94 protein-coding genes (2 of these 94 cut by a window edge) are annotated in these 115,343 nt (G+C 65.2%); 44 read left to right on the forward strand and 50 right to left on the reverse strand.

Going from position 1 to position 115,343, the window contains the following annotated elements; translation table 11 throughout:
- Window positions 1–838, forward strand: the 3' portion of a protein-coding gene (locus BI327_RS20540; protein WP_076862596.1) for a class I SAM-dependent methyltransferase. 221 nt of this gene lie to the left of the window's left edge; the window shows 838 of its 1,059 coding nt (coding positions 222–1,059); its start codon lies off the left edge, out of view; it ends in the stop codon at window positions 836–838.
- Between the two features lie 91 nt (window positions 839–929).
- On the opposite strand, the gene BI327_RS20545 is transcribed toward BI327_RS20540, so the two are convergent.
- The 5 genes from BI327_RS20545 to BI327_RS20565 all read right to left on the reverse strand — a co-directional run bounded on the left by BI327_RS20545 (window position 930) and on the right by BI327_RS20565 (window position 8,763).
- A complete protein-coding gene (locus tag BI327_RS20545; protein ID WP_076862597.1) occupies window positions 930–2,555 on the reverse strand; it encodes a L,D-transpeptidase in 1,626 nt (541 codons plus the stop codon).
- A gap of 234 nt (window positions 2,556–2,789) precedes the next feature.
- Window positions 2,790–4,037 (reverse strand): MFS transporter, encoded by a 1,248-nt coding sequence (locus tag BI327_RS20550; protein ID WP_076862598.1) that lies wholly within the window; start codon window positions 4,035–4,037, stop codon window positions 2,790–2,792.
- Between the two features lie 79 nt (window positions 4,038–4,116).
- On the reverse strand, window positions 4,117–4,650 hold the full coding sequence (locus BI327_RS20555; RefSeq protein ID WP_076862599.1) for a PRC-barrel domain-containing protein: 534 nt from the start codon (window positions 4,648–4,650) through the stop codon (window positions 4,117–4,119).
- A gap of 70 nt (window positions 4,651–4,720) precedes the next feature.
- Entirely contained in the window at window positions 4,721–6,922 is a 2,202-nt protein-coding gene (locus BI327_RS20560) for an amylo-alpha-1,6-glucosidase (RefSeq protein WP_076862600.1), read from the reverse strand.
- Between the two features lie 77 nt (window positions 6,923–6,999).
- On the reverse strand, window positions 7,000–8,763 hold the full coding sequence (locus tag BI327_RS20565; protein ID WP_076862601.1) for an ABC transporter ATP-binding protein: 1,764 nt from the start codon (window positions 8,761–8,763) through the stop codon (window positions 7,000–7,002).
- 313 nt (window positions 8,764–9,076) lie between these two features.
- On the opposite strand from BI327_RS20565, the gene BI327_RS20570 reads away from it, so the two are divergent.
- The 6 genes from BI327_RS20570 (at window position 9,077) to BI327_RS20595 (ending at window position 15,027) form a co-directional block, all read left to right on the forward strand.
- A complete protein-coding gene (locus BI327_RS20570; protein ID WP_076862602.1) occupies window positions 9,077–10,144 on the forward strand; it encodes a glycosyltransferase family 4 protein in 1,068 nt (355 codons plus the stop codon).
- Between the two features lie 301 nt (window positions 10,145–10,445).
- Window positions 10,446–11,699 carry an ABC transporter substrate-binding protein gene (locus BI327_RS20575; RefSeq protein WP_076862603.1) on the forward strand — a complete coding sequence of 418 codons (1,254 nt, stop codon included), beginning with the start codon at window positions 10,446–10,448 and terminating at the stop codon, window positions 11,697–11,699.
- Window positions 11,700–11,715: 16 nt separating this feature from the next.
- Entirely contained in the window at window positions 11,716–12,585 is an 870-nt protein-coding gene (locus BI327_RS20580) for a branched-chain amino acid ABC transporter permease (RefSeq protein WP_076862604.1), read from the forward strand.
- Window positions 12,585–13,571, forward strand: coding sequence for a branched-chain amino acid ABC transporter permease (locus BI327_RS20585; RefSeq protein ID WP_076862605.1), 987 nt, complete (start codon window positions 12,585–12,587; stop codon window positions 13,569–13,571). The genes BI327_RS20580 and BI327_RS20585 overlap by 1 nt, the downstream gene beginning before the upstream one ends.
- Before the next feature lie 9 nt (window positions 13,572–13,580).
- Window positions 13,581–14,330: an ABC transporter ATP-binding protein gene (locus BI327_RS20590; RefSeq protein WP_076862606.1), complete on the forward strand. Its 750-nt coding sequence runs from the start codon at window positions 13,581–13,583 to the stop codon at window positions 14,328–14,330.
- Window positions 14,323–15,027 carry an ABC transporter ATP-binding protein gene (locus tag BI327_RS20595; RefSeq protein WP_210191221.1) on the forward strand — a complete coding sequence of 235 codons (705 nt, stop codon included), beginning with the start codon at window positions 14,323–14,325 and terminating at the stop codon, window positions 15,025–15,027. Before BI327_RS20590 ends, BI327_RS20595 begins: the two co-directional genes overlap by 8 nt.
- A gap of 170 nt (window positions 15,028–15,197) precedes the next feature.
- On the opposite strand, the gene BI327_RS20600 is transcribed toward BI327_RS20595, so the two are convergent.
- From BI327_RS20600 to BI327_RS20610, 3 genes are read right to left on the reverse strand one after another with little or no spacing between them, the layout of a single operon-like run.
- Window positions 15,198–17,141, reverse strand: coding sequence for an alkyl/aryl-sulfatase (locus BI327_RS20600; protein ID WP_076862608.1), 1,944 nt, complete (start codon window positions 17,139–17,141; stop codon window positions 15,198–15,200).
- A 51-nt stretch (window positions 17,142–17,192) separates the two neighbouring features.
- Window positions 17,193–19,013, reverse strand: coding sequence for a flavin-containing monooxygenase (locus BI327_RS20605; protein WP_083742165.1), 1,821 nt, complete (start codon window positions 19,011–19,013; stop codon window positions 17,193–17,195).
- 47 nt (window positions 19,014–19,060) lie between these two features.
- Window positions 19,061–20,305, reverse strand: a complete 1,245-nt coding sequence (locus tag BI327_RS20610; RefSeq protein ID WP_076862609.1) for an acyl-CoA dehydrogenase family protein — start codon at window positions 20,303–20,305, stop codon at window positions 19,061–19,063.
- A 103-nt stretch (window positions 20,306–20,408) separates the two neighbouring features.
- Between BI327_RS20610 and BI327_RS20615 the strand changes: the two genes are divergently transcribed.
- Complete coding sequence (locus BI327_RS20615; RefSeq protein ID WP_076862610.1) at window positions 20,409–21,197, forward strand: IclR family transcriptional regulator; 789 nt, start codon at window positions 20,409–20,411, stop codon at window positions 21,195–21,197.
- A 45-nt stretch (window positions 21,198–21,242) separates the two neighbouring features.
- Complete coding sequence (locus BI327_RS20620; RefSeq protein ID WP_083742167.1) at window positions 21,243–22,223, forward strand: Bug family tripartite tricarboxylate transporter substrate binding protein; 981 nt, start codon at window positions 21,243–21,245, stop codon at window positions 22,221–22,223.
- 7 nt (window positions 22,224–22,230) lie between these two features.
- Here BI327_RS20620 and BI327_RS20625 read toward each other — a convergent pair whose 3' ends face one another.
- The 4 genes from BI327_RS20625 to BI327_RS20640 all read right to left on the reverse strand — a co-directional run bounded on the left by BI327_RS20625 (window position 22,231) and on the right by BI327_RS20640 (window position 26,839).
- A complete protein-coding gene (locus BI327_RS20625) occupies window positions 22,231–23,334 on the reverse strand; it encodes an ABC transporter ATP-binding protein (RefSeq protein WP_076862611.1) in 1,104 nt (367 codons plus the stop codon).
- Window positions 23,335–23,348: 14 nt separating this feature from the next.
- Window positions 23,349–24,374, reverse strand: coding sequence for an ABC transporter substrate-binding protein (locus tag BI327_RS20630; RefSeq protein ID WP_245334879.1), 1,026 nt, complete (start codon window positions 24,372–24,374; stop codon window positions 23,349–23,351).
- A gap of 23 nt (window positions 24,375–24,397) precedes the next feature.
- Window positions 24,398–26,140 carry an ABC transporter permease gene (locus BI327_RS20635; protein WP_076863117.1) on the reverse strand — a complete coding sequence of 581 codons (1,743 nt, stop codon included), beginning with the start codon at window positions 26,138–26,140 and terminating at the stop codon, window positions 24,398–24,400.
- A 336-nt stretch (window positions 26,141–26,476) separates the two neighbouring features.
- Window positions 26,477–26,839: a darcynin family protein gene (locus BI327_RS20640; protein WP_076862613.1), complete on the reverse strand. Its 363-nt coding sequence runs from the start codon at window positions 26,837–26,839 to the stop codon at window positions 26,477–26,479.
- A gap of 77 nt (window positions 26,840–26,916) precedes the next feature.
- Here BI327_RS20640 and BI327_RS20645 point away from each other — a divergent pair, with 77 nt between their 5' ends.
- The 9 genes from BI327_RS20645 (at window position 26,917) to soxA (ending at window position 35,194) form a co-directional block, all read left to right on the forward strand.
- A complete protein-coding gene (locus tag BI327_RS20645) occupies window positions 26,917–27,540 on the forward strand; it encodes a TetR/AcrR family transcriptional regulator (protein WP_076862614.1) in 624 nt (207 codons plus the stop codon).
- Window positions 27,541–27,644: 104 nt separating this feature from the next.
- Window positions 27,645–29,045, forward strand: coding sequence for an MFS transporter (locus BI327_RS20650; RefSeq protein ID WP_076863119.1), 1,401 nt, complete (start codon window positions 27,645–27,647; stop codon window positions 29,043–29,045).
- Window positions 29,046–29,199: 154 nt separating this feature from the next.
- On the forward strand, window positions 29,200–29,649 hold the full coding sequence (locus BI327_RS20655) for a (2Fe-2S)-binding protein (RefSeq protein WP_076862615.1): 450 nt from the start codon (window positions 29,200–29,202) through the stop codon (window positions 29,647–29,649).
- Between the two features lie 22 nt (window positions 29,650–29,671).
- Window positions 29,672–31,858 carry a xanthine dehydrogenase family protein molybdopterin-binding subunit gene (locus BI327_RS20660; RefSeq protein WP_076863121.1) on the forward strand — a complete coding sequence of 729 codons (2,187 nt, stop codon included), beginning with the start codon at window positions 29,672–29,674 and terminating at the stop codon, window positions 31,856–31,858.
- 57 nt (window positions 31,859–31,915) lie between these two features.
- On the forward strand, window positions 31,916–33,190 hold the full coding sequence (locus BI327_RS20665) for an NAD(P)/FAD-dependent oxidoreductase (protein WP_076862616.1): 1,275 nt from the start codon (window positions 31,916–31,918) through the stop codon (window positions 33,188–33,190).
- Window positions 33,183–33,626, forward strand: coding sequence for a sulfur oxidation c-type cytochrome SoxX (gene soxX / locus BI327_RS20670; RefSeq protein WP_394329870.1), 444 nt, complete (start codon window positions 33,183–33,185; stop codon window positions 33,624–33,626). The genes BI327_RS20665 and soxX overlap by 8 nt, the downstream gene beginning before the upstream one ends.
- Before the next feature lie 13 nt (window positions 33,627–33,639).
- Complete coding sequence (locus tag BI327_RS20675; RefSeq protein WP_076862618.1) at window positions 33,640–34,104, forward strand: SoxY-related AACIE arm protein; 465 nt, start codon at window positions 33,640–33,642, stop codon at window positions 34,102–34,104.
- Window positions 34,104–34,424 carry a thiosulfate oxidation carrier complex protein SoxZ gene (gene soxZ, locus BI327_RS20680; protein ID WP_076862619.1) on the forward strand — a complete coding sequence of 107 codons (321 nt, stop codon included), beginning with the start codon at window positions 34,104–34,106 and terminating at the stop codon, window positions 34,422–34,424. Before BI327_RS20675 ends, soxZ begins: the two co-directional genes overlap by 1 nt.
- Window positions 34,421–35,194, forward strand: coding sequence for a sulfur oxidation c-type cytochrome SoxA (gene soxA, locus BI327_RS20685; protein ID WP_076862620.1), 774 nt, complete (start codon window positions 34,421–34,423; stop codon window positions 35,192–35,194). Before soxZ ends, soxA begins: the two co-directional genes overlap by 4 nt.
- Before the next feature lie 150 nt (window positions 35,195–35,344).
- Here soxA and BI327_RS20690 read toward each other — a convergent pair whose 3' ends face one another.
- Entirely contained in the window at window positions 35,345–36,118 is a 774-nt protein-coding gene (locus BI327_RS20690) for a ferredoxin--NADP reductase (protein ID WP_076862621.1), read from the reverse strand.
- A 171-nt stretch (window positions 36,119–36,289) separates the two neighbouring features.
- On the opposite strand from BI327_RS20690, the gene BI327_RS20695 reads away from it, so the two are divergent.
- Entirely contained in the window at window positions 36,290–37,486 is a 1,197-nt protein-coding gene (locus BI327_RS20695; protein WP_076862622.1) for an amidohydrolase family protein, read from the forward strand.
- Between the two features lie 138 nt (window positions 37,487–37,624).
- On the opposite strand, the gene BI327_RS20700 is transcribed toward BI327_RS20695, so the two are convergent.
- From BI327_RS20700 to BI327_RS20735, 8 genes are all read right to left on the reverse strand, one after another.
- Window positions 37,625–38,080, reverse strand: coding sequence for a MarR family winged helix-turn-helix transcriptional regulator (locus tag BI327_RS20700; RefSeq protein ID WP_016842448.1), 456 nt, complete (start codon window positions 38,078–38,080; stop codon window positions 37,625–37,627).
- A 14-nt stretch (window positions 38,081–38,094) separates the two neighbouring features.
- Complete coding sequence (locus tag BI327_RS20705) at window positions 38,095–38,799, reverse strand: ABC transporter ATP-binding protein (protein ID WP_076862623.1); 705 nt, start codon at window positions 38,797–38,799, stop codon at window positions 38,095–38,097.
- Window positions 38,796–39,587 (reverse strand): ABC transporter ATP-binding protein, encoded by a 792-nt coding sequence (locus BI327_RS20710; RefSeq protein ID WP_076862624.1) that lies wholly within the window; start codon window positions 39,585–39,587, stop codon window positions 38,796–38,798. Before BI327_RS20710 ends, BI327_RS20705 begins: the two co-directional genes overlap by 4 nt.
- Window positions 39,584–41,476 carry an ABC transporter permease gene (locus tag BI327_RS20715; RefSeq protein WP_076862625.1) on the reverse strand — a complete coding sequence of 631 codons (1,893 nt, stop codon included), beginning with the start codon at window positions 41,474–41,476 and terminating at the stop codon, window positions 39,584–39,586. The genes BI327_RS20710 and BI327_RS20715 overlap by 4 nt, the downstream gene beginning before the upstream one ends.
- Window positions 41,477–41,658: 182 nt before the next feature.
- Window positions 41,659–42,873, reverse strand: a complete 1,215-nt coding sequence (locus BI327_RS20720; RefSeq protein ID WP_076862626.1) for an ABC transporter substrate-binding protein — start codon at window positions 42,871–42,873, stop codon at window positions 41,659–41,661.
- Between the two features lie 28 nt (window positions 42,874–42,901).
- On the reverse strand, window positions 42,902–43,486 hold the full coding sequence (locus BI327_RS20725; protein WP_029078203.1) for an amino acid synthesis family protein: 585 nt from the start codon (window positions 43,484–43,486) through the stop codon (window positions 42,902–42,904).
- 16 nt (window positions 43,487–43,502) lie between these two features.
- Window positions 43,503–44,411, reverse strand: coding sequence for a UPF0280 family protein (locus tag BI327_RS20730; RefSeq protein ID WP_076862627.1), 909 nt, complete (start codon window positions 44,409–44,411; stop codon window positions 43,503–43,505).
- Window positions 44,408–45,856, reverse strand: a complete 1,449-nt coding sequence (locus tag BI327_RS20735; protein WP_076862628.1) for a 6-hydroxynicotinate reductase — start codon at window positions 45,854–45,856, stop codon at window positions 44,408–44,410. Before BI327_RS20735 ends, BI327_RS20730 begins: the two co-directional genes overlap by 4 nt.
- A gap of 277 nt (window positions 45,857–46,133) precedes the next feature.
- On the opposite strand from BI327_RS20735, the gene BI327_RS20740 reads away from it, so the two are divergent.
- The 5 genes from BI327_RS20740 (at window position 46,134) to BI327_RS20760 (ending at window position 53,633) form a co-directional block, all read left to right on the forward strand.
- Complete coding sequence (locus tag BI327_RS20740; RefSeq protein ID WP_076862629.1) at window positions 46,134–46,601, forward strand: (2Fe-2S)-binding protein; 468 nt, start codon at window positions 46,134–46,136, stop codon at window positions 46,599–46,601.
- Window positions 46,601–50,143: a molybdopterin cofactor-binding domain-containing protein gene (locus tag BI327_RS20745; protein WP_076862630.1), complete on the forward strand. Its 3,543-nt coding sequence runs from the start codon at window positions 46,601–46,603 to the stop codon at window positions 50,141–50,143. The genes BI327_RS20740 and BI327_RS20745 overlap by 1 nt, the downstream gene beginning before the upstream one ends.
- A gap of 61 nt (window positions 50,144–50,204) precedes the next feature.
- Entirely contained in the window at window positions 50,205–51,509 is a 1,305-nt protein-coding gene (pncB, locus tag BI327_RS20750) for a nicotinate phosphoribosyltransferase (protein ID WP_076862631.1), read from the forward strand.
- A gap of 45 nt (window positions 51,510–51,554) precedes the next feature.
- On the forward strand, window positions 51,555–52,850 hold the full coding sequence (locus BI327_RS20755) for an O-acetylhomoserine aminocarboxypropyltransferase (RefSeq protein ID WP_076862632.1): 1,296 nt from the start codon (window positions 51,555–51,557) through the stop codon (window positions 52,848–52,850).
- Between the two features lie 3 nt (window positions 52,851–52,853).
- Window positions 52,854–53,633: an alpha/beta fold hydrolase gene (locus BI327_RS20760; RefSeq protein WP_076862633.1), complete on the forward strand. Its 780-nt coding sequence runs from the start codon at window positions 52,854–52,856 to the stop codon at window positions 53,631–53,633.
- Between the two features lie 436 nt (window positions 53,634–54,069).
- Here the strand turns inward: BI327_RS20760 and BI327_RS20765 are convergent, their stop codons facing one another.
- The gene (locus BI327_RS20765) at window positions 54,070–55,011 is read right to left on the reverse strand and encodes a LysR family transcriptional regulator (RefSeq protein ID WP_076862634.1); all 942 of its coding nucleotides are present in this window, start codon (window positions 55,009–55,011) and stop codon (window positions 54,070–54,072) included.
- A gap of 136 nt (window positions 55,012–55,147) precedes the next feature.
- On the opposite strand from BI327_RS20765, the gene BI327_RS20770 reads away from it, so the two are divergent.
- The 4 genes from BI327_RS20770 to BI327_RS20785 all read left to right on the forward strand — a co-directional run bounded on the left by BI327_RS20770 (window position 55,148) and on the right by BI327_RS20785 (window position 58,761).
- Window positions 55,148–55,711, forward strand: a complete 564-nt coding sequence (locus BI327_RS20770) for a cupin domain-containing protein (RefSeq protein WP_076862635.1) — start codon at window positions 55,148–55,150, stop codon at window positions 55,709–55,711.
- A gap of 13 nt (window positions 55,712–55,724) precedes the next feature.
- A complete protein-coding gene (locus BI327_RS20775) occupies window positions 55,725–56,516 on the forward strand; it encodes an alpha/beta hydrolase (RefSeq protein WP_143271666.1) in 792 nt (263 codons plus the stop codon).
- Window positions 56,513–57,166, forward strand: coding sequence for a flavin reductase family protein (locus BI327_RS20780; RefSeq protein WP_076862637.1), 654 nt, complete (start codon window positions 56,513–56,515; stop codon window positions 57,164–57,166). Before BI327_RS20775 ends, BI327_RS20780 begins: the two co-directional genes overlap by 4 nt.
- Before the next feature lie 74 nt (window positions 57,167–57,240).
- A complete protein-coding gene (locus BI327_RS20785; protein ID WP_083742168.1) occupies window positions 57,241–58,761 on the forward strand; it encodes an MFS transporter in 1,521 nt (506 codons plus the stop codon).
- A 272-nt stretch (window positions 58,762–59,033) separates the two neighbouring features.
- On the opposite strand, the gene BI327_RS20790 is transcribed toward BI327_RS20785, so the two are convergent.
- Window positions 59,034–59,792, reverse strand: a complete 759-nt coding sequence (locus tag BI327_RS20790) for an alpha/beta fold hydrolase (protein ID WP_076862639.1) — start codon at window positions 59,790–59,792, stop codon at window positions 59,034–59,036.
- A 100-nt stretch (window positions 59,793–59,892) separates the two neighbouring features.
- Here BI327_RS20790 and BI327_RS20795 point away from each other — a divergent pair, with 100 nt between their 5' ends.
- Entirely contained in the window at window positions 59,893–60,855 is a 963-nt protein-coding gene (locus BI327_RS20795; protein WP_076862640.1) for a GlxA family transcriptional regulator, read from the forward strand.
- 90 nt (window positions 60,856–60,945) lie between these two features.
- Here the strand turns inward: BI327_RS20795 and BI327_RS20800 are convergent, their stop codons facing one another.
- Window positions 60,946–61,509 (reverse strand): TetR/AcrR family transcriptional regulator, encoded by a 564-nt coding sequence (locus tag BI327_RS20800; RefSeq protein WP_076862641.1) that lies wholly within the window; start codon window positions 61,507–61,509, stop codon window positions 60,946–60,948.
- A gap of 122 nt (window positions 61,510–61,631) precedes the next feature.
- Between BI327_RS20800 and BI327_RS20805 the strand changes: the two genes are divergently transcribed.
- The 3 genes from BI327_RS20805 to BI327_RS20815 all read left to right on the forward strand — a co-directional run bounded on the left by BI327_RS20805 (window position 61,632) and on the right by BI327_RS20815 (window position 64,594).
- The gene (locus BI327_RS20805) at window positions 61,632–62,732 is read left to right on the forward strand and encodes an alkene reductase (RefSeq protein ID WP_076862642.1); all 1,101 of its coding nucleotides are present in this window, start codon (window positions 61,632–61,634) and stop codon (window positions 62,730–62,732) included.
- A gap of 238 nt (window positions 62,733–62,970) precedes the next feature.
- Window positions 62,971–63,822: an alpha/beta fold hydrolase gene (locus BI327_RS20810; protein ID WP_076862643.1), complete on the forward strand. Its 852-nt coding sequence runs from the start codon at window positions 62,971–62,973 to the stop codon at window positions 63,820–63,822.
- A gap of 235 nt (window positions 63,823–64,057) precedes the next feature.
- Window positions 64,058–64,594 (forward strand): PaaI family thioesterase, encoded by a 537-nt coding sequence (locus BI327_RS20815; protein WP_210191222.1) that lies wholly within the window; start codon window positions 64,058–64,060, stop codon window positions 64,592–64,594.
- Between the two features lie 183 nt (window positions 64,595–64,777).
- On the opposite strand, the gene BI327_RS20820 is transcribed toward BI327_RS20815, so the two are convergent.
- Entirely contained in the window at window positions 64,778–65,665 is an 888-nt protein-coding gene (locus BI327_RS20820) for a VOC family protein (protein WP_076862644.1), read from the reverse strand.
- Window positions 65,666–66,612: 947 nt separating this feature from the next.
- Between BI327_RS20820 and BI327_RS20830 the strand changes: the two genes are divergently transcribed.
- Entirely contained in the window at window positions 66,613–68,859 is a 2,247-nt protein-coding gene (locus BI327_RS20830) for a TOMM precursor leader peptide-binding protein (protein WP_076862646.1), read from the forward strand.
- Between the two features lie 93 nt (window positions 68,860–68,952).
- Window positions 68,953–70,329, forward strand: coding sequence for a SagB/ThcOx family dehydrogenase (locus BI327_RS20835; protein ID WP_076862647.1), 1,377 nt, complete (start codon window positions 68,953–68,955; stop codon window positions 70,327–70,329).
- 59 nt (window positions 70,330–70,388) lie between these two features.
- On the opposite strand, the gene BI327_RS20840 is transcribed toward BI327_RS20835, so the two are convergent.
- The 5 genes from BI327_RS20840 to BI327_RS20860 all read right to left on the reverse strand — a co-directional run bounded on the left by BI327_RS20840 (window position 70,389) and on the right by BI327_RS20860 (window position 76,713).
- Entirely contained in the window at window positions 70,389–71,852 is a 1,464-nt protein-coding gene (locus tag BI327_RS20840) for an adenylate/guanylate cyclase domain-containing protein (protein ID WP_076862648.1), read from the reverse strand.
- A 328-nt stretch (window positions 71,853–72,180) separates the two neighbouring features.
- Window positions 72,181–73,215, reverse strand: coding sequence for a S1C family serine protease (locus BI327_RS20845; protein ID WP_076862649.1), 1,035 nt, complete (start codon window positions 73,213–73,215; stop codon window positions 72,181–72,183).
- 85 nt (window positions 73,216–73,300) lie between these two features.
- Window positions 73,301–73,750 (reverse strand): hypothetical protein, encoded by a 450-nt coding sequence (locus tag BI327_RS20850; protein WP_076862650.1) that lies wholly within the window; start codon window positions 73,748–73,750, stop codon window positions 73,301–73,303.
- A gap of 10 nt (window positions 73,751–73,760) precedes the next feature.
- Complete coding sequence (locus BI327_RS20855) at window positions 73,761–75,362, reverse strand: GMC family oxidoreductase (RefSeq protein WP_076863125.1); 1,602 nt, start codon at window positions 75,360–75,362, stop codon at window positions 73,761–73,763.
- 127 nt (window positions 75,363–75,489) lie between these two features.
- A complete protein-coding gene (locus BI327_RS20860) occupies window positions 75,490–76,713 on the reverse strand; it encodes a cytochrome P450 (protein WP_076862651.1) in 1,224 nt (407 codons plus the stop codon).
- Between the two features lie 232 nt (window positions 76,714–76,945).
- Between BI327_RS20860 and BI327_RS20865 the strand changes: the two genes are divergently transcribed.
- The gene (locus BI327_RS20865; RefSeq protein ID WP_076862652.1) at window positions 76,946–78,580 is read left to right on the forward strand and encodes a flavin-containing monooxygenase; all 1,635 of its coding nucleotides are present in this window, start codon (window positions 76,946–76,948) and stop codon (window positions 78,578–78,580) included.
- A gap of 94 nt (window positions 78,581–78,674) precedes the next feature.
- On the opposite strand, the gene BI327_RS20870 is transcribed toward BI327_RS20865, so the two are convergent.
- The 8 genes from BI327_RS20870 to BI327_RS20900 all read right to left on the reverse strand — a co-directional run bounded on the left by BI327_RS20870 (window position 78,675) and on the right by BI327_RS20900 (window position 90,189).
- Window positions 78,675–81,977 carry an acetyl-CoA carboxylase family protein gene (locus tag BI327_RS20870; protein ID WP_076862653.1) on the reverse strand — a complete coding sequence of 1,101 codons (3,303 nt, stop codon included), beginning with the start codon at window positions 81,975–81,977 and terminating at the stop codon, window positions 78,675–78,677.
- Between the two features lie 211 nt (window positions 81,978–82,188).
- Window positions 82,189–83,073, reverse strand: coding sequence for an ABC transporter permease (locus BI327_RS20875; RefSeq protein WP_076862654.1), 885 nt, complete (start codon window positions 83,071–83,073; stop codon window positions 82,189–82,191).
- Window positions 83,070–84,026, reverse strand: a complete 957-nt coding sequence (locus BI327_RS20880; protein ID WP_076862655.1) for an ABC transporter permease — start codon at window positions 84,024–84,026, stop codon at window positions 83,070–83,072. Before BI327_RS20880 ends, BI327_RS20875 begins: the two co-directional genes overlap by 4 nt.
- A 102-nt stretch (window positions 84,027–84,128) precedes the next feature.
- Complete coding sequence (locus tag BI327_RS20885; protein ID WP_245334880.1) at window positions 84,129–85,481, reverse strand: ABC transporter substrate-binding protein; 1,353 nt, start codon at window positions 85,479–85,481, stop codon at window positions 84,129–84,131.
- Window positions 85,466–85,669 (reverse strand): hypothetical protein, encoded by a 204-nt coding sequence (locus BI327_RS43260; RefSeq protein ID WP_245334881.1) that lies wholly within the window; start codon window positions 85,667–85,669, stop codon window positions 85,466–85,468. Before BI327_RS43260 ends, BI327_RS20885 begins: the two co-directional genes overlap by 16 nt.
- 4 nt (window positions 85,670–85,673) lie before the next feature.
- A complete protein-coding gene (locus BI327_RS20890; RefSeq protein WP_076862656.1) occupies window positions 85,674–86,693 on the reverse strand; it encodes an ABC transporter ATP-binding protein in 1,020 nt (339 codons plus the stop codon).
- Entirely contained in the window at window positions 86,690–87,766 is a 1,077-nt protein-coding gene (locus tag BI327_RS20895; RefSeq protein WP_076862657.1) for an ABC transporter ATP-binding protein, read from the reverse strand. Before BI327_RS20895 ends, BI327_RS20890 begins: the two co-directional genes overlap by 4 nt.
- Complete coding sequence (locus BI327_RS20900) at window positions 87,766–90,189, reverse strand: CaiB/BaiF CoA transferase family protein (RefSeq protein ID WP_076862658.1); 2,424 nt, start codon at window positions 90,187–90,189, stop codon at window positions 87,766–87,768. Before BI327_RS20900 ends, BI327_RS20895 begins: the two co-directional genes overlap by 1 nt.
- A gap of 241 nt (window positions 90,190–90,430) precedes the next feature.
- Between BI327_RS20900 and BI327_RS20905 the strand changes: the two genes are divergently transcribed.
- Window positions 90,431–91,645: a mandelate racemase/muconate lactonizing enzyme family protein gene (locus BI327_RS20905; RefSeq protein WP_076863127.1), complete on the forward strand. Its 1,215-nt coding sequence runs from the start codon at window positions 90,431–90,433 to the stop codon at window positions 91,643–91,645.
- A gap of 275 nt (window positions 91,646–91,920) precedes the next feature.
- Here BI327_RS20905 and BI327_RS20910 read toward each other — a convergent pair whose 3' ends face one another.
- The 3 genes from BI327_RS20910 to BI327_RS20920 all read right to left on the reverse strand — a co-directional run bounded on the left by BI327_RS20910 (window position 91,921) and on the right by BI327_RS20920 (window position 96,961).
- Entirely contained in the window at window positions 91,921–93,159 is a 1,239-nt protein-coding gene (locus tag BI327_RS20910) for an ABC transporter substrate-binding protein (protein WP_167386899.1), read from the reverse strand.
- Window positions 93,160–93,261: 102 nt separating this feature from the next.
- Window positions 93,262–95,301 carry a hydantoinase/oxoprolinase family protein gene (locus BI327_RS20915; protein WP_076863131.1) on the reverse strand — a complete coding sequence of 680 codons (2,040 nt, stop codon included), beginning with the start codon at window positions 95,299–95,301 and terminating at the stop codon, window positions 93,262–93,264.
- 7 nt (window positions 95,302–95,308) lie between these two features.
- On the reverse strand, window positions 95,309–96,961 hold the full coding sequence (locus BI327_RS20920) for a hydantoinase B/oxoprolinase family protein (protein WP_076862659.1): 1,653 nt from the start codon (window positions 96,959–96,961) through the stop codon (window positions 95,309–95,311).
- A 325-nt stretch (window positions 96,962–97,286) separates the two neighbouring features.
- Between BI327_RS20920 and BI327_RS20925 the strand changes: the two genes are divergently transcribed.
- Genes BI327_RS20925 through BI327_RS20940 form a run of 4 tightly spaced genes read left to right on the forward strand, consistent with a single transcriptional unit; the run spans window position 97,287 to window position 100,527 of the window.
- A complete protein-coding gene (locus BI327_RS20925; protein ID WP_076862660.1) occupies window positions 97,287–97,763 on the forward strand; it encodes a DUF305 domain-containing protein in 477 nt (158 codons plus the stop codon).
- Window positions 97,764–97,775: 12 nt separating this feature from the next.
- The gene (locus BI327_RS20930) at window positions 97,776–99,233 is read left to right on the forward strand and encodes a YncE family protein (protein ID WP_076862661.1); all 1,458 of its coding nucleotides are present in this window, start codon (window positions 97,776–97,778) and stop codon (window positions 99,231–99,233) included.
- Window positions 99,230–99,760, forward strand: coding sequence for an RNA polymerase sigma factor (locus BI327_RS20935; RefSeq protein ID WP_076862662.1), 531 nt, complete (start codon window positions 99,230–99,232; stop codon window positions 99,758–99,760). Before BI327_RS20930 ends, BI327_RS20935 begins: the two co-directional genes overlap by 4 nt.
- Entirely contained in the window at window positions 99,757–100,527 is a 771-nt protein-coding gene (locus BI327_RS20940; protein WP_076862663.1) for an anti-sigma factor family protein, read from the forward strand. The genes BI327_RS20935 and BI327_RS20940 overlap by 4 nt, the downstream gene beginning before the upstream one ends.
- A gap of 7 nt (window positions 100,528–100,534) precedes the next feature.
- Here the strand turns inward: BI327_RS20940 and BI327_RS20945 are convergent, their stop codons facing one another.
- The 8 genes from BI327_RS20945 to BI327_RS20980 form a co-directional block, all read right to left on the reverse strand.
- On the reverse strand, window positions 100,535–101,779 hold the full coding sequence (locus BI327_RS20945; RefSeq protein WP_076862664.1) for an MFS transporter: 1,245 nt from the start codon (window positions 101,777–101,779) through the stop codon (window positions 100,535–100,537).
- 131 nt (window positions 101,780–101,910) lie between these two features.
- Window positions 101,911–102,756 (reverse strand): CmcJ/NvfI family oxidoreductase, encoded by an 846-nt coding sequence (locus tag BI327_RS20950; RefSeq protein WP_076862665.1) that lies wholly within the window; start codon window positions 102,754–102,756, stop codon window positions 101,911–101,913.
- Between the two features lie 474 nt (window positions 102,757–103,230).
- Window positions 103,231–104,172: an ABC transporter substrate-binding protein gene (locus BI327_RS20955; RefSeq protein WP_076862666.1), complete on the reverse strand. Its 942-nt coding sequence runs from the start codon at window positions 104,170–104,172 to the stop codon at window positions 103,231–103,233.
- Window positions 104,169–105,263, reverse strand: a complete 1,095-nt coding sequence (locus BI327_RS20960) for an LLM class flavin-dependent oxidoreductase (RefSeq protein WP_076862667.1) — start codon at window positions 105,261–105,263, stop codon at window positions 104,169–104,171. The genes BI327_RS20955 and BI327_RS20960 overlap by 4 nt, the downstream gene beginning before the upstream one ends.
- 34 nt (window positions 105,264–105,297) lie before the next feature.
- Window positions 105,298–106,470: an acyl-CoA dehydrogenase family protein gene (locus BI327_RS20965; RefSeq protein ID WP_076862668.1), complete on the reverse strand. Its 1,173-nt coding sequence runs from the start codon at window positions 106,468–106,470 to the stop codon at window positions 105,298–105,300.
- Window positions 106,464–107,261 carry an ABC transporter ATP-binding protein gene (locus tag BI327_RS20970; RefSeq protein ID WP_076862669.1) on the reverse strand — a complete coding sequence of 266 codons (798 nt, stop codon included), beginning with the start codon at window positions 107,259–107,261 and terminating at the stop codon, window positions 106,464–106,466. The genes BI327_RS20965 and BI327_RS20970 overlap by 7 nt, the downstream gene beginning before the upstream one ends.
- Complete coding sequence (locus BI327_RS20975; protein ID WP_076862670.1) at window positions 107,255–108,268, reverse strand: ABC transporter permease; 1,014 nt, start codon at window positions 108,266–108,268, stop codon at window positions 107,255–107,257. The genes BI327_RS20970 and BI327_RS20975 overlap by 7 nt, the downstream gene beginning before the upstream one ends.
- Window positions 108,246–109,340 (reverse strand): ABC transporter substrate-binding protein, encoded by a 1,095-nt coding sequence (locus tag BI327_RS20980; protein WP_076862671.1) that lies wholly within the window; start codon window positions 109,338–109,340, stop codon window positions 108,246–108,248. The genes BI327_RS20975 and BI327_RS20980 overlap by 23 nt, the downstream gene beginning before the upstream one ends.
- Window positions 109,341–109,813: 473 nt before the next feature.
- Between BI327_RS20980 and BI327_RS20985 the strand changes: the two genes are divergently transcribed.
- Window positions 109,814–110,800 carry an ABC transporter substrate-binding protein gene (locus BI327_RS20985; RefSeq protein ID WP_076862672.1) on the forward strand — a complete coding sequence of 329 codons (987 nt, stop codon included), beginning with the start codon at window positions 109,814–109,816 and terminating at the stop codon, window positions 110,798–110,800.
- A 320-nt stretch (window positions 110,801–111,120) separates the two neighbouring features.
- Entirely contained in the window at window positions 111,121–111,900 is a 780-nt protein-coding gene (locus BI327_RS20990; protein WP_076862673.1) for an SDR family oxidoreductase, read from the forward strand.
- 185 nt (window positions 111,901–112,085) lie between these two features.
- Here the strand turns inward: BI327_RS20990 and BI327_RS20995 are convergent, their stop codons facing one another.
- Window positions 112,086–112,385, reverse strand: coding sequence for an HU family DNA-binding protein (locus BI327_RS20995; protein ID WP_021077434.1), 300 nt, complete (start codon window positions 112,383–112,385; stop codon window positions 112,086–112,088).
- A 433-nt stretch (window positions 112,386–112,818) separates the two neighbouring features.
- Here BI327_RS20995 and BI327_RS21000 point away from each other — a divergent pair, with 433 nt between their 5' ends.
- Complete coding sequence (locus BI327_RS21000; protein ID WP_076862674.1) at window positions 112,819–114,432, forward strand: ABC transporter substrate-binding protein; 1,614 nt, start codon at window positions 112,819–112,821, stop codon at window positions 114,430–114,432.
- Between the two features lie 142 nt (window positions 114,433–114,574).
- Window positions 114,575–115,343, forward strand: the 5' portion of a protein-coding gene (locus BI327_RS21005) for an ABC transporter permease (RefSeq protein ID WP_076862675.1). The gene runs 209 nt beyond the window's last position; the window shows 769 of its 978 coding nt (coding positions 1–769); the start codon lies at window positions 114,575–114,577; its stop codon lies off the right edge, out of view.

Here is a 115,343-nt window from a genome sequence, read left to right on the forward strand (position 1 = left end):
CATCGAATATGACAGCAAGTCCGGAAAGTTCTCGATGCTGCCCGAGCAGGCGCTTGCGCTTGCCGACGAGGACAGCCCGGTGTTTCTCGGCGCCGTGGGAAGCCTGGTCGGCGCGACCTTTCTCGACGAGCCGAAGATCACCGACGCATTCAAGACCGGCAAGGGCGTCGGCTGGAACAAGCGCAGCGAGTGCCTGTTCTGCGGCACCGCCCGCTTCTTCCGCACCAGCTACAAGCACTATCTGGTCCAGGAATGGCTGCCCGCGCTCGAGGGCGTCGTCGACAAGCTGAAGAAGGGCGCCGTCGTCGCCGATGTCGGTTGCGGCCACGGCGTCTCGACGCGGTTGATGGCGGAGGCATTTCCGAAATCAACCTTCTACGGCTTCGACTATCACGACGGCTCGATCCAGGCAGCGCGGCTGTCCGCGAGGGAGGCAGGGCTGTCGGACCGCGTCCATTTCCAGACGCACTCGGCCAAGGACTTCCCCGCCAACAAATATGACCTGGTGTGCTTCTTCGATTGCCTGCACGACATGGGAGACCCGGTCGGCGCCCTCAAGCACACCCGCTCCACCCTCGCCGACGACGGCACCTGCCTGTTGATCGAGCCGTTCGCCAACGACCGGCTGGAGGACAACCTCAATCCGATCGGGCGGGTCTATTACGCCGCCTCGACGATGATCTGCACGCCGGCCTCGCTGGACCAGGAGGTCGGGCTCGCGCTCGGCGCGCAGGCCGGCGAGACCAGGTTGCGCGAAGTCGCGCGCCAGGGCGGCTTCTCACGGTTCCGCCGCGCGGCGGAAACGCCGTTCAACCTGATCCTGGAAGCGCGCCCGTAATAGCACCACGCAATTGGGCAGCGGCATCACGCCGCCGCCCAATACTGTGTTGCTGGTCGGTGATTTCGTCGGCAGCTACGCGGCCAGCGCGCTACCAGTCCTGCGATTGCCAATAGTACTGGCCGCCGCCGCGCCGGCGCGGATTGGCGGCTTGCGGATTGCCGTAATACGGGGTGCCGTACTGGGTCGGCGCTTGCGGATTGCCGTATTGGGGATAGCCGTATTGGGTGCCCGACTGCGGATTCCAGCTGCGCTGCGAGAAGAAGCCGAAGCCGTCGTCCCCGCTCGCAACCGGGTAATCCTCATCCATCGGCCGCGGTGTCGGCTTGCGCGTGATGAAACCGCCCTGGGGCTGGTTGCTCAGCACCGCAACGAACTCGGTCCGATAGTTGGTCTCGGCGCTCAGCGGCTCGTCCGAGATGATGATCGATGAGCGCGGCACGGCGGTCGGCGCAATGCGATCCAGCACGTCCTGCGGGATGGTCACGCGGTCGAGCGCGTCCTTGGCGTTATCGCCGTCGTCGATCGTCACCTCGGTCCAGCGCAGCCCGGCGTCGCTCTTCGCCATCGCCGAATAGATGTGCGTGCCGATCGGCTTGTCCGGATCGCGGATGGTGACGGGAACCTCGATGCTCGAGTCGAACACCTCGCCCCCGTCAGCCCATGGCTTATGCGTGTTGCGGCGCACGTAGAGCTTCTGCGTGGCGCGGCTGATGTAGACCGAGACCGGCTCGAGCGCGAGTTTCGCCTCGGTCGCCGCCTTCTGGGTATCGGCCTTCTTGGTCTCGGCCGCCTTGGCAGCATCCTTTGCGGCCGCTGCCGCATCGAGCTTCGGCTTGGCGTCGCCCTGGGCTGCCTCGTATTGCGTGGTCGCTTCCGCCGCCTTGGCAACCGCCTTCTGCTTCAGGTCCTCGGCGCGCGCCTTGGCCTGGTCGGTCTTGGCATTGGCGAGCGTCTTGTCGGCCAACGCAACCGCAGCGTCGGCACGGGTCTTGATCTGTTGCAGTTTGCGCAGCGACGCCGGCGTGAACAGTGCGGCCTCCTTGGTCGCGGCCGCGGAGGCCTTCTTGGCCTCGTCGGCCACCTTGGCGGCATCCGCCGCCTCGCGCGAGAGCTTTTCAGCGCGCGCCGGAGCAGCCGCGATGGCCTCAGCATTCGGCACGAACAGGGCCGGATGGGTGAAATCGACCGGGGCCGCGTCGTTCGGCGCGATGATCACCCGCATCCCGATACGCGTCTTGTCGAACAGCTTCTCGGCGAAGTCATAGGGCATCCGCACGCAGCCGTGGGAGGCGGCATATCCCGGCAACGGCCCGCCATGCAGCGCGATACCGTTCCAGGTGATGCGCTGCATGTTCGGCATCCAGGCATCGTCGTACATGGTCGAGTGATGGTCCTTGTCCTTCTCGACCAGCGCAAAGATGCCGGCCGGGGTCTCGCGTCCCTTGACGCCGCTCGACACCGGCGCGCGGTAAATCCAGCCGTCGGCGTCGTAGAAGGTCACCTTCTGGGCGCTGATCGACACGATCGCCATGATCGGCTCACCCGCGGTGCGCGGCGCCGTCGCCTCGACGGTGGCCGCGGGACGCTGCTGCTTCGCCGCGGCGCTGCCGGTCGGTGACGCGAGTGTGACCATCGTCGCGAAAGTCACAAAGGCGGGAAGTCCCCAACGCCGCATCGCTCCGGTGGTCTGCGCCGTCGTCGTTCGATTTCTCATGCCATTCCTCGGTCGAAATGCCTGCCCGCGCTGCGTCGATCCGTACCAGAGCACGATTTTGGTTTAATTAACCGCTGCCGGCATCGGCGCGTTCCAACAGCAAATCACTCATATGTTCACTCATATATGACGCCGCATGCATGAGGAAGGGTGCCGCACGGCCAAAACCGGCCGATCGCCGCCGATTCCGCAGCTTTGGGGGTAGCGGCCTGCGGCCGCGGTCGCGCTTCGCTGTCATGCGGTCCGCCGCGTCTCCGGCATCACCAGCCAGATCACGAACAACCCGAGCGCGGCGACGCCGGCGAGGCCCATGAAGGCGGTGCTGCTGCCGAGCTTGTCGCTGACATAGCCGGCCAGCACCGTGCTGAGCGACGCGCCGATACCGACCGCGGTGCCGACAATGCCTTGCGCCAGGTTGAAATGGCCGCTGCCGAACGCAACGTCGGCCACGATCAGCGGCACCATCACGCTGAAGATCGCCGCCGTGATGCCGTCGAAGATCTGCACCATGACCAGCAGATAGGGATCGCGCACCGTCGCGAACAACAGCCCGCGGATCACCAGCGAGGCGAAGGCCAGCAGGAGCAATGGCCGCCGGCCGATAATTTGGGCCTTGCGGCCGACCGACGGCGAGCACAGCGCGACGATCGCCTGCGGCACAATGATGCAGGCCGCGATCAGCACCGGCGCCCATTGGCTCGAGCGCGTGGTGACCACGCCCGCCATCAACGGCAGCATCGCGGCATTGGCGAGCTGGAACAGCATCATCGCGCCGGCGAAGATCAGCAGCGGCCGCTGCCGCACCAAGGTGACGACGCTGGTGGCGCGCTTGTCGGGAACCTCGCGTTTCACCTCGCCATGGGCCTGCGCGATGTCGATCTCGCGTTCGCGGATCCGCGCCAGCGACAGCAGCGTCGGGATCGCCAGGATGAAGGTGACGAGGAACACCGAGCGGCTCGACAAAAAATAGCCGCAGGCGCCCATCAGCGCCGCGGCCGAGCCGCTGCCGAGCGAGGCGAAACGCGCATTGCGGCCGAGCCGCTCGCCGATCGCAAGCGGCCCGACCAGGCCGAGGCTGATCGCGGCGATCGCAGGTCCCAGCACGCAGCTTGCGAGCGCATGCAGGGTGGCGGCGAGCGTCACCACGGGCAGGATCGGCCACAGCGCGTAGGCCAGCGCGCTGGCGCCGATGGCGGCCACCGCACAACCCGCGACGACCCGCTCCGAGCGCGCCGCATCGACGATCGCGCCGCCCGGCATCTGGCCGAGCAGGCCGATGATGCCGCCGATCGAGAGCACGAAGCCGATCTCGACCTGGGTCCATTTCTGGGTCGTCAGATAGACCGCGATGAACGGGCCGAATCCGGTCTGTACATCGGCCAGGAAGAAAATGAACCAGTCGAGCCCGCGCTGGCTTTCGCGCGACGGCGCGCGCGGCTGCTCCGGCCTCTGTTGATCGGGGACACGTGGCACAATCTTCATGCCGCCGGCTGATCGCTCGCCACGATCGTCGCCAACCGTCTCGAAGGAAGAGTTCGGACGCGCGACCAGCTTCAGCCCCCTAATGTTCGTAATCCCATGGGTGGAGATTGCCGGCCGCGCCCAGCACGATCAGCGGCGTATCTTCCTTGTATTCAGGCGCAGCGCTCACCTGCTGCTTGTTGAGGTCCAGCGTGATGCTGTCGCTCTTGCTGGAAACGCCGGCAAAACGCAGCGCGTTCCAATCGACCACGATCTTGCGGCTGCCGACGCCGAGAAAGCCGCCGAAATCGATCACCGCGGCGCGCACCTTGCCGTCGCGGTCGACGATGACGTCGACGATGCGCCCCATGTCCTCATTGGCGGAACTGCGCACGTCGCGCCCGAGAATGCCGTGCGCGTCGCGCGCGCCGATCACGGTCACCGACGGCGGCGGCGACGGCTCCTTGGCCTGCTCCTTCGGCGCCGCGGCCGGTGGCGCCGGAGCGGCTGGCGACGCCTGTGCTGCTGGCGGCGGTGATGGTGCCGGCGCCGGCGATGCGTCATCGGCGGCCCGGACACCAGCGCATGTCAGCAGCACCGCTGCGACCAGTATGACGATGACCCTCGAACGCATGTTACTCTCCCCACGATTTCCTTAGGCTGCGCGGCGGCCTGCGACGACGCTCCACGCCGCGCGACGACACTTAATGCGTCAGCACGATCGACACCTGGATCTGGCCGCGCGTGCGCAACACTTCGAGCGACACCTCGTCGCCGTGACGGCGCAGCCGCAGATCGACGCTGGACGCGCCGAGCCTGAGATCGCGCAGCACCACGTCGTTGAGGAATTCCGGCAGCCGCGGATCGCGCAGCCGGATCTCGCCGCGCGCGGTGTCGAATTCCAGGCCGAGCGCAGCCTCCAGCAGCGTGAACGGCGTCGCGCTTGCCCAGGCCTGCGGGGCGCAGGCCACGGGATAGAGCACCGGACCGCGCCGGCGTTCGCGACGAAAGCCGCAGAACAGCTCCGGCAGCCGCCGCAGCTCCATATAGCTTGCGGCGTCGAACAGCCCCTTGAACAGATGCGCGACCGAATGCTTGAGGCCGTAGCGCGCAAATCCAAGTGCGATCAGCGCATTGTCGTGCGGCCAGATCGAGCCGTCGTGATAGGACATCGGGTTGTAGCGCGCTTCGCCCACGGCGACGGTGCGGATGCCCCAGCCCGAGAAGAATTTCTGGCTCATCAGATCGGCGGCAACCCGCCGCGCGCGATCCTCCCGCACCATGCCGGAGAACAATGTCTGTCCGGCATTCGACGTGCGCACCTTGCACGGCCGCTTGGCGCCGTCGAGCGCGACCGCGTAGGTGCCGAGCTCCTCGCACCAGAACGCCTGCTCGAACCGCGCGCGCAGCCGCTCGGCCTCGGCGTCGAGCTTTGCAGCCTTATCCGCAAAGCCGAGCTGGCGCGCCGTGCGCGCGGCAAGCTGCTTGCCGGCGAACACGTAGCCCTGCACTTCCGCCAGCGCGATATTGCCCTCGGCGAGCGTTCCGTCGGCGTGGAAGATGGCGTCGAAGGAGTCCTTCCAGCCCTGATTGCGAAGCCCCTCGTCGGTGGCGCGCTGGTATTCGACGAAACCGTCGCGGTCGGGATCGCCCGGACCGTCGATCCATTGCAATCCCGCCTCGACCGCGGGCCACAGCTCGCGCAACGTCTCGACGTCGCCGGTGCGCTCGAGATAGAGCCCGGCGAGCAGCACGAACAGCGGGGTCGAATCGACGCTGCCGTAATAATGCGCGAACGGCACCTCGCGCAGCGCGGCCATCTCGCCGCCGCGCATCTCGTGCAGGATCTTGCCCGGCGCGGCATCGTTCAGCGGATCGACCGTCTTGGCCTGGAACAGCGCCAGCCGCTTCAGCACGCCCTGGGCGATCCGCGGGTCGACCCACAGCATCTGCAGCGCGGTGATCAGCCCGTCGCGACCGAACGTCGTCGAGTACCAGGGAATGCCGGCATAGGGATAGCGGCCCTGCGGCGTCTCGGTCATCAGCATGTTGAGGTCGGCCATCGCCTGGCACAGCACCTCGTTGAAGATGTTGTTGGAGGTCTCGATCGAGGCCGCGCCGGCCGACGAATTCCGCATCTCGCGGCGATGCGCCAAGAGCCCGCGAAAGAACGGCACCGGCTTCTGCATGATCGGCTTGTTGCAGGAGACCGCGACGAACAGCGACGTGACCTGCGCCGGCTCGAGCTCGAAATGATAGGTCGCCGCGTTGACCGACAACCGGGTCGGCCGCGGATCGAAATGCAGTGCGGTGATCCGCGTCTGCTCGTCGAGGCCGCAATATTCCAGCACGACGTCGGTCGGGCCGAGCAGCTTGCTCGAGCCGATGCCGCGCCGCGGCCGCCGCTCGCCGCGCACCTCGAACAAATCGGCAAAGTCATTGTCGAACAGCAGCGTGAGATCGAAGCTTGCAGCATGATCGCCGTGATTCTGCAGGCCGATGCGCTGATAGAAGGTGCCGCGCCACAGGAAGATCGAGCGCACGATGTGCAGCGTGTCTTTCTGCAGGGTCAGACGGTCGTCGCGATAGACGTCGGAATTGGTGAGATCGACCGTCAGCGCCGAATTGTCGTCGCGCATGTTGGAGCCGAGCAGCAGCGGCTGCACGTCCTCCAGCACCATCTCAAGCCGCGCCAGGTAGCGCGTGTCGGCGTTGAACAGGCCGTCCGGCCCACCGGCCGAGGCGCCGATATCGCCATGGCTGTCGAGCACGATGAAGGTGTCGTCATGCTTGAGCGAGCGCCGCGGCCGCGCCGCGGGCCCGGTCATCGGAATGTAGAACGGCGATTCGGCGACGTGCTCAGTGATGCGAGCAGTGATGATCTGCGTAACGACGTCAGCTGCCATCTGAACCTCTGGCGACTTTGCTTACTCGGCCCGAACGAACGCACCGGAAACGCAAGGATACGCTTGATGACGCGGGGTCAGGCCGCGCTGGTGGAGAGGCGGCCCATTTCGCGCGCGACCAGGTCGCGGTAGGGACCCCTTCCCTTCACCAGGATATCCGGCGGACCGTCCTCGACGATCCGGCCGCCCTGCAGCACGACCACGCGATCGAAGCTGCGCAGCGTCGCGAGGCGATGCGCGATCGCGACCACCGTACGCCCGCGCATCAGGCGCGACAACGCCTCGCGGATCGCCTCCTCGGATTCCGCATCGAGTGCCGCGGTGGCCTCGTCGAGCAGCAGGATCGGCGCATCCTTGAGGAAGGCGCGCGCGATCGCAATGCGCTGGCGCTGGCCGCCCGAAACCTTGACACCACGATCGCCGACGATGGTGTTCATGCCTTCGGGCAGGCTTTCGATGAAGTCGCAGCGCGCCGCGATCGCCGCCCGCAGCACTTCGTCGTCGGTGGCGTCCGGCCGGCCGTAGCGGATGTTCTCGAGGATCGAACGGTGGAACAGCGAGATGTCCTGCGGCACCACCGAGATCGCCGCGCGCAGGCTCTGCTGGGTGACGCGCGAGATGTCCTGGCCGTCGACCGAGATGTTGCCCTGCTCGACGTCGTAGAAGCGCTGCAGAAGGGTAAACAGTGTTGACTTGCCGCCGCCGGATTGCCCGACCAGGCCGACCCGCTGGCCGGGCTGGATGCGCAAGCTGAAGCGCTCGAACACCTGGAGGCCGCCGGGATAGCGGAACGAGACGTTGTTGAAGGCGATCGCCGCGCCGCTCTTCACCAGCGCCTCGGCCTCCGGATGGTCCTTCAGCTCATGCGGCTGCAACAGCGTCGCCAGGGCCTCGGTGAGGCGAGCGACATGTTGGGTGACGTCGACCAGCGCAACCGCGAGATCGCGGGTGGCGCTCAGGATCGAGATGCCGAGCGTGCAGACCAGCACGACGTCGCCGGTGGTGGCCTGGCCCTGCTGCCAGAGCGAGAGCGCCCAGGCCAGCATCGCGATCGTCAGGATCACGGTCACGCCGGCGTGAACGAGGCGGAGCTTTTCGAGATAGCGCAGGGAACGGCCGCGCGCGACGAGTTCCCGATTGACGGTCGCGTCGAAACGGTCGTGCTCGTAGCCGAGGCCGCAGAACGCGCGCACCAGGGGCAGGTTGTTGATGACGTCGACCATTTCGCCGTCGACGGCAGCTGCCCGGTTGGCGAAATCGTCGTGCAGCGGCCGGCCGGCAGCGGCCATGCGGAACATCGCCACCACCATGGTTCCCGCAATCAGGATCAGCACTGCTGACATTGTCACGCTGACGGTTCCAACCAGCGTGATCGCCGCGAAGGTGGCGATGCAGGGCGGCAACACGTTCCATACGAACATGTTCTCGACGGTGAACACCGCGTTCGACGTCGCCGTGATCCGGCTGGTCAGCATGCCCGGCAGCCGGTCCGTGAAATAGCTCGGCGCGTGGCCGGTGAGATGGCGGAACATGTCGCGGCGAAGGTCGCCGGTGACGCTCACAAAGGTGTAGCTCGCGGTCCAGCTCGCGATCCGCCACATGAAGTTGTCGGCTGCGATCAGCGACATGAGCAGAGCGAATGCCAGCCATACGCCATTCGCGGCCGACGGCCCCGCCGACAGGGCGTCGACCAGATTCTTCACGCCGTACTGCGTGCCCACCGAGCAGGCAACCGCCGCGCCGACGGCCGACAAGATTACAACATGCGACGGAAGCCGCCGGCGCAGATAGCGCAGCACAAAGGGAAAGGGACGGTGCGCGTATCCTGACAGATGGTCCATGACGTCCTGCAAAGCTGTTGAAGGTGAACGAGAAAATTTTAGTCGAAGCTCTCGTGCACGATGACGTGAAGGGCGGCGGCGGGATTCCTTGATGCAGCCATCACTGCGCAACAATTTTGCAACGCTGGCGTCGGCAAAAACGTGTTGGAGCGAGATGGCATCAGCAAGACCACAGTGTGATGGAAGAAAGAAGCGGCAGATCTCCCGCCCTTAAGGAACCACGCACGTGCGAGAACGTTCCCGTCTTTGGCATGTCGGTGCCATCAGAGGGCTGAGGGTAGTTCATTCCACATCACAAACAGGAGACGGAGAAATGCGCATCGCGCAGGTTGCCCCGCTGACGGAGGCTGTTCCCCCCAAGCTCTACGGCGGCACCGAACGGGTCGTGCACTGGCTGACCGAAGAACTTGTAACACTTGGACATGACGTGACGTTGTTCGCCAGTGGCGATTCACAAACCTCCGCGAAGCTCGATGCGACCTGGCCGAAGGCACTGCGCCTCGACGGCTCTGTCCGCGATCCCAACGCGCTGCACATGGTGATGCTGGAACGCGTCCGGCAGAAGGCCGACGACGAGGAGTTCGACTTCCTGCATTGCCATCTCGACTATTATCCGTGGTCGCTGTTCGCGCGGCAGCCGACACCGTTCGTAACCACGCTGCACGGACGGCTCGACCTGCCGGAGCACCAGCCGGTCTTCAACACCTTCTCCAAGATCCCTGTGATCTCTATTTCGAACGCGCAGCGGCGGCCGGTGCCGCAGGCGAACTGGGTGCGCACCATCCATCATGGCCTGCCGGAGAATTTGCTGACGCCGCAGCCGGCCAAGCAATCCTATCTCGCCGTACTCGGGCGCATCGCGCCGGAGAAAGGCGTCGATCGCGCGATCAAGATCGCAGCCCGCTGCGGCATTCCGCTGAAGATCGCGGCCAAGGTCGATCGCGCCGACCAGGAATATTACGACGAGTTGATCAAGCCGCTGATCACGAACAACCCGCTGGTCGAGTTCATCGGCGAGATCAGCGACCGCGAGAAGCCGGATTTCCTCAGCGGCGCGATCGGACTGCTGGTTCCGATCGATTGGCCGGAGCCGTTCGGCCTCGTCATGATCGAAGCGATGGCCTGCGGCACGCCCGTGATTGCGTATAACCGCGGCTCGGTGCCCGAGATCATCGAGGATGGCCTGACCGGCTTCATCGTCGAGGACGAGATCAGCGCGATCTCCTCCGTCGGGCGCCTGTCGACGCTCAACCGCGACGCGATCCGCCAGCGGTTCGAGACCCGCTTCACCGCGCGGCGGATGGCACTCGACTATCTCGCCGCCTATCGCAGCCTGATGGAAGCCAAGCCACGCTTCAAGCTGGTGGCGAGCGCGGAGTAGCCGTTGCAGCGGCCGATCGAATGATCCGGCGGGCCGGCACTGGCCGTGCCGGTCCGTTGGGTCATTCGATTGTCAATAATGCCGGCATCTTCGTCGGCGTCCCTTACTCCACGAGGCCGTTCACTTGCACGCGTCGCGCGAATGCTGCGACGCACCCCGTCGCCACACCGTTTCCCCAAGCGCTCGGCCGATATCGCCTTTGCGATTGCCGAATTACGTGCTCTTATGCGCCCCGCTTGACGCAAAAAATAATAAGCGAGCGGACGGAGCAACCGTGCCGTGGTCGCGCAGGGGGAACGCCATGACAGGGGACCGCAAGCCGTCGGCCATTAATAATGCCGTGCCGACCAACGCCTCACGGAAGAAGCTGAACCGCCGCAAATTCCTGGTCAGAACCGGCGGCGTGCTCGCAGCCGGCGCATTCGGCGTGGTGCCGCTGCGGGGCTGGGCGGCCGACCCGATCAATATCGGCGCGCTCTATCCGACCACGGGCAGCATGGCGCAGATCGGCACCGGCTGCGTTGCCGCAGCCAAGCTCGCGGTCGACATGGTCAACGAGGCCGGCGGCATCAAGTCGCTCGGCGGCGCCAAGCTCAATCTGATTGTCTCCGACGTGCAGAGCGACACCACGGTGACGCGCACCGAGACCGACCGTCTGATCACCGGCAACAAGCTGTCGGCGATCCATGGCTGCTATGCCAGCGCGCTGACCTTGATTGCGAGCGAGGTTTGCGAGCGCGCCCGGGTTCCGATCATCACCGGATCGAGCTCCGACCAGCTCAACAAGGGACGCAGCTACACCTTCACGCCGTTCGCGCGCGCCTCGCAGTTCGCCAAGGCACAGTTGCAGATGGCGAAGCTCGTCAGCGACCAGGCCAAGATCGCCGTCATCTTCGAGAACACCGCGTTCGGCACCTCGACCTCGAACGGGCTGAAGGAGCTGGCGCCGGGCGAAGGCGTCGAGATCGTGATGTTCGAGCCCTACTCGGCCGGCTTCACCGATGCGAGCCCGCTGATCAACAAGGTCAAGGCGTCCGGCGCCAACACGCTGTTCTCGCTGTCCTACCTCAACGACCTCATCCTGATCGTGCGCACCGTGAAGCAGGTCGGGCTCGACATCGCGATCAATGGCGGCTCGGGCGGCTTCGTGATGCCGGACTTCTACAAGAATGTCGGCAAGGCGGCCGAGGGCCTGCAAGGCGTCGCGCACTGGAACCACGACGTCAACGATGATGCGCAGAAGGTCAATGCCGAGTTCAAGAAGCGCACCGGCGAGTTCGCCTTCGAATATGCCGGCGGCCTGGTCGCGCAGACCTTCATGCTGGCCGACGCGCTGGAGCGCGCCGCCTCCGCCGATCCGAAGAAGGTGCGTGAAGCGCTCTCGACGCTCGATGTCTCCTCGGGCTATGCGGCGATGGCGCCGGGCGGCAAGGTGAAGTTCGGCCCCGACGGCAAGAACGTCTATGGCCGTCCGGTCGGCGTGCAGTGGCAGAACGCCGACCTCGCCAGCATCTTCCCCAAGGAAGACGCCCGCGCCCCGCTGCTGAAGACCTGAACCGCGGTCGCATCGCATGTGGGAGACACTGGCCCAGGCCGTGATCAACGGCCTGCTCATCGGCGGCATCTACGCGCTTGTCAGCATCGGCGTTACGCTGATCTTCGGCGTGGTCAAGATCGTTAATTTCGCCCAAGGCGAGTTCGTGATGATCGGGATGTACATCTCGTTCTTCCTCGCCACCCAATTCGGCATCGATCCGCTGGTCTCGCTGGTGGTCTCGATGCCGGTGCTGTTCGTCGCCGGCGTCCTGATCCAGCACTTCCTGATCCGCAGGGTGCTCGGGCCGAACGACATGCCGCAGATCTTCCTGACCTTTGCGCTGTCGCTGTTGCTGCTCAATCTCTCGCTGATGCTGTTCAGCGCCAACTACCGCACCGTCCATACGTCCTACTCAGATGAGGCGTGGCACATCGGCGGGCTGTACATTCCGGTGGCCAAACTGATCGCCTTCGCGGTCGCGATGGCGCTGAGCGGGCTGCTGTGGGTGTTCCTGCACACCACCGATCTCGGCCGCGCCATGCGCGCGGCGTCGCAGAACCGCGATGTCGCGATGCTGATGGGGATCAATCCGAACCGCGTGTTCGCGGTCGCGTTCGGCACCGCGCTGGCGCTGGCGGGCGCCGCTGGCTCGCTGCTGATGCCGTTCTATTCGGCCTATCCGTTCGTCGGCCAGGTATTCGTGCTGATGGCATTCGTCGCCGTCGTGATGGGGACGCTCGGCAATGTGATGGGCGCGCTGATCGCGAGCCTGATGATGGGGATCGCGGAATCGCTCGGCATCCAGTTCGTCGGCGCCGATTCCGGCTTGATCGTGGTGTTCGCGCTGCTGCTGTTGACGCTCGCCTTCAGGCCGAGCGGCCTCGGCGCCCGGAGGGGCCGCTGATGCAGACCTCAGGCAATATGAAATGGCTATGGCTCGTGATCGGGGCCGCCGTCATGCTCGCTCTGCCGCAGTTCGTCACCTCGTCGTTTGCGATCGACATCTTCATCCGCATCCTCTTGTTCTCTTTCATCGGCGTCGCCTGGAACCTGATGGGCGGCTATGCCAAACAGCTGTCGCTCGGTCACGCCGCTTATTTCGGGCTCGGCGCCTACACCTCGACCATCATGCAGGTGAACTACGGCATCTCGCCCTGGATCGGGATGGTCGCGGGCGGCGTGGTCGCAATGCTCGCGAGCCTGCCGATCGGCTGGCTCTGCTTCCGCCTGCGCGGCCCCTATTTCACCATCGCGACGATCGCGACCGCGCAGGTGCTGATGCTGATCTTCCTCAAATTCCGCGATTTCGCCTGGGGCGCCGAGGGCACCACGATCCCGAACCTCGGGAGCGCGCCACTGATGATGCAGTTCGAGGAGAAATCGTCGTACTATTATGTCGTGCTCGGGCTGCTCGTCGTCGGACTGTGGATCACCCATCTCATCGAGAAATCCTGGATCGGCTACTATCTCGTCGCGATCGGCGAAGATGAGGACGCGGCAGAGGCAATCGGCGTCAACGCGCCAAAGGTCAAGCGCGACATCTACATGATCAGCGCGTTCCTCACCGCACTCGCCGGCACCTTCTATACGCAATACATCTACTTCATCGATCCCGCGACCGCATTCAGCTTCAACGTCTCGATCGAGGCGGCGCTGGTGTCGATCGTCGGCGGCATCGGCACGCTATGGGGCCCCGTGATCGGCACCGTGCTGCTGGAAACCACCTCGGCGCTGTTGCAGAGCTGGCTCGGCAGCTCGGTGGGCGGCATCCAGCTCACGGTCTACAGCCTGATCCTGATGGCCGTCATCCTGTGGCGGCCGACCGGGCTGATCGGATTTGCGACCGACGTCTATCACCGTTACGCCCGGCGCAAGCCGGCGCGCGCCTGAGGTCGCCCGATGGCAGAAGCACTGGTCATCAAGGGTCTCAGCAAGCGCTTCGGCGGCCTGCGCGCCGTGCAGGACGTCAGCTTCACCGTGCAGGAGAACGAGACGGTCGCGCTGATCGGGCCGAACGGCGCCGGTAAGACCACGAGCTTTCATCTGATCACGGGATTTCATCGGCCGGACTCCGGGTCGGTGCTCGCCTTCGGCAATGAGGTCGTCGGCCTCAAGCCGCATGACGTCTGCGCCCTCGGCATGGCCCGCACCTTCCAGGTCGCAAAGCCGTTCGGCGCGATGACGGTGCTCGCCAATGTGATGACCGGCGCCTTCCTGCGCGACCGGCATGTCGCTGCCGCCCGCGCCAAAGCGCTCGAGGCGATCGACTTCGTCGGCCTGGGCGCCAAGGAGCAGACCCGGGCCAAGGACCTCACCACCATCGACCAGCGCCGGCTGGAGATGGCCCGCGCGCTGGCGACGCAGCCGAGGATTCTGCTGCTCGACGAGGTGATGGCCGGGCTCAACCCGGCCGAGATCGACCAGGCGGTGGCGCTGGTGAAGAAACTCGCCGCCAGCGGGCTGACCATCGTGATCGTCGAGCATGTGATGCGCGCGATCATGGCGGTGGCGCGCCATATCGTGGTGCTCGACCACGGCCAGAAGATCGCCGAGGGCGCGCCGAAGGAGATCGTGGAGAATCCGGAAGTGATCCGCGCCTATCTCGGCTCCTATGTGCATCCGCCGGCGCAGGGAGACGCCCATGCTTGAGCTCTTCGGCGTCAGCGCCAGCTACGGCTCGGTCCCCGCCATCACCGACGTCAGCATCTCCATTGGCGAGGGCGAAGCCGTCGGCCTGCTCGGGGCCAACGGTGCCGGCAAGAGCACGACGCTGCGCGCGGTCTCCGGCCTCGTCAAACTGTTCGCCGGCAAGGTCACGTTCGACGGCGTCGACCTCGCGAAGCTGCCGCCCTACCGCATCCCCGAGCTCGGCATCGCGCATGTCCCGGAAGGCCGCCAGGTATTCCCGGACATGACGGTGCAGGAGAATCTCGAGATCGGCGCCTTTGTGCCCAAGGCCAAGGCCGATCGCGCGCGCACCATGGAGCTGGTCTACAGCATCTTCCCGCGGCTCGCCGACCGCAGGAAGCAGCTTGCCGGCACCATGAGCGGCGGCGAGCAGCAGATGGTCGCGGTCGGCCGCGGGCTGATGCTGAAGCCCCGCCTGTTGATGCTGGACGAACCCTCGTTAGGACTCGCGCCCGTGATGACCGACGTGACCTTCGAGAAGATCGGCGAGATCCACAAGATGGGCACCGCGATCCTCCTGGTCGAGCAGAATGTCAGCCGTGCGCTGTCCCTGGTGCAGCGCGCCTACGTGCTGGAAAGCGGCAACGTGATCATGCAGGGCTCGAGCGCCGAGCTCGCCAACAACAAGCAGGTGCAGGCGGCGTATCTCGGGATTTGAGACAGCCCCGGCCAACCCGTCATCCCCGCGCAAAGGCTTCGCCTTTGTCGCTGGAGGTGCGAGCGGAGCGAGCCTCGAAGGATGCACGGCCACCAGCCGGGCCGTCGACCCTTCGAGACGCGCGTTCCGCGCTCCTCAGGGTGACGGTTATAGCGCCGCATGCGGCGGCTCTAACTCACCACCGTCCGCTTCGGCTCGACGATCTCCCACATCCGCGGGAACTCGTCCATCAGCGCCATCAGCTCGCCGAGCCGCAGCGCGTCACCCGCCACCTTGATCTTGTCGGCGCCGACGGCGTCCGGGAACGTGGTCAGCTTGGCGATGACCTCGTCGAGCACGCTGCGCGCCAGCGTGAAGCTGGCGTGCGCATCGGCCGCCTGCGCGCCCGCAACGTAAGTCAGGGCTGAGTTCTCGAGATTTAGCACGAAGGTCTCACCGGTGTCGGTGAAGCTCCAGTTCAGCACAATGCGCTTGCCTTCGGCCTTGGGGCCGTTGAGTCGGATGCCGAGCACGTCCCAGAGCTGCTCGGTGCGCAGCGCAGCCAGCGTCTCGCGCGGCATCGGCGAGCGTGGTGGCGTCTTCGGCATGCCCTGCCGCAGCTCCTGGGCACCGAACAGATAGGCGTTGCGCCAGGTCGAACTTTCGGCGGCATAGCCGAGCTGCTCGAACGTGTCGGCCAGCAATGCGCGGGCCGCCTGATTGTCAGGCTCGGCGAACACGAGATGGCTGACGGCCCGCGCGACGAAGCGGAATTCGCCCTTGGCAAAGTCGGCCGCGGCCCGTTTCAGGATCGCATCGGCACCGCCCATATACTCGACATACTTCTTGCCGGCCTCGACCGGCGGCAAGGAATCGAGATTGACCGGATTGGCGTCGTACCAGCCGAGATACTTCTGGTAGATCGCCTTCACATTGTGCCGGATGTGGCCGTAATAGCCGCGGCCGTGCCAGGCGCCCTCCAAGCTCTGCGGCAGCCGGATCGTCTCGGCGATCTCGGCGGCGTTGAGGCCGTGGTTCATCAGCCGGATGGTCTGGTCATGCGCGTATTTGTAGAGATCGCGCTGCTCGCGGATCATGGTGTCGATCCGCTCGCGACCCCACACCGGCCAGTGATGCTGGCCGCACATCGCCTCGGCCTTGCCGCCCCACATCTGCAAGGCTTCGCCGAGATATTTCGACCAGGCCAGCGCATCGCGCACGTCGGCGCCACGGAACGGCAGCAGATTGTGGAAATTGTGCGTGCAGTTCTCCGCGAGGTTCAGGAGCTTGTAGCGCGGGATGAAGAAATGCATCTCCGCCGGCGCCTCGCTGTTCGGCGCCATCTGGAATTCGAACTCGACGCCGTCGATCACGCGCTTGTCGCCGGTGGCGATGATCAGATCGGTCGGCCGCAGCAGCGCCACGCCGCCCGCCGCCATGGTCTTGCCGAGGCCGCAGTCGACATGGCCGCGCACGCCCTTGGCGAGGAACGGCCCGAACTGATACTGCGCGCGGCGCAGCATCGCCGGACCCGCGATGATGTTCTCGGAGACGGCGTGCTCCATGAAGTAGTTCGGTGCGATGATCGGCACGCCCGCCGCCAGCATGGCGTCGTCGAGCACGCCGCGCGCGCCGCCCCAATGGTCGGTGTGGGTGTGGGTGAAGATCACGGCGGCGACCGGTCGCTTGCCGCGATGCTGGAAGTACAGCTCCATCGCGGCGCGGGCGCCCTCGATCGAGGTCAGGGTGTCGACCACGATGACGCCCTTGTCGCCCTCGATCAGCGTCATGTTGGCGATGTCGAGCCCGCGCACCTGGTAGACACCCGGCACCACCTCGAACAGGCCGTGATGCATGTTGAGCCGCGACTGCCGCCAGAGGCTGGGGTCAACGGTTGCAGGAGCCTTCTCCTCGGACAGGAAGCCGTAAGGCTCGAGGCTCCAGACCACCCTGCCCTGCGCCGAGGTGATGCGCGCATTCTCGATCGTGCCGAGGAAGCCGCGCGCGGCGTCATCAAAATCCCTGGTGTCGGCGAACGGCAGCGCCTTCAGCGTCGCCTCGTGCTGCGCGACGACCGGGGCGGATGCCGCCTTCGGACCTTCGTGTGACGTGTCGCTTGCGGTTGTCTGGGGCATACTCAGGCACTCCCTCGTTTGGGCAGAAAATCGGTCCGGATCGCGCACCGCTCAGCGGAATTGTACGCCTTCGAACTGGCCGCTGCGGCGCCACTCGTCGATATATTTGAAGTAGGCGAGCGCGCCCGCCGGATAGCCGACATTGAGCTTGGCCGCGGGCCCCGGCTCGCGTCCCTCATTGTTGTAATAGCCGGGTGTGCAATCGGGCCCGCCGATCATCCGGCCGACCGCAGTCAGCAGCAGCTCGACCCAGCGGTCCTCGGCCTGCCTGCTGACCTCGATTTGCTTGAAGCCATTGTCCCGCGCGTGACCGACCATCAGGGCGATGGTGCGCGCCGCTTCGGTCAGATTATGCGGCACGTTGGAGATGAGATTGGCGCCCTGCGTCGGCTGCACGAAGAACAGGTTCGGGAAGCCGTGCACATGGATGCCGTGCTTGGTGCGCATGCCCTCGGCCCAATACTGCGACAGCTTGATGCCGTCCTGGCCCGTCACGTCGAAACCCGCGCGCCGCTTGTACTCGGTGCCGACCTCGAAGCCCGACGCATAGATGATGCAATCGAGGGCGTATTCCTTGCCTGCGACGACGATCCCGTTCTCGGTGATCTCTTCGACGCCCTTGCCGTCGGTATCGACCAGATGGGTGCCGGGCGTGTTGAACGCCTGAAGATAGGCATCATGGAAGCACGGCCGCTTGCAGAGCTGGCCGTACCAGGCCTTGAGGTTTTTCGCCGTCTCCGCATCGCCGACGATGGTGTCGACCCGGTTGCGGATCTCCTCCATCTTCTCGAAGTCGGAATCCTCGAATGCCGCCCGCATGTTTTCCACGCTGCGCTGCTCGCGCGGCAGCAGCATGATCTTGGCGCGGATCCGCTTCGACAGGTCGGTCCAGCCGTCCTGCACCAGATCTTCCTCGGCCGATCCGCCGGCCTGGTTGGCGGTGAAATTCTCCAGCCAGCGCTGCTGCCAGCCCGGCGTCGCGATATCGGCAAACCAGTCCGGATCAATCGGGCCGTTGCCGCGCACGTCGACCGACGACGGCGTGCGCTGGAACGCGTAGAGCTCCTTGCAGGCGCGCGCGAGGTGCGGGATGCACTGCACCGACGTGGCGCCGGTGCCGATGATGCCGACGCGCTTGTCGGCAAGCTTGTCCATCAGCGCACCCTTCGGACCGCCGCCGGTGTAGTCGTAATCCCAGCGGCTGGTGTGGAACGAGTGGCCCTTGAAGCGCTCGATGCCGGGAATGCCGGGCAACTTCGGCACGTGCAGCGGGCCGGTGCCGATCCCGACATATTGCGCGGTGAAGGCATCTCCCCGCGTGGTGCGGATGATCCAGCGCGATTGCGCCGCATCCCAGTCGAGGCTCGTCACCTCGGTGTGGAACAGCGCATTGTCGTAGAGATTGAACTGCCGGCCGATCCGCTGGCAGTGCGCCAGGATTTCCGGCGCATGCGCGTATTTCTCCGACGGCATGTGGCCGGTCTCTTCCAACAGCGGCATATAGACCATCGACGCCGTGTCGCACTGCGCGCCGGGATATCTGTTCCAGTACCAGGTGCCGCCGAAATCGCCGCCCTTCTCGACGATGCGGACATCCTTGACGCCGGCTTCGGTCAGCCGCGCCGCGGTGGCGAGCCCGGCAAAGCCGCCGCCGATGAAGGCGAAGGTGACGTGGTCGGTCTTCGGCGCACGATCCACGACCGGTGTGTAGGGATCCTCGAGATAATGTGCGAGCTGGCCCTTGATCTGGAGATACTGGTCGTTGCCGTCGGGACGCAGCCGCTTGTTGCGCTCCTCCCGATATTTCCGGCGCAGCCGCTCCTTGTCGATCGCGGCGGGCTTTGCGTCTTGGGCTTGCTCGGTCATCGTCATCGGAAGGCGCCTCGTTCAGGGAAATTCGGTGGACAATGTAGCGCCGCTCAGGCGGGATGGGCAGCGAGATAGGGCGAATTGGCGATCGACCAGTCCGGCATCGGCTCCATCCGGAAGATCTGCCGCAGATGCACCTCGTCGGGCCCGTCGCCGATCCGCAGCAGCCGCCCCCACGCCAGCGCCTGATGGATCGGCGTATCGTCGGAGCCGCCCATCGCGCCGAACACCTGCATCGCGCGGTCGGCGATCTTCTGCAGCATTGCCGGCACCGCGACCTTGATCAGCGAGACGTCGCGCCAGGCGCCGTGATGGCCGGCCTGGTCGAGCCGCCAGGCGCAGCGATACGCAAGCAACCGCGCCTGCTCGAGCTCGACGCGGGCCTCGGCGATCCAGCGCTGCACGGTGTCGTACTGGATCACGGTGCGGCCGAATGCGCTGCGCTCCGCGGCGCGCGCCATCATCAATTCGATCAGCAGCTCGCAGAGCCCGATCGAGCGCATGCAGTGATGGATGCGCGCTGGACCGAGCCGGACCTGCGCGACCTTGAACCCCTCACCCTCGGCGCCGAGCAGGTTTTCCACCGGCACCCGCACATTGTCGAACACGAGCTCGCCGATCGGCGCCGTATGATCCTCGCAACCCATCCAGCGCAGCCGCCGCACCAGGCGCACGCCGGGCGCATCCATCGGCACGATGATGCAGGAATGCCGGCTGGTACGCTCGGCGGAGGCATCGGTCACCCCCATGACGATCAGGAAGCTGCAGCGCGGATGCGCGGCGCCGGTGATGAACCATTTGCGGCCGTTGATGACGTAGTGATCGCCGTCGCGCACCATCCGGGTTGCGATGTTGGTGGCATCGGACGAGGCGACGTCGGGCTCGGTCATGCCGAAGGCGGAGCGCGTCTCGGCGTTGAGCAGCGGCGCCAGCCAGCGCTGCTTCTGCGCCGGCGTCGCGCAGTTCTGCAACGCGATCATGTTCGGCACATCGGGCGCCTGGCAGTTGAACACCTCCGGCGCCCAGAACAGCCGTCCCATGATCTCCGCGAGCGGCGCGTAGTCGAGATTGGAAAGCCGCGTGCCGGGCTCGTCATCGGCAAGCTCGGGCAGGCCGAGATTCCACAGGCCTGCCGCGCGGGCCTTCTGCTGCAGTTCGGCCATGAAGGGCGGCGTGTCGCCGTGGGCGCTGACATGGTCGAGCCAAGCGCGATGGCGCGGCAGCACCTCCTTCTCGAAGAAGGCCAGCAGGTCGCGCCGCCAACGCTCCGATCGTTCGGACAGATCGAAATCCATGCCGCCTCCCAGCTTTTGGGCGGGAGATAAGCCCATATCGAAACGATTTGCAAATTCATTTCGATATATTGACATATTGGTCAATCCGAGATCATTATTTCGTATGACGGTATTGTCCTCTCTCGAATCCCAGGCGGATCCGTCCTTTGCGACCACGCTGGCGCACGGGCTCGACGTGCTGGCCGCCTTCCGCAACCACACAGGTCCGCTCTCGAATGCGGAGCTCGCCGAGCACACCGGCCTGTCGCGGCCGACCGTCTCGCGCCTGACCTACACGCTGGAGCAGCTCGGCTATCTCAGGCGCGACGCCAAGGGCCGCTTCGTGCTCGGGCTCGGCGTGCTCGCCGCCGCCTATCCGGTGCTGTCGTCGCTGAAGGTCCGCCAGCTCGCGCGTCCCCTGATGCGCGACTTCGCCTCCTACACCGGCGGCACGGTGTCGATCGCGATGCCGTTCGGGCTCGACTTCATCTATGTCGAGACGCTGCGCACCACGGACGCGGTGCCGCATGTGCCTGACGTCGGCTTCGTCTCCTCGCTGGCGCCGACCGCGGTCGGGCGCGCGCTGCTGTCGCTGTTCACGACGGACGAACGCGACGCCTATGTCGCGCGCGTCAAGGCCGAACGTCCGGAGGAGCTCGACTATGTCGAGCGGCGGACGCTGCCGGACGTCGAGCTCTGCAATGAGCGCGGCTTTGCCGTCTCGCTCGGCGAATGGCGCCGCGAGATTTTCGGCGTCGCCGCGCCGCTCTATCGCACCGCCGCCGGCGAATGCCTGTCGGTCAATTGCGGCATCCCCTCGTTCCGTTTCAGCGCCGAGCAGATCGAGCGCGAATGCGGTCCGCGCATCCTCGGCCTCGCCCGCAGCATCCGCTCGCTGGTGACGAACAACTAGAACACGCATCGCAACCGACGATGCGGCACATCTCGGGAGGGAGACATGCGTGGCATCACGACCGCGATCGCCTTGCTCGTGGGCATCGTCACGGCGCAGTGCGGCAGCGCCGACGCACAGGCGCAGGACAATTATCCGAGCCGGCCGATCCACATCATCGTGCCCTACCCGGCCGGCGGCATCGTCGACATCGTCGCGCGCGCCGTGACCGAGCAGGTCGGGCGCGACTGGAAGCAGACCGTCGTGGTCGAGGCGCGCCCCGGCGGCAACAGCAATATCGGCACCGCCGCCGTCGCGCGCAGCGAACCGGATGGCTACACCTGGGCCGTCACCGGCCCGGCTCTGCTGGTCAATCCCGATCTCTACAAGGATGCCGGCTGGAACGCGGCCAGGGATTTCCGCTGCGTCGGCCTTGCCGTCTGGAATCAGAGCGTGGCGCTGGTGCATCCGTCGATGCCGGTCAAGACGATCGGCGAGTTCGTCGCGCTCGCCCGCAAGCAGCCCGGACAGTTCAACTTCGGCAATCCCGGCACCGGATCGTCGATCGACCTCAGCGCGCAGAAACTGTTTCAGGTCGCCGGCATCAAGCTGACCAATGTCGGCTACAAGGGCCAGCCGCAGGCCCTGATCGACCTGATGACGAATTTGATGCATTTCGAGATCGTGTCGCTCGAACTCGCGCTGCCGCACATCAAGGCCGGCAGCGTCAAGCCGCTCGCGGTGTTCACCGACAAGCGCGTGCCCGACCTGCCCGACGTCCCGACGATTGCGGAAGCCGGCTTTGCCGAGGCGGCCTACGTTCCCTGGTACGGCATCTACGTGCCGGCCGCGACGCCGGCGCCGCTGCTCGCGAAGATCAATGCGGCGATCAACAAGGCGTTGCAGAATCCCGATGTGCAGCGCCAGCTGTCGCTCGCCAACATTCCGGGCAAGCCGATGTCGCTCGATGAGCTCGCCGCGCTGATGAAGGCCGACCAGCAGAAGCTGACGACCGTGATCAAGACTGCCGGCATGGCGCTGCAATAGCTTCCGGTCAGTCAGTGGCCGCCGGTCCAACGTCACGATAAGCCCACAGGCATTCGCGCGGCAATGCGACCTGCGCCTCGACGCCGACCTGATGGCGTGCGGCGGTACCGAGTTCGACCGCTTCCAGCCGCTTGCCGAACAGCTCGATGCCGTAGGCGGTCTGGGTGCCCTGGTAGCGGCGGTCGAGCACCTTTACCGAGAACGTGTTGGCGCCATCGGGCCGGCCGATCGCGATGTTCTCGGGCCGCAGCGCGATCCGTACCTTCTCGTCGGGCGCCAGCGTCTGGCACAGCGCCACCTCGCCTTGCCTTCCGTCGCCGAAATCGACCACGCCATACTTGCCGTTGCAGGCGACGAGCGTTCCCGCGAGTTCGTTGGTCGCGCCGGTGAAATTGGCGACGAACAGATCGGCCGGGCGGTTGTAGATCACGTCAGGCGTGTCCATCTGCAACAACTTGCCGTCGCGCATCACGCCGATCCGGTCGCCGAGCACGACCGCCTCGGCCTGATCATGGGTGACATAGAGCGCGGTCATCCCGGTCTGCTTGAGGATGACGCGGAGGTCGTCGCGCAGCCGCAGGCGCAGTTTGGCGTCGAGATTCGACAACGGCTCGTCGAGCAGCAGCAATTGCGGCCGGTACACCATGCTGCGCGCCAGCGCGACGCGCTGCATCTGTCCGCCCGACAGCGCCACCACCGGCCGGTCGGCATAATCGGATAGCCCGACCAGCGCCAGCGCGTCCTCGACCATGCGGGCGGCATCACTGCGCCCGATCGTCCGGTGCTTCAACGGATAGATCACGTTCTGCCGCGCCGTCATATGCGGCCACACCGCATAGGACTGGAACACCATGCCGAGGTTGCGCGCGCGCGGCGGCACGAGGATGCCGCGCGCCGGCGACGACACCACCCGCCCGGAGATGCTGATCTCGCCGCCGGTCGGATGCTCGAGCCCGGCGACGCAGCGCAGTGTCGTGGTCTTGCCGCAGCCGGACGGCCCGAGCAGCACCACGATCTCGCCTGCCGGCACGCCGAAGCTGACGCCATCGATCGCCGGGCGGCCGATCGCAAACTGCTTCCTGAGATCGGTAACTTCGAGCGTCGCCGTCATCGCCTGCCTCGCCGCTATTGCCGGTAACCGAACGTCTTGTCCCAGTCCGCGACCCACGCGGCGTGCAACTTCACATACTGGTCGAAGTTCGGATACCAGAGCTTGACCACCTTGGGATCGAACCCTTCAGGGAATGCCGGCGGCTCCTTCAACGAGGTGAGATTGCCGAGCTCCTTGACCATGAAGGTCTGCCCCTCCTTGGACAGGCACCAGTTCAGGAACAGCTTTGCCGCATTGGGGTGAGACGCCGTCTTCGGAATGCCTGTCGCGTAGGGATTGACCGGAACGCCCTCCGGCGGAAAGAAGATCTCGACCGGCGCGCCATCCTTCTTCTTCTGGTAGATGACGTTGTAGAGCAGCGGCCCCATCGCGATCTCGCCGCGCACCAGTGAATCGGCCATCGGCGCGCCGGAAGGATACAGCACCGGATGGGTGGCAGCCTGCTTGGCCCAGTAGTCCTCGCCGAGCACCTGGCGCTCGAACATGATCCGCGTCCAGGTGGTGCCGCCGGACTGCGCGAACACCTGGCCGGTCAGCTTGTCATATTGCGCTTTGGTCAGGTCAATCCAGGATTTCGGCGGATCCTTCACGAGCTCGGTGTTGTAGGCGATCGACCAGGCGATCGTGGCGCGCGGCCAGAGTTTTGCCGAGACCAGCGCATCCTTGCTGTAATCGGCCGCATTCGGCGGCGCGTAATCCTGGAATAGATCCTCCAACGGCTGCATCAGCGCGCGATCGGAGTGGTCGACGATATCGGCGATCAGCTTGCCGGCAGCAGCTTCCGTCTTCACGCGGGTGATGAGCTGGCCGCCCGGCGCACGGACCATCTCGACCCTGATCTCGGGGAAGCGCTTGTTGAAGAGCTTGATCACCTGCTGTTCGATCTCGGCGTAGTTCGCGGTGTAGAACACCAGCTTGCCCTCGGCCTTGGCGGCCGCGATCAGCTCGGGCGAGCCGAACTCGTCCGCGCGCGCCCGCAGTGGCAGTGCGAGTGTCGCCGCGCTCGCCAAGGCCAGTGTGGTGAAGGTTCGTCTATCCATCGCAATCCTCCCCTCGTTTATTGTTATCCGGTCCGTGCCGCGCTGCGCTGCGCGGACCCGCGCGACAGCCAATTGGCGCCGCCGATCAGGACGCCGAGCAGCACCGTCTGCACCAGGCTGAAGGCCGCGGTCTTGCCGACATTGCCACCCTCGTAATAGTCGAGCAGCAAGACCGACATCACCATGGTGTTGCTCGTGTAGAGGAATAGCGACGAGCCGAGCTCGCGGATCGCCAGCACGAACAGCAGCGTCATTGACGCCAGCACGCCCGGCCGCGCCAGCGGCAGCACGATTGTCGCGATGGTGCCGAGCATGCCCCGGCCGCAGACCCAGGCGGCCTCCTCGAGCTCGCGATGGATCTGCAGGAACGAGGTCGACAGCGCCTTCACCGTGTCGGGCATGAAGCGCGCGATGAAGGCGAGCGCCAGAATCCAGATCGTGCCGTAGAGCCCGCCGGGCACGCCGATCCAGGCCCAGAGATAGGCCACGCCAACCACGAGCCCGGGGATCGCGACCGGCAAGGTCGAGATCAGGTCGATGGCGCCGCGCCCGGCAACGCGGGTGCGATGGATCGTGTAGCCGATCGCAAAGGCGAGCGCGCCGCCGACGACCGCCGTGATGACACCGACCTCGACCGCGTTGTAGATCGACCTCATGGTCAGCGGGTTGTCGAAGATGCTCTCGAAATGCATCAGCGAGTATTGCCGCATGTCGAACAGGCTGGCTGCATCGCGGATGAACATGAACTTGCGGAAGGCCGCGACGATCAGCGCCAGCGACGGCAGCACGACCACAACGAGGAGGTAGACGACCCCGAGCGCGAAGGTGAGCCAGCGCCACGGCCCGAGATCGAGGCTGCGCGGCCGGAACGCCTTGCCGGCGACGGTGGTGTAGCTGCGCCCGCTGAGCAATTTCTGCTGCAGATAGACCAGGAGCCCCGTCACCACCATCAGGATGATCGCGACCGCGGCCGCGGTGTTGTAGAGCGGCGGCGACCAGTTGGTGAGCTTGAAGATATAGGTCGTCAGCACGTTCAGATTGGTCGGCGCGCCGAGCACGGCGGGGATGCCGTAGATGCCGAGCATCACGATGAACGACAGCAGCATGCCCGAGACGATCGCCGGCATGATCAGCGGAAACGTCACCGTGAACAAAGTGGCGAACGCGCTGGCGCCGGAGATTTCCGCGGCCTCCTCCAGGCTCGGGTCCATGTTGCGCAGCGCCGATGAGGTGAACATGTAGACATAGGGCGCGTAGTAGATGCCGAACACGAACACCAGGCCCCACATCGAATAGAGATCGATGCGCAGGTCGGAGCCCATCCACTTGAACATCGTGTTGATCAACCCGGTCTTCGGCGAGCCGAGGATCGCCCAGGCCACGCCCGCCACCAGCGGCGGCGCGAACAGCGGCAGGATGCTGGCCGCGGCGATGAAGCCCTTGAACGGCGTGTTGGTGCGAACCACGATCCAGGAGAACAACAGCCCGATCGCGACCGCGATCAGCGTGCCGCCACCGCAGGCGATCAGCGTGTTGAGCAGCGCCTCGCCGACATTGGGATTGGCAAGCACCGCGAGGAAGTTGGCGACCGACAGATGGCTCAGGCTGAGGCGAATGCCGTCGACCACCGGATTGGTGTCGGTGAGCGCGCCGAGCAGCAGCATGAAGACGGGATAGATGACCAGGAAGCTGAGGATCGCCAGCAATGCCGCGACCCAGAGGCCGGTGAATGCGCGGCGCCGAGTTCCCTCGCTGGCGCTTCGCATGGCTTCGCTGCGCCGGTCGGCCTGTCCGTGCAATGCGCTCGTCCCTCTTGCGGTCCGATCTGACGTCGGCCCTGCTTGTATACCAAGGGTAATCGATCGCGCCTGTGACGCAAGCTATCCGAAAGTCGCTTGCATGCGGTCGTGTGACACAGCACGGGAAGATGAATTCTTCAGCGGTCTGACAGGCTGCGACGTCCCGGGGCCACCAGCATGCGCAAGCATGAGGCCTGAAAGAAGGGAGCCCACAGCTCTTTCCCCCGTTGTCCCTACCGAGTGTGTTGCCCCGCAGCCAGCCGGCACGCCGGCCCGGAACGATCCGGGCCGGCGTTCAGCGATCTAGGCAAGATAATTGCCTTCGAGCGCCGGCATGATGTCCAGCACTTCGAAATAGTGATCCCAGAACCTCGTCTCGCGCAGGTGATCGCAGAACCATGCCCAGGCCGAGAGGTCGCCGGTTTCGCAGATCATGACGTCGGTCGCCCTGGTCGAGAAGGCTTCCGGCTCGAACCAGCGCAGCTTCAGCTCGGGACGGCGCCGGAGCAGCGGAATGACCTCCTCGTGCAGGAACACGAGGCGCTGCTCGGTCTTCAGATCGAGCCAGTGCCGCGTGGTCTTGACCATGACGAAGATATGAAACGTGTGTGGATCGTCCCCGTGTTCGGGAAGCACGGGGGACGAAGTCGTCTGTAGTGTCACCATTGATCGGTCCTCCTTTCGTCGCCATAATGTGAGTAATTGCTCATATTCCACAACTCGCGTTTCAGGAGCGATCCATCATGCCGGTGAAACGGCGCATAAAGGCCCGGAAACAGCCGCTTCAGCAGCGTTCGCGGGAGACCGTGGCGGTGATTCTGGAAGCCGCGGCTCGCGTTTTGGAGGCGCGCGGGCTCGAGGGTTTCAACACCAATGCAGTGGCCGAGCGCGGCGGCATCAGCGTCGGCTCGGTGTACCAGTACTTCCCCAACAAGGACGCGCTGACGCTGGCTCTGATCGCCAGGTTCGAGGACGCGCTGCTGGCGAAGGTGCGGGATGCCGTCGCGGCGTCCGAAGGCAAGAGCCTGACCGCGTCGCTCAACCTCATCATTCGCGCCCAGCTCGAGGCGCACGCCGAGCGGGCCGGCCTCAACCGCATCCTGGAGACCGAGGAGGATCGCCTGCGCCCGGCGTCGTCGGGCACGTCAGCGGCCGGGGAATTGAAGGACCTGGTCGCCGCCCTGCTGGCCCGGCATCGTCGTGAGATCGCAAGGCCCATCGACGACGACGCGATCGAGGATCTGATCGTGATCAGCCGCGCCATGGTCGACCATGCGCTTCAACAGGACCTCTCGCAGGCTGCGGCGAGCCGCCGGGTGCTGCGCGCCATGGAGGGATATCTGTTCGGGCCGCGCCGGGATCTCTAGGCGCCTGCCCCGGCAAGGCCGCTTCGCATACGCATCATGCAATGGCGCGGCTGGGGAACGGGATGGCGGCGGTGTACATGGCCATCACGGAGACATTTTCAGGCATGCTCGAGAAGACCCCGACCACCGGTGCAACAACGGCGCCGATCACCGATGGATTGCCGTGGGAGACCCGCCGCTGGGCGGTGGCCGCGATCTTCACGGCGCTGGCGATGGCCTCGCTCGATACTGCGATCGCCAACATCGCGCTGCCGGCCATCGCCAACGATCTGCATGTCAGCCCTGCGGAAGTGGTCTGGGTCGTCAACGTCTATCAGATCGCCCTGGTCGCGACGCTGCTGCCGCTCGGCGCGCTCGGCGAAATCGTCGGCCACCAGCGGATCTATCTCGGCGGTCTCCTGCTGTTCACATTGGCGTCACTCGGCTGTGCGCTGGCGTGGTCGCTGCCCAGCCTCTTGGTCGCGCGGACCTTGCAGGGGCTCGGCGCCAGCGGCCTGATGAGCGTCAACACCGCGTTAGTCCGCTTCGTCTATCCGAGCCGGATGCACGGCCGCGGCTTCGGCCACAATGCGCTGGTCGTCGCGACCGCCTTTACCTTGGGGCCGACGATTGCCTCCGGAATCCTCGCGCTTGGGACCTGGCCCTGGCTGTTCGCCGTCAACATTCCCTTTGGCATCATCGCCGTGCTGATCGGCATGAAGACGCTACCGAAGACGCCGCGCGCCAAACACAGCTTCGACTTCACAGGCGCGGCGCTGGCCTGTGCCTGCCTCGGCCTCTTCATCATCGGCATCGGCAGCGCCGCGCACAAGGCAGCGCCGGCGCTGGTCATCGCCGAACTCGTCGGCGCGGTCGTGTTCGGCTGGATCCTGACCCGGCGGCATGCCGATCATCCGGCGCCGATGCTGCCGATCGACCTGTTCCGCCGGCCGATCTTCGCGCTGTCGGCTGCGACCGCGGTCTGCTCATTCGCTGTGCAGGGCCTCGCCTTCGTGTCGCTGCCGTTCTACTTCGAGGACATATTGCATCGCTCGCAGGTCGAGACCGGTTTCTTCATGACGCCGTGGCCGCTGGTGGTCGCCTTCATGGCGCCGATCGGCGGCCGGCTGTCGGACCGCTATCCGGCCGGCATTCTCGGCGGCATCGGCATGCTGCTGCTCGGGCTTGGCATGGTGCTGCTCGCAACCCTGCCGGCGGAGCCGAGCGTCGCCAACATCGTCTGGCGCACCATGATCTGCGGCATCGGATTCGGCTTCTTCCAGACCCCCAACATGAAAGCGATCATGTCGAGCGCGCCGTCGCATCGCAGCGGCAGCGCCAGCGGCATCGTCGCGACCGCGCGGCTGATCGGGCAGACCACCGGCGCCGCACTCGCCGCGCTCTGCTTCGCATTGGCCGATCGCGAGGGCGCAACGGTGGCGCTGGCACTGGGCGCCGGATTTGCTGCGCTCGGCAGCGTCATGAGCTTCCTGCGCCTGGCCGTCGCTTCACCGCAAAAGTCATGACAGGCATGTGATGCGCGCAGAGGCGCGGCCAAACACCACAGCATCAACTTTCTTCCGCACTACAAGCGCATTTTCTTGATTTGAACCGTTCCAGTTTCAAGGCCAACATCGCGCTGCAGTCCGATCGGAGGATCGGACCATTCAGGGGAAAGCGATGGCAAACCTCAAAATCAACGGCAAGACAATCACTGTAGACGTCGAGGACGACACGCCACTGCTGTGGGCGATTCGCGAGAATGTCGGACTGACGGGGACCAAATATGGCTGCGGCATTGCACAATGCGGCGCCTGCACCGTGCATGTCGATGGGGTCGCAATGCGCTCCTGCGGTGTGACGGTGAGCGAAGCGGCCGGCAAGGACATCACCACGATCGAGGGTCTCGAGGTCAACGGCGTGATGCACAAGGTGCAGCTCGCCTGGATCGCCAACGACGTGCCGCAATGCGGCTATTGCCAGAGCGGCATGATCATGGCCGTCGCGGCGCTGCTGAAGGAAAACCCGAAGCCATCAGACGACGACATCAACGACGCCATCACCAATATCTGCCGCTGCGGCACCTTCCAGCAGGTGCGCGAGGCGATCCATGCTGCCGCGAACGCGTGAGGAGGCAGCCATGAATCTGCAAATCAACCGGCATGTCATGCCGAAACTCAACCGCCGCGCCTTCGTGATCGGCACCGCGACCGCCGGCGCCGGTCTCGCGCTCGGCCTCGATCTGCCGTTCGGCGGCCCCGGCGTGGTGCGCGCGGCCGACGGCGCGCCTGAAGTCAATGCCTGGGTGGTGATCCGGCCCGACGACACCGTGGTGATCCGCATCGCCCGCTCCGAGATGGGCCAGGGCACGTTGACCGGCCTCGCCCAACTCGTCGCCGAAGAACTGGAATGCGACTGGTCGAAGGTCACCACCGAATATCCGACGCCCGGCCAGAGCGTCGCCCGCAAGCGGGCCTGGGGCGATTTCTCGACCGGCGGCAGCCGCGGCATCCGCACCTCGCAGGACTACGTCCGCAAGGGCGGCGCGACCGCGCGCGTGATGCTGATCCAGGCCGCGGCCAATGAGTGGAAGGTGCCCGCCGCCGAGTGCAAGGTCTCCAACGGGGTCATCACGCATACGCCGTCGGGCAAGACCACGACCTACGGCAAGGTCGCCGAAGCCGCAGCGAGGCTCGAGCCGCCGGCCGACGTCAAGCTGAAGGATCCGAAGGACTGGACCATCGCCGGCAAGGGCCTGAAGCGGCTCGACACCGTGGACAAGACCACCGGCAAGATGGTCTACGGCATCGACGTCAAGCTGCCGGGCATGCTGAACGCCGCGATCAAGGATTGCCCGGTGTTCGGCGGCAAGGTGAAGAGTTTTGACGAAGCCAAGATATCAGGCATGAAGGGCGTCAAGAAAGTGGTGCCGGTCGGCGACAGCGCGGTTGCGGTCGTCGCCGATACCTGGTGGCACGCCAAGACGGCGCTGGATGCGCTGCCGATCGTCTGGGACGAAGGCGACAACGCCAAGGTCTCCAGCGAGACCATCGCGAAGTGGCTCGCCGAAGGGCTCGACAATGCGCAGCCGGCCTATATCGGCAACCAGAACGGCGACGCCAAGGCCGCCATCGCGAGCGCGGCGAAGAAGGTGGAAGCGGTCTACAGCTATCCCTACCAGAACCACGCCACGATGGAGCCGATGAACGCCACCGTGCTCTACACGCCTGACAAATGCGAGGTGTGGTGCGGCACGCAGAATGGCGAGGCGGCGTTCGCGGCGGCGCTCGAAGCCTCCGGCCTGCCGGCGGAGAAGGTCGACGTGCACAAGCTGATGCTCGGCGGCGGCTTCGGCCGGCGCGGCATGACCGACTATGTGAGGCAGGCGGTGGCGATCGCCAAGCAGATGCCGGGCACGCCGATCAAGCTGTTGTGGTCGCGCGAAGAGGACATGCAGCACGGCAAGTATCACCCGGTCACGCAGTGCAAGCTGACCGGCGCGTTCGATGCCGACAACAATCTGGTCGCGCTGCACTACCGTCTGTCCGGCCAATCCATCCTGTTCTCGGTGCGCCCGGAAGCGCTGCAGAACGGCATGGACCCCGCCGCCTTCCAGGGCGTTGCGCAAGCCGGCGAGGCCGCGATCGGCTATTCCGTGCCGAACTTGCTGGTCGAGCATTCGATGCGCAACCCGCACGTCCCGCCGGGCTTCTGGCGCGGCGTCAACGTCAATCACAACGCGATCTACATGGAATGCTTCATGGACGAGCTGGCGCTGGCCGCAGGCCAGGACCCGCTCGAATTCCGCCGCAAGCTGATGGGCAAGCACCCCAAGCATCTCGCTGTGCTCAACGCCGTGGCCGAGAAGATCGGCTGGAGCACGCCGGCGCCCAAGGGCGTCTATCGCGGCATCGCGCAGGTGATGGGCTATGGCAGCTACGTTGCCGGCGCCGCCGAGATCTCGGTGACCGACGGCAGCAAGATCAAGGTGCATCGCATCGTCGCCTCCACCGATCCCGGCTACGTCGTCAATCCGGCGCAGGTGGAGCGGCAGATCGCGGGCTCCTTCGTCTACGGCCTCAGCGCGCTGTTCTATGGCGGCTGCACCGTGAAGGACGGCCGCATCGAGCAGACCAATTTCGACACCTACAACTCGATGCGCATCAACGAGATGCCGAAGGTGGAATCGGTGATGGTGCCGAGCGGCGGGTTCTGGGGCGGCGTCGGCGAGCCGACCATCGGCGTCGCGGCGCCGGCGGTGCTCAACGCCTATTTCGCAGCGACGGGAAAGCGCATCCGCTCTTTCCCGCTGCGCAACCAGAACATCTCCTTCGCCTGAGCAAACCCGAAGCGGCGGCCCGAGCGGCCGCCGCTTCCTTTTTCCGGATTGTCGTGCATGGCCGTCACGCGTCATCAGACGCGCAGGGATGTGGTCCGCGGCGTCGCTGCCGTCGCAGCGGCGGCCGCGTTGGCGCGTCCGGCGCTGGCACAGGCGGCGCCGCGTGTCGCGGTGATCGGCGGCGGCTTCGGCGGCACCGCCTGCGCGCGAGCGCTGCGGCGGCTCGACGCAAAACTCCAGGTCACGCTGATCGAGCCGAACAAGATCTTCACCGCCTGCCCGTTCAGCAACGAGGTGATCGCGGGTCTGCGCGAGCTCACCGCCCAGCAATTCAGCTACGACAAGGTGGCGGCCGACGGCATCACGGTTGCCGCGCAGGCGGCCACCAAGGTCGACGCGCAGACGCGTACGATCGCGCTCGCTGACGGCACTGTTCTCTCCTATGACCGGCTGGTGCTGGCGCCCGGCATCGACATGCACTTCGATGGCCTGCCCGGCTACGACGAGGCCGCGGCGGAGAAGATGCCGCACGCCTGGAAGGCCGGCGAGCAGACCATGCTGCTGCGCAGGCAGCTCGAGGCGATGGACGACGGCGGCCTGGTCGTGATCGCGGTGCCGGCCGCGCCGCTGCGTTGCCCGCCCGCGCCCTACGAGCGCGCCAGCCTGATCGCGCATTACCTGAAGGCGAAGAAGCCGAAGTCGAAAATCCTGGTGCTCGACGCCAAGGACAATTACTCGCAGCAGAAGCTGTTCGAGAAGGCCTGGGCCGAACTCTATCCCGACATGATCGAACGGATCGCGCTGTCGCAGGGCGGGCGCGTCACGTCGGTCAATCCGGCGACCAACGAGATTGTCACCGACTTCGGCAACTACACCGCAGCCGTCGCCAATGTGATCCCGCCACAACGCGCCGGCCGCATCGCCGGGATCGCCGGCGCCGCCGACCACACCGGCTGGTGCCCGATCGATCCGGTCAGCTTTGCCTCGAAGCTCGTGCCCAATATTCACGTCATCGGCGACGCCGCAATCGCCGGCGGCATCCCGAAATCGGCCTCCGCCGCGGCGGCGCAAGGCCGCGCCTGTGCGGCTGCGATCGTCAACTCGCTGGCGGGTAAGGCACCGGAGACACCACGCCTTGATGGCGCCTGCTACAATACGGTCGCTCCTGGCTACGCGTTTTCGTTGAAGGGCATCTATCAGCCCAAGGAGGATCAATACGCCGAGGCCGAGGTGATCACCAGCCCGGTCGACGCGCCGCGCGAAGTGCGTCAGCGCGAGGCCGATCAGGCGCTCGACTGGTTCAAAGCCATCACGGGAGATGCCTTTGGCTAGGCTCGCCCTCACGCTTGCCGCGGGACTGTTCGCAGCCGGCGCGCCGGCCAGCGCCGAAGAGCTCCGGCCCTATACCGTCGTGGGCGATGCGATTCCGCAGTCGCTGACGGGAACCAGTGGCGATGTCACGCGCGGCCGTGCGCTCGTCGTCGAGCGTTCCTCCACTTGCATCCTCTGCCACAGCGGCCCATTTCCCGAGCAGGCGTTCCAGGGCGACCTTGCGCCGAACCTGTCCGGCAGCGGCGTGCGCTGGTCGGAAGGACAGTTGCGGCTCCGGCTGGTCGATGCGGCGCATCTCAATGCGGCGACGATCATGCCGTCCTACTATCGCATCGACGGGCTCACACGCGTCGGCGCCTCATGGCGGGGAAAGCCGATCCTGTCGGCGGAGCAGATCGAGGATATCGTGGCCTATCTGGTGACGTTGCGGAACTAGGACTTATCAATCGATGGCGAATTCAAACCACACCACACGCCGCAGGGTTCTGGGCCTCGCCGGAGGCGCCGCAGTGATGGTGATCGTGCGCCCTGCCGACGCGACGCCGGCGATGCTGCAGACCGCGATCCGCAATGTGGTCGGCGAAGCCAATGTGCGGACCGGCAAGGTCAAGCTCGACATCCCGCCGCTGGTCGAGAACGGCAATACGGTGCCGATGACGGTCAGCGTCACCAGCCCGATGACGGCGGATGAGTATGTGAAGAGCATCCATGTCTTCAACGAGAAGAACCCGCAGCCGAACATCGGCAATTTCTATCTCGGGCCGCGCGCCGGACGCGCGCAGGTGTCGACGCGCATCCGCCTCGCCGACAGCCAGAAGGTCACCGCGATCGCGCGGCTGTCCGACGACACGTTCTGGTCGGCGACCGCAGATGTCGTGGTGACGCTCGCCGCCTGCACCGAGGAGGCGATCTGATGCCGTCGGCCCTGATCAACGTACCGAAGAAGGCCAAGCGTGGCGACGTCATCGAGATCAAGACGCTGATGTCGCACATCATGGAGACCGGCTATCGCCACACCGCGTCCGGCGACGTGGTCCCGCGTGACATCATCACGAGCTTCACCTGCCGCTTCAACGGCGCGGAGGTGTTCCGCGCCGATCTTTATCCCGCGATCGCGGCCAATCCGTTCATCACCTTCTTCACCACGGTGACCGAGAGCGGCAAGTTCGAGTTCGAGTGGTCCGGCGACAAGGGGTTTTCGGAGACCGCACAGGCTTCGATCACGGTCGAATGAGGATTGCCGCCTGCATCGCGCTGCTGACGGCGATGGCGGGCGCAGCGCTCGCCACCGAGATTCCGCTATCCGAACGCCGCTCCGGCTACAGCTTCATGAGCGCTGACACCAGGGCGATGCAGGACGAGGACACCGCCAACCCCGGCATGCTCTCCGTACTCGACGGCGAGACGCTGTGGAAGCGCAAGGCCGGCACCGCGGACAAGGCCTGCGCCGATTGTCACAATGATGCGCGCGTCAGCATGAAGGGCGTCGCGGCGCACTATCCCGCCTTCGAGAAGGCGCTGGGAAAGCCGGTCGACCTCGAAGGGCGGATCAACGTTTGCCGCACCAACCACCAGCAGGCATCGCCCTTCGCCTATGAAAGCCGGGATCTGCTGGCGCTATCAGCCTATGTCGCGCAGCAATCGCGCGGCGAGCCGATCGCGGCCGGCGACGATCCGGAGCTGGCGCCGTTCGTCGAAAAGGGCCACGCGCTGTTCATGCAGCGGCAGGGCCAGCTCAATCTGGCCTGCACTAATTGCCACGACGACAATTGGGACAAGAAGCTCGCAGGCAGCGCGATCACGCAGGGACAGCCGACCGGCTATCCGCTTTATCGGCTGGAATGGCAGGCGCTCGGATCATTGCAGCGGCGGCTGCGCGCCTGCATCACCGGCATCCGAGCACAGGCCTATGATTATGGTTCGCTGGAGCTGGTCGAGCTCGAGCTCTATCTGATGACGCGGGCGCGCGGCATGCCGATCGAGACGCCGGCGGTGAGGCCCTAGCGCTATCAACGTTGTTGCAAACGACGCGAAGCAACCCATTACTCCCGGCTGTACCGGAAGATGGATTGCTTCGTCGCTTCGGCGCAAAATTGCTTTCGCAATCTTGTCGCGAACCCTTCGCAGTGACGGGGCTGGAGATCGCTGCGAAGACTAACGCTCGGCGAACGCCTTCTCGACCACGAACTGGGCGGGCTCGCCGTGATTGCCCTCGACGAGGCCGCGGCCATTCAGCAGCGCGCGGGTGTCGGCGACCAGCGCCGGCGAGCCGCAGATCATGACGCGGTCATGCGCGGCATCGAGCGCCGGCAGGCCGATATCGGTGAACAGCTTGCCCGAGGTGATGAGGTCGGTGATGCGGCCGCGGTTGCGGAACGGATCGCGCGTCACGGTCGGATAGTAGATCAGCTGGTCGCGCACCAGCTCGCCGATCAACTCGTCCTGCGGCAGCTTCTCGGTGATCATCTCGCCATAGGCGAGCTCCTTGACGCGGCGGCAGCCGTGCAGCAGCACGACCTTCTCGAACCGGTCATAGGTCTCGGGATCCTTAATCACGCTGAGGAACGGCGCAAGGCCGGTGCCGGTGCCGATCAGATAGAGGTTGCGGCCGTCCTCGAGGTTGTCGATCACCAGCGTGCCGGTGGCCTTGCGGCTGACGATGATCTCGTCGCCTTGCTTGAGGTGCTGGAGGCGCGAGGTCAGCGGGCCGTCCGGAACCTTGATCGAGAAGAACTCCAGCGTGTCCTCGTAATTCGCGCTGGCGACGCTGTAGGCGCGCAGCAGCGGCTTCTCGCCGACCTTGAGTCCGATCATGGTGAACTCGCCGTTGCGGAAGCGGAACGACGGATTGCGCGTGGTCTTGAAGGAGAACAGCGTGTCGGTCCAGTGGTGGACGCTGAGGACGCTTTCCTGGTTGAAATTGCTCATCGCACCAATCCCTGATTTGTGCTGCGGCGGCTGGGGACTTGAACCCAGTTGACCGGCCGGATCGTTTGTATACGATCATTCGTATACAAACGAATAATCCGGCTTGATCGAAAAGTCAAGCCGGGCTCAAATTCCCGGGCAATTCGGGAAGAAACAGAAGGAAAACACCCCATGGCTCACGACGCGCCCCAGGCCACCGGCCCCAGCAAGCTGGTGATCCGCAACATCGGGCTCTTGCTGTCGGGAGCGCTGGAGAAGCCGATCCTGGATGCCGATACCATCGTGGCCGAGAACGGCAAGATCACTGCGATCGGCCGCCTCAAGGACGTCGACACCGAAGGCGCCACCACCATTGTCGATGCCATGGGAACGACGGTCGCGCCCGGCCTGATCGACAGTCACGTCCATCCGGTCGCCGGCGACTGGACGCCGCGGCAGAACCAGATCAACTGGATCGACAGCTATCTGCACGGCGGCGTCACCACCATGATCTCCGCCGGCGAGGTGCATATGCCCGGCCGTCCGCGCGACGTGGTCGGGCTGAAGGCGATGGCGATCTTCGCGCAGCGCGCGTTCTGGACGCTGCGTCCGGGCGGCGTGAAGGTGCATGCCGGTGCGCCTGTGATCGAATGCGAGATGGTGGAGGACGATTTCAAGGAAATGGCCGCCGCCGGCGTCAAGCTGCTCGGCGAGGTCGGGCTCGGTGGCGTGAAGGACGGGCCGACGGCGCGGAAAATGGTCGGCTGGGCCCGCAAATACGGCATCCAGAGCACGATCCACACCGGCGGTCCTTCCATCCCCGGCTCCGGCCTGATCGATAAGGACGTGGTGCTGGAGGCCGACACCGACGTGGTCGGCCACATCAATGGCGGCCACACTGCCCTGCCCGACGACCAGATCCGCTGCATCTGCGAGGGCTGCAAGCGCGGGCTCGAGCTGGTGCACAACGGCAATGAGCGCTCGGCGCTGTTCACGCTGCGCACCGCGCGCGAGATGGGCGATCTGCATCGCGTCATCCTCGGCACCGACGCGCCGGCCGGCTCCGGCGTGCAGCCGCTCGGCATTCTGCGGATGGTCTCGCTGCTGTCCTCGCTCGGCGAACTGCCCGCTGAGCTCGCGTTCTGCCTCGCGACCGGCAACACCGCGCGGATGCGCGAGCTCGATTGCGGCCTGATCGAGGTCGGCCGCTCCGCCGATTTCGTGCTGATGGACAAGGCGCAGCATTCGCCGGGCAAGAACATCCTGGAGAGCGTGCAGCTCGGCGATCTCCCGGGCATCGGCATGACCATCATCGACGGCATCGTCCGCACCCAGCGCAGCCGCAACACCCCGCCCGCGGGGAAGGTGCCGGAGATCGTGGCGAAGTAGGGGACGATTGCGCGACCCGTCATCCTGAGGTGCGAGCGAAGCGAGCCTCGAAGGATGAATCGGCCACCAGCGGGGCCGTCGACCCTTCGAGGCTCGCCAAGAGGCGAGCACCTCAGGGTGACGGTGCTGGAATTTATGTCACCGCAGCTTCCCGAGCAGCGCGATCAGCGTTTCGCGCTCCTTGGCGTCGAGCGGCGCCAGCGTCTCCCTTGAGATCACCAGCGCATTCGGCGCGGCCTTGTCGGCCATCTGCTGGCCGGCGCGCGTCAGGCTCACCAGCAGCCGGCGGCCGTCGTCGGGATCGGGCGCGGTCTCGGTCAGGCCGCGCGCGGTCAGGCGGTCGATCACGCCCTTGATGGTCGCAACGTCCATCGAGGTCAGCCGCCCGAGCTGGTTCTGCGAACAGGCCCCGACCTCCGACAGCTTCGACAGCGCCGCCCACTGCGTCGGCGTCAGATTGATGCCGATCTCGCGGGCGAAGATCACGGCGTGGCGCTGCGACACCTGGCGCAGGATGAAGCCGATCTGCTCGTCCAGCACGTATCCCGGTTTCGTCGCCTTGACGCTTCGCTTCTGTGCAGCACTCCTCGCCATTGTCCACCTGCCCTTTACAGCGACAGATGCGCGTCGCGGACATCCGGACGCGCATCAAGCTCCGCCATGGTGCCCCCAAAGCAGATCCGGCCGCGCTCGATGATATAGGCGCGGTCCGAGATGAGCCGGGCGAAATGCAGATTCTGCTCGGAGACGACGATGCTGACGCCCTCTTTCTTCATCGCCAGGATCGCATCGACCATCTGCTCGACGATTTTCGGCGACAGCCCCTCCGACGGCTCGTCGAGCAGCACCAGCGACGGATTGCCCATCAGCGTGCGCGCGATGGTCAGCATCTGCTGCTCGCCGCCGCTCATCCGCCCGCCGGGGCGGCTGCGCATCTCGCCGAGGTTGGGAAACAGCTTGAACAGTTTCTCCCGGTCCCATTGCGGCGCGCCCGGCCGCTTCGGCTGGCGGCCGACCTCGAGATTTTCTTCGACCGTCAGATCCGTGAAGATGCGCCGCTCCTCCGGCACATAGCCGAGCCCGCCACGCACGATCGCATGCGTCGGCAGATCGGAGACGTCCCTGCCCTCGAACATCACGCGGCCGGAGCGGTTCTCGACCAGGCCGACGATGGAGCGGAACGTGGTCGACTTGCCGGCGCCGTTGCGGCCGAGGAGCGCGACCACCTCACCCTCGCCGACCTCGAGCGCGATGTCGAACAGGATATGCGCCGGCCCGTAGAAGCTGTTGAGGTCCTTCACCGTCAACTTCATGCCGATGCTCCCTCGCGGTGCCGCGCGTCGTAGAGGAGGCCCTCGCCGAGATAGATCGCCCGCACCTGGGCATTGCCGCGGACTTCTTCCGGCGAGCCCTCGGCGATCAGGCTGCCGCGGTTGAGCACCAGGATGCGGTCGGCATGCTCGAACACCACGTCCATATCGTGTTCGGTGAAGAGAACGCCGATCGACTGCTCGCGCGCAATCCGCGCCGTCAGCCGCATCAGCTCGACGCGCTCGCGCGGCGCCATGCCGGCGGTCGGCTCGTCCATCAAGAGCAGCTTCGGCTGGTTGGCGAGCGCGATCGCAAGCTCGAGCCGCTTGACGTCGCCATAGGCGAGCTCGCCGCACGGGCGCTCCGCATAGGCGCCCATGCCGACCAGGTCGAGCAGCCGCCCGGCCTCGTCGCGGGCGTGACGCGCGGTCGAGGTCCACAGATTGAACAGCTGCGCGCCGTGCGACACCAGCGCGACCTGCACATTCTCGCGCACCGTCATGGTCGGGAATGTAGCCGCGATCTGGAAGGTGCGGCCCACCCCCATGCGCCAGATCGCGCGCGGCTTCTTGCCGGTGGTCTCGGCGCCCAGCACGCGGATGCGGCCGCTGTCGGGAATGTTCTGGCCGTTGAGCATGTCGAAGCAGGTGCTCTTGCCCGCGCCGTTCGGTCCGATCAGTGCCAGGATCTCGCCGGCACGCAATTCGAAGGAAACGCCGCGCACCGCGTGCACGCCGCCATAGGATTTGGTCAGCCCTTCGACCGACAGCAATGTGGGGACCATGCTCATTCGGCGCTTTCGATGCGGGAGGTCAGCAATGGCGACGGCGCCGATGACGAGGATTTGCGCCTGCGATGCATGTAGGCTTCCAGCGTACCGACGATGCCCTTCGGGAACGCGACCACGATCAGCACGACGAAGCCGCCGAGCACGAGCTTTGAGAGATCGGTCTGGCTGACCAGCCAGATATTGAGCGCCTTGTAGACGATCGCGCCGACCACCGCGCCCGACACCGTCTCGACGCCGCCGAGCAGCACCATGACCAGCGCGTCGACCGACAGCGAGATGCCCATGTTGTCGGGGAATACGCTGCCCTTGAGATAGGCGAACAGCGCGCCGGCAAGGCCTGCGACCGTGCCCGCGATCACGAAGGCGGTCCACTGGATGCGCTTGCCGTTGATGCCGATCGCTTCGCTGCGCAGCGGCGAATCGCGCGTGGCGCGCAGCGCAAAACCGAACGGCGAGAACACGATGATGCGCAGGATCACCACCGCAAGCGCGGCGATGCCGAGCGACAGCCAGTAGAAATGCGACGGGCTCGCCGCCCATTTCTCCGGCCAGACCCCGAGAATGCCATTGTCGCCGCCGGTGACCGACACCCACTGGAACGCGATCGACCACACGATCTGGGCAAAGGCCAAGGTCAGCATCGCGAAATAGACGCCGGAGAGCTGCACCGCGAAGAAGCCGAACACGGCGGCACCCATCAGGCCCAGCAGCGGACCGAGCAGCAGGCAGGCGATCATCGGCAGGCCCACCATCTTGGCGAGCAACGCCACGCCATAGGCGCCGAGGCCGAAATAGGCCGCATGGCCGAACGAGGCGAGCCCACCGACCGACATCAGGAAGTGCAAGCTGACCGCGAAGATCACGAAGATCGCGATCTCGGAGCCGACGGTGAGCAGATAATTGCCGGCGACGAACGGCAGCGCGGCGGCGACGACCAGCACGGCGATCGCCGCGAGCCGTTCGTTCACGGTCAGCGGCCGCCACGGATTGACGGTCAAGCCCGGCGTGCGCCGCGCCGGCGCCTCCGGCTTGCCGAACAGGCCCCACGGACGGACGATCAGCACCACCGCCATCACCAGGAACACCAGGATGATCGAGATCTTCGGAAAGATCAGGATGCCGAAGGCGTTGAGCTCGGACACCAGCACTGCCGCGACGAAGGCGCCGATGATGCTGCCGAGGCCGCCGATCACGACCACGACGAAGACCTCGACGATGACACGCAGATCCATCGCGTGATTGACCGCATCGCGCGGAATCTGCAGCGCGCCGCCGAGCGCGGCGAGGAAGACGCCGAGCGCGAACACGCTGGTGAACAGCCATTTCTGATTGACGCCCAGCGCCGCGACCATGTCGCGGTCCTGCGTTGCCGCACGCACCAGGACGCCCCAGCGGGTACGCTGGAACAACAGCCAGAGCACGCCGAGCACGACCGGCCCGAGCACGATCAGGAACAGGTCGTAGCTCGGAATATTCTGGCCGAAGAAATCGATCGCGCCCTTGAAGCCCGGGGCGCGGCGGCCGACCAGATCGTCCGGGCCCCAGATCAGCACCACGAGGTCCTCGACCATCAGGGTCAGGCCGAAGGTCGCGAGCAACTGGAACAGCTCGGGCGAATGATAGATCCGGCGCAGTAGCACCATCTCGACCAGCACGCCGATCGCAGCAACGGCCAGCGCGGCGACGAGGATGCCGCCCCAGAAGCCGAACGCACCCGAGAAGCGTTCGGTCAGGGTGAAGGCGACATAGGCGCCGAGCATGTAGAACGCGCCATGCGCGAAATTCACGATCCGCGTCACGCCGAAGATGATCGACAGACCCGAAGCGACCAGGAACAGCGACGCCGCGCTGGCAAGACCGGTCAGGAACTGGACGATGTAGAAAGCCATGGGCGGTCCGCGTTGGAGATAACAAACGTCACTTTCCTTCACCTCGCCCCGCTTGCGGGGAGAGGTCGAAACTCAAGCGCGAGCTCGAGTTTCGGGTGAGGGGGACTCTCCGCGAACTCACTCGTGGAGACGCCCCTCACCCCAACCCTCTCCCCGCAAGAGCGGGGCGAGGGAGAAGAAGATCAATCCTTCGGCCGCAGCTTCTCGATTTCGGCATCGCTGGGCAGATAGTCCGAGCCCTTGCGATACGCGGTATCGACCATGATGCCCTTGCCGTCCTTCAGCGCGGTCTTGCCGGTGAAGGCACCAAGCGTCGACTGGTGATCGATCTTGCGGAAGGTGATCTCGCCGAACGGCGACGGCATCGAGATGCCTTCGGCCGCAGCGATCAGCTTCTCGGGATCGCTCGAGCCGGCTTTCGCAAGGATCGCCGCCGCCGCCTTGATGGTCTGATAGCCGACGATCGAGCCGAGCCGCGGATAGTCGTTGTACTTGGCCTGATAGGCTTTCAGGAACGCGTCATGCTCGGCCGTCTTGATCGAGTACCAGGGATAGCCGGTGACGATCCAGCCCTCCGGTGTCTCGTCCTTCAGCGGATCGAGATATTCCGGCTCGCCGGTCAGGAAGCTCACCACGGTCCGGCCCTTGAACACGCCGCGGGTGTTGCCTTCGCGCACGAGCTTGACCAGGTCGGCACCGAAGGTGACGTTGAGGATCGCCTCCGGGTTTGCTGCGGCAACCGCCTGCACCACCGGGCCGGCGTCGATCTTGCCCTGCGGCGGCCACTGCTCGTCGACCCACTGGATATCGGGCCGCTTCGCCGACATCAGCTTCTTGAACACCGCGACCGCCGACTGGCCGTATTCATAGTTCGGCGCGATCGTCGCCCAGCGCTTTGCGGGAAGTTTTGCGGCTTCTTCCACCAGCATCGCGGCCTGCATGTAGTTCGACGGCCGCAGGCGGAAGGTATACCGATTACCCTTCGACCAGGTGATCGCGTCGGTCAGTGGCTCCGCGGCGAGGAAGAATACCTTCTTCTGGTTCGCGAAGTCAGAGACCGCGAGCCCGATATTGGAGAGGAACGTACCGGTCAGCATCGCGACGTTTTCGCTCGACACCAGCTCGTTCGCCGCGGTCTGCGCATCCGCCGGCTTGCCGCCGTCATCCTTGGAAATGACGACGAGCTTCTTGCCGTTGATACCGCCGGCCGCATTGATCTCCTCCACCGCGAGCTGCCAGCCCTTGCGATAGGGCTCGGTGAACGCCGGCAGCAACGAATAGGAGTTGATCTCGCCGATCTTGATTTCGCTCTGCGCCACGGCCTGCGTCGTCATGGCGCCCGTTGCCATGGCCGCGACCGCGATCGCCAATCCCGCCCCTACGAAATAACCACGCATCCCGTCCTCCAGTTTTTCTTGAAAGAGATTATCGCAATCCGTCTTCGCCTTTGACCTCATCAACCGTCAGCCCGCCGACGCGCGGCAGCGGCCGGCCGCTGTCGGTCACCGCGACCGCCACCATGATCTCGTTGGCCCGCGGCGCGTCGTTGATCTGCACTTCCATGCCGTCGAAATGGCTGCGCACGAAAGCCGCATCCTTGTGCCCGAGCGGAATATCCAGCGTGGTGCCGGGGCCCGAGCGCTTCTTCGACGACGGGATCAGCGCCGCCCCCTTGGAGAGCACCTTGCGCACCGGCGCGCCCATCTTCGGATGCAGGATCGCGGCCGCGTGCTCGAGCTCGCCATTCTCGCCGACCGCGGCGGCCTTGCCGTAGCTGTGCGCCTTGGCGCCGTCGATGCCGAGCGCGGCGACCGCCCGCTTCGACAGCAACTCGCCAAGTTCCTCCCCGATCGCGATCAGCGGCGACAGATCCTCGACATAGCGGCCGGCAAAGGGGTTCTCGATCACGGCGATCGCGGCGGCGCGCCGGGTCGGCGGCGCGATGGTCTTGCCCATCTCCAGATGGGTCTCCTCGACCACGGTGACGATCTTGCGAATGACGGCGCTCATCTTGCCTCGCTCCCGGTCATGCCTGCAGCATGATTTCTGACGTTCTTGTTTGAAACGCGTGCGACGCCGGCGTCCCGTTTCCAGTTGCACCGACAAGCCGCGTTTCGCCCAGTAGACGCAATGCCGCGCCCTCGATCAATCCCGACATCAGAAGCACGCGCGCCCGCGCCGCCCCCGCCTCCAGCGCCTGCTCGATTTCATGCCCCGCCAAAGCCCCGACATCGCGCGTCACCAGCCGTGCGCCGAGATCGCTGTCGGGCTGCAGTTCGTTGGCGGGAAGACGAATGATTGCGGGATGGCCGGGCAGATCGACCGCATTGGCGATCACGGTCGCCGCGGCATCGGCCTGCGATGCCGTCCGCGCCAGCACGGTGACGGCATCGGCAATGCCGAGCGAGAAGCTGCGGCCGTGGCGGCCGCTTGTCGCGATGCCGCGCACCGGCATCTTGGCATCGACGGTCATGGTGTGCATCACGCCATGGCGGTCCGGCCGGTCCATCAGGCCGACGCTGAACTGCTCGCCACCTGCGAGATGCAGGGCAATATCGCCGCCATTGTTGACATAGGCACGGTCGAGCGTTGCCATCCTTAACATCGCGCCGAGGATTTCCTCGGCGACCGAGCCTGCGACCGCCGCCATCGGCGTGATGAAGCAGTCGGCGGCAAACGGCGCGACCGCCGCATGCATGCGCCGTGCGACCACTCCATTCAGCGCACTGTGCTTGGGATTGGCCGCGCTGCGCAACTCGGCCAGTTCCACGCAGAGTTCGTCGAGCAAGCCCCTGAAACGCTCCGCCGCCGCCTGATAGGCGGCGCTGACGTCGGCATCCCTGCCCTTGGCTTCGATGACCAGATCGATGGGACCGTCCTGCAAATGCAGCCGCTTGCCGTCAGGAAGAAGCGCGATTTGCGGGAGCCTTCTCATGCGCGCCGCCCGGGAAGATACGGCATCGGCTTGATCTCGGCGCTGTCCCGCAGCGACGACAGCGGCCGGACATAGTCCATATGGCCGCCGAGCGCCGCGTAATCCGTGAGCCGCATCGTGAACTCGATCGGCGCCACCAACGCCGGGGTCGGCACATAGCCGAAGGCGCCGGCCGGCATCTGCGTGACATCGACCATGAAGGTGATGCCGCCGCCCGGCCAGACATAGACCGGCGCGCCGCCGCTGGTGACCCTTGTGAGCGCATCCTTGACCGAACGGGTCAGCCGCACCGGATTGTCGGTGACGCCGGCGCGCAGCGATCCGCCCGCGCCGCCCATGAACAGCACGGTGCACAGCGCTGGCTCACAATTCTCCTGGATCCGCTCGACCGAGAAGCGGAGATCCGCCGGCATCTCGGTTTCGACCGGCTTCAACGCCCCGTCGAGCACGTAGTAGGACGCATGCTCGCCTGTCGTCGAGACCATCAGCATGGTCAGTCCAGGCCGCGCTTCCTTGGCATTGAAGGGACCGAGGATCGACAGCGGATCGGAGATGTTGGTGCCGCCCCACCCGGTGCCGGGATCGGCGACCTGGAAGTAGCGGCCGGGCGTCGAGCGGCGGCCCTTCATCTTGATGCCGGTATCGGCGATGTCGAGCAACTTGCCGGCCTGGTGCTCGCTGAGCACGCCGGTGATGTGGTCGTCGACCACCACGACCTCATCGACCTTGCCGTGCCATTGCTTGGCGAACATGCCGATCGTCGCCGAGCCGCAGCCGACCCGCATGCGCTCTTCTGCCACACCGTTGACGATCGGCGGTTTGCCGGCCTGCACCACGACGGTGGCGCCGCCATCGATGGTCAGCGCCACCGCCTTGCAATTGGAGAGGTCCATCAGCGTGTCGCAGGTGACACGGCCCTCTTTCTTGGAGCCGCCGGTCAGGTGATGCACGCCGCCGAGCGAGAGCATCTGCGAGCCATATTCGCTGGTCGTGACATGGCCGACCGCCTCGCCGTCCGCGCGAACGGTCGCGGTCTCCGGACCGAGATAGCGGTCGGTGTCGATCTTCACCTTGACGCCGCAATAGGAGAAAATGCCCTCGGTCACCACGGTGACCATGTCGACGCCGTCGACCTCCGACGACACGATGAAGGGCGCCGGCTTGTAGTCCGGATAGGTGGTTCCGGCGCCGATCGCGGTGACGAAGAGCTCGGGCTGGCGGACGATCTTGCCGTCCCAGTCGCCGCTCACCTGGAACGGAACCAGCTTGCCGCCGTGCGAGACCGTGCGCTCCAGCACGACATGCGGATCAACGCGCACCAGCGTGCCGTCGTGATTGGCATAGCGGTCGCACGCGCCGGCCGCCCCCGGCTTGATGTAACACATCACCGGACAGGCATCGCAGCGGATCTTGTCGCCGGCGGCGACGGTCATTGTGTCAGCCATCGTGACCAAGCCTGGACTTGTGGTGGCGGTCGATCATACTGCCCTTCCGCCTCCCTGCCTATATCGTTCGTATACGAATGATCCTGCGCGCGAGCCTCAAGCCTGTCAAGCGGCCTTTGCAATCAAACTCTGCCATTCGCTTGCGCACCCTGTTCATAAAGCGTGCACTCGCTGCAGCGCGGCATGCCGCCGCTTGCACGTTTGTATACAAACGTTATCCTCGCCGGCGATCCGACGCTGACATTGCAGCGCAAACATCAAGGGGAGAACCAGGGCAATGCGCCTGACCGTGAACGGCAGGAATCATGATGTCGACGCCGCTCCCGACACCGCATTGCTTTACGTGCTGCGCAACGATCTCGAATTGAACGGACCGAAATACGGTTGCGGGCTCGGCGAATGCGGCGCCTGCGCGGTGCTGATCGACGGCGTCGCGGCGCGCGCCTGCGTGATTCCAATCGAGGGCTGCGCGGGGCGCAACATCGTCACGCTCGAAGGTCTCGGCAGCCGCGAGCATCCCGATCCGGTGCAGGACGCCTTCATTCGCGAACAGGCCGCGCAGTGCGGCTATTGCCTCAACGGCATGATCATCTCGACCAAGGCGCTGCTCGCGCGCAACCCGACACCTTCGGAGCGCGAGGTGCTGGAAGCGCTGCGCTACAATCTCTGCCGCTGCGGCGCGCATATCGAGATCATCCGCGCGGCGATGCGCGCCGCCGGCCGCGCGCTCGAGGCGCGCGATTGATGGCGGACGCGCGATCTCCAGAGCAACGCCGGCGCGGCTCGCTGTCGGTCGTCCGCCCCGCGGTGCTGGGCGCGGAAGGCGCATTCGAGACCTTCATCACCATCACATCAGACGGGTCGGTCAACGCCTATAACGGCCATGTCGATCTCGGCACCGGCATCCGCACCGCGCTCGGCCAGATCGTCGCCGAAGAGCTCGACGTCTCCTTTGCCCGCGTGGTTGTGGTGCTCGGCGACACCGCCGTGGTGCCGAACCAGGGCGCGACGATCGCGAGCGAAACCATCCAGATCACCGCCGTACCCCTGCGCAAGGCCGCCGCGCAAGCGCGACACTTTTTGCTCAAGCGCGCGACCGAGCGGCTGGAGCTGCCAGCCAGCGACCTGACGATCGAGGACGGCCTGATCCGCGGCCACGACAATCGTAGCGTTACTTTTGGCGAGCTGATCGCGGATGAGACCATCCGGCTCGAGCTCGCCGACGACGTGCCGGTCAAGGAAGTGAGCGCCTATTCCGTCGTCGGCAAATCCGTGCCGCGCGTCGACCTGCCGGCGAAGGCCACCGGCGAGTTGGTCTACGTCCACGATGTGCGCGTGCCGGGCATGCTACACGGCCGCGTCGTCCGCCCGCCCTATGCCGGCGTCGACGCCGGCCCGTTCGTCGGCACCAGCCTGATCGCGGTCGATGAAGCCTCGGTGCGCGATATCCCCGGGCTGGTCGCGGTGGTGCGGATCGGCGATTTCGTCGGCGTCGTCGCCGAGCGCGAGGAGAATGCGATCAAGGCCGCCGCGCAGCTCAAAGTGAGCTGGAAGCCGGGGCCGGCGCTGACCGATCTCTCGGACATCGAGCAGGCGCTGCGCGCCAATCCTGCGACGCCGCGGCAATTGATCGACAAGGGCGACGTCGATGCCGCAATCAAGGCGGCAGCCAAGCCGATGCAACGGACTTACGTCTGGCCCTACCAGATGCACGGCTCGATCGGCCCGTCCTGCGCGGTTGCCGACTGCAGCGAGGGCGCGATCCGGGTCTGGTCCGGCACGCAGAACCCGCACATCCTGCGCGGCGATCTGGCGCTCCTGATCCAGCGGCCGGAATCCGAGATCGACGTGATCCGGATGGAAGCCGCCGGCTGCTACGGCCGCAACTGCGCCGACGACGTCTCCGCCGATGCGCTGCTGCTGTCGCGCGCGGTCGGCCGGCCCGTGCGGGTGCAGCTCACCCGCGAGCAGGAACACGCCTGGGAGCCGAAGGGCACCGCGCAGCTGATGGACGTCAATGGCGGGCTCAATGCCGACGGCAGCGTCGCCGGTTACGATTTTGCCACGCGCTATCCGTCGAACGGCGCGCCGACGCTGGCGCTCTTGCTCACCGGGCGGATCGCACCTGAAGCCGCCGTGTTCGAGATGGGCGATCGCACCGCGATCCCGCCTTACGACTACGAGAACATGCGCGTGGTCGCCAACGACATGCCGCCGATCGTGCGCGCGTCCTGGTTTCGCGGCGTCTCGGCGCTGCCGAACACGTTTGCGCATGAATCCTACATCGACGAGCTCGCTGCCGAGGCCGAGGTCGATCCGATCGAATACCGGCTGCGCTACTTGAAGGACAAGCGCGCGGTCGATCTCGTCAACGCGGTCGCCGAGCGCGCCGGCTGGACGCCGCGCCCGGTGTGGAAAGAGCCGGAAGCGGACGGCGATATCGTGCGCGGCCGCGGCTTTGCTTATGCGCTCTATGTGCACAGCAAGTTTCCCGGCTACGGCGCGGCATGGTCGGCATGGATCGCCGACGTCGCCGTCAACAAGGCGACCGGCGATGTCAGCGTGACGCGCGTCGTCGCCGGCCAGGACTCCGGGTTAATGATCAATCCCGAGGGCGTACGGCACCAGATCGAGGGCAACGTCATCCAGTCGACCAGCCGCGCGCTGATGGAGGAGGTCTCCTTCGAGCGCGGCGCGGTGACGGCGCGGGAATGGGGCGCCTACCCCATCATCAAATTCACCGAGCTGCCGAAGATCGACGTGCTGATGTTGCCGCGGCAGGACCAGCCGCCGCTCGGCGTCGGCGAATCCGCCTCGGTGCCGAGTGCGGCCGCGATCGCCAATGCGATCTATGATGCGACCGGCGTGCGCTTCCGCGAACTGCCGTTCACGCCGGAGCGCATTCTGAAGGGATTGCGCGGCGAGCAGCCTGCCGCACCCGCGCCGCTGCCGCCGCCCGCGCAGACCACTGATCTCAACAGATGGCAGAATCCATTTGCAAAACGCGGCGGCGTGCTCGCTGGCATTGCTGCACTCTGCGCGGCGGCGATCGGGATCGGCGCAGCGGTCTTGCCCTGGCGCGCGATCGCGCCGATCGCTCGCCCCGATGCCTCGGTCTATTCGGCCTCGACGATCGCGCGCGGCAAGGAGCTTGCGGCGCTCGGCGCATGCGCCGTCTGCCACACCTCGGAGCATGGTATCGCGAACGCCGGCGGCCGGCCGCTCGAAACGCCGTTCGGCACCATTTATACGACCAACATCACGCCCGACGTCGACACCGGCATCGGCGCCTGGTCCTATCCCGCGTTCGAGCGCGCGATGCGCGAGGGCATTCATCGCGACGGCCGCCATCTCTATCCGGCGTTTCCGTACACGCATTTCGCCAGGACCACCGAGGCCGACCTGCAGGCGCTCTATGCCTACCTGATGGCGCAAGCACCGGTGCGCGCCACGACGCCGGCGAATGCGCTGGCCTTTCCGTTCAACCTGCGGCCGCTGCTCGCCGGATGGAATGCGCTGTTCCATCAACCCAACACGTTCCAACCCGATTCCACGAAATCGCAGGCGTGGAATCGCGGCGCCTATCTGATCGAGGGCCTCGGCCATTGCAGCGCCTGCCACTCGCCGCGCAATGCGCTCGGCGCTGAGCAGCAGCGCGCCTATCTCGCCGGCGGCTTCGCCGAGGGCTGGGAGGCGCCGGCGCTGACCTCGCTGTCGAAGGCGCCGGTCCCCTGGAGCGAGGACGAGCTTTATGCCTATTTGCGCACCGGTGAGTCCCGCCTGCACGGCGTCGCCGCGGGCCCGATGGCGCCGGTCGTGAAAGAGCTCGCCGCGCTGCCCGACCACGACATCCGCGCGATGGCAGTCTACCTCGCCTCGTTCAACGCGACCGCCGACCGGCCGGCCCATGATGCCCTCGCCGCGAAGCTCGAAGCCGGTACTGCCGTCACCACCGCCGCCTCGGCCGGCGCGCGGATCTATCAGGGCGCCTGCGCGGTCTGCCATGAGGTCGGCGGCGCGCCGCTGTTCGGCAGCCGGCCCTCGCTGGCGCTGAACAGCAATCTGCACAGCGACGCCCCAGACAATCTGATCCAGGTGATCCTGCACGGCATCGCCAGGCCGGCGGTGACCGACCTCGGCTACATGCCGGCCTTCAAGGACAGCATGACCGACCGCCAGGTCACAGAGCTCGTCACCTTCCTCCGGCGGCAATTTGCCCCGGACAGGCCGGAATGGGCCGATGTAGCCGCCACGGTCGGCCGTATACGGCAGACCATAGCGCGCTGACCTGCCATGTTCCGCCCGAAACCCACTGGGCGACCGCCACGGGGCAGGCTAAGGTTCCCGCATGACCGTGACAGATATCGCGACCCGGACCTATAACCATGGCTGGCGGCTCGACCCGATCGTGCGCAGCCTGCTGGACACCGATTTCTACAAGCTGTTGATGCAGCAGATGATCCGGGAATGCTATCCGGACACCCGCACCACCTTTTCGGTGATCAACCGCTCGACCCATATCCGGCTCGCCGAGGTCATCGACGAGGGCGAGCTGCGCGCCCAGCTCGACCATGCCCGCACCATCCGCTTCACCAAGAAGGAACTGATCTGGCTCGCCGGCAACACGTTCTACGGCAAGACCCAGATGTTCTCGCCGGATTTCATCAACTGGCTCTCGACCTTCCGCCTGCCCGAATACGAGCTGCACAAGGTCGACGGCCAGTATGAGCTGCATTTCCACGGGCCGTGGACCCACACCACGATGTGGGAGATCCCGGCGCTCGCGATCCTCAACGAGCTGCGCTCGCGCGCGGCGACCAAGACCTACGGCCGCTTCGCGCTCGACGTGCTCTACGCCCGCGCAAAGGCCAAGCTGTGGGCCAAGGTCGAGCGGCTGCGCAAGCTCGATGGTCTGCGGCTGTCCGATTTCGGCACGCGCCGCCGCCACGGCTTCCTGTGGCAGCGCTGGTGCGTCGAGGCGGTGAAGGAAGGCCTCGGCTCCTCCTTCACCGGAACGTCGAACGTGCTGCTCGCGATGGACAACGATCTCGAGGCGATCGGCACCAATGCGCATGAGCTGCCGATGGTCGCCGCCGCGCTCGCCAATGACGACGAGGCGCTGCGCTGGGCGCCCTATCGCATCCTCGATCAGTGGCGCCACACCTATGGCGGCAACCTCCTGATCGCGCTGCCCGACGCCTTCGGCACCAAGCCGTTCCTGCGCGACGCGCCCGATTGGGTCGCAGACTGGACCGGGTTTCGTCCCGACAGCGCGCCGCCGATCACGGCCGGTGAAGAGATCATCAAGTGGTGGAAGCAGAAGGGCCGCGATCCCAAGGAGAAGCTCCTGGTGTTCTCCGACGCGATGGATGTCGGCTCGATCGAGGAGACCTTCCACCACTTCAAGGGCCGCGTGCGCGTCAGCTTCGGCTGGGGCACCAACCTCACCAATGATTTCGTCGGCTGCGCGCCCGACGGCACCGCCGAACTCGATCCGATCTCGATCGTCTGCAAGGTGACGTCGGTCGACGGACGCCCGGCCGTAAAGCTCTCCGACAATCCGGAGAAGGCGACCGGCATCCCCACAGAGGTCGAGCGCTATTTGCGCGTGTTCGGCAATGTCGGCCGCGTTCGCACAGCGGTTCACGTATAGACCTGCAGAGCAAATTTCCTCATCGACTGACCTGACGAGTTTCGCATGCCCGCACCCAAGCCGCCTGCCTTCGAAACCCTGAGCCTGCATGCCGGCCAGCGGCCTGATCCCGCGACCGGCGCGCGCGCGGTTCCGATCTATCAGACCACGTCCTACGTGTTCCAGGACGCCGACCACGCCGCGGCGCTGTTCAACCTCGAACGCGCCGGTCACATCTACACCCGCATCTCCAACCCGACGACATCAGTACTGGAAGAGCGCATCGCCGCGCTCGAATGCGGCGTCGGCGCGATCTGCACCGCCAGCGGCATGGCCGCGATGCATCTGGCGATCGCAACCCTGCTCAATGCCGGCGACCACATCGTCGCCTCCGCCTCGCTCTATGGCGGCACCATCAATTTGCTTGCGCACACGCTGCCACGCTTCGGCATCACCACGACCTTCGTGAAGCCCCGGGCGCTGGACGAGTTTCGTGCCGCGATCAAGCCGAACACGCGGCTCGTGATCGGCGAGACCATCGGCAATCCCGGCCTCGAAGTGCTCGATATCCCCGCGGTCGCGCAGATCGCGCATGATGCGAAGATTCCGCTGTTGATCGACAACACCTTCGCGACGCCGTATCTCAGCCAGCCGATCGAGCTCGGCGCCGACATCACGATGAACTCGGCGACCAAGTGGATGGGCGGCCATGGCATCGCGATCGGCGGCGTCATCGTCGATGGCGGCCGGTTCGACTGGCGCGCCTCCGGCAAATTCCCGCAGCTCACCGAGCCCTATGCCGGCTATCACGGCATCGTCTTCGACGAGCAGTTCGGCAAGGCCGCCTTCATCATGCGCGCCCGCACCGAGGGCCTGCGCGATTTCGGCGCCTGCCTGTCGCCGACCAACGCCTTCCAGCTGTTGCAGGGAATCGAGACGCTCGGCGTCCGCATGGACCGCCATGTCAGCAACACCCATGCGGTACTGGAGGCCCTCGCCGCGAACAAGGCGGTCGATTGGGTGCTGCATCCGTCGCTGGAGACGCATCCGGACTACGCGCTCGCCAAGAAGCTGTTGCCGCGCGGCGCCGGCTCGATCATCAGCTTCGGCATCAAAGGCGGCCGCGCTGCCGGCAAGAAGTTCATCGAGTCGTTGAAGCTGATCAGCCATCTCGCCAATGTCGGCGATGCCAAGACGCTGGTGATCCACCCCGCCAGCACCACGCATCAGCAGATGGATGCCGAGCAGCTCAAGGCCGCCGGGATCGGCGAAGAGCTGGTGCGGCTGTCGGTCGGCATCGAAACCGCACAGGACATCATCGACGATCTCGGCCAGGCGCTGCGCGCCTCGCAAAGGACCTGAGCCATGCAGCTTTCAGTCAACGGCGCGAACACCTTCATCGCCACCGGCGGCAAGCCGTTCGACGCATCGCTGCCGGCGGTCGTGATGATCCACGGCGCCGGCTTCGACAGTTCGACCTGGGCGCTGCACAGCCGCTGGTTCGCCCATCACGGTTTTTCCGTGCTGGCGCCCGACCTCCCCGGCCACGGCCGCTCCGCCGGCCAGCCGCTGAAGACGATCGCCGAGATGGCCGACTGGACCGCCGCACTGATCACCGCGGCCGGCGCAGCGAAGGCGCGGCTGATCGGCCACTCGATGGGCTCGCTGATCGCGATCGAGACCTCGGCGCGGCATCCCGACAAGGTCTCCGGCCTCGCTCTGATCGGCACCGCCGCGACCATGACGGTCGGCCCTGATCTGCTGAAGGCCGCCGAAGCCAATGACGTCGCCGCGATCGACATGGTCTCGATCTGGGGCCTCGGCTTCAAGGCCGAGCTCGGCGGCAGCCTGGCGCCTGGGCTATGGATGCACCAGGGCGCGCAGCGCGTGCTGCAGGAGGCGAAGCCCGGCGTGCTCTTCAACGACCTCAACGCCTGCAACGCCTACCAGAACGCGCTCACCGCCGCCGCCGCGGTCAAGGTGCCCGCGACCTTCGTCCTCGGCGAGCGCGACATGATGACGCCCGCCAAGGCCGGCAAGGCGCTCGCCGCCGGGACGCCGAATGCGCGCACGGTGGTGCTGCCGGGCGCCGGCCACATGATGATGGTCGAGACGCCCGACGAGCTGCTGGCGGCACTGCAGTAGCGACGCCGCGGACTCCGCTTCCCTTCTCCCCCGTGGCGCGAAGCGCCGGATGAGGGGTTCTCTCCGCAGATGAACTCGCGGAGAGAGACCCCTCACCCGGCTTCATCTCGCTTCGCTCGATTGCGCCACCCTCTCCCACATCCGCCTTCGCCAAGGCTACGGCGGACATGAGGGGAGAGGGTGCATCTTGCCTGTAGCTAGCAAAGTGCGAGATCCCCTCCAAGGTGAGCGTCCCCAAAAATATCGAAAACAACCCCATGCAAAGGTGCCGGGCGGCCGCCGGCACTCGGACAAGTAAGTTGACGTGCCGGGCAAATCAGTGATATATTCTATTATTCAGAAATATTGCGTAATGATCGGCGCCTATGCAACAGACTAGCCAGGCGTGTAATGATATGCCCACAGCAGGTCGCTCGAGTACGATGTAAGTTTCTCTTTAGCCGCGCGGCAGCAAGCGCAGTTGGGCATGTGGCCAGAGACCACGATCGACCAGGGTGCGGACGACGTCCGTCATCGTCTCCATCACAACTGTTGTCGCGCGCGATGCCGGCCGGTCCGATGCGCGCGCAGTGAAGCGTGTCAGATGCATGCCGTGAATGGGTGTCGCTCGGAGCAGCCCGCTGTCGATGTCCTGCTTGATCGGCGCTGCGAAATGGGCGGTGAACAACTCGCCGCGCAAAATGATGCGTTTTGCCACTTCCAGGGATTGGACCTCGACCTTGGGCGTCAGGAGTACGCCGGCTTGCGCAGCGGCCATCTCGACGATTTCCCGGACCCCCGATCGAGCCACACCAGCCATCACGAGCGAGAGCGAAGGCAGGGTCCTCACATCGACCGGTCCGCTCGGGAAGAGCGCATTATCGGCACGGCCGATCAGGCAAATCTGCTCATCCATCAACTTCGTGGTGACGAGGTTCGGTTGTTCTACATCCGGGCCATTCAGGATCGCCAGATCAACCGTTCCGTGCAGGAGTCGCTCCTGTAACGAGTCGGTGAAGTCCTCGACGATCTGCAATTGGACCCCCGGATACCGGTCACCGATTGCTTCAAAAAGGGGCGGGGCGAGAGTCAAGGCCAGCCCGGGCGACATGCCGAGTGCGACAGGCCCGCGAGGATCCCCCTGGGTCGCTGCGACATCAATCCGGACCTGCTCGAGATAGCGCAGGATGAAGGCGGCACGGTCCGACAAGAGCATTGCGGCCTCGGTCGGCGCCGCGCCCCGTGGATGGCGCTCGAACAGCTGCACGCCCAGCTCCTCCTCGAGAAGCTTTATCTGTCGGCTCAAGGCCGGTTGCGCGATGTGCAGGCTCGCTGCGGCCCGGCCGAAATGCCCGTGCTGGGCAATAGCTGCGAAATAGCGGAGCTGACGAACGTCCATTCCGATAACCGATCGGTATGAAGAGTGTCGAAAATTGATATTTGTGTATCGATCCCCGGTCAATCAAGTTGTCGCTGCGGGCAACCAGATGACTCCCTCGATGATCGAGACGGAGTCCAACCGGAGAGAGTTAGCCGTGCAGATTTCCAAGGAAGATATGGAAGCCACCCGCGTCGCCCGCTGGGGCGCCGTCAAGCCCTATGGAGAAGCGTTCGTCGAGAACCGCATCCCGGGCCACGAGAAGAATCTCTACAAGATCATCAATCGCGGGGTGCTCGAGAACAAGGGCGCCCAGCCGGCCATCCAGGGCGAGCATCGCTTCGGCGTCTCGATGATCGAAGTGCCGCCGGGGTCAGGTGCGGGTCTCCATTCCCACGTCACCGAGGAGGTGTTCTGCCCGCTCAACGGTCGCATGATCGTGATCTTCGGGGATGAGGGCGAGCACGCCATCGAGCTCAACCCGTGGGATGTGATCTCGGTGCCGCCGGGCGTCATGCGGGGCTTCCGCAACCCGAATGCCGGGAGTCTCGTGATCTATTCCGTTGTGGGCGGCAACGACACCGAGGTGGGCCGGATCACCTGGCATCCCGAGGTGCTCGACAAGGCACGCGATACAGGGCTGCTGCGCGACGACAGCGGGTACATCATTCCCGACAACGGTTCGCCCGCGACCACGACGCATCAGCGCGCCGGTACCTGACCGGACCGATCCGATGTGCGCGGCGCTGACCATGGCTGGTACCCTTACCTTCTCCGCGAATGAGATCTCGGCCGAGCCGGTATGGGAAGAGCGGCGGTTTATCGCCTCTCGTGCAGGGCGAACCATCCCGGGCGTGCTCTGGCTGCCGATCCAGGCCGAACCGGTTGCAGCACTGGTTCTCGTCCAGCATGGCGGATCGGGCAGCAAGCACGATCCGTCCGTGCTGGAAAGCGCGTCGGCCCTGGTATCGGCCGGCATGGCGGTGGCAGCGATCGACGGACCGATCCATGGCGAGCGCCGTCGGGCACCAGCGGACAAGGCGGCGTTGCTGGCCGAATTCATCGCCTACTGGCGCGAGACGCCGCAGATCGAGGACTATGCGCAGGACTGGATTCATGTCCTGAACGGATTGCTCGACCTGCCGGTGCTGCGCTCCGCCCGGGTCGGATGGCTCGGGCTCTCGATGGGCACGGCGTACGGCCTGGAGGTGCTGGCTCGCCAACCGGCGATCGAGGCAGCGGTGATCGGCAAATGGTCGTCGCAATATCTGCATGGAACAGCGCTCGTCGCGGCCGCGGAGCATGTGTCGGCATCGGTGCTCTTTATCCAGCATTGGGATGACGAGATTTTCGACCGCAGCGGAACGCTCGAATTGTTCGATCGGATCGCAGCGGCGGACAAGCGGCTCTACGTCTATCCCGGCAGCCATTCTGGCCGGAGCCGGGAGGAATTGGACGCGTCGCAGGCCCATCTAGCCCGCCTGGTCCGGCCACGGAACGGGCTGCCGAGGAGGCATGAATCATGAAGAGACTGACACCTGCGGATCTCGACCCGCGAAGCGTATATTTCCTGATGACCTCGCTGGTCGTGCCGAGGCCGATCGCCTGGGTCTCGACAGTGTCGAGCACTGGCAAGTGCAATCTGGCGCCCTACAGCCATTTCAACAATTGCTCTGCCAATCCGCCGATCGTCCAGTTCGTCTCGAACGGCGAGAAGGACACGCTGCGTAACGTCAAGGCTACCGGCGAGTTCGTGGTGAACGTCGTGTCGGACCACCTGAAGCAGGCAATGCGTATCACCGCTGCAAACTGGCCCAGCGATGTCGATGAGTTCAAGATTGCGGGACTCGAGCAAGCCCGCAGCAGCATGGTGGCGCCGCCCCGTGTGGCCAGTGCGCGCGCCGCGCTTGAATGCCGGGTCCGCCAGATCCTGCCGATGGGAGAAGGCAATATGGTCTTCGGCGACGTCCTCTGTTTTCACGTATCGCCAAATATTCTCGTAGACGGCCGGATCGATTCTGAGCTGCTGCAGCCGGTCGGAAAGCTCGCTGGTGCCAATTACTCGACCGTCCACCGTGTCGAACGGCTCGACTTGCCCGTCGATCATGCGAAAGCGGTCGCCGATTACGGGGCATCCTGGGGCAACGCAGCGTCGCAGCCGCCTGCTATCGCCTGAGCCCGCAAGACGAGACGAAGCCGACGGCTGCGGTGCATGGAAACCGTGCCGCGGGGGGAGGAGTAGTGACCGATATGGCCCAGTCCCGTTTTGGCAGGAGGAAATACAGCCATTCCGCCGCCCCAAAGACACCGGCGGCGATCCGCTCGGCTCAGTCGCGCGCATACCAGGGGCTGACGACATCATTCGCGCAATGGTGGCTCGTCATCTGCCTGACATTGCTGTCAATGCTGGCGATGATCGACAAGAACGTCATCGCGCTGATGGTCCTGCCGATCCAACAGGATCTCGGAATCTCCAGAACGGAGATCGGCCTGGCGATCGGCGCGGCCTTTGCGATCGGGAATCTCGGTTTTGGCGCGGCGGCCGGTTGGATGGCCGACCGGTTCAACCGTCGGGCCGTGATCGCAGTGGCCGTGATCATATGGTCGGCAATGGCGGCGTCCTGCGGCCTTGCCGTCGGCTTCGCGACCCTGTTCGTGGCACGCATCGGCGTCGGCGTCTCTGAAAGCCTCATCCCGCCCTCGGCCTATTCGCTGATCTATGACGGGGTGGCGGAAGAGCGCAGGGGCCGGGCCTTCGGGCTCTACGCCATGTCCGGCCTGCTGGGCACGGGGCTCGCGTTCCTGCTGGGCGGTGTGCTCATGCAGCTGATCTCGAACGGCCTCCTCGCCGATGTGCCGCTCCTGGCCGCGCGTGCGCCCTGGTCTTCGGCGCTTGTCCTGTCCGGCCTTCTCGGCCTCCCGCTCGTGCTGCTGCTGGCGAGCTTTGCTGAACCGGCGCGCCTTGGCCAGGGCCCGGCGAGAGGAACGACCTATGCGGACGTCTTCCGCATCTGCCGGACGGAGCGCGCAATCTTCCTGCCGCTTGCGCTTTTTTCCATCACTCAGGCGATGCTCGCGCAATCGCTGCAGACCTGGACGCCGGCAATCGTCGCGCTGCGCTTCCAGATGTCGCCGGCACAGATCGGCCCGGCGCTCGGCCTGCTGCTGATGGTCATCGGGCCGACCGGCCTCAGCTTCGCGGGCTTTGCCATGGATCGGTTCGAGCGCCGTCAGGTTCCCGGCGCCGCCGCAGTCGCCGTCCTGTTCGCGATCCTGTTGCTGGCCGTGGTGCCCTTTCATCCCCTGGCCCGGACGCCGCTTCAATTCTGGGTTCTCCAGGGTGTCATCCTGCTGGCGATCAGCACCTATCTGGCCGTGACCGCGACGATCGTCGCGCAAATCGCCCCGAGCCAGTCTATCGGCAAGCTGATGGCGCTGTTCCTCGTCGGCCAGGGATTGTTAGGGGCAGGACTGGCGCCTGGGCTCACGGGCTTCGTCAGCGATCATCTGTTCGCTGGCGCCGCGATGCCGCTGGCTGTCGGCATGAGCGTCGTCCATGCGGTGTTGGCACTCGCATCGCTGGCATCGGCCGTTGTCCTCTTCGTGCGATGCAGGGCGCGGCGTCGGTACATGACCTGCGACGCTAGACCAGCGTCGCGCCCGATACTCAACGTTTTCACGGTATTGCCGGACGCATCCGAGCCGCTTTCGAGCGCCATCTCATGTCCGACCCCAACACGATCTACTCAGTCATACTTCTTGAAACGTTAGGCGACCGCCTGCATCCGCACGCGAACTCATATGTCGAGAAGGTGGCCGAGCATGGGGTGGTGGAGCTCCCTATGCCATTCCGGGCTTGCCGAAGCGCGTCGTCGGCGCTCGGACAAGTCACTTGACGTGTCGGGCAAATCAGCGAATATATTCTATTATTCCGAAATTTTTGCGAAAGCCGCGGCGCCTGCGCAACAGACGTTTGCCGGGCCCAGGCTGTGAAAATGCGGACACAGCCTGGACCAAGCGTCATCGATCGTGATGATCAGCCATCACTTCGTCTGATTTGCAGCAGTCTCGATGACCTCTGCGACCTTCGCCGGCTGCGAGAGAAAGACGGCATGGCTTGCCTTCACTTCGGTGACCTTGGCGCCCGATCGTTGATACATCCAGCGCTGAAGCTGAGGGCTCACCATATGATCCTCGGTGGTCAGGATGGCGTAGCTGGGCTTGGTTCGCCACGCCGCCACGGAGACCTGTGCTCCCACCGCCTTCTCCGCGAGTTGCTGCTGCGAGTCCGCCATGAATTGCGCTTCGGACGCCGGGACGTCCGCGGCAAAGGTTTGATGGAATCTTTCCGGCGGAAGGAGGAAATACTTCTGGGGCGCACGCATCGCGTCGTTCGGCGGGGCGAACTTCGACAGCAGTTGACCGCTGGCTTCGCCCGCATCGGGCTGCAGGGCCGCCACATAGACAAGCGACTTGACCTTGGGGTCAGCACCTGCCGCCGTGATCACGGAACCGCCATAGCTGTGGCCGACCAGCACGACAGGACCGTTCTGTTGATCGATGATGCGCTTGGCGGCATCGACGTCTTCTGCGAGGCCAGTCAGCGGCTCCTGGACGATCGTCACATGGAACCCATCCCTGGTGAGGATGTCGTGGACAGCTCGCCAGCCTGAGCCATCGACCAGTGCGCCATGGACAATGACGATGTTCTTCACTGACGGGCTTGGGTCGGCATGAGCCATCGTCGTTCCACCGACGGCAAGAGTGAGAGCAACGGCGAACTTCTTTCCTAGCGTGGGCATTTCGGTCTCCGGGGTTGGTTGTTTGAACCGGCCCTCGCTTTACAAATCGCGGCATCGCGCAGATAGTGGCACGATTGACAGTTTTGATGCTGATCTGGCCATGAAAATCTCCATACTCGCGCTCGAGGGGATGTTCGACACCGGTCTCACGACGGTGCTCGACGCCCTGGGAATGGCCAACACGCTCGCAGAGTGGACGGGAATGCCGACGCCCGGCTTCGACGTCACTCTGGTCGGCGTGCGGCCCGAAGTGCGCACTGCGCTCGGACTACAAGTGCCCGTGCGCCCAATCGCCGACACGCCCGTCCCCGACTGGGTCATCGTGCCGGCGCTTGCCAGCATCGTGCCGGAGCTGCTCCTGCCCACGCTCGGGCACGACGACATCATCGATGCACTCGGCGCCTTGCGTTCCTGGCACACGGCCGGCACCCGCCTTGCGGCGGCCTGTACCGGCACCTTCGTGCTGGCCGAGAGCGGTCTGCTCGCCGGGCGCCGGGCCACGACGACATGGTGGCTCTCGCCGGTGTTCAGGCAACGCTATCCGGACGTCGGACTGGATGCGCATCGCATCGTCGTGCCCAGTGACGGCATGGTGACGGCAGGTGCCGCCCTCAGTCATCTCGACCTTGCGCTCTGGCTGATCCGGAACAACAGCCCCGAGCTTGCCGCGCTGGTCGCCAAGTATCTGGTCTTCGATACGAGACTGTCCCAATCGTCCTACATGATCTCCGATCAACTCATCCATTCCGATGCGCTGGTTGAGCGTTTCGACCGTTTTGTGCGCGAGCGCCTGGACTCGACACTCGCGCTCGATGCGATCGCCGAAGCGCTCGGGACCAGCAAGCGGACATTGTCACGACGTCTTGATGCGGTGCTGGGCAAGACGCCGCTCGAACACATTCAGGATCTGCGGATCGAGCGCGCCGTTCATTTGCTGAAAACCAGCCAACACAGCGTCGACCGGATCGCGGCGCAAGTTGGCTACGCGGACGGTGTGACGCTTCGCACGCTGCTGCGCCGGCGGCTTGGAAAAGGGATACGCGAGCTGCGGCCTCGCGAGTAATCCCGCGCGGCGCCACGCGAAGGCGGCAACGGCTCTCCGCCCGGGATGACGTTGCAGCCATCCAATTTGCGCGTTGATGTGCGTCTTCGCTCATAGCGATGCCAAGGCGTCGCGGACGCTTGCCAAAATCTCGTCGGAAAACCGGGGGTCGTCCACGGCGCGCGCCAAAATGACCGCCCCAACGGCCGCCGACAAAACATGGATCGCGTTGCGGCGCGCGATGCCTTTGCGCTTCCACCGAAACCGGCTAACCATCCCATCGAGGATGTGCTTCACGCCCTGAGTGAAGGGCTTGCGCGCCGCAGAGCTGCGGGCGATCTCCGGCCCCAGCGCCGCCATGGGGCAGCCGTCTTGCGCATGATTGCGATGCGCTCGGCCCAAATAGCTGTCGAGGAAAGCCTGCTTTGCATCGCTTGTATTCGTCGCCAGAGCGTAGATGCGGCTGTTCGCTTGCGCGAATGCGCGTTCCACGGCTTCGGTTTGCAGCGCGTCCTTGGAGGTGAAGTGAGCATAGAAGGCGCCATGCGTCAGCCCGGCGGCTTCCATGATTTCGGCAACGCCGGCCCCGTCAAAGCCGCGCTCGCGAAACAGCCGCGCGGCTTCCTTCAGGATCCTCTCATGCTTTTTGGCCGTCTCGCTCGCGGGATAGCGCATTGTTCCGACCTCACTGTTCCGTCCATGAAACATCAATAGCTCTCTTGACATTAAATATGATGACCATCATGTTTAGGCAAGCATGATGATCATCATATAACATCTGGACGAAGGAATTGGCCATGACGGTTGCCGGATTTGCATTGCCTGAAAACGCAAGCAGCCACACCGATGCGTTATTCATGCCGGTCCGCATTGGGCCACTCGAACTGCGCAACCGCGTGGTGATGGCGCCGATGACCCGCAACCGCGCCGGCGCCGCCGACGTGCCGCAGCCGATCGCCGCAGAGTATTACCGCCAGCGTGCCACGGCCGGGCTGATCGTCACCGAAGCCTCGCAGATCTCGCCGCAGGGTAAGGGCTATCCGGGCACGCCGGGAATTTATAGCCGCGAGCAGATCGCCGGCTGGCAGCGCGTGACTGATGCGGTGCACCGCGCTGGCGGCAGAATCGTCCTGCAGCTTTGGCATGTCGGCCGAATCTCGCATCCCTCGTTGCAGCCCCACGGCGCCCTGCCGGTCGCGCCCTCCGCGATCAAGCCTATGGGCAGCGCGAAGACAGCGGTCGGCCCGCAGCCCTTCGTGACGCCGCGGGAGCTGGAGACGGCTGAGCTGCCAGGGATCGTCGAAAGCTATCGCCGAGCCGCGCTCAATGCCGGGGAAGCTGGCTTCGACGGCGTCGAGATCCACGCCGCCAACGGCTATCTGCTCGACCAGTTTCTGCGCGACGGCACCAACCACCGGACCGATGCCTATGGCGGCTCGGTCGAGAACCGCGCGCGGCTGCTGCTCGAAGTAGTCGAGGTGGTGTCGAAGGCGGTCGGTGCCGGCCGGGTCGGCGTACGGCTCTCGCCGATCGGCGCCTTCAACGACATGAAGGACAGCGACCCCGACGCGCTCTTCCGCCATGTCGCCGAGAAGCTAGGCAGCCGCGGTCTCGCCTATCTCCATGTCTACGAGACCGATCCGAACGGCTTCGACTGGGCGGCGCTGAAGCGGGCCTTCGGCGGGTGTTACATCGCCAATGGTGCCTATGACAAGGCGCGCGCCGTTGCGGTGCTGTCGAGCGGCCGGGCCGATCTCGTCGCCTTCGGCGTGCCCTTCATCGGCAATCCCGATCTCGTCGCCCGGCTGAAGACCGGCGAGCAGCTGGCCGAGGCCGACAGCGCGACCTTCTACGGCGGCGACTATCGCGGCTACACGGACTATCCGGCACTCGCCTGATGCGTGAAAGCTCGCTTTGGATCGCCTCCATTCGCCCTCGATCGCGGAGACCCGCCAGGGCCTGGCCAATGAGTGTCACCCGGCAGGTGCCTCGCGGTCTTTCGGCGGCGCCGCCCGCGCTGCGGCGAAATGAGGCGAGGAAGCGCCGCGCCGCATTGCCGAGCGTCCCATGCCTGCTCATCAAGCCGGTCGCATGGATCACATTGATCGTTTCGAACGCAAACCAGGGAGGTCAGAAATGTCTCACACGCACGTGACAGCACCAACACAATTCATCGAAGCGAAGGGGATTCGCTTCGCATTCCGCCGATTTGGGACGGAAACGGGTGTGCCCCTCGTATTCATGCAGCACTTCCGCGGCGGGCTCGATCATTGGGATCCGGCTATCACCGATGGTCTTGCCAGAAACCGACCCGTGATTCTGTTCGACAATGCAGGCGTCGCAGGCTCGAGCGGCGAGACGCCTGAGACTATCGAGGCGATGGGCGACTTCGCCGTGGCCTTTATTCGCGCGCTCGGCCTGGCACAGGTCGATCTTCTGGGCTTCTCGATGGGCGGCTATGTGGCACAGGCGGTCACGCTGCAGGAGCCGACGCTCGTCAGGCGGCTGATGCTGCTGGGCACAGGTCCGAGCGGCGGCGAGCCCTCGCAGGATGCGAATTTTCCAAAGCACGCAACCTCAACTGATCCAACAACCGGCGAGTGCGGGCTAGATGCCTTCTTGTACTTGTTTTTTTCGCCTTCGGCGGAAAGCCAGAGAGCCGGCAGAGCGTTTTGGGAACGTCGTCATCAACGCAAGGCCGATGTCGACAAGCCAAGTTCCGAGCAAACGATGAGGGCCCAACTGGCGTCGTTCCAGACATGGCGCCAAGTCAAAGGGGAACGGTTCGCGGCTCTAAGGGAGATTTCCCAGCCGACGCTGGTTGTGAACGGCAACAACGACGTGATGGTCCCAACGATTAACTCGTACACGCTCGCCCAGCACATCCCAAACGCACAACTGATCATTTATCCCGATGCCGGCCATGGTTCGCAATTCCAGTATCCGGATCTCTTCCTTGCGCATGCGCGTCTGTTTCTCGACAGCTGAGGCACCGCGCGCAGAATGAACGCATGAAGTTCTCGTAGCGTCGGCCGCGGCCTCCTATTCACCCGTTTGCGCAAGGTTGGATAGGAGCCCGCTCCCGTGCATCTGCGGCAATGCGTTCTGCTTCCGAGCCCTTGGCATGCTCGTCTGCCGATCTTTCCGCAGCCATCAATCAGACGATCCGCTCGCCCGGCTAGCGCTGATTGCTTCCCGCCACTCCCATAGGCCGGAGCCACCCATGAGCCTGGAGACCAGCGGCCAGCCGCTCGCCGGTGGTGATGGCGTTTCCCCGAGTCTCGACCCGCTAGCGTACAGGAGTTCAGCCATGAGCCTAATCGACGAGGTCGCACCTGGCCTAAACGGCGTCGAACAGTTGCGCGCCTTGATACTGTCGAACAGGCAACCCGCCATCTGCCGGACCCTGCAATTCTCGCTGGTGGAGATTGAGGAAGGTCGCGCAGTATTCGAGGGACAACCTGCCGGCCACGCGCTCAACCCGATCGGCACAATTCACGGCGGATATGCGGCCGCTCTGCTCGACAGCGCCTGCGGCTGCGCCGTGCATTCAAGGATGCGAGCCGACCAGGGCTTCACCACTCTCGAACTCAAAGTCGCCTATCACAAGGCTATGACGGACAGGACCGGCCGCGTGCGGGCCGAGGGGCGGCTCGTCAGCCTTGGCCGTCGAGTGGGCTTCGCCGAGGGCACGCTCAGAGACGGCAACGGCGCCCTCTATGCTACCGCCACCTCGACCCTCCTGGTGTTTGACCGTTGAGTGTCCCAAGGCGTCTTGTGTTTTGCGGATCGATCCCATCGGTGAATACGGACTGCGCTTGAGCAGGCTTTCCACATGATGATGGTCGAGCCATTGCGAGGGCCGATCAGATATCTTCCTCAAACGCGGTATTGGCGCGTGCCCGTTCCGCCTGTCCCGCCTTCAGGCGGCAAACGCTTCGGCCTAGCGCTTCGTCTTGTGAAGCACCATCCTGCCCTTTGAAGCAATGCCACCCCACCTGGCAGACCAGCCGACTTCCGAGGTGGAGGGGCGTTCGGTGCGCTTCTGATCCCAGGCGCCCTGTAACGCAAACAGGGCGCCCTGGGGATCGGCACATCGAACGATCCAGCAACCATCGGGCAACTCGATCGGACCCTGGAGGACCCGGCCGCCGCCGGCATGAACGCGCTTGGCGGCCGCGCCGATGTCGTCGACATTGAAGTAGTAGAGCCAACAGGGCTGCGACACGCTCGGAAGCTTGGTGAGCATGCCGCCGATCGTCTGTCCGGCCGCCGAAAACAATTCATACACGTCTGCCGGATCGGCTCCAGCATGGGCCTTCTGCCAGCCAAGAAGCTCGCCGTAAAATGCAAAGATCCTGTTCCGATCTTCGGCCAGCAACTCGTGCCAGCCCACGCGCCCGGGCTCGTCCAATCCGCCGGGTTGCGGTTGGCCATATGTCAGTCCTGTGACCAGCGCAAACGTCGCTCCTTGCGGATCGGCGACCACTGAAATTCGGCCGATATTGCTGTCGGTCGGCGATACCAGGATGGCGCCGCCAAGACGGCGGATCTGCGCGGCCTTCGCATCCATGTCATCGACGGCGACGTAGCCGACCCATCTCGGCGTTGCGCCCAATCGCAGCCCCTCTTCGGGGAGCTCCATGAGCCCAACCACCGGCGTGTCGCCTGCACTAAGCACCGTATAGGCCAGCTCCGGCGTTGACGCATCTTTCGTCGCCCAGCCGACGACCTTGCCATAGAAGGCAGCCGCCGCCCGCATGTCCGTCGTCAGGAGTTCATACCAGGCGAAGCGTCCGGGCTGATCGACCAAGCTAATTTCCCTGTTCAAGCGGGCCGGCAATTGCGCACTGCATCAAACCGCCCCCGTCGCAATCCGCTCACGGGCGCGGATATTCGGCGCCTTCGATGAAATTGCAGCGATATTGTTCATGAAGATGAATGCAACCCAACCCCCATTACATTTCGTGTACCCCCAAATCTTGCCTGTCTTGTTGGCTCGTCGTAGGATCGCGGCTTACGGAGATCCTTCTTCCAACATTGGAGGATGCGGCCATGCAGCGGGCGAAGCAAGCTTCGAAAAAGAAGCGAATGACCAAAGCCGCGATGCCGGCGCTGGGAGTAGCCGGTCTAACCTTTTCGCTGGCGGGAAGTGCGTCGGCTTCGGCCGTACCGACCGGCGACGTCCAACACAGGCCGAGCTTCGCGCCCGGCCAGGTGACCGCGCTCAGCGAAGAAGAACTCGCCGACGTCAGCCTCGCCACCTTCCATCTCAACCTCATCGACCATGGAAGCGTCGCGGGCGGTGTGCTGCTCGCGCGGGGATGCGGTGGTTGTCATGGCTGCGGAGGTGCCAGAGGTTGCGGAGGCTGCCGAGGCTGCGGCGGATGCAGAGCGTGCAGAGGCTGCCGCTGCGGCGTCGGTTGCGGTGGATGTGGTGGCTGCGGCGTCGGTTGGATCGGGGTAGGCGTGCCATGGGTGTCATGCGCAGGCTGCTGTGCATCGTGGGGCCGCTGCCGCTGGTGCTAGGAAGCATCGTCCCCTGACTATGTATCGACACGTCGTGATTTCATTGGCCGGGCCCGCGAACGACCCGGCCATTTTGTTGCTATCGTTGCCACCATTGCTGCGCCTGGCCGGCCAGCTTGCCGATGGCGGGCGAGTGTGATCCAACTTATTCGAAGAATAGTCGAGCTCGGCGCACAAGTTGGGCGGGGCAGTGGTTTGCCGAGCGCCGGCAACCGGCAGTGACGGGAACAGGATCGGCGTGCTGACCCGATGACAGTCAATCGCAAGAGCCGCGCCGCGAGGCAGACCCGCAAGGGCGTCTTGCGCTTCGCGCCGAACTTCACCGCCTATGTCATTCCTCCCAATCTGGTCTGTCTTTATTCCGAGAATCGCAAGTTCTTCCTGCACGGCGAACTGTATTGTGCGGTAGCCACGGCGATCGGAAAAAATGGAAAGGCGGCGCCAGAGATCGTTCGCCGGCTTTCAAAGAGTTTTCCCGCCGACAAGATCGAGGAAGCGATCAGCCGGCTGTTGGAGCGCCAATACGTCGTTGGTGGAGCATCGCACGCATTCGCAGGCGCCGTTGATGGATATTGGGCGAGCCTTGGCCTGCCTCCCGAGCTGGCGGAGCAGAATCTCCGCAATTGCCCTGTGCGGGTGGAATCGATCGATGTCAAAGGCGCCAGGGAACTGAGCACGGCCTTGAGCAAGCTTGGCGTTCGGATCGCCAAGCGATCGCCCAGGCTCATCATCACGCTGGTGAACGACTATCTTGATCGAGGGCTCGCCGAGCTGAACGGGAAGCGCGTCGCCGACGGGACGCCGTGGCTCCTGGTGCAGCCGTCAGGCGTGATTCCGCTGGTGGGACCTGTGTTCAAGCCGGGCGAGAGCGCCTGCTGGACCTGCCTGTTCGATCGCATGATACGCAATCGGGAGATCAAGGGATTTCTCGACCGCGGGCCGGCGCAAGCGGTCGCCGTATCGCCCCTGGTCCACGACACCGTTGGACAGACCGCAGTTCACTTCGCTGCCGTGGAGATCACGAAGGCGATCGCCTCGGGTTTTCGCACCGACCTGCGCGATCACATGGCAAGCTTCGACCTGACTGGTGCCGTCATCGCCAAGCACTATGTCGCGAAACGCCCGCAATGTCCCACTTGCGGCAGCAAGAAGCTGCAGAGCGCGCGCCGGGCAGCAACCCCGATCGAGATTGCCGAGGGCAGAAAGCTCATAGCCACCAGCGGCGGATACCGCACCGTGACGTCGCGAACCACCGTCGCGCGGTTCCGCAAACACGTCAGTCCACTGACCGGTGTCGTTTCGCGGCTCGAGCGGATCGAGGCCGATCTGCCGATGAATACGAATTTTTTCGCCTACCACAACTTCTCCGCGCCGGCCTGGAACATTGACCAGCTCAGATCCGGACTGAGCGGCGGCAGCTTCGGCAAGGGTTCTACAGCCGAGCAGGGCGAGGCCAGCGCGCTCATGGAGGCGATCGAGCGCTATTCGGGCATTTTCCAGGGTGACGAGATCAGGACGAACCGTCGCTTTGCCGACTTCGCTCCCGGTGACGCTCTTCTTCCCAACGACGTCCAGCTTTTCAGCGACACGCAATTTCAGAACAGACATGCCCCGCAGCCGGACGATTCACACCCGGTTCCCGAGCCGTTCGATCCCTCGACAAAAGCCGAATGGTCGCCGGTCTGGTCGTTACGCGACAAGCGCTTCAAATATCTTCCGACCGGCCTGCTGTATTTTTTCTATGGCGGCTTCCACACGGATTCCAACGGATGTGCGGCCGGCAACACCCGTGAGGAAGCCATCGTTCAAGGCTTCCTCGAACTGGTCGAACGCGATGCCTACGCCATCTGGTGGTACAATCGACTGCAGCGCGCCGAAGTCGACCTCACGCAATTCGACGATTCCTATGTGCGGGATCTGCGAGCCCAGCTTGCAGATGCGGGGCGCAGGCTTTGGGTGCTCGACATCACCAGCGATCTCGGCATTCCCTCCTACGTGGCGATCACGCATTGGATGCAGAACGGACACGAAAATATCGAGTTCGGATCCGGCTCGCATTTCGATCGCCGTATAGCCCTGCTGCGTTCCCTCACGGAGCTGACCCAGTTCATGTCGATTGGCATGATGGGCGGCGGAAGCGGCGAGAAGCCGACGCTTGACGGTGTTACGCCGCTGCGACTTGGCGATTATCCCTTCCTGATCCCCAGCGACAATCCGATCGTCCCGCCGGCACCGGGCCTCAAGGTCCACGACAATACGAGCGACCAGGTCAATGCCTGCATCGAGATTGCCACCGGTGCCGGACATGATTTCCTCGTGCTCGACCAGACGCGGCCCGACGTCGAAGTCCCCGTCGTGAGGGTACTCGTTCCGGGCTTACGGCACTTCTATCGCCGCTTCGCGCCCGGCCGGCTCTACGATGTTCCGGTGAAGCTTGGATTATTGGACCGCCCGCGACTGGAAAGCGAACTGACTCCGTTCCTTCCACACACCTGAAGGTTGGCCTCCGTGCGCGTGCTCCGGAAAAAGCCGACCAGGAAGATCGCACCAGTCATCGCCGCCCGATTGAACGGTCGGTTTTCCCTTCACATGCAGGCGGACGGAAGCATCGCCGCTGCCCTCGGCCACCATACGGTCAATCTGGGACAATTCAGCACGGCGGCGATCGACCGTGCGGGACATCTCGCCTCCGGCCTGCCGCTCGCCTCCTTTGCCGGCAAAAGCGCCCTCGCGAGGCAGGTTCGTGCCCTGGTGCAGCGACTGGCGCGGCACGGACTTCTCGAATACCGCCTATGCTCTCCGCGCGAAGAGCAGGACCTCGTGGTCATCGAGCCGCAGGTCGCCGAGTACTGGCCGCAACCTGCAAGGCTGGGGAACGGCGATACCATCGTGTTGTCGCGCTTCGCCTATCTGCGCCGGCGCGGCAACGAGATGGTGCTGGAATCGCCGCGTGCCGGGGCGCTGTTCCGGATTTGCGATCCCGCCATCGCTGCCACCCTCGCGGCCCTGTCGCAGCCCCAGAAGATCAGCAAGCTTCGCCGCCACGCGACCTCCTTGAACCTCGCTCTGCTCGGATTGCTGCTCGACAGCCAGATGCTGATCAAGCTCAATGCGAAAGACGGCGACGGCCTTCGGGTGAATGAAGGCGACGGCAATCTCGTTCTCTGGGATTTCCACGATCTCGTGTTTCACACCCGGAGCACGGAGGGCCGGCATGCCGATCCAGTTGGCGGCGCGTTCACCTATGCGGGCGTCGTTCCGCCGCTGCCTGCGACGCGTCCGCGTTGGCCAGGCGAGAAGATCGCCCTCCACAAGCTCTCCACGCCGGAGCCGATCTCGCCCTTCGCGAAGCTGTTGCGTGAACGCCATTCGATACGAGATTTCGACGACCGGAATCCGGTCACGCTCGCCGAACTCGCACAGTTTCTCGACACCACCGCCCGCGTGCTATCGGAATGGAAGAACGGCGCGAATTTTGACGGCGGTCCTGAAGTCACCTACAGCGCGAGGCCTTATCCATCGGCGGGCAGCGCCTACGAGCTGGAATTGTACCTGGCGGTCTCGAACTGCGAGGGGCTTGCGCGCGGATTCTACCACTACGATGCGGGTGGTCACGCACTGGTCGCGATCGACGCTTCCGCCCAGCAGCTCCAGGCGCTCTCGACGGCGGCCGAGTTTGCCATGGACGCGCCCGGCCCGCCGCAGGTCCTGATCACGATCGCCGCGCGTTTTGGGCGGGTGTCCTGGAAATACAGCTCAATCGCATATTCGCTGATCCTGAAGGACGTCGGCACCATGATCCAGACATTCTATCTGGCGGCGACCGATATGGGCCTTGGCGGCTGCGCCATCGGCACGACCAACATCGATCTGTTTGCGAAAATCACCGGGCTCGAATTTCATGTCGAGAGCCCGGTCGGTCAATTTGCACTCGGACGCGGCAAGGCACCGCTGGCCGCAAGCTAGAGGGTCAGCGCACGCGAGAATGAACGTAACGCCGATTGGAACGATCGGTCGAAACAACGCTACGATCGACCAGTCACGCGGTAGACTCGTGCGCTGCCCTCGACACCACGCAGCGGCACCTCGAACCCATCGACGTCGCGGCCCATCAACAACTCACGAACACCGGGCGCCGTGTAGAGCGCTTCCGTCAGACAGATTTCTCCGGCATCCGCGAACGATTGCACCCGCGCGGCTATGTTCACCGTCTGGCCGAAGTAATCGAGATTCTCGTTGAGGGTCACGGCAATAGATGGGCCGCAGTGTGCACCCATCTTCAGAATGATGGCAGGCTGGCGTTGCTCGCGGTTGAATTTGCCGATCTCCTGCAGCATGTGGAGCGCCGCTGCCACGGCGTCGACCGGCCGCGAGAACGCTGCCATTACCGCGTCGCCAATGGTTTTCACGATCGCACCGGCATGCCGTTGGGCGGCTGCGTCGAGCAGAGCGAAATGTTCCCGGACAAGCGCATAGGCATTGAGATCTCCCAGATGCTCGTAGAGCGCCGTCGAGCCTTTCAAATCAGTGAACAGGAGCGTCACTTGCCTGATGCCCAAGCCTTCCTCCTCGTCCACACGCTCGGAGCGGAAGAGCTTGCGGAAAGTCTGGCGTGTCAGCAGCATGCCACCGGAAACGTAGGGGTCGAACTCGAGCGTTGGCTTCTCCGGCATAGCCACGATCTCGGGTGGCCAGTTGATCAAGAGCAGCGAGCCACGCCTCGGGCCGGTGTTGTTGATCTCGAAGACAGTGGGTCCCGACGGGACGGCCGAAACGGCGGACGTGAAACGTTGTCCATCGTAGGTGATGCGAATGGTGGCGGGAGTGCTGAGGTCCGGTACGGCCGCAGATGAGTCCACGACCGGAATTATAAAGCCAGCCTGCGTCTGGACGTTGACGCCTGAGAGGGCGCCGGGCCCAATCTCCGCCTGCAGGGTCGTGGTCACGCTTGCTGGCAGATATGTCATGCCGCGCACGAGCGTACGCAAGACATCAACAAATCGGGTTTGCCCGCCGGGTAGCCGCCCGCTCTCCGCAAATTTCAGCTTCCAGTGCAGGTCTTCAATCGAAAGGCTGTCAACGTCATGCAACGAAAGGCGCCGCACTTGCGGCGAGACCGAGAAAGTAGCCTCGATAAAGTCGTCGAGGTCCGTCTGACCGTCAATATCGCACAGCCCGCAAACGAAATGGCTCCGGAGTGCCCGTAGCTTGCCGAAGCTTTCGAGTACCAAGCCAGAATGGGGGCATAGAATGTCCCAATGCAGGTCGAATAGCCCGGCGCGGGCGGCGTGGAGAAACAGATCGATTGCCTCCGGCTCGGCTACACCGCGATCGCGGGCGAACGCCAGGGGGTTTGCGCGGAAGATGCTGACCTCGTCGCCGCTACGGATCAGCGTTTCGAATTTGGAGATGACGCGCGGGCTCCAAGCACGGGCCTGCTCGACTTGAATCATCTTGCTTTCGAGAAGCCGTTCGTCAATCGATGTCATCGACCGCTCCTGACTGCGCCAAGCTCGTGACGATCTATCAATTTCATCGGGGCCCCGGGGCTATCCGCCGCAGAACCCGCTCCGAATGATAACACGGCAACACGTCGGACTGCACCAACCTGGCATGTCGCCCCTGAGTCACAGCCGGTAAAGCTCAGGCAGGCGTTCCGCCTCGCCTCCAAGACCCACATTTTGCACCTTATGAGTACTCGCCCAGGACTAGCCGGACCACACGGATCCGTAGCCTAAAGCGCTTGCGGGGCGCGACCACGAGCCCCCCTTTCCCACAGCGGGAAGGGGACAGCAGAGTTCGTGGATCGCACCGCCCTCACTGCTTCGCCGGCTTCCTCTCGATCGGATGAATCTCGATCGCGCGCAGGCGGCCGAGGCGGAGCACGTCCATCGACAGGGTGCGGTCGATCCGGCTGTGATCGAGCGCGCGGATCAGATCGTCGACGCCGTTGATCTCGAGGCCGTCGAGCCTGATCACGACGTCGCCGGGCAACAGGCTGGCGCGTGCGGCCGGGCTGTCCGGTTCGATCTGCATCAACAGCGCACCCATCTTGTTTTCGACGCCGGCCAGCACCGCATGCCGCCGCGGCACCGGCGCGGTCTGTCCGGCGACGCCGATATAGGCGCGGCGGACATAGCCGTGACGGATGATCTCCGACAGCACAAACTGCGCGGTGTTGCTGGCGACCGCAAAGCAGATGCCCTGCGCGCCGTTGATGATCGCGGTGTTGATCCCGATCACCTCGCCTTTCGACGACACCAGCGGCCCGCCGGAATTGCCGGGATTGAGCGCGGCATCGGTCTGGATCACGTCCTCGATGGTGCGCCCGCTGACCGAACGGATCGAGCGGCCGAGCGCCGACACGACGCCTGCGGTGACCGTCGATTCGAAGCCGAGCGGGTTGCCGATCGCGACCACGAGCTGGCCGCGCCGCAAGGTCTTGGAATTGCCGAGCGACGCGTAAGGCAGATCGCGCGCGCCATCGGCCCGCAGCAGTGCGAGATCGGTGTCGGGATCGACGCCGAGCACATGGGCGTCGGTGACGAAGCCCTCGGTGTCGCGCAGCCGGATCTCCCTGGACGATCCGACCACATGGCTGTTGGTCAGCACGAAGCCGTCGGGCGAGATCACGATCCCCGAGCCGAGCCCGCCGCGCTCGCGCGCGTTGCGCACCTTCGGCCCGGTTTCGACGCGGACCACGGCCGGGCCGACCCGATCGGTGACGTCGATCACGGCATTGGAATAGGCGTCCAGCAAGGCCCGGTCATCGACTTGCTTGTCGATTTGGGCAGCGTCAGCCGTTCGCGGTGACGGCGTGTCACCCGCGGTATCTGAGGTCATATCAAGCATGGCGAGAGTCCTTTGGTCTCCTGAGATGGTGACCGGCTCCCGCCGCCGCAAGTGGTTACGCCCCCGCGCAGCCCTGCCCGGCCGGCTAGGTCGCCCGCCGCAACGTGCCGCCGCGCGCTTTGACCGGATCGAGCAGCGACCAGTCGCCGTCCGGCAGCACATGGCCTTTGGGGAATGGCGCGCGCTGCTCGAGCCCGAGCGAGCGCAGCACGCGGTCGTCGCGGTAGTAGCACTGCAGAACCACGCGGACGAGCGTCGCCGCGGCCGCGCCGCCATCGTTGCGAAACTCCTGTGCCACTGCATCGCGCCTGACCTCATCGAGCTCGGCAAGCGGCTTGCCCGCAAGCTGCGCCAGATGATCCAGCGCCTGCGCCACCAGCACGGTGTCGCGGCCGAGCGTTGCCAGCATATCGGCCTGAACAGCGGGATCGTCGGCGCCGGGCACCTTGTACTCGGCGCTTTCGGGCACGATCATCGCGGCCACGGTGCGGAGATCGGCGCGCTGGACGGCGGTCAGTTCTTTTGCATCGGACATGTCGGCAATCTCAGTCGAACAAATTGGCGAGGCGCTGCTTCATCTGGTCGGCGATGTAGAGCGCAAGAGCCTGGATGGTGGAGGTCGGGTTCACGCCGCCCGAGGTGACGAAGATGCTGCCGTCGACGATGAACAGGTTCTTCACGTCGTGCGAGCGGCCCCATTCGTTGACCACCGAGCGCGCCGGATCGGTGCCCATCCGCGCGGTGCCGAGCAGATGCCAGCCGCCCCAGGGGATCGGTGAATTGACACAGAGATCGGTGGCGCCGGCGGCCTCCAGGAACTCGCGGCCGCGCGCCAGCGCATGGTCCATCATCTTCCGGCTGTTCTCGCTGATCGTGTAGTCGATCCTCGGTGCCGGAATGCCGTGGCCGTCCTTCAGCACGGGGTCGAGCGTGACGCGGTTATGCTCCTCCGGCAGATCCTCGCAGATCGCGGAGAAGCCGATGCGATGGCCGTTCAGCTTGCGGAACACGCGATGATGGTCCTTGCCCCAGGGCAGGATGCCCTTCTGCTCGCTGACCACGGCCTCGAACACCGGCCCGGCGCCGCGCACGAACTGAACGCCGTAGCCGCGGACGAAGCCACGCGACAGGTCGGTGTCGTACCACTCCTTGCTCCACAGGCAGGTCGGCGGCGCGCGGTTGGAATCGGTCGGCTCGGCGACATAGCCGTAGATCTGCGCATAGGGATGGAACATCAAATTCTTGCCGACCAGGCCGGACGAATTGGCGAGGCCGTTCGGGAATTTCCCGGACACCGAGTTGAGCAGCAGCCGCGGCGTGCCGACGCCGTTGCAGGCGATGATGACGACCTCGGCCGGCTGGAACTGCTCGACGCCGTCCTTGTCGTAGTAGACGACGCCGGAGGCCATGCCGTGCTCGTTGGTCAGGATCTCGCGCACCCGGCAATGCGTCTTCAGCTCGACCCCGGCGCGCACCGCGTGCGGCCAGTAGGTGATGTCGGTCGAGGCCTTGGCGCCCTGCGCGCAAGCCGGCGTGCAGTGGCCGAGATTGATGCAGCGCGCTCTGCCCTCATAGTCCATCGTCGCGACCGTGGTGTCCGACGGCCACCAGTGCCAGCCGAGCTTGTTCATCGCCTTGCCGATCAGCGGACCTGATAGCCCGAGCGGCTGCTGCGGCATCGGCGGGTGCGACAGCGGCGACAGCGGATCGCCCGACAGGCCCGACGTGCCCATCATGCGATCGTTCTCCTCGAAGAACGGCGTCAGCGCGTCGTAATCGATCGGCCAGTCGTCGGCGACGCCGTCGAGCGTCTTCACCTTGAAATCGGACGGATGCAGCCGCGGCCAGTGCGCGGTGTACATCACGGTCGAGCCGCCGACGGCGTTGAAATTGACGACCTTGATCGGCGAATTGTCGTCATTGATCGGGTAGTCCTCGGGCCGGCGGCGAATGTTCGGGCTCGACGACCACTCGCCGAAGAATTTCGCCTCCCAGTCGCGCCCGGTGCTCGGATATTCGGCTGGATTCATCCAGCCGCCCTGATCGAGGCAGAGGATATGCATCTTGGTGTCGGCGAGGCTCCAGGCCACCGCGGCGCCGGAGGCGCCGGCGCCGATGATCAGGACGTCAACGGGATCGTTCTTCATTCTTGTTTCCTGGTAGCTCTCCTTCGTCATTGCGAGGAGCGGAGCGACGAAGCAATCCATGCTTCCGCGCATGATGCACGATGGATTGCTTCGCTTCGCTCGCAATGACGGTGATGGAGATTATGCCTCAATTGACGATTCTCACCGGCAAGCTTCGTATACCGCGGATGAAATTGGAATAGAGCCTTTGCGGCGGGCCCATCAGCTCAAAACGCAGATCACGCGCCAGAACCTCCTCCCAGAGGATGCGCAATTGCTGCTCGGCGAGGCGGTCGCCGACGCAGCGGTGGACGCCGGCGCCGAAGGCGAGATGCTGGCGCGGCTTGGCGCGGTCGATGATGAATTCGTCGGCACGCTCGATCTTGTCCTCGTCGCGATTGCCGGAGATGTACCACATCACGACCTTGTCGCCCTTTTTGATCTGGCGGCCGGCAAGCTCGACATCGTTGCGCGCGGTGCGGCGCATGTGCAGCACCGGCGTGTGGTAGCGGATGGTCTCGGACACCAGGTTCGGGATCAGCTCCCGCCTCGCCCGGACCAGCTCGAACTGCTCGGGATTTTCGCACAGCGCCATCAGCCCGGCGGACATCGAATTGCGCGTGGTGTCGTTGCCGCCGACGATCAACAGCCCGATCGTGCCGATGAACTCGCGCGGCTCCAGATTGCGCGTCGCTTCCGAATGCGCCAGCATCGAGATCAGGTCGAAGGTCGGAGGCGCGTCGACCCGCGCATCCCATAATCTTCGGAAATATTCTCCCATCTTGACCAGCTCGGCGGTGCGTTCGGCCTCCGAATGCACCACTGCGTCCGGGGATTCGACGTTGGCGATCGCGACATCCGACCACCAGGTCAGCTTGGCGCGATCCTCCGAGGGGAAATCGAACAGCGTCGCCAGCATCATGTTGGTGAGGTCGACCGAGACCCGCTCGGCCCAGTCGAAGGTCTCGTTGCGCGGCAGCGCGTCGAGCACGGCTGCGGTGCGCTTGCGGATCAGGGCGTCGAAATTGGCGAGGTGCGACGGCGCCACGATCGGCGCCACCGTGCGGCGCTGCGCGGTGTGGCCGGGCGGGTCCATGCGGATGAAGCTCGGCCGCTCCTGTCCCTTGGGCTGGTCGGCGACCTGGATACCGCCAAGCTCCGAGGCCGAGGAATAATTCTGGTGATCCAGCTCGACTGCAAAGATGTCGTCATAGCGCGTCACCGACCAGTACGGGCCGTAGGCCGACGCCTCGCAATAATGCACGGGATCGTCGCGGCGAAGCTGCGCGAACAGCGGCCGCCAAATGTCGTCCTGATAAAGCCGGGGATTGCTGACGTCTGTAGATGTCGGCCTGCGCAGCGCCTCTCCCATCGCTTCACTCCCGCTGGTTCCGTCGCCGCTTGGCGGGCGATCGTCTTGTGGGGCCGACGATAGCGGGTATCTCGCGGCCGAGTAAAGCCGCGGGGCGGACAGTCCCGCCGCGCGGAATGCACGCGGGCTGGCGAACCCGGCAAATCCCGATGGCAGCCCCGCGCTTCCATGTTTGTCGGCCGCAGCGAGACCGGCTAGCCTTGCCGCCAATCAACCCAGGGAGCGACGACAGGTGGCCGCATCGCGCCAGGACAACAGCCCCGAGACGACTGCGCTGGACTACGACGTTATTATCATCGGCGCCGGCCTGTCCGGCATGTATCAGCTCTACCGGCTGCGCGAGCTTGGGCTGACGGCGCGCGTGTTCGAGGCAGGCACCGGCGTCGGCGGCACCTGGTACTGGAACCGCTATCCCGGCGCGCGCTTCGATTCCGAGAGCTATTCCTACGGCTACTCGTTCTCGAAGGAGCTGCTCGCGGAATGGGAATGGTCGGAGCATTTTGCCGGCCAGCCCGAGACCTTGCGCTACTGCAACTACGTCGCCGACAAGTTCGACCTGCGCCGCGACATCAAGTTCGAGAGCCGCATCACGTCAGCGATCTACCAGGACGAGACAAGGAGCTGGCAGGTCACGCTGGAAGGCGGCGCGCAACATAGCTGCCGCTTCCTGATCACCGCGATTGGTCCGCTCTCGACGCCGACTCTGCCGCGCGTCGCGGGCATCGACGATTTCAAGGGCCAATCGTTTCACACCGCGCGCTGGCCGAAGCAGAAGGTGGATTTCAGCGGCAAGCGCGTCGCCGTGATCGGCACCGGCGCCACCGGCATCCAGACTATCCAGACCATCGCCGGCGAGGTCGGCCACCTCACCGTGTTCCAGCGCACCGCCAACTGGGCGGCGCCGCTGCACAACGGCAAGATCGACGCGGAGACGCAGGCGAAGATCAAGGCCGGTTACCCGGAGATCTTCGCCCGCTGCAAGGAGACCTTTGCCTGCTTCGTGCATACGCCCGATCCGCGCGGCGCGTTCGAGGTCAGCGACGCCGAGCGCGAGGCGTTCTACGAGAAGCTCTATGGCGAGCGCGGTTTCGGCATCTGGCAGGGCAACTTCAAGGACATCCTGATCGACCGCGCGGCGAATGCCACGATCAGCGACTTCGTCGCGCGCAAGATTCGCGAGCGGGTGAAGAACCAGGCGGTGGCAGAGAAGCTGATCCCGAAGAACCACGGCTTCGGCACGCGGCGGCTGCCGCTCGAGACCTTCTATTACGAGGTCTACAACCGCGACAATGTCGAGCTGGTCGATATCAAGGAGACGCCGATCGAGCGGATCACGCCGGACGGTATCCGGACCAGCGACCGAGACTACGCCTTCGACATCATCATCTACGCCACCGGCTTCGATGCCATCACCGGCAGTTTCGACAAGATCGATTTTCGCGGCGCGCATGGCGCGCGGCTGAAGGAGAAGTGGACGCACGGCCCGGAAACCTATCTCGGGCTGATGGTCGACGGCTTCCCGAACATGATGATGCTGATGGGCCCGCACACCGCGCTCGGCAACATCCCGCGCAGCATCGAATACAGCGTCGACTGGGTCACCGGCCTGCTCGGCTTCGCGCACGAGAGGGGCCTGACCTTCCTCGACGCCACGCCGGAGGGTACCGCCGGCTGGACCGATCATGTCAAGGCGCTCGGCGTCGGCCTGCTGTCCAACGAGGTGGATTCCTGGATGACCGGCATCAACCGCAACGTCGAAGGCAAGCAGAGGCGCATCGTCGCCCGCTACAGCGGCAGCGCGCCGGCGTATCGGGCACGATGCGACGAGGTGGCGGCGAACGGGTACGCGGAGTTGCGGTTGGGTTGACTGCGTCAGTGACGCGAGGCGCTCACACATCCACCGCTGTCGTCCCTGCGAAAGCAGGGACGACACCGAGTGTATTGCGCGACCACCCTACGCATCACCACGCATCAATGCACGGCCGCTTCCGCGTCGTTCGCGGCTCCGGCTTCGGCACCGAGCGCAGGCCGGCCATGATCCAGTGCCGCGTGTCGGCGGGATCGATCACCTCGTCGATCTCCAGCACCGAGGCGATCGAGACGGCCTTGCCGTTGGCGTAGAGCTCGGCGACCTTGGTCTGGAAATATTTCTCGCGCTCGACGGGGTCCTCGATCGCCTCCATCTCCTTGCGGAAGCCGAGGCGGACATAGCCTTCGAGGCCCATGCCGCCGAATTCGCCGGTCGGCCACGCCACCGTGAAGAACGACGCGTGGAAGCCGCCGCCGATCATCGATTGCGCGCCGAGCCCGTAGCCCTTGCGCAGCACGATGCCGAACAGCGGCACCGTGATGCTGGCGCCGGTGACGAACATCCGCGCGACGTGGCGCACGATCGCGGTCTTCTCGGCCTCGGGGCCGACCATGAAGCCCGGCGTGTCGCACAGCGAGACGATCGGGATATCGAAGGCATCGCAGAGCTGCATGAAGCGCGCGGCCTTGTCGCCGGCCGCCGCATCGATCGCGCCGCCGAGATGTTTCGGGTTGTTCGCGATCAGGCCGAACGGCTTGCCCTCGATGCGGATGAAGGCCGTGATCATGCCGACGCCGAAATCCCTGCGGATCTCCAGCACCGAGCCCTCGTCCGCCATCAGGTCGATCACGTTGCGGATGTCGTAGACCCGCAGGCGATTTTCCGGGATCGCGCGGCGCAGCAGCCGCTGGTCCGGCGCCTTCCAGTCGGCCACCGCGCCCTGGAAGTAGGACAGGTATTTCTGCGCCACCGTCGTGGCCTCTTCCTCGTCCTCGACCAGGATGTCGATCACGCCGTTCGGCGACTGGAACGAGACGGGCCCAACCTCGGCCGGATGGTAGACCCCGAGCCCGCCGCCCTCGATCATCGCCGGGCCGCCCATACCGATCGAGGCATTTTTGGTGGCGATGATGACGTCGCAGACGCCGAGCATCGCCGCGTTGCCGGCGAAGCAGTAGCCGGAGACCACGCCCACCACCGGCACGAGCCCGGAAAGTTTTGCGAACTGCACGAAGGAAGGGCCGTCGAGGCCGGTCATGCCGAGCCGGTCGGTATCGCCGGGACGGCCGCCGCCGCCCTCCGCATAAAACACCAGCGGAAGCCGCCACTGCTCGGCGAGCCCGAGCATGCGGTCGATCTTCTTGTGGTTCATGTGCCCTTGGGTGCCGGCGAGCACGGTGTAGTCGTAGGAGATCACCATGCAGCGCGCGCCGTCGGCACCGAAATGCTTCGCGTTGACGGTGGCGACGCCTGATATCAGGCCGTCAGCCGGCGTGTTCTTGATCAGGTCCTCGACCTTGCGGCGGCGACGTTGCGCCGCGATCGCGAGCGAGCCGTATTCGACGAACGAGCCCTCATCGACCAGCTGCGCGATGTTCTCGCGCGCGGTACGTTGGTTGGTCTTGCGGCGGCGCTCGACCGAGGCCGGGCGGTTCTCGTCCAGCGTGATCGCCTTGCGCGCGATCAGTTCGGCGAGATCAGGACGAATGTGATCGAGATCGATCGCGGCCTCTTCCGCCGCGTGATGGCCGTCGACTTCGGCAGGCTCAAGGAACAGGATCGGCTCGCCGTGCATCAGCGTGACGCCGATGCCGCCCGCGATCCTGGTCACCCGGCCGCCATGCGGCGCTGCGACCAGATGCTCCATCTTCATCGATTCCAGCACTGCGATCTGCTGGCCGGGACGGACCAGATCGCCCTCCGCGACCTCGATCGCCACGATCGTGCCCTGCAACGGTGCCGCCACCGGGAGCGAGCCTTCGGGAGCGGCTTCGGCGGTGACGGCCTTGGTCGTGGCCGCCTCGCTCACCTCGAGCAGCGGCGCGGCATGCTCCTTCGCGGCGCCGACCAGCGCCGCAACATGGCTGTCGATGAAGCCGGTGCTGATCTTGTTCCGGACAAAGCTCTGATGCGCCAGGATCGCACCCAGGAAGGGGATGTTGGTGGCGACGCCGCCGATCCGGAATTCGCGCAAGGCGCGCGACGCCTTGTGCACCACGTCGGTCCATTTCGAGCTCGGCGAATGCACGATCACCTTGGCCAGCAGCGAGTCGAACGCCGCGCTGGTCCGGTAGCCGGAATAGCCGAACGTATCGACACGGACGCCGGGGCCGGACGGCAGGTCGAACACGCTGAGCGTGCCGCCGGTCGGCTTGGTCATCCCCTTCTCGTCCATCACCTCCATGTTGACGCGGAGCTGCATCGCATAGCCGCGCGGCAGCGGCACCGCTGCTTGTGCCAGCCCGAGCGAAGCCAGCGTGGCGCCGGCGGCGACCGCAAGCTGCGACCGCACCAGGTCGATGCCGAGCACCGCCTCGGTGACGGTGTGCTCGACCTGAAGCCGCGGATTGGCCTCGATGAAGGCGAACGCGCCCTCGCCTTCGCCCGCCTCGTCATCGACAAGGAATTCGAAGGTGCCGAGATTGTCGTAGCGGGCGGCGGATGCGAGCTGCTTCGCCGCCTCGATGATGCGCGCGCGCAGGCTCTCGCTCAACGATGGGCTCGGCGCCACCTCGATGAGCTTCTGGTTGCGGCGCTGGATCGTGCATTCGCGCTCCCAAAGATGGCTGATCGTGCCGTGGCGGTCGCCGATGATCTGCACCTCGATATGACGCGCCTTGCGGATCAGCCGCTCGACGTAAACAGCATCGCTGCCGAACGCCGCCTTGGCCTCCGACTGGCAGCGCGCATAGGCCTCGTCGAGCTTGGCTAAGTCCTCGACCACCCGCATGCCGCGGCCGCCGCCACCGGCGATCGCCTTGATCATCACGGCGGCGCCAGCGCCGAGCGAGGCGAGGAAGGCCCTGGCCTCCTCGAGCGAGGTCGCGCCCGAGGTGCCGGCAATGATCGGCACGCCGCATTTTTTCGCCAGCGCCTTTGCCTTGGCCTTGTCGCCGAACAGATCGAGCGCCTCCGGCGACGGGCCGACGAAGGTGATCTTCTCCTCGGCACAGCGCCGCGCAAGCCCAGTGTTCTCGCTGAGGAAGCCATAGCCCGGATGCAGCGCATCGCAGCCCGCAGCCTTCGCCGCCGCGATCACCGCCTCGATGTCGAGATAGGCCCGCGCGCCGCGGCCGGGAATCTCGCGCGCCTCGTCGGCTGAGCGGACATGCAGGGAAGCCGCATCATCGGCGGGATAGATCGCGACCGTGGCAAGGCCGCTATCGGCAGCGGCGCGGGCAATCCGGATCGCGATCTCACCGCGGTTGGCAATCAGCAGTTTCTTGAAGGACATGGACTGTTCCGTGAGTTGCTTACCTCGCCCCGCTTGCGGGGAGAGGTCGAAGCCGGAGCGAAGCGTAGGCTTCGGGTGAGGGGGAGTCTCCACGAGCGAGCTCGCTGAGAGTCCCCCTCACCCGAAATTCGCGCTGCGCGCCAATTTCGACCTCTCCCCGCAAGCGGGGCGAGGTGAACAGATCGCGGCAGCCCGTAAGCGTTTGCATGCTCTAGCGATCCTTCATGGTCGGATCGAGCACGACGCGCAAGGACTCTCCGAGCGCATTGAACGCCAGGGAGACGACGAGAATGGCAAGGCCCGGCGCGTACATCTGCTCAGGCGCGATTTCCATGTATTGATAGGCGCGCGCCAGCATGGCGCCCCAGCTCGGGTCCGGCGGCTGGATGCCGAGGCCGAGGAACGACAGGCTGGCTTCGGCCAGCAGCGCAGCAGCGAGCAGCAGCGTCACCTGCACGACGACCGGTTGCAGCGTGTTCGGCAGCACGTGGCGCCACAGCACGTGCCAGGTCGGCGCGCCAAAGCCTCTGGACGCATCGACATAGAGCTCCTGCCGCACGATCAGGGTGCGGGCGCGGACGATGCGCGCCAGCGCCGGGAACATCGTGATGCCGACCGCGATCATGCCGTTGGTGAGGCCAATGCCGAGCGCGCCGGTGACCGCGATCGCCAGCACGATGGCCGGGAATGACAGGAAGGTGTCGATGATGCGGCTGATGATGTCGTCGATCCAGCCGCCGAAATAGCCGGCGATCAGGCCGACCGGCAGCCCGATCAGAACCGCGACGCCGACCGCGAGCAGGCTGGCATAGACGGTCGCCGGCGCGCCGTAGATCAGGCGGGAGAAGATGTCGCGGCCGAGGTCGTCGGTGCCGAGCAGATGCGCTGGCCCCGGCGGCGCCAGCATGTTGTTGACGTCCTGCGCGGTCGGCGCATAGGGCGCGATCCAGGGCGCGCCGATCGCGACCACGACGAGCACCATAAGTACCAGGATCGACAGCGCGGCACGAAGATCGCCGGCGAGCCAACGCACAAACCGCCGGAGCCGGGTCGGCCTGGCCGGTGCCTTCAGGGATGCGAGCGCCGTGTCGGTCATTGCTCGATCCTCGGATCGAGCGCGGCACACAGCAGGTCGGTGATCAAATTCACCGCGATCACGACCACCACCATGGTGAAGACGACGCCCTGCACGATCGGGAAATCGCGCTGGATCGCGCCGCGCACGATCAGGCTGCCGAGCCCGGGAATGGCGAACACCGCCTCGATCACCACGGTCGCCGCCAGCATGCGGTTGACCAGCAGGCTGATGATCGTGAGCAGGTTGACGCCGACATTCTTCAGGCCGTGCTGCCACAGGATGCGGGACATCGATAATCCCTTGGCATGCAGCGTGCGGACATATTGCGAGGACAGCACCTCGAGCAGCGCACCGCGCAGCTGGCGCGCGACCTCGGCCATGCCATAGGCCGCAATCGCAATGCCCGGCAGCAGCGCGTGCCGGATCGCGTCGATCGGCGAGGCGCTGAAGGATTTGGCGCCGGTCGCCGGCAGCCAGTTCAGCTTCAGCGAGAACTCCGCCACCAAAATCATCGCGAGCCAGAAGCCGGGCACCGCGACGCCGAGCGAGGCGATCATGCTGATCAGCTTGTCGACCCAGCCGTTCGGCTTGATCGCGGCCATCACGCCCATCGGGATGCCCGTGACCAGCGCCAGCACCAGCGCGATCACGACGATCAAGAGCGTGTTCGGGAAGGCACGGCCGATCGAGTCCGCGACCTTCTCGCCGGTCAACAGCGATTGCGAGAGATCGCCCTGCGCGACATGGCCGAGCCAGGCGCCATATTGCACCAGGAACGGCCGGTCGAGACCGTAGATCTGCCTGATCTCGGTGATCCGTGCATCGGTCGCGTTGTCGCCGGCGAGCGTCACGGCGATGTCGCCGGGCACCAGCTTGAGCAGCGCGAACACCATGAAGGTCGCGAGCAGGATCACGGGCAGCGCCTGCACCAGGCGGCTGCCGATGACCTTGACCGGTGACCGTCGCGCCATCGCTAAAGCACGATGAGATTTTGATGGAACATCATCGTGCTTTAGCTCCTCTTTCGAGCATGATCATTTTCGAAAAACCGCTTCGCACTTTTTCGGATCATGCTAGCCTTCCAGCCAGACGTCGTCGTATTTCGGCTTGCCGAGCAGGTTCGGCCGATAGCCCTGCACCTTCTTGTTCATGGCGACCAGCTCGAACTGGAACGCCAGCGGCACCACCAAGGCGTTCTCCATCACCAGCCGCTGCACGGTGGAGAAGGCCTTGCGCCTGACCTCGATATCCTCCGACGCGCGCGATTCCTTGATTGCGGCCTCGAGCTCGGCCGGCACCGGCGCACGGCCGGCGTTGTAGTAGGCGTCCCTGGTGAACATCAGCGAATAGGTAAGGCTCGGGTCGGGCCGCCCGGTCCAGGCCGAGAGCAGCCCGGCGCCCTTCTTCTCTGCACCGAAGAAAGCCGCAGAGGCCTCCGCGATCGGCGCGTTGACGAAGCGCACGCCGATGCCGGCCTTGCGCAATTGCTCGATCAGGATCTCCTGGCGTTGCACCGAATCCTGGTCGGGATAGCCGCCAAGCTCGATCTGGGTGCCCTCCTTGAAGCCTGCCTCGGCGAGCAGCTTGCGTGCCCTGCCGGGATCATACGGATAAAGCTTTGCGACCTCGGCGTCGTAGGCCCAATGCGACTTCGGCAGGTTCATGTAGGCCGGCTCGGCGAGACCCGCGAGCGCGGCCTTGACGAAGGACTCCCGATCGATCGCGAAGTTGAGCGCCTGGCGGACCTTGACGTTGTCGAACGGCGGCTTGGCCCAGTTCAGGAAGATCTGGAGCACGTAGAGCGTCGGCCCGTGCACCACCTTCACGCTCGGGGCGCGCTCGATGATCACCTTCTGCCGCGGCGGCAGCTGATAGATCAGGTCGTTCTGCCCGGCGGTGACCGAACGGGCACCGGTGGTGAGCTCGGGAATGATCGAGAACTCGATGCCATCGGGATAAGGCCGCTCCGGCTTCCAGTATTTTTCGTTGCGCTTGACCACGATCTTCTCGCCGTCGGCCCAGCTCACGAAGGAATAAGCGCCGGCGCCGACCGGCTTGCGCGTCACGACGCCGCCGTCAGCCGCCTTCAACGCCGTCGGCGACACCATCATGCCGGCGCGGTCGGAGAGGATGCCCGGCAGCGCGGTATCCGGCGTCTTCAGCTTCAAGGTCACCTGCTGCGGCCCGGTAACCTCGACCGACGCAACCGAGAGCAGATCGGCCTTGATGTTGGACCTCGGATCGCTGCGGTTGCGCTCGAGGTTGAACTTCACCGCCTCGGCATCGAGCGGCGTGCCGTCATGGAAAGTGACGCCGGCGCGAATGTTGAGCACCAGCGTATTGGGATCGGTGAACTTCCAGCTCTCGGCGATGCCCGGCTTCGGCTTCAGCGTCTCGAAGTCCCACTCGGTCAGCGTGTCGTACATCGTGAACAGGAAGGCGTGATCGGAGCCGGCGTCGCCGGATCGAGGCTCGACGGATTGGCCGGCGCAGAGATCCGCAAGGTGCCGCCCTTCCTCGGCGCGCCTTCGGCGAACGCGCGGTCGCCGAGCGTGGTGCTCGCGAGTGCGCCCGAGATCAGCGCCATGGCCTCGCGTCGTGTCGTCATCGTCATGGCGTCATGCTCCGGCGTTGTTGTTTGGCGAAAAATTCGGTCGGTCGGCGAAATGGCAGGCCACCCAGTGATCGGGCTTCAGCTCGCGCCACTCCGGCACGCGGTCGGTGCAGAGCGGCTGGGCGTGCGGGCAACGGGTGCGGAAGCGGCAGCCCGAGGGTGGATCGATCGGGCTCGGCACCTCGCCCTGCAGCACGATCCGGCTCTCCTGCCGCATCGACGACGGCAACGGCCGCGGCTCGGCGGAGAGCAGCGCGATGGTGTAGGGATGCAGCGGCCGCTCGGCGACCTCCTCGGTGGGCCCGAGCTCGACGAACTGGCCGAGATACATCACGGCGACGCGCTCGCTGATATGCGAGACCACGGCGAGATCGTGGGTGATGAAGACATAGGTCAAGCCGAGATCGCGCTGCAGATCGGCGAACAGGTTGAGCACGTCGCCGCGGATCGACATGTCGAGCGCAGCCACCACCTCGTCGCACACGATCAGCTTCGGCTTCAAGGTCAGCGCGCGGGCGATCACCACGCGCTGCTTCTGGCCGCCGGACAGTTGATGCGGATAGCGCGCGCCGAATTCCTGCGGCAGGCCGACCCGCTCCAGCGCTTCGCGCGCGAGCTTCTCCCGCTCGGCACGATTGCCGATGCGCGCGAGTTCCAGCGGCTCCAGCACGGAGGCCAGGATCGTCATGCGCGGGTTCAACGCGGCGTTCGGATCCTGGAAGATGATCTGGTAGTCGCGGCGATGGCTTTGGAATTCCCGCCGCGGCAGCGCCGTCGGGTCGATGCCGTCGTGCAGGATGGCGCCGGCGCTGGGATTGAGCAGGAACACCAGCGCGCGGCCGATCGTGGTCTTGCCCGACCCGGACTCGCCGATGATGCCGAACGTCTCGCCGCGGCGGACGTCGAAATTGACGCCGTCGACCGCCTTCACGGTGGCACGGCGGTCCGAGGTCTGGAAGCGGACCTGGAGGTCGCGCACCGAGACGATGGCGTCGCGGCGGGGTTCAGCGGATGCTGCGGTCATTGCGTCGCGACCTTCGCAGCAATCGGCGCACCGGGCGGATGCAGCGCGCCCGGCAGATTGAGCTCGGCAAAGCGGTGACAGCGCACCCTGCGGCCGCCGCCGGCGTCCTGCAATGTCTGCTCGGCCTCGCAGCCCCTGTTCGCATGCGCGCAGCGGGCGCGGAAGCGGCAGCCGCTCGGCATCTCCGCGATCGACGGCACCCGGCCCGGGATCGACGGCAGCCTTCCGTGACGCGGGCTCAGATGCGGCAGCGAGCGTAAAAGTCCCGACGTATAGGGATGCAGCGGCCGCACCAGCGCCTCGTCGACGGTCGCGTCCTCGATCACTTCGCCGGCATACATCGTGATCATCCGCGTGCAGGTCTCGGCGACGACGCCGAGATCGTGGGTGATCAGCATCAACGCGGTCTTCGAGGTCTCGCTGATGTCGCGCAGCAGCTCGAGGATCTGCGCCTGCACGGTGACGTCGAGCGCGGTGGTCGGCTCGTCGGCGATCAGAAGCTGCGGGCCGCAGATCAGGCTCGCGGCAATCATCACGCGCTGGCGCATGCCGCCGGACAATTGGTGCGGATAGTCGTCGATCCGCCGCTCGGGCGAGGCGATGCCGACGCGGCGGAGCATCTCCAGCGTCCTGGCGCGCGCCTCGTCCTGGCCGATATTGCTGTGGACGCGCAGCGTCTCGGCGATCTGGTGGCCGACGGTGAACACCGGATCGAGCGCGCTCATCGGCTCCTGGAAGATCATCGCGATCCGCTTGCCCCGGATCGCGCGCATCTGCCGCGCGCTGCAGGAGGCGAGATCGACGCCGTCGAACAGGATCTTGCCGTCGAGGCCGGCGAAATTGCCCGGCAACAGCCGCAGGATCGACAGGCCGGTGATGGTCTTGCCGCAGCCGCTCTCCCCGACGATGCCGACCCGCTCGCCGGGCGCAATGTCGAAGTCGATCCGGCGCGTCGCCTGCCAGATGCCTTGCGCGGTCTTGAAACGGATGCCGAGCCCGCGCACGGACAATAGCGGCCGCGCGCCGTCGCGCACCCCCTCCGCCCTGCGCTGTGCCGGCTGGCCTGCCTCCATCAACCCGCCGCCCGCTTCTTCTCTTTCACCAGCTGCTCCTCCATCAGCATTTCGGTGCCGATAATGCCTTCGCTTGTGAGCTCTTCGAGCTCGGCGTCGGACAGCCCGAGCATGCCTCCGAGGATCTCGCGGTTGTGCTCGCCGAGCGTCGGCGGCACCGAGCGGATCGCGAACGGAGCATGCCCCTCGCGGAACGGCATCGACGGCTGCGGATGCTTGCCGATGAAGGCGCGGTCGACCTGCTGGATGAAGCCGCGGGCGTGCAGCTGCGGATCCTTCAGAAGCTCGATCGGCAACCGCGCGACGCCGGATGCAACGCCGGCAGATTGCAGCGCAGCCATTGCCGCATCGGCATCGCGCGCCAAGGTCCAGGCCGTGATCGCAGCCTCGATCTCGCGCTCGATGGCGCGGCGGCCCGCGGCGGTCTTGAGCTTTTCGTCGGTCGCCCAATCCTCGCGGCCGAGCAGCCGTGCGAGTTTCGGCCACATCGCATCATTGGACACCGCGACGACGATCCAATTGTCCTCGCCATCGCAACGGAAGCAGCCGTGCGGCACGAAATCCGGATGGCGGTTGCCGTACTTGACCGGCGCCTTGCCGTCGATCGAATGCGCGACGATCCAGGGCGCGGCGAACGGCATCATACATTCGATCTGCGCGAGATCGATGAATTGACCCTGCCCCGTGAGTTTCGCGTGGATCAGCGCGGTCAGCACCGCGGCGGCACCATTGAGGCCGCCGACGGCATCGCCGAACGCGGTGTGACTCATGACGGGCGGGCCGGCGGGATCGCCGACCACGCTGGGCAGGCCGGAGCCCTGCTCCAGCGTCGAGCCATAGGCGCGGCAGTCGCGATGCACGCTGCCGGCGCCGAATGCCGACATCGACATCATCACGAGCTTCGGATTGATCTTGCACAGCACGTCGTAGCCGAGGCCGAGCTTGGGCAGTACCTCGACCGAATAATTGTCGACCACGAGGTCGGCATCGGCGAGCAGGCGCTTCGCCAGCGCAAGCCCCTTCGGGCGCGTCAGGTCGAGCGTGATGCCGCGCTTGTTGCGGTTCATGATGCAGTAGCGCACCGACTTCTCGTACATCTGCTCCAGCACATAGGCCGGACGCCGATCGACGCCGCGCCACCAGTCCGGATACTGGGTCGCCTCGATCTTGATGACGTCGGCGCCGAGATCGGCGAGCGTGCGGGTGCAGATCGGCCCGGCCCAGCCCATCGAGAAGTCGACGACGCGGATGCCTTCGAGCGGCAGGCGGTTGATCGCAGCAGGCTTCGGCACCGGCGCACGCGGCACGGCCTCGCGCCGCGCCTGCTGTTCGCCGAGATCGGGCACCCGCCCACCTTGCAGCGGCGGCGTTGCCGTCAGCCGCTGCACCGTGCCGGCGGAAAAGCCGGTTTCGCCGCCGACCGTGATCGGCACGATGGCGCCCCGGGCACGCTTCTCTTCATCGGCGATGAGATCCGATATCTCCGGCACCGGCACGATCGGGATCTTGCGCTTGAGGCCTTCGGCAAACCATTCCTGCGCGGTGCGCTGCTTCAGCTTGGGCAGGATCTTGCCTTCGATCTCGGCGACGTGGCGCAGCCGGTCGACGCCCATGACCAGCGTCGGGTCGTCGCGCAGATCGAGCAAGCCCAGCATCTCGCAGAACGCGCGCCATTGCGCCGGGGTTACCGTGGTGACGCCGAGCCAGCCTTGCTTGGTCTCGTAGATGCCGACCGGAAAAGTCGGCCAGAACCGGTTGACGCCGATCCGCCGCATGATGTCGCCGCGCTGGAACGCCTCGAACATGATGTATTCGGTGACGGCGATAGAGGCCTCGAACAGGCTGAGATGGCTTTCCCGCCCATGGCCGTCCTGCATGCGCCCGAGCACCGACGAGGCGGCGGCGATGAAGCCCCACAGCCCGCCGAGGATGCCGGTCTGGAAATCCGGCGCGTGCATCGGCGGCCCCTGCTCGGGCCCGACCAGCTTCACGAGCCCGGTCAGCGCGCGGATCGTGGAGTCGGTCGCGGCGAACTCGGCGTAAGGACCGCGATCGCCGAACCAGGCGAGGTCGAGATGGATCAAGCCCGGATTGTCGCGCCTGATCGCATCGAGATCGATGCCGGGACAATCCGCCGCAGCGATGCCGCGCCCATCGAGCAGGATGTCGCAGCTCGCGATCAGCTCGTGCAGGCGCGATGTATCGCCCTTGTCGAGGACGACACTCGATTTGTTGAAATTGAGGAACGCAAACCACGCGCTGTGCCCCTGCGGCGTCTGCGGCGCAGTGCGGCGAAGCGGATCGCCCGTCGGCGGCTCGACCTTCTGCACATCGGCGCCGAAATCGGCAAACAGCCGTGCGCAATAGCTCGTGGCCGCAGCACTTCCGATCTCGACAATCCGCAGATGCGACAACGCGCCCATCAGGCTTCCTCGCCAACATGACCAGCCGGTGACTGCGGCTGATTCAGTTTTCTTGTTGAGTGAACTTGAAGCCGCGCCAACTGTGTGATGCAAGTGGAATTTTCTTCCGCTTGACGGAATACGCAAATAGCCGCTGTACTTTGCAGCAAGCTTGCGCTGGCGGTCTGGCGCCGTGCGGTTGACGCATTGCTCGATCCGCTATTGTGCTCTCTTCGACACCAACAAGAGCCGGCGGGAAACCATGAGCAAATCAACCACAATCAAAAGCGTCGAGACGCTCGCCTGCGATGCCGGCTGGCGGAACTATCACTTCGTCAAGGTGACGACCACGGACGGGCTGGTCGGCTGGAGCGAATATGACGAAGGCTTTGGCGCGCCCGGCGTGACCGCGGCGATCGAGCGGCTCTCGGCGCGCGTGGTCGGCAAGAACGCGTTCGAGCATGAACGGATCCATGTCGAGCTGTTCGCCGCGACGCGCCCCGCCGCCGGCGGCGTGGTGGCGCTGGCGTTAGGGGCCATCGAGAACGCGCTGCTCGACGTCAAGGCCAAGGCGCTCGGCGTGCCCTGCTATGATTTGCTCGGCGGCAAGATCCGCGACCGCGTGCGGGTCTACTGGTCGCATTGTGCGACCTGGCGCATCAATCATCCCGACTGGTACAAGCCGGCGATCACGGATCTCGACGGCGTCAAGGCGATCGGCGCCGAGGTGCGCGAGAAGAAATTCACGGCGATGAAGACCAACATCTTCGTCTACACCGACGGCAAGCCGCAGGGCTGGCGGCCCGGCTTCGGCTCGCCGTTCCAGCCCGAGATCAATGTCGACCGCACGGTGCTCCGCAATCTCTGCATGCATCTGGAGGCGATCCGCGACGGCGCGGGGCCGGATGTCGACCTTTTGCTCGACCTCAATTTCAACGCCAAGACCGAAGGCTATCTGAAGATCCTGCGCGCCATCGAGAAGATGGACATGTTCTGGGTCGAGATCGACACCTTCAACCCGCAGGCGCTCGGCTATATCCGCCGCCAGAGCCCGCACCCGATCTCGTCCTGCGAGACGCTGCTGGGCCTGCGCGAATTCCTGCCCTACTTCACCGAGCAGGCGATGGACGTCGCGATCATCGACACGCCGTGGAACGGGGTCTGGCAGTCGATGAAGATCGCCGCCGCCGCCGAGCATTTCGAGGTCAACGTCGCGCCGCACAATTTCTACGGCCACCTCTGCACCATGATGAACGCGCATTTCTGCGCGGCAGTGCCGAACTTGCGCATCATGGAGACCGACATCGACCGGCTGGCCTGGGACCACGAGCTGTTCACCCACGTGCCCGAGTTCGTCGACGGCCATCTCGTGATCCCGGATCGCCCGGGCTGGGGCACCGAGCCGAACGAGGAAGGCCTGCGCGCGCATCCGCCGAAGAACAAGGGCGGGTTGCTGAACTACGGGCTGAAGAAGTAGGTTGTCACGCTTTCCGCAGCCGTCATTGCGAGGAGCGTTCGCGACGAAGCAATCCACTTCTCCGCTTGTGGCGCGATGGATTGCTTCGCTTCGCTCGCAATGACGTGGATGGAGTAGTACGCACTATCCCCGTCATCCTGAGGTGCGAGCCTTGCGGCGCAATTGCGCCACTGGGCGAGCCTCGAAGGATGCACGGCCACAATCGGGCCGTCGACCCTTCGAGACGGCTGCTTTGCAGCCTCCTCAGGGTGACGGTGACGGAGTGGCCACCGTGCTCAATTATCCTCGCGCACCGCCGTGAACGCGCTCTCGATCACGTCGCCGATCGGCTGCCAGGCATTGCCGTCGAACTGCACCAGCCGCATCTGCTTGATCGGGCGGAAATCCTTCGGGCCGGTGTTGATCACGATCCCCGGCAGCGCGATCGGGCTCTGATAGTCCTTCAGCGAGGCGGCCTGCCGCATGATGTTCTCGCGCGACAGGTCGTCTCCGCACTGGCGCAGCACCTGCATCAGCGTGTCGGCGGCGGCATAGCCGAACACCGCGTAGATGTCGTCCTTGTCGCCGTCGGGATAATATTTGTCCATGAAGGCGAGCCACGCCTTGATCTGCGGATCGTTCTTCCAGGAGGCGTCGCCGGCATCCTTCAGGAACGAGGTCGAGATCACGCCGAGCGAGTTCTGCAGGCCCGCCGGCCGCAGCGCGCTGGCGATCGAGGCCGAGGCATTGTCGAGGATGAACACCGGGTGCCAGTCGAGATCAGCGGCAACACGGATCGCGCGCGCCGCGATCGCCGGCGCGCCGTCGAACACCAGGATGTCGGCGCCGGAGTTCTTCAGGATGCCGATCTGGTTCTGGATCGCGGTCTCCGACGCGTCGAAGGCGAGATCAGCCACGATCATGCCGGCGGTATCGCCGAGCCCCTCCTGCAGTCCCCTGAACAGATCGCGGCCGAACTGGTCGTTCTGCCAGAGCACCGCGATCTTGCGCGAGGGATAGGCGGCCTGGATGTAATTGGCGTAGATTTGGCCCTCGGCGCGGAAGGTCGGCTGCCAGCCCATCGTCCAGGGAAAGCTAGTCGGATGCGCCCATTCCTCGTCGCCGGAGGCGACGAACAGCTGCGGGATCTTGTTCTCGTTGAGGTACTTTCGCACGGCGAGATTGCTCGGCGTGCCGAACGAGCCGAACATCAACAGCACGTCCTGCTTCTCGACGAGATCGCGGGTCTGCTCCATCGCGGTTTTCGGGTTGGAGCTGTCATCGACCGAGACGAACCTGACCTTGCGGCCGTTGATGCCGCCATGCTCGTTGACCATGTCGAAATAGGCCGCTTCCGCCCGCCCGATGGTCGCGAACGCCGCGAGCGGCCCGGTATACGGCATCACATTGCCGATGCGGATTTCGCTACCGGCCGCCTGCGCCGCCTGCTGGGCGCGCAGCGGCGCCGCTGCGAGCATTGCTGCGAGGGTCAGCCATAGCGAAAGCGCGGTTTGTCTTTTTGTTTGCATCAACATCGCCACAAACGCCGGTACGCGACCAGCGCTCCTCCCGAGCGACCCGACCTTATCGTCCAAGCCAACGCCGGAAAAATGAAATGTTGATGGCGAAGACGGACCTCAGCGCAATGTTATGTCGAGCCAGCCCAGCGGGTTGACCGTGACGCGGTCGCCGCTGTCGACCAGAACCGTGGTGGTTTCGGCCTCAATGATCGCGGGACCGGCGAGCGAATGGCCGAGCTTGAGATCGTCGAGTGCGTAGACCGGCACCTCACGCCAGGCCCCGAGCCACGCCTGCCGCTTGCCGCGCGGCGCGCAGGGCTCAGCCGAGCCGGCCTTTCCGGCATCGCTGCTGCCGCGCGCAACCTTGCCGACCGCGGCGACACGGGCGTTGACGAACACCACCTCCTGCCCGCGCGAGGCGTAGGTGTAAAGCTCCTCATGGCGGCGATGGAAGCGTTCCTCGATCTGCGCCACCAGATCGGCGGCGCCGAGATCGAGATCGCCGAGCGGCACGTCGATCTCGAACACCTGCTCGCCATAGCGCATCTCGGCCGAGCGCTCGATCGCGATTTCGCCCTTGAGCCATTGCCGCAGCCGGCCTGCGGCCTGCTCCTCCAGCGCGGCGAATAGCGCCCGCACCTCATCGGCGGAAATCCGCCCTGTGCCGCAATGCGTGCGGCTGACCTCATAGCGCAGATCGCTGGTCAGCATGCCCCAGGCCGACAGCACGGAGGCCACCGTCGGCACGATGATGCGCTTGATCTCGAGCTCGCGCGCGACCTCGGCGGCGTGCATGCCGGCCGCGCCACCGAAGCTGAGCAGCGCGAATTTGCGCGGATCGACGCCGCGGCGCAAGGTCATCAGGCGGATGCCGTCGGCCATCTTCAGATTGATCATCTTGTAGATGCCGGCCGCCGCCTCGATCCGCGACAGCTCGAGCGCCTGCGCGATCTGGTCCACCGCGGCTTCCGACGCGGCACGATCGAGCGGCCGTGCGCCGCCCATGAAGGCGGCGGCATCGAGATAGCCGAGCACGACATTGGCATCGGTGACGGTGGCCGACGTGCCGCCATTGCCGTAGCAGGCCGGGCCCGGCACCGAGCCCGCGCTCTCCGGTCCCACCCGCAGCGTGCGGCTGCCGTCGACACCAGCGATCGAGCCGCCGCCGGCCGCGATGCTGGCGATGTCGAGGCTGCGCAGCGCGATGCGCTGGCCTGCCAGCATGCCATCGGCCGACAACGAGGCCTGGCCATCCGCGATCAGCGAGATGTCGGTCGAGGTGCCGCCCATGTCGAACGGCACGAGATCGGGAATCCCAAGCATCTCGGCGCAGCGGCGGCTGCCGGAGATGCCGCCGGCCGGGCCCGACAGCACGGTGCCCGCGGCGAGCCGCGAGGCTTCCTCCACGGGCGCCATGCCGCCATGCGACAGCACGACGAACAGCGAGCCTTTGAAGCCGGCCTCATGCAGGCTGCGCTCCAGATTGGTCAGATAGCGCCGCACCGTCGGCTCGACATAGGCATTCACGATCGTGGTCGAGACGCGCTCATATTCCTTGATCTGCGGCAGCACGTCGCTGGAGCGCGACACGCTGACATCGGGCAGCTCTTTGGCAAGCCGCTCGACCGCGGCGAGCTCATGCGCCGGGTTGAGATAGGCGTGCAGGAAGCAGACCGCGACCGAATTCGCGCCCGACCGTTTCACCTCGGCGATGACATCACCGAGTGCGGCCGCATCGAGTGCAACCGCGGCGCTGCCGTCGGCCTTCAACCGCTCGCGCACGCCGAAACGGCGCTCGCGCGGCACCAGCGGCTCCGGCGGCGGCGTACGCAGATCGTAGCGATCGGGCTTCAGGCCTTCGCGCATCTCGACGACGTCGCGATGGCCCGCGGTGGTCAAGAGCGCAACCTTGGCGCCCTTGCGCTCCAGCAGCGCATTGGTCGCAACCGTCGTGCCGTGCACCAGGCGATCGGTCGCGGCCAGCATCGCCGCGCGCGTCACGCCGAGGCGGCGCGCCAGCTCTTCCAGTCCCGCCATCACACCGACCGACTGGTCGGCCGGCGTGGACGGTGATTTCGCGAAAACGGTGCGCCCGCTTTGATCCGTCGCAACCAGGTCGGTGTAGGTGCCGCCGACGTCAACCCCAATCGTGTACATCACCACCCTATACCGCCTTCGAAACCAGACCCTGTGCGACGTCGCGTGTCCGCGCCTCCGTCGTTCGTTTCTCCGGCGGCCCCCAGCCGCCGCCGCCGGACGAGCGGATCTCGAGGCAGTCGCCGGGGCGGAGCTCGATGCCGACCTCCTTGGTCTTCAACACGCGCGGTTCGCGGCCTTCCGACAAGAGGCGATAGTGATGCGGCTGGCCGTCCCTGCCGCCGAGCATGCCGCACGGACCGTGGCGCGCGCCGTCGCCGGCGGTGTTGCCCTTGGCCGGCTTGTCGGTCTCCAGCACCATGTCGAGCGCCACGCCGAGTCCGCCGCGATGCTGGCCATCACCACCTGAGTCGGGGCGGAATTCATGCTGGCGGAAATGCAGGGGGAAGCGCACTTCGGCGACCTCGATGCTGCCGAATTTGAGACCGCCGACCGAGTGCCACTCGCCGATCGAGGAGTAACCGTCGCCGCCGGGCGATGCGCCGCCGCCGGGCCGCGCCTGGAACATGTGCCAGATGAAATTGCGACCGTTGCGCGGATCCTCGCCCTGGATCGCGATCCGGAATCGTCGCCCCCAGCCGCCCATCACGCGATCCGGACACGACGCCGACATCGCCTTGATGATCGCTTCGACGATCTCGTTGGAGGGATGGCTGGTGCACAAGGTCACCGGACGGCCGGGATCGGCCCAGACGATGGTGCCTTGTTTTGCCACCACCTTGAGCGGCCGCAGCGCGCCCGTGTTCTTCGGGATATCGGCGTCGATCAGATAGGCGAAGGCCATCGCGACCGCGGCTTGCATGTTGGCATGCGAGGAGTTGACGAAGCTGGTCGACTGCGGATCGGAGCCGGTGAGATCGACCTCGATGTCACTGCCCTTCTTGGTCACCTTGGCCGCGATCTTGATGTCGGTGCGGCCATGGCCGTCATCGTCGAGCAAAGCCTCGCCGTAGAACACGCCGTCCTTCCAGCTCGACACCACCGCGCGGGTCTGCTGCTCGGTGGCATCGAGAATGGCTTCGATCGCAGCTTCGACGGTCTCGGCGCCGAACTCGCTGAACAGTTTTGCAACCCGGCGCTCGCCGAGATGCGCGGCGCCCAGCATCGCTGCGAGGTCGCCGCGGAATTCACGGGGGTTGCGGATGTTCAGCGCCAAGAGATCAAGCAGGTCCTCACGCGGCTTGCCGGCCTCGTAGAGCTTGATCGGCGGAATGCGGATGCCTTCCTGATAGATCTCGGTCGCACCGGGATTGTAGGCGCCGTGGGTGGCGCCGCCGATGTCGCTCTGATGCGCACGCACGATGGTCCACAGCAGCCTTTTTCCCCCGTCGAACACCGGCACGAAGGCGGTGAGATCAGGCAGATGGCTGCCGCCCTGATAGGGATCGTTGAGCAGGATGACGTCGCCGGCCGCGACATCCTTGAAGCGCTCCTCGACTGCGAGCGTCGCCCACGGCAAGGCCCCGACATGCACCGGAATGTGATCGGCCTGCGCGATCAGCCGCCCATTGGTGTCGCAGATCGCCAGCGAAAAATCGCGGCTGGAATTGAGGATCTGCGAATAGGAGGTGCGAAGCATGGCTTCGCCCATCTCCTTGACGATCGACGACAGGCGGTGCTGGACGACGGAGCGGGTGATCGGATCGATCTTGGCGGACATCTTTGCCTTGTTGGCGCACGGGGTTGCGCTGATTGGTGATGTTATACTGGACAGCGGGAGCGTCGGGTTCCATCCTATAGCCAGAGGCGTCGTGACCGCAAACCGGCCCTCTCGTTGCGACCGATGATTCCATCGATCAGCAAGTCGTGATCGGCGAGAATTCTTCGTTTCGCCACGGAATAGAAGACGCGCCATTGCGTCCCACCCATGCAAGCCGATTGAATTTTTGAACGGAACAGCATGCGTGGACCGGTCGCGGCCGGTTCGCGGAGACCTTCTCCGACAACCCTCCGACAACCGTCTGACAGCCCTTGGGGTGAACCCGATGATCCTGCGCTTCTTCAAACCCGGCCTCGGCGCCGCGCTGCTCGGCGTGCGCGTCCTGGTTGCCCTTGCCGCCTCTCCGGTTGTGCTCGCGCACGAGGCCCATCAGCCGGCCCAGAACGCGCCGACCGCGGAGGAAAGCGCATTCCTCGCCGAGAACGACGCCGCGATGAACAAGATGATGGCCGACATGGCCGCCAAGCCGAGCGGCGACATCGATCGCGATTTCGTCGCGATGATGACGCCGCACCACCAGGGCGCGATCGACATGGCCGTGATCGAACTGCGCTACGGCAAGAACGAGCAACTCCGCCGCATCGCGCAGGAGATCATCGTCGAACAGCAGCAGGAGATCGACGCGATGAAGCTCGCGATCGGCGAGCCGGTCACGGCATCCGCGCCGGCCCCGACGCAACCCGCGCCGGCGGCCACGACCACGCACGACCACATGAACATGTCCCATGAGATGAAGAAGTAGGAGCGCGACGCAATGAACCGCCAATTCCTGACCGCCCTGTTGGCCACGACCGTGGTCGCGATGTCGACCTCCGCCTTCGCCGGCCAGGCGCCGGGCGCCGCCTCATCGCCGGACATTCCGGTCAGCCATCACGACCGCGTCTATGCGGCCGAGCAATTCTCGAACACCGTGTCGGTCACCGACCCCGTCGACAACAAGCTGCTCGGCGTGATCCGGCTCGGCGATCCGCAACCCGGCAATTTCAGCCCGCTCTACAAGGGGCAGGTGCTGGTGCATGGCATGGGCTATTCGCCCGATCACCATACCCTCGCGGTGGTCTCGATCGGTTCCAACTCGGTGACCTTCATCGACGCGGCGACCAACACGGTCAAGCACGTCACCTATGTCGGACGATCACCGCACGAGGCGTTCTTCACGCCCGACGGCAAGGAAGTGTGGGTCACCGTGCGCGGCGAGAACTACATCTCGGTGATCGACCCGCAGAGTTTCAAGGAAACGACGCGGATCGAGGTGCCGCCGGGACCGGGCATGCAGATCTTCTCGCCCGACGGCAAGTACGGTTACATCTGCTCGTCGTTCAATCCGGAAACCGACGTGGTCTCGGTCGCCGACCACCAGATCGTCGCCAAGGTGAAGCAGGAGAGCCCGTTCTGCCCGAACATCGCGGCCTCGCCCGATGGCGATCAGGTGTGGTTCACGCTGAAGGACACCGGCAAGACCCAGGTCTTCAACGCCAGGCCGCCATTCAATCCGATCAAGACGATCGACACCGGTCCGATCACCAACCATGTCAACTTCGCCAAGACGGCGAAGGGTACTTTCGCCTACGTCACGATCGGCGGCACCAACGAGGTCAAGGTGTTCCGCACCGACGACTTCAAGCAGGTCGCGACGATTCCGGTCGGCAACCTGCCGCACGGCGTCTGGCCCTCGGGTGACGGCACACGGATCTATGTCGGCCTGGAGAATGCGGACGCGCTCGCGGCGATCGACACCGCCACCAACAAGGTGATCGCCAACATCCCGATCGGCCAGGCACCGCAAGCGATCGCCTATGTGCCGAACGCCGCGCCCAATCCCGATGATCGCCAGAACCTGCAGGCGCTCGGCGTGGCCGGCCAGGTCGCCCATCTTGCGCTCGCGCCAAAGAAGGAAACCAAGGGCGACAAGCCGCCGACCACCGTCTCGCTGTTCGACCAGGGATTGATCCAGGTTCTGCAAGCCTCCGTCACCGGCCTCGAGCCGAAGCAGCATTACGTGCTGGCGCTGAGCGACAAGGCCGACGGGACCGGCACGGCGCAACCGCTCGCCGCCTTCATGACCAACCCCGCGGGCTCCGCGATCGTCAATGCGTCTGGCCCGATCCGGCAGATCGTGCAAAGCTCGGCCAAGGCCGAACGGCGCTACCTCGTCATCGCCCCCGGCGAGCCGTCGAAGTTCGGCGCGGCCGTGCAGGTCCAGACGCCATGAGCGACATGCTGCACCAGATCGAGCCGGTGATTCCAGCGCTGCGCCGCTACGCACGCTCGCTGGTCCGCAACCGCGCGGCGGCCGACGATCTGGTGCAGGACTGCCTGGAGCGCGCCGTCAGCCATTGGGACCAGCGGCGCGACACCGGCAGCGCAAAGTCGTGGCTGTTTGCCATCCTGCACAACCTTGCCATCAACCAGTTCCGCAGCGCGTCCGCGCGCATCCAGCACGTCACCATCGACGAGGCCGGCGAGCACGAGATCGGGCGAGCTGCAGAGCAGGAACAGAAACTGATGTATCAGGACGTGCTCGGGAAGCTCGCCAGGCTTCCCGACGAGCAGCGATCCGTGCTGCTGCTGATCGCCGTTGAAGATTTGAGCTATGCCGAAGCCGCCAAGGTGCTCGGCATCCCCATCGGCACCGTGATGTCGCGCCTGTCGCGGGCGCGCGAGAGATTGCAGCAGGAACTCGAGAATCCCGCCGACAACCAGCAGAGGAACGTCGTGCAATTGCGGAGCATCCCATGAGCAATCGTCCCATCTCGGAAGACGATCTGCACGCCTATGTCGATCACGCGCTCGAGCCGGAGCGCCAGGCGGAGGTCGCGGCCTATCTGGAAAACCATCCCGATGTGGCAAAGCGCGTTGCTGCGTTTTCCGATCAGCGTTGCTGGCTGCGCTCGGCACTTGCACCGATCGCCGAGGAGCCGCTGCCGCCGCAGCTGAATTTGTCGAGGATCATCGAGAGCAGGCGCCGCCGCACGTCGTCATCGTCGTTCCGCTGGGCGATCGCGGCGATGCTGATGCTCGCAATCGGCGGCATCAGTGGCTGGTCGATCCGCAGCGCGACCGAGGCGCCGGCGGGCGGCCTTGCCGCGCTCGCCCAGGAAGCCAGCGATTCCTATCACGTGTACGCCTCCGATCACACCCGGCCGGTCGAGCTGCGTGACAGCACCGAGCTCGTGGCGTGGGTTTCCAGCCGATTGCACCAGCCGGTCAAGCTGCCTGACCTGAGCAAGTCGGGATACCGTTTGATGGGTGGACGCGTGGTGCCGACCGCGCATGGTCCGGCGGCGATGTTCATGTACGACGACGATCGGGGAGACCGGCTGGTCGTGCTGACGCGGCCGATGACATCGGACCAGAACGCACCGATGGCGCCGCATTCGGGCAGCGATTTCACCGGCTTCTCCTGGGCCGATGGCGGCATGGGCTATAGCGTCGTGGGACCGGGCGCGGCCGAGCAGCTGCGACCGCTTGCCAACGAGATCCGCAAGCAGGCGCAGACGATCTAAACCGAGTTTACGCCTTGGTATAGACCCAGAACAGCACGGTGCCGATCACCAGGGCGCCGGCGATGAACAGCAGCACGGCGGGCAACCCGAACAGCGCCGCGACGCCGGCGGTGCTTGATTGCAGCAGCGCCGCGCCGAGGAAGAAGGCGAGGTTGACCGACGACAGCGCCTTGCCGGTGTTCTGGGCGTCAACCAGCTGCCGCGTCATGCCGTAGATCAAGGGCTGTGCCGACGTCGCGAGCCCGATCAGGATCAGCAGCAACAGGTCATATTGCGTCGGCATCACGGCCACGCCGAACAGGTTCGAGACCGGGAAATGCGGCGCGCCGGCCGCCATCAGCACCAGCAACAGCGCGGCGATGGCGTGCGTCGCCGCCACCATGGTGCGGCGGTGCCCGAACTTGCGATCGAACGCGCCGATGCAGGCCGGACCGATGATCATCGCCAGCGTGAACAGGCCGAGCACATTGCCGGCCTCGATGCGGCTCAACCCCTTGACGTCCATCAGCCACGGCCCGCCCCACAGGCCGCGCAAGGTCAGGGACGCGCCGAGCGACACCAGCGACAGCGCGATCAGCCCGCGCAGGCCGCGCGACAGGCCGAGCCGCAGCACCTCGGCCATCTGGTGCAGCGGCGAGGAGTCGTCCGCATGCGCCGCCGGCTGCCGCGGCACCAGCGCGAATACCGCGATCAGCACAACGATGCCGAAGCCGGCCGACACCCAGAAGCCGGCGCGCCAGCCGAACTGATCGACCACGAAGGCGAGCGGGCTCGCCGACAGCAGCATGCCGATATTGCCGATCGAGAGGATCAGGCCGGACCACAGGCCGAATTTCGCCGCCGACATCTGCTTGGCGGCGAGCGTCATCGGGCACATCAGCATGCCCGAGGTGGCGACGCCGAGCATCAATTGCCCGAGCACGAAGCTCGCGGGCCCCGTCGCGATCGCCGAGACCAGCGTCCCGACCACGGTACCGGCGAGCAGGCTCAGCGACACCGGCCGCACGCCGAAGCGGTCCATCGCGGCACCGACCGGGATCTGCGAGGCGGCAAAGGAGAAATGATAGATCGAGGTGAGGCTCGCCAGCGCCTGCGGCGAGGTACCGAAGTCGCGCGCCATCAAATCGAGGCTGATCGCCGGGATCGTCCGCAGCAGCGTCGACAGCATGTGGCCGCAGGCCAATGCCAGAAGTGCAAGAACCAGGGCGCGGAACCCGATCCCCGCCTCTTCCTTCGTCACCACGCCGTCCATGAGTAGCCTATTCCCCGAGCATTGTGGGGAGGGCGTAACATTATTGGGCTGATGGTGCCAACTTTGAAGGCACAGCAATTTCGGTACTTGCCTCCCCCGCAACCGGGAGAGGCAGCGCACCTGTTTTGTGACTACTGTTTATGGAACACCAGTGTCCGGAGCTCGATGCTCTCGCGCGGCGCGGCGTCGGCCGGCGTGGTCGGGTCGACGAACGCGGTATGCGGCCCAAACCGGGTCCGGCCGTCGGTCGCCGAGTCATAGCATTTCAGCAGGATCGCCTCGTCCGGCGTCATCTCGGGAATGTAGAACCAGCGATGGTTCGGATTGTATTTCACCGAATAGGTCTCGCCGCTGCGGTTCGGATAGATCAGGTCGGAGGCGATCAGATCTTCCGGGGCAACGGTGCTGCCGTCGGCCATCGCCAGCGGTGAATCGCGCAAGGGGCCACGGATCGGTCGCCACAGGTTGATCACCTGGACGCGGCCCTTGAGCAGCTGCTCGGCCTCGTCGGGCAGATGCTCGAAGACGCGATTGCGGCCGGAGACGTCGGTCTGATCGACGTGGACGCGCGTCGCAGGCTGCCGCGGTCCGCCGCCGCGGATGTCGGCCGCACCTTCGACGCGCTTGCGCACGGTGTGATCGAAGATGACAACGCGATCCGCCTTCAGCGTCGCCTTCAGGAAGGCTTCGACGGCGGGGTAGTAGACGTTGCGGACTTCATTGTCGTCGTAATAGTCCTTCACCACGGTCGGATGCCTGACCAGCGCAAAGCCCTCGCGGTCGAGCGAAAAGCTGTCAGCGATCAAGCGTCCGTCGAAGATCGGAACGTTATGGGCTTCGGGCAGCGCGGTGGATTTGGGTTCGCCGGGCGGCGGGTCGAAAGCGTAGGTGCGGGGCTTGCCCGGCGTCGGCGCGAGGTAATTCAGTTCAGCAGTCACAAACGGCAGCGACTCGATACGAGTTTGTTGAAGGCCCACGGTGATCTCCCGGACTCGATTGTTCGTGTGTTTGATCTTGGCGGCGCCGGAGGGCGCGGCAAGGCCGGCGCGAAAATAGCAACGTTGCGGTTCTGGAATGCGCCAAACGGGGAAAATCCTTGCCGTGTGGCAGCCCGCGGACGAATGGATGTTTTTTGAGATCACGGGTTCGTTAGCGGTCCGATAGTGCGAGGCCACAGCTGCGCCGGCAAAATACCGAAAACAACCCCATGCAAAGGAGCTGACGGCCGCCGGCCCTCGACAACACAGCTTGACACGTCGGGCAACTCAGGAATATATTTCTAATATTCAGAAATCGTATAAGCACCCGTCGTCCTGGCGAAAGCCAGGACCCATTACCCCGGATGGCAGTTGTTGTACGACGCTGGGGCCGCGATCCCGCTCACTATCAAATTCGGTGGTAATGGGTCCTGGCTTTCGCCAGGACGACGCTGGTGTCGCTCGCAAAATTCCCTACAACCCCGCGCCCTTCTCAACGGCTGCCGCAAACGAGCGGTCGACGATGTCGGCGGCGTTGATCTTCTGCCGGATCAGGCCCCAACGGTCGTAGAGATCGATGGTCTTCTGCTCGTCGGCCACCACGCCGTCGTCGATCGGCACGATGCGGATCCTGGCGCGCGTCAACCAGTTCAGCGGCACCGCGGGCGGGATGTTCATCAGTTTGCCCCAGGTCGCAGCGTACCCCTCGACATTGCTCTGCGACCATGCGCGCGCGGCGGCGAGCCGGCGCACGAAATCCTCGAGCTCGGCGCGCTTGTCCTTGATCGCATCCGGCGTCGCAACCTGGAAGCCGAGGCCGGGTGTGATGCCGTCGGCCGTGATGACGCGGCGCGACTTGAACAGCACCTCTTCCTGGCTCACATACGGCTCCCAGGTCGACCAGGCGTCGACAGCGCCTTGGGTGTAGGCGACCTTCGCATCCGATGGCGCGAGGAACACGATCTGCACGTCGCTGGCCTGCCAGCCCTTCGATTCCAGCGCAGCCAGGATCAGCTGATGGCCGATCGAGCCGCGGCCGGTCGCGATCTTCTTGCCGCGCAGATCGTCAAAGCTCTTGATCGGAGAATTTTCCGGCACCACGACCGCAAGCCCGTCGCGCGATTGCCGCACGGCCGCGATCGCCTTGACCGGAATTTTGGCCGCGGCGGCAAAGGTGAACGGCGCGTCGCCGACCAGGCCGGTGTCGATCGCGCCGGCACCCAACGCCTCCAGCAGCGGCGCCGCGGCGGCGAACTCCTTCCATTCGATCTTGTAGGGGACGTCCTTGAGCACGCCGGCCGCTTCCATCACGGCCTGCGAATTGCCCTTCTGGTCGCCGACGCGCAGCGTGGTCTGCGCGGCGGCGGCACCGATGGCGGCGAGCGCAAGCGCCGCCGCGACAATGAAACGGATCATTCGGCGGCGATCCCGCGCGGCTGGTCGCGCGCCTCGATCAGCTTGCGGGTCAGCGGGATCAGCGCGCGGCCGTAGTCGATGGCATCGACCAGCGGATCGAACCCGCGGATCAGGAAGTGGCTGACGCCGAGATCGTAGTAATCAGCGAACACCTCCGCGACCTGCTCGGGGGTTCCGACCAGCGCTGTCGTGTTGCTGTTGGCGCCGGTGAGTTTTGCAATTTCAGTCCACAGCCGCTTGTCGATGCGGGTGCCTTGATCCGCCAGCGCCAGCAGCCGCTTGGCGCCGTCAGTCGCGTGGTTGGGCCGGCGGTAGCCGGTCTGGTCCTGCAAGGCGGTGGCGCGCTCGAGGATATGCTCGGCCTTCGCCCACGCCTTCTCCTCGGTGTCGGCCAGGATCGGCCGTACCGACAGGCTGAAGCGCGGCGTCGGCCGGCCGTACTTGGCCGCGGCCGCACGCACCCGCGCGGTGACGTCGCGCACCTGCGCGTAGGATTCACCCCACAGCGCGAAGGTGTCGGCGTGCTTGCCGGCGACCTCGACCGCGGCGTCCGAGCCGCCGCCGACGAAGGTGTAGATGCCGCCCTTCTGCAATGGCTTCACCTGCGAGAAGCCGTTCTCGACGTTGTAATATTTGCCGCCGTAGTTGAACGGCTTCTCGCTGGTCCATTCCAGCCGCACCACGTCGAGGAATTCGCTGGTGCGGGCGTAGCGCTCGTCCTTGTCGTCGAGCGTGTTGCCGTCCTGCCGCAGCTCGATCGCATTGCCGCCGGTGATGACGTGCAGCGAGACGCGGCCGCCATAGAACTGATCCAGCGTCGCAAGCTGGCGCGCCAGCAGCGTCGGCGCGGTGAAGCCCGGCCGCTGCGCGATCATCACCTTCAGCGATTTGGTGATGGTCAGGACATGCTGCGCGACCTGCAATGCATCGGGCGTGGTCGAGTGGAATGCGAGCAGCGCGCGGTCGAAGCCGGCGAGCTCGTGCGCCTTGGCGACCGTCTCGATATAGGGCGGATCGAGCACCGGGCCTGACCGAACGATGGTCTCGGAGGCGTTGTTGTTGGTAATGAAGCCGATGAACTCGACCGGCATGACGGGAACTCCGTTGTTGTTGGCAATTGTTCTTTCAGACGCCCAGCGCAAAGCGTCCGGCGGAGACACGGGTGGCATCGTCTTGCGGGGTATGGACGCGGCCGCACAGCACGTCGCGGTAATGCCGCTCCAGCGGATTGGTTCGCGACAGGCCGTGATTGCTGGTCAGCGACAAGGCATCCTCCACCACTGCCGCGGCGTTATTGGTCACCGTCAGCTTGATGATGTTAGACTCGATCGCGGAGAGCTGGAAGCCGTTATCGAAGTCGGCGGCGAAGCTGTCGATCAGGCGGGCATTGACGGCGAGCCGCGCCTCGATACCGCCGACCACCTCCTGCATCCGCGGCAATGTCGCGAGCGGCGCGCCGAGATTGGCCGGCACCCGCTCCTTCAGGAAGGTGACCAGCCAGTCGCGGGCGGCGCGGGCGATGCCGTCGTAGATCGCGGCGACGAAGATCGCATGCACGGTCGCCTGGGTGACGTCAGGAACCTTCCAGTCGTCGGGCCTGCGCACATCGATCTCGTAATCCAGCGGAAACACCACGTCGTCGAAGACCACGGTGTGGCTGCCGCTGGCGCGCAAGCCGAGATGATCCCAGGTCTCCTCGATCCGCGTTCCCGGCAGTCCGGCGGGCACCAGAAACAATCCGACACGGGTTTCCGGTTCGTCTGTCTTGGCCCAGACCGAATACCATTTCAGGATCGGCGCGCCGGTCGAATAGATCTTGCGGCCGGTCAGCCGCCAGCCGGTTTCGGTGCGGCGCGCCGTGGTCGCCGGCAGGCCGCCGCGCGCCGGCGAGCCGAGCTCGGGTTCGACGCGCAGCGCGTTGATCAGCGCCACGCCCTCGACCGTTTCCTTTGCGAGCTTGCGCGAAAGACGCGCGGGCCAGCGCGTGCTGCGCGCCATGACGAGATGCTGGATGTAGTGCATCGACAGCACCAGCGCGGTCGACGGATCGGCCTTGCCGATGATGCCGAGCACGCGCGTGGCCTCGCGGGCACCCGCCCCACCGCCACCGAGCGCCACCGGCACGGTCAGCGCCAGCAGGCCCTCGCGCGACAGATCGGCAAAGTTCTCGAACGGAAAACTGGCGTCGCGATCATGGGCGGGCGCACGCGCGGCGAACACATCGGCGAGCCGCAAGGCATGCGCAATGGACTCCGGCTCGTTCGCCGGCGGCAGCTCCTTCGCCGCAGATGTCACCACGTCGCCTCCAGTCCGAGCAGGCCGAGGATCTGCTTGCGCAGCCCGGCCAGATGGGGATCGCCGCGATGCCGCGGGTACGGCCGCCCGACCGCGATGTCGGCCTTGATCCGCGCCGGCCGGTCGGACAGCACGATGACGCGGTTGGCGAGCACCAGCGCCTCCTCGACGTCGTGGGTGACCAGCAGCGTGGTAAAGCCCTTGCGCTGCCACAGCGCCACGAGCTCGGACTGCATCGCGATCCGCGTCAGCGAATCAAGCTTGCCGAGCGGCTCGTCGAGCACGAGGATCTTCGGATCGTTGACCAGCGCGCGCGCCAGCGCCACGCGCTGCGCCATGCCGCCGGAGAGCTGATGCGGATAGGCGTTGCGGAACGACGACAGCCCCACCAGTTCGATGACATCATCGACCCGGTGGCGCTGCGTTTTCAGGATGCCCTGCGCCTCCAGCCCGAGCGCGACATTGTCCCACACCGTGCGCCAGGGAAACAGCGTCGGATCCTGGAACACGACGACACGCGACGGATGCGGGCCGCTGATGCGGGCTTCGTCCTCCCGCAAGGAGCCAATGCGCGGCTTCTCCAGCCCGGCGACCAGCCGCAGCAGGGTCGACTTGCCGCAGCCGGACGGGCCGAGCAGCGCGACGAACTCGCCCGGCGCGATCGCGAGGTTGACATTGTCGAGCACGGGAAGGACAGCGCCGTCGATATCGAAGGCATGGCTGACGCCCTCGATGTCGAGCTCGGCGCCGACGGCAGGATAGGTGATCGCTTCGGCAGCGGATTGCACTACCATTTGACGACACCCTTCTGCCAGACCAGCAGGCGGTCGCGGGTGCGGAACAGCAGCGTGATCGCGCCGGAGCAGAGCAGCGACATCACGATCAGCGCCGCATACATGTTGGCATAGGCGGCCCAGCCCTGCGCCCATTGCAGGTACCAGCCGAGCCCGGCCTTGACGCCGATCATCTCGGCGACCACGAGCACGGCAAAGGACGAGCCGAGCCCCATGAACAGGCCGACGAACACATGCGGCAGCGCCGCGGGGATCGCGACCTTCAGCACCAGGAACGACGGCTTGGCGCCGAGCGTGCGCGCGACGTCGTAATAGGCGCTGCTGACGCTCGCCACGCCCGACCAGGTCAACACCGTCACCGGGAAGCCGGTCGCAAGCGCGATCAGGAAGGTCGACGCACTCCAGCTCGACGGGAAGGTGAAGAAGGCGATCGGCAGCCAGGCGGTGGCCGGCAGCGGGCCGATGAAGCGCAGCACCGGATGCACCCAATAGCCGATCTTTTGCGACCAGCCGATCGAGACGCCGGTGATGAAGCCTATGGTCGCGCCGATGATGTAGCCGCCAAGCTGCAGCTTGATCGAGGCGAACACGCTGTCGAGCAGTTTTGGCAGATCGTCGGTATAGACCTCGAGGATCGACTGCGGCGGCGGGAAGAACGGCAGCGGCAGCCACGCGAACTTTGCGGTGGCGACCTCCCACAGCGTGACGAACGCTCCGAACGCCACCAGCCACGGCGCACGCTTGCGCAACGCCTGCCCGGCGCCGCCGAGATAGTCCGCGCTGAATGTACCGAACAGGATGAAGGCGGCGATCACGATCGCGCCGATGCCGAGCGATCCGGTCCGCGACCAGTCGCCGACATCGGGCCAATAGAGGCACGAGAGGCCGAAGGCGAGCCAGACGAGGCTCGCCGCAAGTCCGACACCATAGCTGCCGGAGAGGTCCGCGAGCGTGACCGCGGCGCGCGGCGCGGCGGCCGTCGTGTCAGACACTGAATACGTCGACATAGATCCGCTCCGCGAATTTGGCCGTGTCGGTGCTCTGCTTGAACACCTGCACCGATTTCAAATCGTCGGCGTAGCCCTTGAGCTCGCGCTTCAGCACCTCGCCGGTCGGATGATGATGGTGGGTGTGGTAGCGCGCCATCGCCTCGAGATCGGCGAGGCTCGCCGCCTTCGGCGCGTAAGGCTGGAACGACTTCGCCGCCTTGTCCGGGTTCTGCGAGGTGAACATCGCGGCATCGAGCAGCGCCTGCGTGATGGCGCGCGCGACATGGGGTTCTTCGCGGACCAGACTGCCGCGGAGACCTACGATGCAGCAGCTCTTCTCGCGGTATTCGCCGTCGAGATTGGAGGCGACTTCCTTGTACTGCGCATCCTTCAGCCAGAGATAGGCCAGCGGGTCCGACGACAGGAAGGCCTGCACCTCGCCCTTCTCGACCGCGACGTTCAAGAGATTGCCGGGATAGGCGCGCCAGTCGACATCCCTCACCGGGTCGATGCCGAGCTTGGAGAGCTGGATCGAGAAGAAGTTCTTATCGGGACCAGCGAGATCGCCGACCGCGACGATTTTGCCCTTGAGGTCGGCGAGCTTCTCGACGCCGGAATTGGTGCGGGTCAGAACGCGCATGCAGCCGCCATGGGTGCCGGCGGCGATCTTAACGTCAAAGCCCTGCTCGAGCGGCTTCAGCCAGCGTAGCGCCATGCCGAGACCGGCGTCGCTCTTGCCGGTGGCGATCGCCTCCAGCAACTGGTCGGTCGAGCCGGAATAATTGACGAGCTCGACGTCGAGGTTCTGCTTCTGGAAGAAGCCGTGGTCGATCGCGACCGGCAGCGGCGCGAGGCAGACCGCGCCGGCATTCCAGGACAGCTTCAGCTTGCGCGGCGCGCCCGTCAACGGCGGCGCATCGGAGGCGGTCTTGCAGATCGGGAATTCGGAGAAGTCGATCGCGGGCGTGATCGCGCGCGGCGCGAAGGCTTGCGCGCCATAGGCGCCGAGCGGTGCGGCAAACGCCGCGGCGGCGCCCGCACGCAGCAAGGTGCGGCGATCCATCACCGTTTTCTTGTTGTCGACAGACATTATCACTCCTGCATTTCGGCAAGGCTCCGCCCCGCACGCAAAACGTCTCCGTCCGCGCGCCCCGTCGTTCGAAGCTCATGGTTTTAGAAAAAGCGGATTTCTCCGGCGCTATTGCACTCAAGCAACCCGCAAATGATGCGGCGCGGCAGGTTCACCGTCAATGAAATGGAATTTCGAATGTTGTCGGCGGAGCAGCTGAACTCTCCACGATCGCATCGCACGACGATGAAAGGATTTTTGCAGATATTGCGACGCAGGCGCGCAACGTCGCCGCATCGATTGCACCAAATTTGAGCGAATGCCGTTCATCAGCGCGATGTCTTCTACGCATAACGGTTCGGCGAGATCATCCTTGCTGCGCGCAGACTGATTTCAGTTTTCCGTTTCGTTGACGGCGCACGGCCGTCTCATAGACTTGATCGAACGCTGCCGTACCTCCCGCCGGGCAGCGAATGAATCGGAAAGAAACGGACATGCACAAACTCGCCCGCCCGGGCTCCCGCTATTCTCTCACCCGCCGCACCGCGACCGCCCTGATCACGGCGGTGATCACGCTGTCGACATCGGCCGCAGCGTTCGCGGCTGATGCGATCGTGCTGCGGGTTGGTGACCAGAAGGGCGGCAACCGCTCGCTGCTGGAGATATCCGGCCTCGCCAAGGACCTGCCCTACAAGATCGAGTGGTCGGAATTTCCGGCGGCTGCGCCGATCCTGGAGGCGATCAATGCCGGCGCGCTCGACGTCGGCTACACCGGTGACCTGTCGTTCCTGACGGTCTACGCGTCGGGCGCGCCGATCAAGGCGATCGGCGGCACGCGGTCCGATGCACGGACGCAGGCGATTTTGGTGCGCGGGGATTCGCCGATCAAGACGGCAGCCGATCTCAAAGGCAAGCGGCTCGCCGGCACGCGGGGCGGCTGGGGCCAGTTCCTGATCAACGCGACCTTGGAGAAGGCCGGCAGCAAAATCGAGGAGGCGACGTTCGCCCCACTCGGCCCGGTCGATGCCAAGATCGCGCTGCTCGCCGGCTCGATCGACGCCTGGGCGGTGTGGGAGCCCTACATCTCCTATGCCACGCTGAAGGATAAGGCGCGCGTCGTTGCCGACGGCGACGGTCTGACGCCGACCATCACCTTCATCGTCGCGTCCGACACCGCGATCGCGACCAAGCGCGCTGCGGTTCAGGACCTCGTGCAGCGACTCAACAAGGCGCGGCTGTGGTCACTCGACCATCTCGCAGAATATGCTGGGAGCACCGCCGAGCTGACCAAGCTGCCGGAAGACGTGCTGCTCGCCGCCTATACCGCGCAGAAGACATCGCCGATCGCGATCGACGAGGCCGTGGTGAAGGAAATACAGGCCGCCTCCGATCGCGCCACCCGCTACGGCATCCTCGGCAAGACGCTCGATGTCGGCAAGGCCGTCGACCGCAGTTTTACCGCAGCCGCAAGTTTGAACTAGCGCTTGCTTCACCTCCCCTTGCAAAGGGGAGGTCGGATTGCGCGCAGGCGCAATCCGGGTGGGGATCGGCTCTCTCCGCTAATGCCCGCGCCCGTGGAGAGCAACCCCCACCCCGCCCTCCCCCTTTCAGGGGGAGGGAGACGACCGAGATGCTCACCTGACGAAGTGCCTCACACCGCACCATCATGGAGGACCCCGATGCCCGGCCCGCTCCATCTCGCGATTATTGTCACGGCACACCTGCTCTGCATGACCTTGTTGGTCGCGCTGTCGGTTTGATAGCGTCTCTCCGGGACCTTGATCCATCGGAGAGAACAACAATGAACCTATCGATGAAAGACCGCGTCGCGGTGGTCACCGGCGGCAGCAAGGGCATCGGGATCGCGGTGGCGCGGCGGTTTGCCGAATCCGGCGCCAAGGTCGCGATCCTCGCCCGCGGTGCGGCCGACCTCGCCGCGGCGCGCGAGGCGCTCGCCAAGGACGGCCTCGTGGTACGGGATTACGTCTGCGACGTCGCGAAGGCCGCCGACATCAGCAAGGCCCATGACCAGATCGTAGCGGACCTCGGCAAGATCGACGTGCTGGTCAACAATGCCGGCACGGCGCGCACGCTGGCGTTCGAGAGCATCAGCGACGAGGCCTGGCAGGAGGACCTCGACCTGAAGCTGTTCGCCGCGATCCGCTTCAGCCGGCTGGTCTGGGGCGGCATGAAGCAGCGCAAATGGGGCCGCATCATCAACGTGCTCAACACCTTCGCCAAGGCGCCGGCCGGCAATTCCGCGCCGACTTCGGTGTCGCGCGCCGCGGGCATGGCACTGACCAAGGTGATGGCCAATGAAGGCGGCGAGCACAACATCCTGGTGAATGCGCTGCTTGTCGGCCTGATCATGAGCGATCAATGGGTCAAGCGGCATGCTGCCCAGGCGCCGGACACGGATTTCGGAGAATTCGCCAAGGGCCTTGCCAAGGGCACGCCGCTCGGCCGCATCGGCACGGCAGAGGAGTTCGCCAACCTCGCCTGCTTCCTGGCCTCGGAGCAAGGCTCCTACATCACCGGCACCGCCATCAATGTCGATGGTGGCCGGTCGCCGGTCGTCTAGCACTCCGGTGATCCAGAACTCCGGTCTGGCTTAACCAGGACCGGAGTTCCGGATGCTTGCTTCGGAGCGTTTCCACATGCGAGCCGGTGTCCATTTCGCTCGAACACTCTCGCGGGCAGGCAACCTACTGCGGCTGGCTAACGGCCCAAAAGCAAAAGGCCTCCGTCACCGGAGGCCTTCTATTCTTAAACCGCGTCCTTGGCGGCCTTGACCGGCCGTGCACGGACGATCTTCCGGGCCGGCTTGGCCTTGAACATCATCTCTTCGCCGGTGAAGGGGTTGGTGCCCTTGCGCGCCTTGGTCGCAGGCTTCTTGACGACCACGAACTTCGCGAAGCCGGGGACGAGGAACACCCCGGCCTTCTTCAGCTCCTTGTGGCCGACATCGACGAGCGAGTCCAAAACGTTCTTGACGTCGCGCTTGGAGAGTTCGGTGGTGGTCGCGATCTTCTCGATCACTTGCGACTTCGACAGTTGGGTAGCCATGGTTGCTCCATTGATTCTGGAGTGGGCACGATATGGCGGAAAACGCCGAGAAAAACAGTGTTTTCTGCACTCCCCACCACAATATCGCTGTGGACAGAGCCCGAATCAGGGTTTTTTCCAGTGTTTTTTCCAGTCAAGGCGCTTCCGACCCCTAAAATTACAGGCTTTGCGCCGCTTCGGGGCTCCCGAAACGCCCCCTCGAGAGAATCACTTGCCGCTTGTTGCGCCGCCGGCGCGCGACAATGTGGCGCGCAATCCGGGTTGCGACGTGCTGCGGCACGCCACTTCAGGTTTCGGAAACGATCCTCCAAAAGGCCGAGGCATTAGAAAATGACTCAGGTTCCCATTCCAAGGTAACATCGCAGACGGGCGCCACGACCGATCCGCTGGCCGCTCGATCCAAGCCTTTATGTATGTTCCGGAGACCCCGCGTATGGATTTGTCCCGCCTCGAGATCAACCGCCGCACGGCCCTTCTGACCTCGGCCGCGATTGCGGCCAACGTCATCAATCCGATGCGGGCCTTCGCGCAGGAGACCCCGCGCAAGGGCGGCGTGTTCAACGTCCATTACGGTGCCGAGCAGCGCCAGCTCAACCCGAGCATCCAGGCCTCGACCGGCGTCTACATCATCGGCGGCAAGATCCAGGAGAATCTGGTCGACCTCGACGCCAACGGCCAGCCGGTCGGCGTGCTCGCCGAGAGCTGGGAGGCGACACCGGACGGCAAGACCGTCACCTTCAAGCTGCGCAAGGGCATCACCTGGCACGACGGCAAGCCGTTCACCTCGGAGGACGTCGCCTTCACCGCGATGAACATGTGGAAGAAGATCCTCAACTACGGATCGACGCTGCAGCTGTTCCTCACGGCGGTCGATACGCCCGATCCGCAGACCGCGATCTTCCGCTACGAGCGGCCGATGCCGCTGAATTTGCTGCTCCGCGCCCTGCCCGACCTCGGCTATGTCTCGGCCAAGCATCTCTATGAGAGCGGCGACATCAGGCAGAACCCGACCAATCTGGCGCCGGTCGGCACCGGGCCGTTCAAATTCGTCAAATATGAGCGCGGGCAATACATCATCGCCGACCGCAACCCGGACTACTGGCGGCCGAACGCGCCCTATCTCGACCGCATCGTCTGGAAGGTGATCACCGACCGCGCCGCCGCGGCCGCGCAGATGGAGGCCGGCGAGCTGCACTACAGCCCGTTCTCGGGCCTGACGATCTCGGACATGGCGCGGCTCGGCAAGGACAAGCGCTTCATCGTTTCGACCAAGGGCAACGAGGGCAACGCCCGCACGAACACCATCGAGTTCAACTTCCGCCGCAAGGAATTGGCCGACATCCGGGTCCGCCGCGCCATCGCGCATGCGATCAACGTGCCGTTCTTCATCGAGAATTTCCTCGGCGATTTCGCCAAGCTCGGCACCGGGCCGATCCCGTCGACCTCGACCGATTTCTATCCCGGGCCGAACACGCCGCAATATCCCTACGACAAGGCCAAGGCGATCGCGCTGCTCGACGAGGCCGGCTTCAAGGCATCAGGCGGCAACCGCTTCGCGCTCAAGTTGTTGCCGGCGCCGTGGGGCGAGGACATCTCGCTGTGGTCGACCTTCATCCAGCAGTCGCTGGGCGAAGTCGGCATCCAGGTCGACATCGTGCGCAACGACGGCGGCGGCTTCCTCAAGCAGGTCTATGACGACCACGCCTTCGATCTCGCCACCGGCTGGCATCAGTACCGCAACGATCCCGCGGTCTCGACCACGGTGTGGTACCGCTCCGGCCAGCCCAAGGGCGCGCCGTGGACCAACCAGTGGGGCTGGGAGGACAAGACCGTCGATGCCACCATCGACAATGCCGCCACCGAGGTCGATCCGGTCAAGCGCAAGGCGCTCTATGCCGATTTCGTCAAGGAGGTGAACACCGAGCTGCCGGTCTGGATGCCGATCGAGCAGATCTTCGTCACCGTGATCACGGCCAAGGCGCGCAACCACTCCAACACGCCGCGCTGGGGCTCGACGAGCTGGCACGATCTTTGGCTTTCGGCGTGAGTTGGTCGCAATTTCAATCTCAACAAGCGCGAATCCATCCACACCGTCATTGCGAGGAGCGAAAGCGACGAAGCAATCCATCCTTCCGCGCGCGCTGCGCGATGGATTGCTTCGCTTCGCTCGCAATGACAGAGTAAAAGGCATGCGTATCCTGAGCCTTGCGGGGCGGCGGCTCGCCGCCTCTGTCCCGACCCTGTTCCTGATCCTGATCGGCGTGTTCCTGCTGTTGCAGCTCGCGCCGGGCGACACCGTCGATGCGCTGATGGCGCAGATGGGCGGCGGCGATGCCGCGACCGCCGAGGCGCTGCGCAAATTCTACGGGCTCGACCTCTCGGTTCCGGCGCAGCTCGGCAACTATCTATGGCACCTGGTGCGGCTCGATCTCGGCTTCTCCTCGATCTACGGCAAGCCGGTGGCGACCGTGATCCTGGAACGGCTGCCGCCGACCATCCTGCTGATGACGGCGTCATTGTCGTTCGCGTTCTTCTTCGGCCTGGTATTCGGCGTGATCGCCTCGCGCGGAGTCAACCGCTGGCCCGACACGCTGATCTCGACGCTCGGCCTGATCTTCTACGCCACCCCCTCGTTCTGGTTCGGGCTGATGGCGATCGTGGTGTTCTCGGTCTATCTGCAATGGCTGCCGCCGGGCGGTTTCGAGGACATCGGCACGGTGCAGACCGGGATCTGGCGCGTGCTCGACATCGCCGCGCATCTGGTGCTGCCGACCTTGACGCTCGGGCTGATCTTCCTTGCGATCTATCTGCGCATCATGCGGGCCTCGATGCTCGAGGTCTTGAATCTCGACTTCGTCCGCACCGCCCGCGCCAAGGGGCTCGACGAGACCCATGTCATCACCCGCCACGTGCTGCGCAACGCGCTGCTGCCGATGGTGACGCTGATCGGACTGCAGG

Source organism: Bradyrhizobium mercantei (assembly GCF_001982635.1).
GTDB lineage: Bacteria > Pseudomonadota > Alphaproteobacteria > Rhizobiales > Xanthobacteraceae > Bradyrhizobium > Bradyrhizobium mercantei.

Coding starts and splice junctions, on each gene's coding strand:
- BI327_RS21000 (WP_076862674.1), top strand. CDS start 112,819: ATGGATTTGTCCCGCCTCGAGATCAACCGCCGCACGGCCCTTCTGACC.
- BI327_RS20720 (WP_076862626.1), bottom strand. CDS start 42,873: ATGCGTGGTTATTTCGTAGGGGCGGGATTGGCGATCGCGGTCGCGGCC.
- BI327_RS20780 (WP_076862637.1), top strand. CDS start 56,513: ATGAAGAGACTGACACCTGCGGATCTCGACCCGCGAAGCGTATATTTC.
- BI327_RS20585 (WP_076862605.1), top strand. CDS start 12,585: ATGCAGACCTCAGGCAATATGAAATGGCTATGGCTCGTGATCGGGGCC.
- BI327_RS20765 (WP_076862634.1), bottom strand. CDS start 55,011: ATGGACGTTCGTCAGCTCCGCTATTTCGCAGCTATTGCCCAGCACGGG.
- BI327_RS20650 (WP_076863119.1), top strand. CDS start 27,645: ATGCTCGAGAAGACCCCGACCACCGGTGCAACAACGGCGCCGATCACC.
- BI327_RS20655 (WP_076862615.1), top strand. CDS start 29,200: ATGGCAAACCTCAAAATCAACGGCAAGACAATCACTGTAGACGTCGAG.
- BI327_RS20960 (WP_076862667.1), bottom strand. CDS start 105,263: ATGCCGGTCGAGTTCATCGGCTTCATTACCAACAACAACGCCTCCGAG.
- BI327_RS20745 (WP_076862630.1), top strand. CDS start 46,601: ATGGCGGACGCGCGATCTCCAGAGCAACGCCGGCGCGGCTCGCTGTCG.
- BI327_RS20810 (WP_076862643.1), top strand. CDS start 62,971: ATGTCTCACACGCACGTGACAGCACCAACACAATTCATCGAAGCGAAG.
- BI327_RS20700 (WP_016842448.1), bottom strand. CDS start 38,080: ATGGCGAGGAGTGCTGCACAGAAGCGAAGCGTCAAGGCGACGAAACCG.
- BI327_RS20880 (WP_076862655.1), bottom strand. CDS start 84,026: ATGGCGCGACGGTCACCGGTCAAGGTCATCGGCAGCCGCCTGGTGCAG.
- BI327_RS43260 (WP_245334881.1), bottom strand. CDS start 85,669: ATGACGATGACGACACGACGCGAGGCCATGGCGCTGATCTCGGGCGCA.
- BI327_RS20795 (WP_076862640.1), top strand. CDS start 59,893: ATGAAAATCTCCATACTCGCGCTCGAGGGGATGTTCGACACCGGTCTC.
- BI327_RS20640 (WP_076862613.1), bottom strand. CDS start 26,839: ATGGTGACACTACAGACGACTTCGTCCCCCGTGCTTCCCGAACACGGG.
- BI327_RS20695 (WP_076862622.1), top strand. CDS start 36,290: ATGGCTCACGACGCGCCCCAGGCCACCGGCCCCAGCAAGCTGGTGATC.
- BI327_RS20845 (WP_076862649.1), bottom strand. CDS start 73,215: ATGCTTGATATGACCTCAGATACCGCGGGTGACACGCCGTCACCGCGA.
- BI327_RS20705 (WP_076862623.1), bottom strand. CDS start 38,799: ATGAAGTTGACGGTGAAGGACCTCAACAGCTTCTACGGGCCGGCGCAT.
- BI327_RS20830 (WP_076862646.1), top strand. CDS start 66,613: ATGACAGTCAATCGCAAGAGCCGCGCCGCGAGGCAGACCCGCAAGGGC.
- BI327_RS20790 (WP_076862639.1), bottom strand. CDS start 59,792: ATGCCCACGCTAGGAAAGAAGTTCGCCGTTGCTCTCACTCTTGCCGTC.
- BI327_RS20935 (WP_076862662.1), top strand. CDS start 99,230: ATGAGCGACATGCTGCACCAGATCGAGCCGGTGATTCCAGCGCTGCGC.
- BI327_RS20980 (WP_076862671.1), bottom strand. CDS start 109,340: ATGTCTGTCGACAACAAGAAAACGGTGATGGATCGCCGCACCTTGCTG.
- BI327_RS20615 (WP_076862610.1), top strand. CDS start 20,409: ATGACGGTATTGTCCTCTCTCGAATCCCAGGCGGATCCGTCCTTTGCG.
- BI327_RS20635 (WP_076863117.1), bottom strand. CDS start 26,140: ATGCGAAGCGCCAGCGAGGGAACTCGGCGCCGCGCATTCACCGGCCTC.
- BI327_RS20920 (WP_076862659.1), bottom strand. CDS start 96,961: ATGTCCGCCAAGATCGATCCGATCACCCGCTCCGTCGTCCAGCACCGC.
- BI327_RS20735 (WP_076862628.1), bottom strand. CDS start 45,856: ATGGCTGACACAATGACCGTCGCCGCCGGCGACAAGATCCGCTGCGAT.
- BI327_RS20600 (WP_076862608.1), bottom strand. CDS start 17,141: ATGCCCCAGACAACCGCAAGCGACACGTCACACGAAGGTCCGAAGGCG.
- BI327_RS20885 (WP_245334880.1), bottom strand. CDS start 85,481: ATGTACGACACGCTGACCGAGTGGGACTTCGAGACGCTGAAGCCGAAG.
- BI327_RS20570 (WP_076862602.1), top strand. CDS start 9,077: ATGCGCATCGCGCAGGTTGCCCCGCTGACGGAGGCTGTTCCCCCCAAG.
- BI327_RS20870 (WP_076862653.1), bottom strand. CDS start 81,977: ATGTCCTTCAAGAAACTGCTGATTGCCAACCGCGGTGAGATCGCGATC.
- BI327_RS20875 (WP_076862654.1), bottom strand. CDS start 83,073: ATGACCGACACGGCGCTCGCATCCCTGAAGGCACCGGCCAGGCCGACC.
- BI327_RS20940 (WP_076862663.1), top strand. CDS start 99,757: ATGAGCAATCGTCCCATCTCGGAAGACGATCTGCACGCCTATGTCGAT.
- BI327_RS20560 (WP_076862600.1), bottom strand. CDS start 6,922: ATGGCAGCTGACGTCGTTACGCAGATCATCACTGCTCGCATCACTGAG.
- BI327_RS20910 (WP_167386899.1), bottom strand. CDS start 93,159: ATGTTGATGCAAACAAAAAGACAAACCGCGCTTTCGCTATGGCTGACC.
- BI327_RS20895 (WP_076862657.1), bottom strand. CDS start 87,766: ATGGAGGCAGGCCAGCCGGCACAGCGCAGGGCGGAGGGGGTGCGCGAC.
- BI327_RS20955 (WP_076862666.1), bottom strand. CDS start 104,172: ATGATCCGTTTCATTGTCGCGGCGGCGCTTGCGCTCGCCGCCATCGGT.
- BI327_RS20840 (WP_076862648.1), bottom strand. CDS start 71,852: ATGACATCGATTGACGAACGGCTTCTCGAAAGCAAGATGATTCAAGTC.
- BI327_RS20590 (WP_076862606.1), top strand. CDS start 13,581: ATGGCAGAAGCACTGGTCATCAAGGGTCTCAGCAAGCGCTTCGGCGGC.
- BI327_RS20555 (WP_076862599.1), bottom strand. CDS start 4,650: ATGCGTTCGAGGGTCATCGTCATACTGGTCGCAGCGGTGCTGCTGACA.
- BI327_RS20625 (WP_076862611.1), bottom strand. CDS start 23,334: ATGACGGCGACGCTCGAAGTTACCGATCTCAGGAAGCAGTTTGCGATC.
- BI327_RS20760 (WP_076862633.1), top strand. CDS start 52,854: ATGCAGCTTTCAGTCAACGGCGCGAACACCTTCATCGCCACCGGCGGC.
- BI327_RS20805 (WP_076862642.1), top strand. CDS start 61,632: ATGACGGTTGCCGGATTTGCATTGCCTGAAAACGCAAGCAGCCACACC.
- BI327_RS20945 (WP_076862664.1), bottom strand. CDS start 101,779: ATGGACGGCGTGGTGACGAAGGAAGAGGCGGGGATCGGGTTCCGCGCC.
- BI327_RS20690 (WP_076862621.1), bottom strand. CDS start 36,118: ATGAGCAATTTCAACCAGGAAAGCGTCCTCAGCGTCCACCACTGGACC.
- pncB (WP_076862631.1), top strand. CDS start 50,205: ATGACCGTGACAGATATCGCGACCCGGACCTATAACCATGGCTGGCGG.
- BI327_RS20565 (WP_076862601.1), bottom strand. CDS start 8,763: ATGGACCATCTGTCAGGATACGCGCACCGTCCCTTTCCCTTTGTGCTG.
- BI327_RS20905 (WP_076863127.1), top strand. CDS start 90,431: ATGAGCAAATCAACCACAATCAAAAGCGTCGAGACGCTCGCCTGCGAT.
- BI327_RS20740 (WP_076862629.1), top strand. CDS start 46,134: ATGCGCCTGACCGTGAACGGCAGGAATCATGATGTCGACGCCGCTCCC.
- BI327_RS20725 (WP_029078203.1), bottom strand. CDS start 43,486: ATGAGCGCCGTCATTCGCAAGATCGTCACCGTGGTCGAGGAGACCCAT.
- BI327_RS20785 (WP_083742168.1), top strand. CDS start 57,241: ATGGCCCAGTCCCGTTTTGGCAGGAGGAAATACAGCCATTCCGCCGCC.
- BI327_RS20975 (WP_076862670.1), bottom strand. CDS start 108,268: ATGTCGACGTATTCAGTGTCTGACACGACGGCCGCCGCGCCGCGCGCC.
- BI327_RS20755 (WP_076862632.1), top strand. CDS start 51,555: ATGCCCGCACCCAAGCCGCCTGCCTTCGAAACCCTGAGCCTGCATGCC.
- BI327_RS20630 (WP_245334879.1), bottom strand. CDS start 24,374: ATGGATAGACGAACCTTCACCACACTGGCCTTGGCGAGCGCGGCGACA.
- soxZ (WP_076862619.1), top strand. CDS start 34,104: ATGCCGTCGGCCCTGATCAACGTACCGAAGAAGGCCAAGCGTGGCGAC.
- BI327_RS20915 (WP_076863131.1), bottom strand. CDS start 95,301: ATGTACACGATTGGGGTTGACGTCGGCGGCACCTACACCGACCTGGTT.
- soxA (WP_076862620.1), top strand. CDS start 34,421: ATGAGGATTGCCGCCTGCATCGCGCTGCTGACGGCGATGGCGGGCGCA.
- BI327_RS20620 (WP_083742167.1), top strand. CDS start 21,243: ATGCGTGGCATCACGACCGCGATCGCCTTGCTCGTGGGCATCGTCACG.
- BI327_RS20990 (WP_076862673.1), top strand. CDS start 111,121: ATGAACCTATCGATGAAAGACCGCGTCGCGGTGGTCACCGGCGGCAGC.
- BI327_RS20995 (WP_021077434.1), bottom strand. CDS start 112,385: ATGGCTACCCAACTGTCGAAGTCGCAAGTGATCGAGAAGATCGCGACC.
- BI327_RS20545 (WP_076862597.1), bottom strand. CDS start 2,555: ATGAGAAATCGAACGACGACGGCGCAGACCACCGGAGCGATGCGGCGT.
- BI327_RS20815 (WP_210191222.1), top strand. CDS start 64,058: ATGAGCCTGGAGACCAGCGGCCAGCCGCTCGCCGGTGGTGATGGCGTT.
- BI327_RS20710 (WP_076862624.1), bottom strand. CDS start 39,587: ATGAGCATGGTCCCCACATTGCTGTCGGTCGAAGGGCTGACCAAATCC.
- BI327_RS20970 (WP_076862669.1), bottom strand. CDS start 107,261: ATGGTAGTGCAATCCGCTGCCGAAGCGATCACCTATCCTGCCGTCGGC.
- BI327_RS20850 (WP_076862650.1), bottom strand. CDS start 73,750: ATGTCCGATGCAAAAGAACTGACCGCCGTCCAGCGCGCCGATCTCCGC.
- BI327_RS20550 (WP_076862598.1), bottom strand. CDS start 4,037: ATGAAGATTGTGCCACGTGTCCCCGATCAACAGAGGCCGGAGCAGCCG.
- BI327_RS20610 (WP_076862609.1), bottom strand. CDS start 20,305: ATGGATTTCGATCTGTCCGAACGATCGGAGCGTTGGCGGCGCGACCTG.
- BI327_RS20645 (WP_076862614.1), top strand. CDS start 26,917: ATGCCGGTGAAACGGCGCATAAAGGCCCGGAAACAGCCGCTTCAGCAG.
- BI327_RS20605 (WP_083742165.1), bottom strand. CDS start 19,013: ATGACGATGACCGAGCAAGCCCAAGACGCAAAGCCCGCCGCGATCGAC.
- BI327_RS20800 (WP_076862641.1), bottom strand. CDS start 61,509: ATGCGCTATCCCGCGAGCGAGACGGCCAAAAAGCATGAGAGGATCCTG.
- BI327_RS20855 (WP_076863125.1), bottom strand. CDS start 75,362: ATGAAGAACGATCCCGTTGACGTCCTGATCATCGGCGCCGGCGCCTCC.
- BI327_RS20925 (WP_076862660.1), top strand. CDS start 97,287: ATGATCCTGCGCTTCTTCAAACCCGGCCTCGGCGCCGCGCTGCTCGGC.
- BI327_RS20575 (WP_076862603.1), top strand. CDS start 10,446: ATGACAGGGGACCGCAAGCCGTCGGCCATTAATAATGCCGTGCCGACC.
- BI327_RS20595 (WP_210191221.1), top strand. CDS start 14,323: ATGCTTGAGCTCTTCGGCGTCAGCGCCAGCTACGGCTCGGTCCCCGCC.
- BI327_RS20890 (WP_076862656.1), bottom strand. CDS start 86,693: ATGACCGCAGCATCCGCTGAACCCCGCCGCGACGCCATCGTCTCGGTG.
- BI327_RS20930 (WP_076862661.1), top strand. CDS start 97,776: ATGAACCGCCAATTCCTGACCGCCCTGTTGGCCACGACCGTGGTCGCG.
- BI327_RS20775 (WP_143271666.1), top strand. CDS start 55,725: ATGTGCGCGGCGCTGACCATGGCTGGTACCCTTACCTTCTCCGCGAAT.
- BI327_RS20715 (WP_076862625.1), bottom strand. CDS start 41,476: ATGGCTTTCTACATCGTCCAGTTCCTGACCGGTCTTGCCAGCGCGGCG.
- BI327_RS20675 (WP_076862618.1), top strand. CDS start 33,640: ATGGCGAATTCAAACCACACCACACGCCGCAGGGTTCTGGGCCTCGCC.
- BI327_RS20985 (WP_076862672.1), top strand. CDS start 109,814: ATGCACAAACTCGCCCGCCCGGGCTCCCGCTATTCTCTCACCCGCCGC.
- BI327_RS20665 (WP_076862616.1), top strand. CDS start 31,916: ATGGCCGTCACGCGTCATCAGACGCGCAGGGATGTGGTCCGCGGCGTC.
- BI327_RS20730 (WP_076862627.1), bottom strand. CDS start 44,411: ATGAGAAGGCTCCCGCAAATCGCGCTTCTTCCTGACGGCAAGCGGCTG.
- BI327_RS20860 (WP_076862651.1), bottom strand. CDS start 76,713: ATGGGAGAGGCGCTGCGCAGGCCGACATCTACAGACGTCAGCAATCCC.
- BI327_RS20900 (WP_076862658.1), bottom strand. CDS start 90,189: ATGGGCGCGTTGTCGCATCTGCGGATTGTCGAGATCGGAAGTGCTGCG.
- BI327_RS20835 (WP_076862647.1), top strand. CDS start 68,953: ATGCAGGCGGACGGAAGCATCGCCGCTGCCCTCGGCCACCATACGGTC.
- BI327_RS20580 (WP_076862604.1), top strand. CDS start 11,716: ATGTGGGAGACACTGGCCCAGGCCGTGATCAACGGCCTGCTCATCGGC.